Genomic DNA, 112,881 nt, shown 5'->3' with positions numbered 1-112,881 from the left:
CCGCGACCGGACTGCCGCCGAGGCGATCTTGGAAGCGACCGAGGGTTGGGGCGCCGACGTGGTCTTCGAATGCTCAGGTGCGGCCCCCGCAATTCTGGGCGTCCCGCAATTGTCGCGGCCGGGCGGAACGGTCGTCTTGGTCGGCATGCCTGTCGACCCAGTCCCGGTAGACATTGTGGGCCTGCAAGCCAAGGAATTGCGGATTGAGACAGTCTTTCGATATGCCAACGTCTATGATCGGGCCATCGCACTGATCGCGGCGGGTAAGGTTGACCTGAAGCCGCTAATTTCGTTCAGCTTGCCTTTCGAGGACAGCATCGCGGCCTTTGAGCGTGCCGCCGAAGGTCGCAATACCGATGTGAAGATCCAGATCGAGATGCTCGGCTGATAGGTCGGACCCAGCTTCGCACTCGGTCGGCGGTCATTGGTCAGCCCAGCCCGGTAGCAGGCCGAGCGAGCACCTCATTTATGACGCGGTATTCTTAGAGGCCGGTTTTGTGTTCGCGGTTTCGTTTTTTTTGGGGGGGGCCGCAATTAAATGGAAGAGGTCCAGATCACATTATGTTTGGATTCGCCCGCGGAGTTTTCTCAACTCATCAGGGCCTCATGTCCTCAGACTTGGCGAAAGCGAAATTTAGGATGAATTTGTTACTTTTGAATGCAAACGGGCAGTGTCGTGAGTATCCAAAGTTGCCTTGCCTTCGATAAGCGCGAGAGCGTCCGCAAGCCTGTCAAGCGCTTCCTTTTGAGGATCTTCTACATGCTCGAGTAGGTTGCCAGTAATCAAGTAGTTCTCCAAAGCTCGGGACGTTCCGTCGTCGTCGTGGCCGGCATTATGCGCCAGAATTTCGTCAATGGTTCTGGGAGCCACTTTCAGGATCTTCATGATTGTGGCGCCGGTTCGGCGGAGATCATGACGATGCCAGTTACCCGTCCCACTCTCGCGCTGGATCGGACGGGTGAACCGATGCCAGTTGCCGAGAAATCCACCTTCGGAATTAGGAAAAACCAAATCGTCGGCGCGCCTCTCTGGGTAATTCGGCAAACTTCTGAGAAGCACTATTGCTGCATCAGAAAGCGGTAGACTTTGTTGCCGAGGAGGGCCCGAATGGGTTTTCACATAAGGCTTGTGCCAGGTTCCAAATTCTTCGCGGAAATCTCGCCACCTCATCCTGACAAGCTCTTCTCGTCTTGCACAGGTTAGCAACAAGAACCGAAGTGCCAATGGGCGAGTGTCCTGCTCAGGGTGAAGTCCAAGTTCGAGGCATGCCGGCGCTGGCCACACAAGGAGCGGCAAGATCTTCCCAAGTTCAGCGTGGTCGAGAGCACGTTCGCGCTTTCCTCGGATGCTATGATCTTCTGAAGCGGGGTCATGAGTTGAGCGCAGATCGACAACATCAAGCCGATTTGCTCGTGCTCGTCCTTCCTTGTCAAACCTGTTGCGACCGACACACCAGTCCAATACTGGCATAAGATACGCTCGTGCTTTCGAGACCTGTCCGTTAGCCGTCTTTTTGCCAGATTCCGGTGCATAGGACATCATTGAGGAAGCCAAGTCGCCAAGACTGAGCTCAGTCACTCTGGTCTGTAGATGGGTGCCGAACACGGATTCAATCCGGTGATACGCCTCACAGGGGCGGCCTGTCTTTGTTCTCTGCCAGATGCGTCGCTTTGGCGCCATAAGAGCTTCATATTCGTTCAGGATTTGCTCCAAGGTTGGAGCGACATCCAAGCCACTGTCGTCAGTCTTTTTGCGTTGACTGAGATGGCCGACTGTTTCGCGTAGCTGACGCTTGGTGTCCGCCGCCTTTAAACGTGCGATGCTCAGCTTCATCTCGGGGTAAGTCCCAAGCGTTACCCTTTGCGCAACACCATCTTTGGAGCGCCCTCGGACTGCCCAAGTCTTCATACCAGCAGGGGTGACCCGCAAGGTGAGGCCTCTCTCGAGGGTGTCAACGAGGTCAATGCGATCGCCTGTAGTGAAAGACTTAACATTTGCATCAGTCATTTTCAGTTGCATGTGTGTGCTCCGTCATCCGTGCCATCACGACTACCGGGGACACATTGGGGACACAATATATGTCTGGACCTTATCCACGGATAAAGAACCAATGGCAGTGTCCCGCTCCCTTTAAGGTGTGGATAAACACTTGCATTAAGAAATAAAGTTAATCAAATCAGCGTTTTATATAAGTATGCAGCGGTGTCTTTGCACGAAAGCTCAGAAAAATGAGGAATGCAAATATGAAAGATGCGAGGATTGAAAATCCGCGTGTCGGCAGTTCAAATCCGTCTCCGGGCACCATTCAACTACATGAAATATTCGATTTTATCTCGGCGTGGTGCGGAGTGTCGTGTCCGTGCGGCTGTTCGTGGCACAGTGATGGCACAATTACGCTGAGCTCTGTGCGACCAAGAGGGAAGTAATCTTGGTCAGGGGATAGAACCCCAACCAAGATTTGAATGCAGCTTCAACAGCGCACAACAAGCTGCGCCTTACTCGCTGCCCTCAATGTTACGCAGATAGGTAGTAACTTCGGAAACCAGGAACCGGGTCGGATTATTCCCCGTTCCGGGAATGCCCAGTTTGATTTTTTTCGGAAATTCCGGATTGGTGCAACACCAGCGATCAATCGTCGCGCGGGTCACATTGACCTGCCCCCTGCTGGTCCCTCATTCATAACGAGAGTTCTGCAGGTTGGATCTGGGTATTCGGTTGCTCTTCCTGGCGCAAGTGCGCCGGGCGCGGAGCCCTCAAAATGCTCAAGCGCACGGCGCGCTTGCTGCGGCGTCTGGTTACCCAAGGACGAGTGCGGCCTGACCGTGTTATAGTCGTAGCGCCACAGGGCCAGCTTGCGCCGCGCGTCATCCAGGCTGTCGAAGATTTCCTCGTTCAGCAGTTCATCCCTGAGGCTACCGTTGAAGCTTTCAACGAAGGCGTTCTGCTGTGGCTTACCCGGATCGATGTAATGCCACGACACCTCGTTCTCGTCGGCCCATTTCAGGATCGCCCGACTGGTGAACTCGGTTCCATTATCGCTGACAATGCAGCCTGGCTTGCCGTAGAGCCGGATCAGGGCACTGAGTTCCCGGACGACCCGTGCGCCGGACAGGCTGGTGTCCGCGACAAGGCACAGGCATTCACGCGTGCAGTCGTCGATCACGGCGAGGATCCGGAACTTCCGCGAGGCACCGAAGCTGTCGGAGACAAAGTCCAACGACCAGCGCGCGTTGACGCCCGCAGCCGATGGCATCGGGATTCTTGTGCCACGCGCTCGCTTGCGACCGCGTCGTTTTTGCACGGACAGCCCTTCCTCGCGGTAGATCCTGTAGAGCTTCTTGTGGTTCATGATCATGCCCTTGCGTTCTAGAAGCACGCCGATCCGGCGATAACCGAACCGACGTCGCTTTCCGGCGATCTCCTGCATCTCCTTGCGGATCTCGACACTGTCCGGCGGGCGTTCTCGCCGGACTGTCTTTGGATCGACACCGACCAGCCTGCAGGCTCGGCGCTGCGAGATATCATGATCCCGTATCACCCGAAGCGCCGCGTCTCGCCGCTTGATCAATGTCGTCAGCTCTTTCCCAGCAGGTCTTTTAGGACGACGTTGTCCAGCATAATATCGGCCAGCAGGCGCTTGAGTTTGGCGTTCTCGTCTTCGAGCGATTTCAATCTGGCCGCCTCGGACACCTCCATCCCGCCATACTGGGACTTGAACTTGTAGAACGTTGCAGGGCTGAGGCCATGCCTACGGCACACCTCTGCCGTCGGCATGCCGGCTTCCTGTTCCTTGATCATCCCGATGATCCGCGCCTCGGTGAAACGGCTCTTTCTCATGTGTCTGCTCCCTAAGAGTTGGCGCAGACTCTACATTACGGTGAGGGATTTCGCGGGGGGCAGGTCAGGTTCATCGCTGCTTGACAGTTCTGCGGTCCTTGATCATCATCAGCCACATGACCAATCATCTGCACATACGCGCCATACGCAACTAAAACTCCGGGCTTTTCCGGAGCGGTTCTCGCATTTTGTCCAGCAATCAGTCGCAGCGCCATAACGTCGATGCGCGGCTTTAGGGTCATTTTTCATGTTTCATATCAATGGTCGCGAGCTTCAGCTTGCGAGACTTCGTGCCAATCGCCATCACGATCTGGCATCCGAGTGGGTCACTGTCGACTTTGACGTTGTGAACGACATCCTGCCACTCGGCGCTGACCGACTGTTCGACCATCTTAGACAGTATCTGGGCTGGCATCGTCTCATTGCCGATTTGATCGGGAAACTTACCGCAGTCGCATATTCCATGTTGTCTGTGTTTGTGGTCATGAGCGCCGCGCTGGAAACCAAGTCCGGCAATGGTGTGTTCTTCAATGAGTTTGATTTGAGCCTGAACGCCTTGGATCAGACCAGCCTGATCTCTCGCATCTACCGCATCTGCGGCGCGCTACGTGGTCGTCAGCCATTGTGGGTAAAGGGTATGACCTGCGACACCCGCGCGACGGTCGATCTGCTGATGGGCAATGAGTTCGAGGCCACTGAAGCGCGCGGCTGGCATCTGACCATCTGATCCAAACGGGAGTCGGCCCAGATGAGCGGCGGGGTTTTATACGCCCTGAATAGCGCCAGATCAGCGTCGTGGGCCCGGATCGTTACCGGGGCTCCTAGTCTCAGGGCTCATAACCAGGACAGCACAGTAGCGGCTAGAGCGACGGCTGAGAGGAAGACCTTTGGGCTTCTGTCGTAGCGGGTTGCCACGCGTCGCAAGTCCTTGAGCCTGCCAAACATGATTTCGATCCGGTTGCGGCGTTTGTAGCGGCGCTTGTCGTATTTGATGGGGATCTTGCGCGCCTTGCGGCCGGGAATACATGCCTTGATTCCCTTGTCCTGCTAGGCTTCGCGGAACCAATCGGCATCATAGCCTCGGTCAGCAAGTAGCCACTGCCCACCTGGCAGACCTCCCAGGAGATCTGCCGCCCCAGTGTAATCACCAACCTAGCCGGCAGACATGAAGAACCTGATCGGGCGTCCCTTCGTAGCGGTCACCGCGTGGTGCTTGTTGGTCATCCCACACTTGGTGCGGCCGATCAGGCGCCCGCATCCCCCTTTTTACTTCGCAGGCTAGAGGCCGTGCGGTGTGCTTTCAGGTAGGTCGCATCGATTATGACAGTCGTCGGCTTCACTGCTTCGGCCGCCAGCCCCTCGAAAATTCGGCCGAACACCCTCATCCCGCTCCAACGCTCCCAGCAGTTGTAGAATGTCTAGGATAAACCGTATTCCTTCGGTGCATCGCTCCATCGCAGCCCATTGAGATTGATGAAAATAAAATCGCTCAACACGCGACGATCATCGACCCGTGGACGGCCATGACTTTTCGGAAAAAACGGCTTGAGCCGTGCCATCTGCTCATCGCTTAGCCAGAAAAGATTGCTCACTACACCCTCCTATAGTTGGAGAGCGTGAATCACGCCGCAAGTGGAGCCACAAGCCCATTAATGGGTCCTCAGCCTAAACCATATAGTACCAAAGGGCCGTGTGCAGTTCTACTGTTTCGATCTCGGGAATCTGGGTTTATCAACGCCTACAAAATAGCGAGGGTCGCCACGAAGACGCGGCGACCCTGTAAAATGCCTCTTTCGGATTAGTCTGAGGAGAGACCGGATGAAAGACCGTTGCCGGTTGCGCCTTCGATATTGTCGAAGGTCGTGGGGACGCCCGCTTTTTCGCGACGGGTGTCGTTGTAGATTGCCTTGAGCAGCGCCACGGCCATCAGCGCCATGACGATCGAGAACGGCAGTGCGCCGATCACCATCGCCGTCTGGATCGCCGAGGTTCCGCCCGAGATCAGCAATCCCGCCACCACAAGCGCCAGCGCGGCACCCCAGAACAGGATGTGGGGACGCGACTTGGGGCCTTCGTCCCCCGCTGCGTTGATCGTATTCACGATCAGCACGGCCGAGTCCGCCGAGGTGACAAGGAAGGTCAGCAGCAGGACAACGATCAGCAAGGTGAAGCCGTAAGAGAGAGCCTCGGAGATCGGCGACAGCATGAACTCGGTCATCGCGAATATCTTGTCGCCGTTTGCCGCATCATAGATCACGCCGTTTGCGCCTCCGTTAAGCTCAAGATCGATGGCGGTGCCACCGGCCCATGCGAACCAGACGAAGCACATCAGCGCGGGTACGATCAGCGCGCCCAGAACGAATTCGCGGATGGTCCGACCACGAGAGATCCGTGCAAGGAACAGACCCACGAAAGGCGCGAAGGCGATCCACCAAGCCCAGTAGAATACCGGCCACCACCCTTGCCATTGCGCAAGCAGGGAGGCCTCGGATCCTTCGACGCCGTCACTTTTGAAGACGTTGATGCTCATTCCCGGAAGCGCGATGATGTAATCCCAAAGGCCGATGAACATCGCGTTGAAGCCGAACCACGTCGCGCCGAAGATGATGAAGAACCCGAGCAGAATGATCGACAGAACCATGTTCAGGTTCGACAGCCATTTGATGCCCTTGCCGACGCCCGACAGAGCCGAAAGCGTGGAAAGGCCCATGATGACCAGCAAGGCGACGATGACACCCGCCGTGGATGCACCACCTTCGGCACTCACCATGCCACCGATGCCGATACGCGTCAGTCCGGCAACGAACTGGTCGACGCCGAACCCTAAGGTTTGCGCGACGCCAAGGATGGTAGCGACGACGGCAACCACATCAATGACATGCCCAAGGATGCCGGCAAGTGCCTGACCGAACAGCGGCGTCAGGCCCGAACGGATGGTCAGCGGCAGGCCACGGCGATAGCTGAAGAAGGCAAGCGACAGGCCGCAGATCGCATAGCAGGCCCAAGCGCTGAAGCCCCAGTGCAGGAACGACCACTGATAGGCATAGCGGATGTTGTCCTCGGTCTTGGCGGTTGCCAGCCCCATGATCGTCTGCGGATTGGAACCGAAATGGGACACAGGCTCGGCCACGGCCCATGTCAGCATGCCGACACCGATACCGGCCCCGAACATCATCGAGAACCACGAGAAATAGGTGAACTCGGGCTTTTCGTCCTCGAGCCCCAGATTGAGGCGACCGGCCGAGGGCCAGAGCGCCAGAACGACGCTGACCGTCACGAAGAAGGCGACAAGCCAGATGTACCACGAGGCAAAAACCTCGAGGATGGCGGCGTTCATGCTGTTCAGCACCGCACCGGACTGGACCGGCCAGAAGATGGCCCAAACCACAAGGATCGAGATGATGATCTTGGCAGGCACTGCGACCGATGTTGAAAAGCCATCGTAGAAACCGCCATCGGCGGTCTTGATATCAAGCTCGGTCATCGGTGGGCTAAGCGTATTTTCGTCTGACATTCATCAGCTCCGCTTTTGGGTCGAGAGAAAGAGAAATTTTTTCATATTGCAGTGAATACGATAATTTTACAGGGATTGAAGGAAGGATAGCTCCTCGGGTGCAGGACTAATACGCAAAAGATGTTGGTCAGGATGCCTATGTCCGTCATGCACCTGAAAGCGTTTTCGAACTGGTTGCGCTTTTTGATGGTGGGGCTTGGCGTATTCGACGGGTTTGTGGGGTGGCTTTCGACCCGAGGTCCGGGGGGCTACCCTTTTCCGATATCGGCTTGGCGCGATAGATCCGCACCGTACCCCCGGTCGTCCGGAAGTCAGTCCGCGGTCGAAAACTGCTAGGGAATAGCTTCGCCACAATCCAACCAGCGGTCATGAAGGACTGGAAGCATCTTTCAGGCCGATGATGATATCGGCGCGTCAGTATTCAAATGACATGCCTCGGGTCGCGTCGTTTCTGGCAGGCTGGCGCTGTGACGACGCATAGCTGCGAGACGATTTGCACGACTGTAGGCATGTCGGTACGGAACATCACAGATGCTCGGAAATATACGCCTCTGCTGTCGCTCTGGCCGCTAACGTCATGTTTTGCATGTTTTCAACATAGGGTTCTGAACCCTGGGGCTTGACCTGTGCACGTAAACTGGCAAGCTTTTCCAAAGTGTTCCAAGCGCTTTGTGATGGCGGTTGGGTAGAAAGGGTCTGCGTTGGCTTCGGTCTTGGCATTCATTCAAATCGGCGGTGCGGTCGCGCTGCTGCTGTTCGGTCTGGGGTTGGTGCGCGACGGTGCGACCAAGGCCTTCGGGTTGCGGTTGAAGACCGCGATCGGCTTGGGCACGCGCACGGGTTGGCGGGCATTTCTGTCGGGGCTGGTGGCGACGCTTGGGCTGCAGAGCTCGACGGCGACGGCGCTGCTGACGGCATCCTTCGTGGACCGGGGGATGATCCGGGGGCGGATGGCGCAAATCGTGCTGCTGGGGGCGAATGTCGGGACGGCGCTGACGGCATTGATCGTTTCGGCCGGGATCGAGGCGATCAGCCCCTTCCTGCTTTTGGCGGGCTATGTGATGTCGCGGCGCGACAATGCCACATGGGCGGGGACGGGCAGGGCGCTGATGGGGATCGGCCTGATGCTGGTGTCGCTGACGCTGCTGGGGGTGGCGACGCAACCCTTGCGCGCGGCACCTGCGATGGCGGGCTTCATCGTGCTGCTGGATCAGGCATGGCCGGTGGCGCTGCTGTTCGCGACGGGGCTTGCGATCATGTGTTCCTCTTCGCTGGCGGCGGTTCTTTTGGTGCTGTCGCTGGATCTGCCGCCGGGGTTGGCGGTGGTGATGGTGCTGGGGGCCAATATCGGTGGTGCCGTACCGCCCGTGCTGGCCACCCTGCGGTCCAAGGCGGCGACGCGCCGTCTGACGATCGGCAATCTGGCTGTGCGGACGGGTGGTTCGCTGCTGGCGTTGCCATTTGCGGGGCTGGCGGGGCAGGCGCTGACGGGGATGCCCTATGCGGGGCTGGCGGTCATGGCGCATCTGGGGTTCAACCTGCTGCTGGCGGCGCTGGTCTGGCCCTTGGCGCGCCCGCTGACGCTGACCTTGCGCAAGCTGTTGCCCGATCAGGAACCGCAAGGCGAAAACGCTCCGCAATGGCTGGATGAAGCCGCGTTGGAGACCCCACAGATGGCACTGGCCGGGGCCAGCCGACAGGCACTGGACATCGGCGACGTGATCGAACGCATGCTGGAACAGACCCGCGTGGCCTTCCGCAAAAGCAACTCGGCCCCATTGGAGGAGGTCGTCACGCTGGAAAGCCGCGTCGATCTGCGGCAGCAGCAAGTCAAGACCTATCTATCACGCTTGGGGCGTGGCGCGACCGAGGCCGAACGCCGCCATACAATCAACATTCTGGACTATGTTATCAATCTGGAACATGTGGGCGACATCATCGACCGGGGGCTGGCCGTGCAGGTCCGCAAGAAGGTCGGGCTGCAGCTGCGTTTCTCCGACGAGGGTTATCAGGAACTGGACAGCATGTTCCTGCAGACCTTCGAAGTGCTGCGTCTGGCGCAGACCGTCTTCATGACGCGCGACAGCGAACTGGCCCGCCGCCTGATGGGGTTGAAGGTCGAGATCAGGAATCTGGAACGCCAGTCGTCCCAGCGACATCTGATCCGGCTGCGCGAAGGCGTGCGCGAAACGCGCGAGACGTCATCGGTGCATCTGGACATCCTGCGTGATCTGAAGCGCATCAACGCGCATTTCATCTCGGTCGCGCATCCGATCCTGGATGAGGAGGGGCTGCTGTTCGAAAGCCGTCTGCGCGGCAGCTAGCAGCCCCCTTTGCGTCTTATCCCCACAGCTGCGACAGGGCCGCGATGGGGTCGTCTTGTGTCCACAGTTCGGGGCCGAGCGCGATGAAATCACTGATCGGCGACAGCTGGGCGATCAGGTCGCGGGTGATCGCGCCCTCGGCCACGACCGGAACCTCGATCATTTCCGACCACCACTGGAACAGTTCCAGATCGACGACTTCGTTCTTGTAGAGCGCGGATTCCCCGATGGGACCGAAGGACACATAGTCGGCGCCCGCTTCGGCTGCATTCATCCCTTCGTGGCGCGAGGCACCGCAGAAGGCGCCGACGATCGCATCCTCGCCCAGTTCCTTGCGGGCATAACGCACGCTGCGCGACCCGTCGTTCAGATGCACACCGTCCAGCCCGTGGCGCAGGGCCAGCTTGACGTGGTCGTCGATCACCACGGCCACGTCGCGCGCATGGGCGATTTCGCGCGCCATGTCGGCCAGACGGCCCAGTTCGTCTTCCTCACCGCCGCCGCGGATGCGCAGGCAGGATGGCGCGAAACGATCCATCACTTCGGCCAGCATCGGGCCAAGGGCGTGGGCCTGCGCGCCGGCAGGGGTCATCAGGTACAATTGCGAGGCATCGGTCATGGCGTGTCTCCTTTGTGTCGCAGATAGCGCAGCTTGCCGCGCGCCGCCAGACGGACTATTTGCCAGATCATGCAAATCGAACGTCATCCTGTCATTATTCTGGTTCGCCCGCAAATGGGTGAAAATATAGGCGCAGCCGCGCGTGCCATGCTGAATTTCGGCTTTTCCGAGATGCGGCTGGTCGAACCGCGCGACGGCTGGCCCAATCCCAAGGCCGTCGCGATGGCCTCGGGGGCAGCAGCCCGGGTGCTGGATCAGGCCAAGGTCTATCCGACACTGGCGCAGGCGATGGAGGGCATCGACTATGCCTATGCCACCACCGCCCGCGGGCGCGAGCTGACCAAGCCCGTCCACACGCCCGCCACCGCCATGGAACAGGCGCGCAACCACGAAGGTCGCAGCGCCATCATCTTTGGTCCCGAACGCACGGGTCTGGAAAACGATGATATCGCGCGCGCCAATGCCATCGTCACGGTGCCGGTGAACCCGGAATTTCCGTCGCTGAACCTGGCGCAGGCGGTGCTGCTGATGGGGTATGAATACGGCCGCGACATCCTGCCGCCCGAACCGCATCCGCATCTGCGCCGCAGCGACGCGCAGGACATCGCCGACCGCGTCGAGATCGAGCGTCTTGGCGATCACTATGACGAACAGCTGTCGGATGCCGGGTTCTTTTTCCCCGAAACCAAGGCCGCATCCATGCGCCTGAACATGCGCAACATGTGGTCGCGACTGAACCTGACGCGCGGCGACGTGCGGATGCTGCATGGCGTCCTGCGCCAATTGACCCGCCGATAGGCACCCCCTAACCTCTGCCCGACGCAAAGGAGCCAAGCGATGGCCAAGCGCCCCGTCTTCGAGGAAGTCTCGGACACCTCTGCCAGCCGCCCCGTCCAGACCACCGGCATGATCGACGCCCGCCCTAAAGGTGCGCGTCGCGCGATCCGGCTGTGGCTGATGGTGCTGTTCGCGATGGTGCTGGCGATGATCGCGCTTGGCGGCGCGACCCGCCTGACCGGATCGGGCCTGTCGATCACCGAATGGGCCCCCGTCACCGGCACCCTGCCGCCCCTGAACCATGCCGATTGGCAGTCCGAGTTCGAGGCCTATAAGCAGATCCCGCAATATACCGAGGTCAACGCCGGCATGTCGCTTGGCGATTTCCAGTATATCTATTTGTGGGAATGGTCGCACCGCCTGTTGGGACGCCTGATCGGGCTGGTCTGGGCCGTGGGCTTCCTGTTCTTCTGGGCGACGGGCCGCATTCCTGCCGGCTGGAAGCCGCGCCTGCTGGCCGTGGGCGCGCTTGGCGGGGTGCAGGGCGCAATCGGCTGGTGGATGGTCAGTTCGGGTCTGGTCGAGGGGATGACCCGTGTGGCCTCGTACCGCCTGGCCACCCATCTAGGCATCGCCTTCGTCATCCTGGGCCTGATCGCATGGTACGCGCTGCAGCTGTCGCGGTCCGAGGCCGAACTGATCCGCGCCCGCCGCGCCGGCGAGGCCAAGCTGTTCGGCATGTCCACCGGCCTGCTGCACATGGCCTTCCTACAGATCCTGATCGGCGCGCTGGTCGCGGGCATCGACGCGGGCCGGACCTATACCGGCTGGCCGACCATGGGCGGGGAATGGATTCCATCGGCCATCTGGGACGGCACGTTGGGCTGGCGCAATTTCTTCGAAAACCCGGCGCTGGTGCAGTTCATCCACCGCATGATGGGCTATCTGGTGGCGATCTTCGCCGTGGTCGTCTGGATGCGGTCGCGCAAATCGCCGCATAAGGTGACGCGCGGTGCCTTTACGGTGATGATCGTGGCGGTTGCCGCGCAGGTGGGCTTGGGTATCATGAACGTCATCCATGCCTCGCCGCTGGATCTGGCGCTGTCGCACCAGATCGGGGCCGTGGTGCTGTTTTCGCTGATCTTGCGGGCGCGGCACCATGCCCGCTATCCGATTGAAACATCCATCAGGGGGACCCTGCGATGAGCGCGCTTGACGATCTGATTGCCTTCCAGCGCCAGACCGAGGCGCTGTCCTCGGTCGCGGAACGGCTGGGCTGGGACCAGGAAACCGTGATGCCCCGCGGCGCCACCGAACAGCGCGCCGAGGAGATGGGCGCGATGGAGGAGGTGCTGCACGAACGCCGCACCGATCCGCGCATCGGCGAATGGCTGGACGCGGCTGAACCCGTGACGCCGTCCGACCAGCGCGCCGTCGATCTGATCGCCCGCGATTACGCGCGCACCAACCGCATTCCGGCGCGGCTGGCGTCCGAACTGGCGCGGCTGACATCGCTGGCCCAAGGCATCTGGGCGGATGCGCGGGCCAAGGACGCACCTGCCGATTTCCTGCCGACACTGGATCAGGTCCTGATGCTGAAGCGCGAGGAAGCTGCCGCGCTGGCTGATTCCGGCGATCTGTATGATGCGCTGTTGGAGGATTACGAGCCCGGCATGACCGGCGCGCGTCTGGCCAGCCTGTTTGACCAGATGCGCCCGCGTCTGGTCGCGCTGCGCGACGACGTGCTGGGGTCCGAACGCCAGCCGCAGGCCCTGTCGGGGCATTTCCCGCAGGAAACCCAGATGCGCCTGTCGCGCGCCTGCGCCAGTGCCTTCGGATACGACTGGACGCGGGGCCGTATGGATCTGGCGGTCCATCCCTTCAGCAGCGGTCGTTGGCAGGACAGCCGGATCACCACGCGTGTCGTGGAAACGGACCCGTTCAACTGCCTCTATTCCACGATCCACGAGGTCGGGCATTCCAGCTATGAACAGGGGATCGACCCCGATTACGCCTTCACGCCCTTGGGGCGCGGCGTGTCGATGGGTGTGCATGAGAGCCAGAGCCGCATCTATGAAAACCAGATGGGGCGGGGGCGTGCCTTCACCGGCTGGCTGTTCGACCGCATGTCGCATGCTTTCGACGGGCTGAACATCGCCGATGCCGATGCCTTCCATGCCACCGTGAACCGCGTGACGCCGGGCTACATCCGCACAGAATCCGATGAGGTCCAGTATAACCTGCACGTCATGCTGCGGTTCGATCTGGAGCGCGACCTGATCTCGGGGCGGCTGGACACCAATGATCTGGTCGAGGCGTGGAACAGCCGCTTCCTGCGCGATTTCGGCGTGGCCGTGGACCGGCCTGCCAATGGCGTTCTGCAGGATGTCCATTGGTCGGTGGGCCTGTTCGGCTATTTCCCGACCTATGCCTTGGGCAATGTCTATGCGGGCTGTCTGAATCAGGCGATGCGGGACGATGTGCCGGATCTGGACGAAGGTCTGGCGCAGGGCGATGCCTCGCAGGGCACCGAATGGCTGCGTGAAAATGTCCAGCGCCATGGTGGCCTGCTGCCGCCCGCGCAGCTGATCGAAGAAGCCTCGCGCCAGCCGATCAGCCCCGAACCGTTGCTGTCCTATCTGGAAGACAAGTTCCAAGGCATCTACGGGCTGTGAAAAAGGGGGGCGATTTGCCCCCCTTCCTTTATTCGGCAGCCTGAGTGGCCATCGGGTTGTTCGGATGGGTCGTCCAATTGGCGTATTCGCCGCGTGGGATGCCGGTGCGCTTGTCCATCTCGCCCACCTCCAGTTCGCGCATGGTGATGCAATCCTCGACGGGGCAGACATCGACGCACAGATTGCAGGCGACGCATTCCTCCTCGATCACGCTGAAGACGCGGTCCGAGCTCATGGCGATGGCCTGGTGGCTGGTGTCCTCGCAGGCGGCATAGCAGCGACCGCAGCTGATGCAGTCATCCTGATTGATCACCGCCTTGGTGACATAGTTCAGGTTCAGATGCTGCCAGTCGGTGACGTTCGGCACGGCACGGCCGATCAGATCCGACATCCGCATGTCGCGGCTGTCCAGATAGTCGTGCATCCCGCTGATCATTTCCTGCACGACCTTGAAGCCATAGGTCATCGCCGCCGTGCAGACCTGCACGTTGCCCGCCCCAAGCGCCATGAATTCAGCCGCGTCGCGCCATGTCGTCACGCCACCGATGCCGCTGATCGGCAGACCTGCGGTTTCGGGATTGCGGGCAATTTCGGCAACCATGTTCAGCGCGATCGGCTTGACCGCCGGACCGCAATAGCCGCCATGGCTGCCCTTGCCGTCGATGGTCGGCTGGGGTGCGAACAGGTCCAGATCGACCGAGGTGATCGAGTTCACCGTGTTGATCAGGCTGACCGCATCCGCGCCACCGCGCTTGGCGGCCTCGGCGGGTTTGGTCACGTCGCTGATGTTCGGGGTCAGCTTGACGATGCAGGGCATGCGGCTGTGCTTTTTCACCCAACGCGTGACCATCTCGATATATTCCGGGACCTGACCCACGGCGGCGCCCATGCCGCGTTCGGCCATGCCGTGCGGGCAGCCGAAGTTCAGCTCGACCCCGTCGGCGCCGGTATCCTCGATCTTGTGCAGGATGTCGCGCCAGCTTTCCTCATCGCAGGGCACCATCAGCGAAATGATCAGCGCACGGTCAGGATAGTCGCGCTTGACCGATTTGATCTCGCGCAGGTTCACCTCCAGCGGGCGGTCGGTGATCAGTTCGATGTTGTTGATGCCCAGGACGCGGCGGTCGGCACCGTGGATCACGCCATAGCGGGGACCGTTGACGTTGACGACGGGCGGGCCTTCGGAGCCTAGGGTCTTCCAGACGACACCGCCCCAACCAGCTTGGAAGGCGCGGCGGACGTTGTATTCCTTGTCGGTGGGCGGCGCCGAGGCCAGCCAGAACGGATTCGGGGATTTGATCCCGATGAAATTACTGCGCAGATCTGCCATGTTCAGCGTCCTTTTTCATGCGCGAATGGGATGGGCCTCAGCCCGGGATGCTGACGGGGCGACCGGTCAGATGGGCGTCGATATCTTCGGCGGCATCGCGGCCTTCGGCCACGGCGGTCACCGTCAGATCGTCGCCACCCGCCGCACAATCGCCGCCCGCCCAGACACCGTCGATGCTGGTGCGACCGGGGCCGGTGATGGCGATCTTGCCGCCCTCCAGCTGCATCGCATCAGGGGTGCCGTCCAGTCGTTGGCCGATGGCGCGGAACACCTGATCGGCCTTCAGACGGAAGCGGTCGTCGGTCATGGTCAGCCCGTCGGGGCCATTCGCGGTATAGCAGAACTCGATTTCCGCCACGGCACCGTTGCCATGGATCGCCACGGGCGCTGCGTTGCAGATCAGGCGCACACCGGATGCGGTGGCGTGGTCCTGTTCATGCCGACTGGCCCCCATGCGATCCTGACCCCTGCGATAGACGATGGACACGTTTTCCGCGCCCAGCAGTTTCGCCTGCACGGCCGCATCGACCGCCGTCATACCGCCACCGATCACCACCACATCGCGCCCGACGGGCAGGGTGGTCAGGTCGCTGGCCTGCCGCAAGTCGCGGATGAAGCTGACCGCATCGGTGATATGGTCGCGGTCTTCGCCCGTCGTGCGCAGCGCGTTGACGCCGCCCAGACCCATGCCAAGGAACACGGCGTCGTAATCGGCCTGCAGGGTTTCCAGCGTGATCTGCTGGCCCAAGGCCTGACCGTGCTGGACGGTGATGCCGCCGATGCCCATCAGCCAGTCAACCTCGGCCTGTGCAAAGTTATCGACGGATTTATAGCTGGCGATGCCGTATTCGTTCAGACCCCCGGATTTGGGGCGTGCCTCGAAGATGGTGACGTCATGGCCCTTGGCGGCCAGACGGTGGGCTGCGGCCAGACCTGCGGGGCCTGCGCCGACGACGGCAATGCGCTTGCCGGTGGCTTCGGCGCGGATAAAGGGGTGACCCTCCTGCGCCATCAACCCGTCGGTGGCATAGCGCTGCAGCGCGCCGATCTCGACCGGTTTGCCCTCGGCCATTTCACGGACGCAGGCGCCTTCGCATAGGTTTTCGGTGGGGCAGACGCGGGCGCACATGCCGCCAAGGATGTTGGCGTGAAAGATCGTCATGGCGGCGGCATCGGGCGTATCGGTCGCGATCTGCCGGATGAACAGCGGAATATCGATCGAGGTCGGGCAGGCCGTGATGCAGGGCGCATCATAGCAGAAATAACAGCGGTCGGCGGCGACATGCGCCTCGTGCCGGTCCAGAGGCGGCGCGACATCGGTAAAATTCGCGGCCATCTGTTCGGGGGTCAGTCAACCCGGCACGACACCGGGCGACAGTCTTGCTTGGGACATTTTCGTCTCCTGGCTCACCTATTGGTAGAATCAGGCTGGCACAGGTCTGATTTTTTATCAAATGGTAAAATTTGACAGCGCAAGGATTGCGGATATTTCAGGCAGGCAAGGTCACCACGGCGGCAAGTCCGCCCAGTTCCGACCGTTCCAGCAGCAGTTCGCCGCCATGCAAGGCTGCCAGATCCGCCACGATGGCCAATCCCAGGCCGGCGCCCGATGGCCCCTGTTCGTCCAGCCGGCCACCGCGCGCCAAGGCCTTGGGCGCCTGATCGGGGGCAAGGCCGGGGCCGTCGTCCTGCACAACCAGACGCAGTGTCGCCCCCGTCGTCACGCTAATCCGCAGGTGGCTGCGGCCCCATTTGACGGCGTTTTCGCAGAGGTTGCCGACGATCTCTTCCAGATCCTGACGTTCGGCGGGGAAGGCGGCATCGGGCGGGCAGTCAACTTGCGCTGTCATCCCCTTGTCCTGCATGGGCCAGCGCAGCACCAGCAGGATGTCGTCGATCACCGGCGCGATGGGCGTCTGCTGGCCCAGCACACGCCCGCCCTGTTGCCGCGCGCGGCGCAGGTGCCAGCCGATCAGCCGGTCCATGCGGGCGATCAGCGCCTGTCCCGCATGATCGGCGGGCAGGTCGTTCGAAAGTGCCGCCAGCGGGGTCTTCAGCGAATGGGCAAGGTTCCCCAGATGCTGACGGGACCGCGTCAGCAGGACGGCGTTCTGGTCCAGCGCGGCGTTGATCTCGGCGGCCAGAGGGCGCAGCTCGGTGACGTCGGGCAGGGCAAGGCGTGGCGCGTCGCCCGCCCGAACGCGAGCCAGATCGACCCGCAGGCGCATCAGGCTTTTCAGCCCCGCCGTCACCTGGATGACGCTGGCCGCCGCAAGCCCCAGCCCCAGCACCGCCAGCGCGACCGCAAGGGGGCGGATGATATGGCGCAGGCTGTCGCGGATCTGGGACAGGGGGGCGGTGACCGTGATGGCGATGGGGGCGTCGCTGTCGGGCAGGGTCACTTCGCGGCGCAGGGTCCGCAGGCCCGCACCGTCGCTGTCGCGGCCCGCACGCCCGGTGAAATCGCCCGCAGGTCCCGACAGCCGCCCGTCCAGCAGCGACAGGGACCGGTCAACCAGCCTGTCACCGGCATCGACCTGCCAGTACCAGCCCGAAAACGGCAACAGGAAGCGCGCGTCCACGGGGGTGTCGTCCAACGTGACCGTCCCGTCCTGCACCTGCAACTGCCCGATCAGGCTGTCGGCGATGGCGGCGGCCTCGGCGTCGAAACGGTCGGTGACGAAATCGCGCAGTAGCGAGGAGATCAGCAGGAAGGCCCCCAGCAGCGCCGCGCAGAGCCAGACCGCCGCAAGAACCAGCAGCCGCCCCCGGATCGAGCGGATCACGCCGCGGTCCGCAGAACGTAACCCTCGCCACGGCGGGTCTGGATGACGCCCTCGCCGACCTTCTTGCGCAGGCGGCCGATGACCACCTCGATGGATTTGAAGTCACGGTCGGTCTCGGCCTCATAGAGGTGATCGGACAGTTCGGTGCGGCTGACGATGCGGTCGTGGTGGTGGATCAGATAGGTCAGGATGCGCGCCTCGAAGGCCGTCAGCTTGAGGGGCGATCCGTCATGGGTGATGACGCCCAGCTGGCTGTCCAGCTGCAGCTTGCCCGCCTGAATGACCGGACGTGCATGACCGGCAGCGCGGCGGATCAGGACCTGCGCGCGCAGCAGCACCTCCTCCAGCCGGAAGGGTTTGACGGCGTAATCGTCGGCACCTGCGCGGAACCCCGCAACCTTGTCGGTCCAGTCGCCCCGCGCCGTCAGGATCAGCACCGGCATCGCCACGCCCTGATCGCGCCAGCGGGTCAGAACCTCGATGCCCGACAGGGTCGGCAGCCCCAGATCAAGGATGGCGACGTCATAGGTTTCGGTCGCGCCAAGAAATTCGCCCTGTTCGCCGTCATGGGCGATATCGGTGACAAAGCCCGCGGCGATCAGCGCCTGCGACAGCTGTTCGGCCAGCGTCGGGTCATCCTCGACGATCAAAGCGCGCATGGGGTGGTATCCTTATCTTTGTCCGGCCGGACGTCTGGCCTGCAGTTGCCCGTGGCCCGCGACCTCCAGAAAACGTCCGTCGCGGGCATCCAGTCGGATGTCCAGCAGGTCGCGGCCTTCGGTCAGCAGGCGCACCCGATAGACCAGCTGCACATCCATGTCCCGTTCGGGCGGAAAGGGCGGGACCAGTTCGATCGCGATCGGACGCCCCGCATAGCGCGCGGTCACCCGCCGCACCACCTGCCGGGTCGGCATGGGGCGGAAATCTGCCGGAGCGGGCATCGATGCAAAGGGCGGCATCTCCTGCGCCCCGCCCGGCATGGGCAGGGTGGCCACCGGCAGGGCGGTCAGAATCACAAGGGACAGGGCGCGTATCATGGGTCGATTATGAACGTGAAAAGCGAAATGGAAACCAAATGGCGCATTGGCGTTTCGTTCGGCCACCCTTTGATAGACGTGATTCGTCCAAGACCGGAACACCCGGTCAGAAGAAGACGATAGGAGACTGACATGAACCTGAGCAAACTCGCATCCTCGGCTGCACTGATCGCATTGGTTGCCGGCGCCCCCATGCTGACGATGGCCACCAGCGCCTCGGCACAAGAGGCCGCCACCACCAGCCAGGCGCCCGACATGCTGCAGGGTCTGGATCTGCAGGACATGGAAACCCGCAAGGGCCGCGACGGTCAGACCCGCTATGAAGGCAAGATGGCCGATGGCACCGAGATCGAGGCGCGTTTCGACAAGGACGGCAAGCTGGTGATGATCGAGGCCGACGACGGCGTCCTTCCCGCCCCCGTGCTCGAGGCCGCCGTTCCCGCAGCCGTCCGCGACGCCGAGGCCTTCGACATGCTGGCCAAGATCGAAGGTCTGCACAGCCGCGGCGAGATGCTGGGCCTGAAGGGCGAAGACAAGGACGGCGAGGATCTGCACCTGATGTTCGACGCCTCGGGCAAGCTGACGGGCATCGCGACCGATGACACCGCTGTGCCGCAGGACCTGATCGACGGGCTGCTGCCGCAGACGGTGCGCGATTCCGACATCGCCGGCCAGTTCTCGGTCATCGACCACGTCATGTCCGGCAAGGATAGCGTCATGATCGGTGGCGAGGACGCCGAAGGGCAGGACCTGCGCGCCCAGTTCGACATGGACGGCAACCTGCTGCGCTTTGGCCGCGGTGACGGTGACCGAGAAGGGGGCCGGATGCATGGCAAGCGTGGCGACCACGGGGAACGTGGCGATCACGGCAAGCGTGGCGAACATGGCAAGCGCGGCGATCATGGCGACCGGAGTGGCAAGCATGGCGGCAAGGGCGGCGATCATGCCCGCGGTCCGCGTGATGGCGATCACGGCATGAAGGGCGGCGATCGTGCCGAAGCGCCCCAGCTGGACACCAAGGCCGTGACCTCGGCCCTGACCGATGCGGGCTATACCGACCTCGGCGACATCCGCCGTGCCGGTCCGGGTGCGGCCGTGACCGCGACCAACCCCGACGGCGAAGAGGTCATGCTGCACCTGACCCCCGAAGGCGAGGTCGTGCGCGAAATCGCACGCTGATCGCCCTTTGGTGACAGACAGCGGGCCGTCCCCTTGCGGGGGCGGCCTTTGTCATGCGCGCCTTCAGATGTTCGGCAGAACCAGATCGGCGGGACGGCTTTCGGCGCAGACAAGGCGCATGTTGGGCAGATCGTTTGCCTCGACCTTCTGCAGGGCGACATCGGGCGGCAAGTCCTGCCAGCGCGCCAGCAGACGGTCGCGCAGGATATCCTGCGGCACCTGCAGGAATACCGTCAGGGTGAAATGCCGCGCCAGATCGCGCCAGCCCGGATGATCCAGCAGCAGATAGTTGCCCTCGACCACGATCAGCCGGGCGGCGGGATCGATCTCGCGCGCGGCGGCGCGGGAAATCTCAAGCGCGCGATCGAAGACCGGGACCAGCACCTTGCGACCGTCGTCGGCGGCCAGCCGGTCCAGCATCACGCCGAAGCCGTCCAGATCGAAGGTATGCGGCGCCCCCTTGCGCGCCAGATCGCCCCGCGCCGACAGCAGCCCGTCGTCCAGGTGATAGCCGTCCATCGGCAGGATCGCCGACCGCCCCGGCACCCGCGCCTGCAACCCCGCCGCGAGCGCATCCGACACGTGGCTTTTCCCCGCACCCGGAGGACCCGCCAACGCGACAAGATGGCGTTCGCCGGAATTCGTCAGATTGGTCAGGCGGTCCAGCAGGTCGGGCAGGGTCGTGGTCTGGGTCATGATGCGGCCTTTCTGATCCCGATCAGGTTTTCCACGCGCGGCCCCCCATGGCAAGACACGGTACCGGATGCCATCGGCAGCCGGGGGCTTGCCCCGCCACCCCGCCCGCACAAAGATGGCCGGGGCGACAATCGCGGATTGGGGGGATCATGCAGCAGGCCGCGACATGGCTGGGCAGGCGCAGGCTTGCAGCGCTGGGACTGGCGCTGATCCTGGCATGGGCGCTGCTGGTGCAGGGCGGCAGCTGGCTGGCCGGTCAGCACATCAAGGCGACCATCCCGCAGGGCGAAAACATCCTGCGGCTGGCGGTTTCGGGGCTGCGGGGGGAACTGGCCCGGCACGAACGCCTGCCCGACCTGCTGGCACGTGCGCCGGTGCTGTCGGATGTGCTTGATACCGATGCGGCCCCCGCCAAGATGGCTGCGGCGAACCTTTATCTGCGGCATGTGACGCGGCTGATGGGGCTGTCGGATGCCTATGTCATGGATGCCGACGGGGTGACGGTGGCGGCCAGCAATTTCGACCGCGATCTCAGCTTCCTAGGGCAAAGCTTCGCGTATCGGCCCTATTTCACGCAGGCGCTGGCGGGCGGGCGGGGGCGGTTCTTCGCGCTTGGCACGACCTCGGGCAAGCGGGGCTATTATTTTGCGGCGCCGGTGCGCGACCGCGGGCGCATTCTTGGCGTTCTGGCGCTGAAGGTCGATGTTGACGCGATCGAGGATAGCTGGCGCGCCGCCGAATACGAGATGATCGTGACCGACAGCGAGGGCATCGTCTTTCTGGCCAGCCGCCGCGACTGGCAGTTCCGGTCCCTTGGACCCTTGGGGGCACAGGCCCGAACGCGGATCGCGGCCACCCGGCGCTATGACGACGAACCGCTGGACATGCTGCCACTGCAGCGCATGGGGCAGGTGGCGGGTCACCAGATGCTGCGGCTGGAGGCCGATGACGACCGCCGCGAATTCGTCTCGGTTTCGGAAACCATGCCCGAGGCGGGCTGGCGGGTGCAGGTGCTGATGGACACGGCCCCCGCCCGCCGGCAGGCACTGCAGGGCACCGTCGCGGCGCTGCTGATCGTGGGTGCGGTGCTGGCGGGCCTGATGGCCTGGGTCCAGCGCCGGGCCCGTCTGCGCGAACGCCTGTCGATCCAAGCCGAGGCGCAGGCGCAACTGGAGGGCCGCGTCAACGCCCGTACCCGCGAATTGGCCCAACTGAACGACCGCTTGACTGCCGAAATTACCGAACGCCGCGCGACCGAGGATGAACTGCGCCGCACCCAACGCCACTTGGTGCAATCGGCCAAGCTGGCGGCTCTTGGCCAGATGTCGGCGGCGCTGTCGCATGAATTGAACCAGCCGCTTGGGGCCGTCCGCAATTTCGCGGCCAACGCCGTCACCTATCTGGACCGCGACCGTCCCGAGGACACCCGCGCCAATCTGGCCCGCATCCTGTCGCTGACCGACCGCATGACGGAAATTGGCCGCACCCTGCGCAACTTTGCCCGCAAGCCGAACGCGCAATTGCGCCCCGTGGACCTGCACGACGTCATGCGCGACGCGTTGGAGGTCATCGCCTGGCGCATCGGCAAGCGGCAGGTGGCGCTGAACCTGAACCTGCCGCCGCATCCTTTGCGGGTCATGGCGGGGCCGGTGCGCTTTCAGCAGGTGATCGTGAACCTGCTGTCGAACGCGCTGGACGCCTTGGACGACCGCGCCGATGCCCGCATCGACATCACGGCGCAGGAAACGGACGGGCGGGTGATCCTGACCGTGCGCGACAATGGCCCCGGTGTTCCCGAAGGTCTGGACGACCGCGTCTTCGATCCGTTCTTTTCCACCAAGGGGGTTGGCAGCGGACTTGGGTTGGGGTTGTCGATCTCGTTCAACATCATCAAGGATTTCGGGGGCGAATTGCGTCTGCGGCGTGACGGGCAGGGGGCCTGTTTCGTGATTGACCTGCCACGTCTTGAAGAGGAATTGCCATGACATCGGGCCGCATCCTGCTGATCGACGACGAAGACGACATGCGCCTGTTGACCGCGCAATCGCTGGATCTGGAGGGGTTCCAGGTCGAGGATGTCGCCGACCCGCAGGCCGCGCTGGACCGCGTGGGCTTCGGCTTTGCCGGCGTGGTCATCACCGACATCCGCATGCCCGGCATGGACGGCATGACCCTGATGCGCCGCATCCGCGACATCGATTCGGATATTCCGGTGATCTTGGTCACTGGGCATGGCGACATCCAGCTGGCGGTTCGGGCGATGCGCGAGGGGGCCTATGATTTTGTCGAAAAGCCCTTTGACGGTCAGCAACTGGCGGAAATTGCCGCCCGCGCCATGGGCTATCGCCGGGTCGTCTTGGAAAACCGCGTGCTGCGGGCGGCGGCGGGGCAGGTGGATGATCTGGAAACGCGGCTGGTGGGGCGGTCGAACGCCATGATCGACCTGCGCCGCCGCCTTCGCACCATCGGCCCGACCGAGGCCGATGTGCTGATCGAAGGCGAAACCGGCGTCGGAAAGGAGGTCGTTGCCCGCGCCCTGCACGACCTGTCGCCCCGCGCGGGCAAGCCGTTCATCGCCATCGACTGCGCCGCGCTGCCCGCCGCGCTGATCGAATCCGAACTGTTCGGCCACGAAGCCGGCGCTTTTCCTGGTGCCCTGCGCCCGCGATACGGCAAGTTCGAACATGCCCGCGGCGGTACCATTCTGCTGGATGAAATCGGGTCGATGCCCTTGGACGTGCAGGGCAAGTTGCTGCGCGTGGTGCAGGACCGCGTGATTTCCCCCCTTGGTGCGAACGAGGACCGCGTGCTGGACGTGCGTTTCATCGCGACGTCACGCCAACCCTTGGCCGATGAGGTTGCGCGGGGTCGTTTTCGTGCCGACCTTCTGTATCGTCTGAACGTGGTGACGCTGAACGTGCCGCCCCTGTCGGCCCGGCGCGAGGATATCCAGCTGCTGTTCATCAAGCTGGTGCAGGAAGCCGCCGCCCGTCACCGCCGCCCGCCCGTGGCCATCGCCCCGAACCTGCTGGCCGAGATCGTCGAGCGCCCATGGCCCGGCAACGTCCGCGAATTGCGCAACGCTGCCGACCGCCACGCGCTTGGCATCGCCCTGCAACCCGCCGAGGATCGCAGCCCCGACCAGATGCGGCTGGCCCACCGCGTCGCCATGTTCGAACGCGATGTGATCGTGGCGACGCTGGCGGCGCATGGAGGGCGGCTGAAGCCGGTCTATGAATCACTGGGGCTGTCGCGCAAATCGCTTTACGAAAAGATGCAGAAATACCGGATCGACAAGACGCATTACGTCGATGGCGACGCATGACTGGGGGGATATCCACCCATCACGGGCGCGCGATGTTACCGTTTCCACCCATCGCAGCGGCCTTTGCCCGGTTTTCTTCTGCGCAGAACGCATAGCGGCATTGCATCAAGGGCATGGCCGTCGCTAGCTGGTGGCACGCTTTTCTGGCCGGGCGGCGCACCCCCGGCCATTCGCCAAGAATCTGGGAGGATTTCGATGCGTTTCCTGACAGCAGCCGCCCTTGCGGCCACCACTGCCCTGACCATGCAGCCCGCCTTTGCACAAGAGGACCGCTCTGACTGGCCGTCCAGCCTGACGATCGGTACGGCCAGCCAGGGCGGCACCTATTTCATCTATGGCACCGGTCTTGCAGGCCTGATCACGCAGCGTCTGGACGTCAATGCCTCGGCCGAGGTGACGGGCGGTCCGGTGCAGAACGCAACGCTGGTCGAAACCGGCGATCACCAGATCGGTCTGGTCACCATGGGCCCCGCCTATGAGGCGTGGTCGGGCAACAGCGAACTGGCACCGGGGGTCGAGCATGCCTCGATGCGCGCGCTGTTCCCGATGTATCAGACCCCGTTCGAGGCTGTGGCGCTGAAATCCTCGGGCGTGGCTGATGTCACCGACATGTCCGGCAAGCGCGTATCGGTCGGTCCGGCTGGCGGCACGGCTGCCACCTATTGGCCGCGCTTCTTCGACGTGCTGGGTGTCGATGCGACGATCAGCTATTCGGGGGCCAATGACGCCACCGGTCAGGTCAAGGATGGTCTGATCGACGCATTCGCCTTTGCCGCCGGCGTGCCGATTTCCGCCTTTGCGCAGATCGCCGCTGAAAACGACGTCAACATCTTCGGCTTCACCGAAGAACAGCGCGGCAAGATCCTGGAGGCCATGCCCGAGGTCGCCGCATATGAAGTCGCGGGCGGCATGTATCAGGGCTTCCCCGAAGGGCACGGCACGGTCGCGATGTGGAACTTTGCCATCGCGCATCAGGATATGCCCGAAAGTCTGGCCTATGAAATCACCAAGCTGGTGATGGAGGACAACGAGGCGATGATGCAGATCCACGCGACGTCCGCCGAAACCCTGCCGGAAAACGCCGACAAGAACACCTTCCTGCCGTTCCACCCCGGCGCGGTGAAGTACTTCGATGAAAAGGGGATCGAAATCCCCGACGACCTGCGCGGCTGATGCCCGCCGCCCCGATGCCCGCGCGGCATTGGGGCATTCCCCTGATTTCAGTTCGGACCGAACGCGCTGGCTTGACCACGCAGTTCGCCCCGAGCTTTGCCCCGACCGAGGTTCCCCATGTCCGCACCTGATGCCCATGCGGCACAGAACGGTCCCGTCATCGCGCAAGGCGTCGATGATGAACCGATGGCCCCCAACCAGCGCGACGCCCGTGCGCGCGCGGGTCTGATCATCGCCGTTCTTTGCGCCGCCTATACCGTCTTTCACCTGTTCGTCATGGTCGTCTATCCGCTGGAGACATGGGCGTACCGCATGATCCACGTCTGCGGCGGGTTGGTCATCGGCTTCCTGACCTATTCGGCCCTGACCCAGACAAGCGAAACCGAAGCGGCCACCAAGCGTGGTCCGGTGGAACTGGCGCTGCTGGGCGTCGGTGCGCTTGGCATCGGCTATGGGTTTGTCATCATCGCCTATGCCTGGCTGGCGTGGTGGGTGGCAGGCGTCGCGCGTCCGCCGGCCTTCGGCTTCGCGACCTATGGTCTGCCGCTGGCCATCGGTACGGTGGCGGCCATCTTGGCGGGCTGGCGGTTTTCGTCGCGGGACCGCAGCCGCATCTATGCGGGCGATCTGTTGCTGTGTTTCGCCTCGGTCGCGGTGCTGGGCTATATCCTGTTCGTGGTCGGCGCGCTGCGGATGCGGGCGGGCACGGGCATGGCGCAGCCGGGTGATCTGTGGGCGGCCGTCACCGGTGTCATGCTGATCCTGGAACTGACGCGCCGCCTGACGGGGCTGGCATTGGTCGGCATTGTCGGCGTCTTCATCGCCTACAGCTTCCTTGGGCCTTGGCTGCCCGGTTTCCTGAACCATCGCGGTTACACGGCCACGCGGTTCTTCACCTATATCTTTACCGACCAAGGCGTGCTGGGCGATCCGATTGCCGTCAGCTCGACCTATATCATCCTGTTCATCGTCTTTGCCGCCTTCCTTCAGGCGTCGAAGGTCGGTGATTATTTCGTCAACTTCGCCTTTGCCTGCGCGGGTCAGGCGCGCGGCGGTCCGGCCAAGGTCGCGGTCTTTGCATCCGGCCTGATGGGCATGATCAACGGCACATCGGCGGGCAACGTGGTGTCCACAGGGTCGCTGACCATTCCGCTGATGAAGAAGGTCGGCTATTCGCCCAAGACCTCTGCCGCGATCGAGGCGACGGCGTCATCGGGCGGGCAGATCCTGCCGCCGATCATGGGCGCGGGCGCCTTCATCATGGCCGAGGTGACGGGCATTCCCTATACCGACATCGTCATCGCCGCGATCATTCCGGCGCTGCTGTATTTCGTGTCCGTCTATTTCATGGTCGATCTTCAGGCGTTGAAGCTGGACATGAAGGGCCTGCCGCGGTCGGAACTGCCGCGGTTCGGCGATCTGGTCAAGCAGGTCTATCTGTTCCTGCCGATCATCATCCTGATCTATACGCTGTTCGCCGGCTATTCCGTCATCAGGGCAGGGGCCATGGGCATGGCCGCCGCCGCGATGGTCAGCTGGCTGACCCCGCATAAGATGGGGCCGCGCCAGATCTTCAAGGCGCTGGATATGGGCGCCAAGATGTCAATCCAGATGGTCGCTGTCTGCGCCGCCGCCGGTGTCATCGTGGGCGTCATCGCGCTGACGGGTGTGGGGGCACGCTTTTCGGCGCTGCTACTGACGATTGCGGATCAGAACCAGCTGCTGGCGATGTTCTTTGCGATGTGCATCTCGATCATCCTTGGCATGGGGATGCCGACGACGGCGGCCTATGCGGTGGCCGCGGCGGTCGTGGCACCGGGCCTGATCCAGCTGGGCGTGCCGGTGCTGGTCGCGCATTTCTTCGTCTTTTACTATGCGGTCATGTCGGCCATTACACCGCCCGTCGCGCTGGCCGCCTATGCTGGGGCGGGGCTTGCGGGGTCCGACCCGATGAAGACCTCAGTCGAGGCTTTCAAGCTGGGTCTGGCCGCCTTCATCGTGCCCTTCATGTTCTTCAGCTCGCATGAACTTCTGATGCAGGGCGAAACGCTGGACATCATCCACGCGACCCTGACGGCGCTGCTGGGCATGTTCCTGCTGTCGGCGGGGGTCATCGGATACTTCTTCGGCCATGCCGCCGGATGGATGCGCATCGTGCTGATCGTTGCGGCACTTTCCATGATCTCGGTCGGGTGGGTCAGCGATGTCGCCGGTCTGGTCGTCGCCGTCGCGCTGTTCCTGTGGCAGCGCAAGATGCTGACACCCGCCGCATTGGCCAAGGGTCGCGCGGATTAAGTCACGCACCATCAATCAGACGCGGGCCGGGAAACCGGCCTGTTTTTTCATGGCATATTGCATAAGCACATGAAAAAGCCGCGCAAAAAGCACGGCTGCGGGCACATCAGTCTTTTAGGAAAAACTGGTGCTGTGAGAGAGGATTGAACTCTCGACCTCACCCTTACCAAGGGTGTGCTCTACCACTGAGCTACCACAGCATCGTTGGAGGGGCGTTTAACCAATGCCCCAGATGGCTGCAAGAGCATTTTCGAATTTTTTCCAGATTTTGCCGATTGCCGCGCGGTCGGTCGTGCGTTTGCTGGACTGCGACGCTGGCGGGCGCTAACAGATGAACCATGACGGATCGACGCAAAGACAAATCTGCCCCGGAAAGCCGCGATGATCGCCTGCGACAGGCGTTGCGCGCGAATCTGGCACGCCGCAAGGCGCAGGCAAGGGCGCGTGCGGACGGTCCGGAACCCGATAACAAGGCCGCCATTGAACCGGCCGACAAGACAGGCAAGGACGACAGCTGATGGATCAGATCATCGTAGAGGGTAACGGCCCCCTGAAAGGGGAAATCCCCATTGCCGGCGCAAAGAACGCCTGCCTGACGCTGATGCCCGCCACGCTGCTGACCGATCAGCCGCTGACGCTGACCAATGCGCCGCGCCTGTCCGACATCCGCACCATGACCGAGCTGCTGCAAAGCCTGGGCGCCGAGGCGACCAGCCTGCAGGATGGCCAGGTTCTGGCGCTGTCTAGCCACGATATGACCAGCCACCGCGCCGAATACGACATCGTGCGCAAGATGCGCGCCTCGATCTTGGTGCTGGGCCCGATGCTGGCCCGTGATGGCGTGGCCGAGGTGTCATTGCCCGGCGGTTGCGCCATCGGTGCGCGTCCCGTGGACCTGCATTTGCGCGCGCTGGAGGCTTTGGGTGCGACGCTGGATTTGCGCGATGGCTATGTCCATGCCAAGGCGCCTGCGGGCGGTCTGAAGGGTGCGGTCTTCGAATTCCCCATCGTATCCGTGGGCGCGACGGAAAACGCGCTGCTGGCCTCGACGCTGGCACGCGGCACCACCGTGCTGAAAAACGCCGCCCGCGAACCCGAGATCGTCGATCTGGCGCAATGCCTGCGTCGCATGGGCGCCCAGATCGAGGGCGAGGGCACCAGCACCATCACCATTCAGGGCGTCAACAGCCTGCATGGCGCGACCCATCCCGTCGTCACCGACCGGATCGAACTGGGCACCTATATGCTGGCCCCCGCCATGTGCGGCGGCGAGGTTGAATTGCTGGGCGGTCGCATCGACCTGCTGTCGGCATTCTGTGAAAAGCTGGACGAAGCCGGCGTCAGCGTCGAAGAAACGTCGCGCGGTTTGAAGGTCAGCCGCAAGAACGGTCGCCTGAAGGCTGTCAACGTCACGACCGAGCCTTTCCCCGGTTTCCCGACCGACCTTCAGGCCCAGTTCATGGCAATGATGTGCACCGCCGAGGGCACCAGCGTGCTGGAGGAAACCATCTTCGAAAACCGCTTCATGCACGCCCCCGAACTGATCCGCATGGGTGCGCAGATCGAGGTTCACGGCGGCCACGCGACCGTCACCGGCGTCGAAAAACTGCGCGGTGCGCCGGTGATGGCGACCGATCTGCGCGCCTCGGTCAGCCTGATTCTGGCAGGGATGGCCGCCGAAGGTCAGACCACCGTCAGCCGCGTCTATCACCTTGATCGCGGCTATGAACATGTCGTGCGCAAGCTGCGCGGCGTCGGTGCCCATATCGAACGCGTCAAAGAGGAGTGATCATGGCCGAGGATGCACGTTTCAGCGATGCCGACCCCCGTCCCCTGACCCTGAAGGCCGAGGATGAGGTCGATCTGCGCATCCTCTCGTCGCTGGCGCAGGATGCGATCCTGCCCGCGACCAAGATCAGTCACGACCCCAAGGCACGCCGTCTGGCACTGCTGCTGAACCGCTTCCGGTGGGAAGACGCCGACGCCGCCCGGACCGAGGGGCGCGATTTCGAACGCGTCCAGTCGCTGCTGGTCGTCAACGATGTCATGCGGCTGATCAGCGACGGCGTAGACCGCGATGCCGACACCGTCCTGTCGCTGCTGGCGATCAGCTGGACCGCGGGCGAGGATGGAACCGGACACCTGTCGCTGGACTTTGCGGGCGACGGCACCATCGTCGCCGAGGTCGAATGCATCAACCTGGACCTGCGGGACGTGACGCGACCCTATCGTGCCGTCTCGGGGAAGGCGCCCAGTCACCCCGAGTGACGGGCCGAAGAAAGCCGCAAGGCTGCAAGGAACGAAGAACATGCCGGTCACGCTGAACATCACGGACGCAGATTTCGAACAGGGCTTCCAGCGCATGCTGAACGCCAAGCGCGAGGATTCGGTCAACGTCAACACCACCGTCGCCAATATCATCGCCGATGTGCGCCATCGCGGCGATGCGGCGCTTTGCGAACTGACATCCCGCTTTGACCGGCTGGACCTGACGCCCGAAACCCTGCGCTTCACCCCCGCCGAGATCGAGGAACAGGTGGCGCGGGTTTCGCCCGAGGATCGCGCCGCGCTGGCCTTGGCCGCCGAACGCATCCGCGCCTATCACGCCCGCCAGATGCCCGAAGACGCCAGCTGGACCGACCCCGAGGGCGCGACCCTGGGCTGGCGCTGGTCGGCGGTCTCGGCGGCGGGGCTTTACGTGCCGGGCGGGCAGGCGGCCTATCCATCCAGCGTGTTAATGAACGCGATCCCGGCGCGTGTTGCGGGCGTGGAACGTCTGGTCATCTGCGTGCCGACGCCGGACGGGGTGATCAACCCGTTGGTCCTGCTGGCCGCGCAATTGTCCGGCGTGGATGAGATCTATCGCATCGGCGGCGCGCAGGCCGTGGCCGCGATGGCCTATGGCACCGACACGATGGCGCCGGTGGATAAGATCACCGGGCCCGGCAACGCCTTTGTGGCGGCCGCCAAACGTCAGGTCTTTGGCCGCGTGGGCATCGACATGATTGCGGGCCCGTCCGAGGTTCTGGTCATCGCGGATGGCGAACAGAACCCGGAATGGCTGGCTTGGGATCTGCTGGCGCAGGCCGAACATGACGCCGATGCGCAGTCGATCCTGATCACCACCGATCCTGCCATGGCCCGCGCCGTCGCATCCGAGGTCGAGCGCATCATCCCGACGCTGGATCGCGCCGCCATCGCGGGGGCGAGCTGGCGCGACTACGGTACGTTGATCGTCGTCGATGATCTGGAACAGGCAGCCATGCTGTCGAACCGCATCGCCCCAGAACACCTCGAGCTGTGTGTGGCCGATCCCGAAAGTCTGGCCGATCGCTGCATCCATGCTGGCGCGATCTTCCTTGGCGCGCATACGCCCGAAGCCGTTGGTGATTACGTCAGCGGCCCGAATCACGTGCTGCCCACCGCGCGTTCGGCGCGGTTCAGTTCCGGCCTGTCGGTGATGGATTTCCTGAAACGCACCACGATGGCCCGCCTGACGCCGGGGGCATTGGCTGCGATCGGCCCCGCTGCCGTGCGTCTGGCCGCATCCGAGGGCTTGCAGGCGCATGGCGCTTCGGTTCAGGCTCGGTTGGGGACGTTGAACGAAAGGCCGCGCGAATGAGCCGCATTACCCGGATCGAGATCGACGACAGCGCCATCGCGCCTGCCACCCCCGAAATGGAGCAGGAACGCCGCGTCGCGATTTTTGACCTGATCGAGGACAACAGCTTTGCCGTGCCGGGCCGCGACGGTGGCGATGCGCCCGAAGGTCCCTTCGTGCTGGAACTGTGCATCCGCGAAGGCAGACTGGTTTTTGACGTGGATTCGGAAGGCGGCGACAAGGTGGCCGAATTCCACCTGTCGCTTGGGCCGTTCCGGCAGGTGGTCAAGGATTACTTCCAGATCTGCCAAAGCTATTTCGAAGCCGTGAAACGCCTGCCCCCCGCCCAGATCGAGGCGATCGACATGGCCCGGCGCGGCATCCACAACGAAGGCGCGCGCACCCTGCAGGAACGACTGGAGGGCAAGGCCACGCTGGATATCGACACGGCCCGGCGTCTGTTCACCCTGATCTGCGCCCTGATCCCGCAAAGCTGAGATCATGGCGCAGGACACGTTTCCCTCATCGGTTCTGTTCTGCTGCGACCATAATGCCATCCGTTCGCCCATGGCCGAAGGGATGATGAAGAAGTTCTATGGCCATGCCGCCTATGTCCAGTCGGCGGGCGTCAAGAACGACATGGATGTCAACGGTTTCGCCATCGCCGTCTGCGACGAGGTCGGCATCCCGCTGGCCAATCACCGCAGCCGCAGCTTCGAGGAAATGCAGGATTGGGGCGATGATCTGGGCCAGTTCGACCTGATCATCGCATTGTCGCCCGCCAGCCAGCGCATGGCGTTGGAGATGACCCGCCACGCTCATCTGGACATCGAATACTGGCCGATCATGGACCCGACGGGCCTGGCCGAGGGGCGCGAGGCGCGGCTGGCCGCCTATCGTCAGACCCGCGACCAGATCGAACGCAAGATGCTGGAACGCTTCGGTCCCAAACTGCAGGATTAACGCCGGGCCCGCCAACCGGCGGGGATGTCCCATGCCGCGCGGGCCAGTTCCTGTTCGACCGCATCGCGTGTCAGACCGATATCATCCAATTGGGCATCCGTCAGTCGCGACAGATCGATGCGCGTGCGGCGGACGTCGAACATGGTCAGCAACCGCTCCAACCAGCGGGTGCGCGGGATGATGCCATGGCCGGTGACGACGCGGGCAAGGGATGTGGTCGACATGGTTCAGCTCCGTTGATCAGACACATCACCGATGGTGATGCATTGCAAGTTTACGATCTTGCGTCTTGATCAATAGCACCGGTTTTTTTATTCCGACAACGAATGGTTTTGATGGATGTCATCAAGATTTGTGAAAGGTCGGTGCGGTGATGCGGAATCTGGACATCTCGACGCTGCGGTCGCTGCAGGCCGTGGCAGAATACGGCACCGTGACCCGTGCCGCCGAATCGCTGAACATGACGCAAAGCGCGCTGTCGATGCAGATGAAGCGCCTTGAGGATCTGTTCGGGCGGCCCATGCTGACCAAGGCGGGGCGCGGCGTGGTGTTGTCGGATCTGGCGCTGGACCTGCTGGGCGAAAGCCGCAAGCTGGTGGCCTTGAACGATGCGATCCTGTCGCGCTTTACCGGCGTGCAGCCTGCCACGCGCCTGCGGGTCGGGCTGACGACCGACTGGCTGTTCACCAAGGTGGCGCAGACGGTGCGGGCCTTTCGGCAGGACCAGCCGCGGGTCGAACTGGTGATGAACCACGCCCGCAGCAAGGATTTGCGCATCCAGATGAAGCGCGGCGAACATGACGTGATCCTGACGACCGAATTCGACGCGCCTCCGGGGGCGATCCATCTGGCCAAGGTCGATCTGGCCTGGTTCGGCGCGGTGGGCGGCGAGGCTTGGCGCCAGCGTCCCCTGCCGGTCGCCGACAGTGCGCATTGCGCCTATCACCCTGTGGGGATGGCGGCTCTGGATCAGGCGGGGATCGAATGGCTGCAGGTCGTCAGCGATGGCGGCAGCGAAACCTGGCGCGTGCTGGCGGCAGCGGACCTTGGGGTGACGCTGCTGCCGCGCGGCATCTCTCAGCCCGGGCTCGAGGTGGTGGATCATGGCGGGACGTTGCCGCCGCTGCCCCCGACATGGCTGAACGTCTATGTCGCGGATGGTCCGGCGCGCCATGTCGCCGCCGATTTTGCAGGCTACCTGCGTCGCGTCGTCTGCGAGGTCGCGGCCGCCGCCTGACAAAAATTTCGGCACCGGCAGGCCCCATGGGGTGCCCGCCGGTGCCGTCGCTTATCAGACTACGACGCCGGCGCCTTCGGTCGCAGGACCGGCCACCGCGCGGAAGGCGGCGAACATCTCGCGTCCCAGACCTTCGCGGCTGTCCGAGTCGTCGAATGCCACGGGTTCGCGGCTGTCGAAATCGGGCGCCAGGCATTCCAGCCTTCCCGATGCCGCATCCAGCCGCACCAGATCACCGTCCTGAACGCGGGCCAGCGGACCACCCATCGCCGCCTCGGGCGAGACGTGGATAGCGGCGGGCACCTTGCCCGAAGCGCCCGACATGCGCCCGTCGGTGACCAGCGCGACCTTCAACCCGCGATCCTGCAGCACTGCCAGCGTCGGCGTCAGCGAATGCAGTTCCGGCATGCCATTGGCGCGCGGTCCTTGGAAGCGGACGATGACGATGGTGTCTTCGGTGAATTCACCGGCGCGGAAGGCGGTCTTGACCAATTCCTGATCCGAGAAGACACGGGCCTTCGCCTCGATCACGTGACGTTCGGGGGCGACGGCGCTGATCTTGATGACCCCGCGACCCAGATTGCCCTGAAGCTGCTTCAGCCCGCCGGTCTTGGCAAAGGGGTCCGAGGCGGGGCGCAGGATGCGGTCGTTCAGCGAATCCTTGGCACCGGCTTCCCAACGCACGCGGGCACCGTCTAGCTTGGGTTCGGCGGTATAGCCGTCCAAACCCGTGCCGTTGATCGTCTTGACGTCGGGATGCAGCAGGCCACCCTCCAGCAGCTGGCCAATCATATAGCCAAGACCGCCGGCGGCGTGGAAGTGGTTCACGTCGGCCAGACCGTTGGGATAGACCCGCGCCATCAGCGGCACGTTTTCCGACAGGTCGTGGAAATCCTCGATGTCCAGCAGGACGCCGGCGGCGCGCGCCATGGCGGGCAGATGCAGCACAAGGTTGGTGGAACCACCGGTCGCCATCAGACCGACGATGCCGTTCACAAAGGCGCGTTCGTCCAGCACCTGACCCGCGGGCATGTATTCATTGCCCAGATTGGTGATTGCGGCAGCGCGTTCGACGGCGGCGACGGTCAGCGCCTCACGCAGGGGCGTGTTGGGGTTCACGAAGCTGGAACCGGGCAGGTGCAGGCCCATGAACTCCATCAGCATCTGGTTGGTATTTGCGGTGCCATAGAAGGTGCAGGTGCCCGCCGAATGATAGCTGGCCATCTCGGCCTTCATCAGTTCCTCGCGCCCGACCTCGCCGGTGGCGAACTGCTGGCGGACCTTGGATTTTTCGTCGTTGGGCAGACCCGAGGGCATCGGTCCCGCGGGCACGAAAACCGCCGGGATATGACCAAAGGTCGCGGCCGCGATGATCAGGCCCGGCACGATCTTGTCGCAAACGCCCAGATACATCGCCGAATCGAAACAGTCGTGCGACAGGGCAACGCCTGCCGACAGCGCGATGACGTCGCGCGAAAACAGCGACAGCTCCATCCCCGGGCGACCTTGGGTGACGCCGTCGCACATGGCGGGCACGCCGCCTGCGACCTGAACCGTCGCACCTGCCGCATGGCCCGCGCTGCGGATCATCGCGGGGTAATGTTCGAAGGGCTGATGCGCCGACAGCATGTCGTTATAGGCGGAAACGATGCCGATGTTGGGCTTGCGCGTCGTGGCCATGTCGTTCTTGTCGGCCATGGCGGCATAGGCGTGGGCCTGGTTGCCGCAGGACAGATGCGCGCGGGCAGGGCCTTCCTGTGCGGCGCGGGCGATCTTTGCCAGATAGGCCGTGCGGGACTTGACCGAGCGTTCGCGGATGCGGTCTGTCACCCGGTCGATGGTGGCGTGAAGGGTCATGGCGGGCCTCCTGTTCATTTGCACCGACTATAGTCCGTTAGCGTTAACGGTTCAACCACTGCCTGTGCATATCATGCAGGATCTGCCGCAAATTCGCGCGATTTCGCCGTATCGGCAGGTCGCCGCGGCTTGTGCGACGGGTGGTCCCGTGTCAGATCACCCGCGAAAGGATTTTTCCAATGAATGATCTGCCCGTCATCCGCTTGCGTCCGAAATCGAAACCCCAGGCCATCCGTCACGGATTCCCATGGGTCTTTGCCGATGAGGCCGTGCTGGATCGCCGCACCAAGGCCCTTCCGGCAGGCGGCTTTGCCGTCCTCGAGGATGCCGAACGCCGCCCCTTGGGTCTGGTGACCGTGAACCCCGTGTCCAAGATCATCGGGCGGGTCATGGACCTTGATCCCGACGCGCAGATCGACGGTGCGTGGTTGCGTGCCAAGCTGACCCGTGCCTTGGAAATGCGCAGCCGGCTTTACGATCAGCCCTTCTATCGTCTGATCCACGCCGAGGCCGACGGCCTGCCGGGTCTGATCGTCGACCGCTTTGGCGATGCCGTCGTCATGCAGCCCAACGCCGCATGGTCCGACAATATGGCCGAAGAGATCGCCGATGCCCTGATCGAGGTCGTGGGCGTCAAGACCGTCATCGCCAACGGGCAGGGCCGCGCGCGCGGTCTGGAAGGTCTGGCCGAACGCATGGACGTGCTGCGCGGCGATGCGCCCGACGCGCCGGTGCAGGTGTCGATGAACGATGCGATCTATCTGGCCGACATGATGGGCGGTCAGAAGACCGGCCTGTTCTATGACCAGCGCCCGAACCACGCCTTCGCGCAACGCCTGTCCAAGGGCGCGACCGTGCTGGACGTCTTCAGCCATGTCGGCGGCTTCGGTCTGGCGGCTCTGGCTGCCGGTGCGACCCATGCGCTGGCCGTCGATGGCAGCGCCCCGGCGCTGAAGCTGGCGCAGGGCGGGGCCGAGGCGATGGGCGCGACCGATCGTTTCGAGACCATGCAGTCGGACGCCTTCAAGGCGCTGGAGACGCTGGCCGAACAGGGTCGCCAGTTCGATGTCGTCATCTGCGATCCGCCTGCCTTCGCGCCCTCGAAATCGGCGCTGGATGCCGGTCTGCGCGCGTATGAACGGGTGGCCAAGCTTGCCGCGCCGCTGGTGTCGCCGGGCGGCTATTTGGGGCTGTGCAGCTGTTCGCATGCAGCCGATCTGACCGCCTTCCGCAACTCCAGCGCGCGCGGCATTGGTCGCGGCGGGCGTCGCAGCGTGCTGATTCATTCGGGTCAGGCCGGTCCCGACCATCCGACGCTGCCGCAACTGGCGGAAACCGGCTACCTCAAGTCGCTGTTCTTCCGGCTGGATTGATGCGCGCCGTTCTGGACGCCAATGTCCTGTTCCCCACAATCCTGCGCGAGATCCTGTGCGATCTGGCGCAGGACGGGCGGTTCACGGCATTGTGGTCCGAACGTATCTTGGAGGAATGGCGTCGTGCCGCCCTGCGCATCGGTGACGATGCAGGGGCGGTCGCGGGGGCCGAGATCGCCATGCTGCGTCTGCGCTTTCCGGATGCAATCCTGCCCGATGACGGGCAGGCGGCCATCGACCTGAATTTTCCCGACCCCGCCGACCGCCATGTGGCCGAGGCCGCGCTGGCAGGGCGGGCGTCACTGATCGTCACCGCCAATCTGCGTGATTTTCCGCAACGCCTGATGGCGGGGCTGGGGCTGCGGGCCATCCACCCCGATGCCTTCCTGCTGGATCTGCTCCGCGACGATCCCGCATCCGTCACCCGCGCCGTTCGCGCGGCCTGCGACAAGGCCGTTGCAATGGGGGGTGACATGACCCCCGTTCAGATGTTGAAACGTGGCAGGCTGCCGCGACTTGCCAAGGCAGTGGGCGGTTGAACGCCGTTGCCGTTATCGCTAACAAGAGTTATGGCGGAAGCCACCCATAAGGAGGACAGCATGGTCTCGCGTGTCATTCCGGTCGAAGACTTCGACCTCGTGATTTTTGGCGCTACGGGCGACCTGGCGCATCGCAAGATTTTGCCGGGGCTTTACCGGCGCTTCAAGGCCGGGCAGTTCCCGACCACCAGTCGCATCATCGGTGCCGCACGGACCGAACAGGACGATGACGGCTTCCGCGCCGAGGCGTCCAAGGCGATCTGCGAATTCGCCAAGGTGTCCGAAGACGATCCGCAGCTGGCGCAATTCCTTGAACTGCTGGGCTATGTCGCGATCGATGCGCGCGGCGAAGGTGGCTGGAAGGAACTCAAGGGACGCATGCGCCCCGGTGCCGTCCATGCCTTCTACTTCTCGGTCGCACCGGCGCTGTTCGGCGATATCGCGGAACGTCTGGCCGGTCATGGCATCGCCGACGATGACAGCCGTATCGTGGTGGAAAAGCCTTTTGGTCGTGATCTGGCCAGCGCCCGCGCGCTGAACGACACGCTTGCCAAGCATTTCCAGGAACAGCAGATCTATCGGATCGACCATTATCTTGGCAAGGAAACCGTCCAGAACCTGATGGCCGTCCGTTTCGCCAATATTCTGTTCGAACCCTTGTGGAACGCCCAGTTCATCGACCACGTTCAGATCACGGTTGCCGAAACCGTGGGCGTGGCCGGTCGCGGCAGCTATTACGACAAGTCCGGCGCAATCCGCGACATGGTCCAGAACCACATGATGCAGCTTTTGTGTCTGATCGCGATGGAGCCGCCCTATCACTTCGACCCCGACGCCGTTCGTGACGAAAAGCTGAAGGTGATCCGCGCGCTGCAGCCGGTCGAACCCGCCGATATCGTGCGCGGTCAGTATCAGGGCGACGAAGACTCCACCGGCTATGTCGAGGATTCCGAGGACCCCAATTCGCGCACCGAAAGCTATGTCGCGATGAAGGTTCGCATCTCGAACTGGCGCTGGCAGGGCACGCCCTTCTACCTGCGTACCGGCAAGAAGCTACGCGCGCGGACCAGCGAAATCGCCATCACCTTCAAGGAACCGCCGCATTCGATCTTTGACGACAGCGGCGCGCCCAAGGCCAACGAACTGGTCATCCGCCTGCAGCCGAACGAAGGCATGAACATGAAGGTCATGATCAAGGAACCAGGGCCGGGCGGAATGCGTCTGGTGCAGGTGCCGCTGGACATGTCCTTTGCCGACGCGCTTGGTCCCGACGGGGCCGAGATGCCCGACGCCTATGAGCGCCTGATCATGGACGTGATCCGTGGCAACCAGACGCTGTTCATGCGCGGGGACGAGGTCGAGGCTGCATGGGCCTGGACCGATCCCATCATCAGCGCGTGGGACGACAGCAAGCGCAAGCCGGAACCCTATGACTTGGGCTCCTCGGGACCCGAGGAGGCGCTGCGCCTGATGCACCGCGACAACCGCCGCTGGAGGGAGATCCGCTCATGAGCATGGAGTTCAAGGAATATCCCGACCGCGAGATGCTGGCCCTGTCGCTGGCGGACCGGCTGTCGGCACAGCTAACCCAGCATCTGCGCAACAATGACAGCGCGACGCTGTGCGTGCCGGGCGGGACCTCGCCCGCGCCGGTTTTTGAAACGCTGTCGGGGGCCGATCTGGACTGGGGTCGCGTCACCGTGGTTCTGGGCGACGAACGTTGGGTTGACGGCGACCACAAACGCTCGAACAGCCGGTTGCTGCGTCGTCACCTGCTGAAGGACAAGGCCGCCGCCGCCGATTACATCGACCTCTATACGGGCGATGCTTCGCCCGATCTGGCGACCGACGGTCTGGCGCAGCGGCTGAAGCCGCATCTGCCGTTGACCGTGGCGCTGCTGGGGATGGGCAATGACATGCATACCGCCAGCCTGTTCCCCGGCGCCGACCACCTTGAGGCTGCGATGGCCGCCGACGCGCCCCCCGTCATGCCCATCCGCGCCGACGGCGCCGAGGAACCGCGCATCACCCTGACGCGCCCGATCCTGGCCGATGCGATCAACATCCATGTGCTGATCATGGGCCCCGAAAAGCGCGAGGCCCTGGAACGCGCCATGAAGCTTTCGCCGATCGAGGCGCCGATCCGGGCCTTCCTTGATGCCGCCACCGTCCATTGGGCCGAATGAACAAAGGATTATCGTGATGTCCGACAGCTGGACCCTTCTGAAATCCCACCGCCAGTCGCAGGGCAAGCTGCGCATCGAGGCGCTTTTCGCCGATGACGCCGGCCGCGCGACCGGGTTCTGCACCAGTGCCGATGGTCTGGTGTTCGACTGGTCCAAGACCAGCATCGACGCCAAGGCCCGCGATCTGCTGCTGGATCTGGCCCGCAACGCCAATGTGGCCGAACGCCGCGACGCGATGTTTGCCGGCGAACGCATCAATGAAACCGAAGACCGTGCCGTGCTGCACACCGCATTGCGCAACCTGACGGGCAGCGTCACGGTCAACGGCAAGGACGTGATGCCAGCGGTGCGCGATACCCATGCCCGCATGACCGCCTTTTCGCGCGATGTCCGCTCGGGTGCTTTCACGGGGCAGGGCGGCAAGATCACCGATATTGTGAATATCGGCATCGGCGGGTCGGACCTTGGCCCCTATATGGCGGTGCTGGCGCTGGCCCCCTATCACGACGGGCCGCGCGCGCATTTCGTCAGCAACGTCGATGGCGCCGATATCGCCGACACGCTGAAGGGTCTGGACCCGACGACGACGCTGGTGATCGTGGCCTCGAAGACCTTCACCACCATTGAAACCATGACCAACGCCAAGACCGCCCGCGACTGGATGGCGGTATCGGTCGACGAACCGGGCGCGCAATTCGTGGCCCTGTCGACCGCCGCCGCCAAAGCCGCCGATTTCGGCATTTCGGCCGAACGCGTCTTCGGCTTCGAGGACTGGGTCGGCGGTCGCTATTCCGTCTGGGGTCCGATCGGCCTGTCGCTGATGCTGGCCATCGGCGACGAAGGCTTTGACCAGTTTCTTGCGGGCGGCTCGGCGATGGACAGCCATTTCCGCAATGCGCCCTTGGCCGAAAACCTGCCGGTGATGCTGGCGCTGGTCGGCATCTGGAACCATCAGATCTGCGGCTATCCGACCCGCGCGGTGCTGCCCTATGACAACCGCCTGTTGCGTCTGCCTGCCTATCTGCAGCAACTGGAGATGGAATTGAACGGCAAGCGCGTGGCCATGAATGGCAGCGATCTGGAGGTCGTCTCGGGTCCCGTGGTCTGGGGCGAGCCCGGCACCAACGGCCAGCATGCGTTTTACCAGTTGATCCATCAGGGCACGACGCCGGTGCCATGCGAATTCATTCTGGCCGCCAATGGCCATGAACCCGAATTGGCCCATCACCATATCCTGCTGGCCGCGAACTGCCTTGCGCAGTCCGAGGCACTGATGCGGGGCCGTTCGCTGGACGAGGCCCGTGCCCTGATGCAGGCCAAGGGCCTGACCGGCGATGAATTGGAACGTCAGGCACGTCACCGCGTCTTCCCGGGCAACCGCCCCTCGACGACGCTGTTGATCGATAAGCTGACGCCCTATGTCCTTGGCCAGATCGTGGCGCTTTACGAGCATCGCGTCTTTGTCGAAGGCGTCATTCTGGGCATCAACAGCTTTGACCAATGGGGCGTCGAACTGGGCAAGGAGCTGGCGCTGAAAGTCGAACCCTTGTTGAAGGGGCAGGACGCACCGGGGCATGACCCCTCGACGCTGAATCTGGCATCGCTGATCGTTGCCGGACGCGGCTGACACGCCACGCTGCGCAGCAAGTTGACGGCTTTTCCTTTGCCGTCCGAACAGCTAGGGTCGGCCCCGCAAAAACAGGGGGCCGATCATGGCGTTTTTCTCGAAACTGCGCGAACGACTTGGCAGGTCTTCGACGAAGATCAGCTCGGATCTGGACAACATTGTCGCCGAAGCACCCGCGCCCGCGGCACCCGCCGCCGCGCCGGTCGAAAACCTGGTCGAACAGACCCCCGCACCCGTCCCTACACCGACACCGACGCCCAGCACGACACCTGGCCTTGTCGGTCGTCTGTTCGGCAAGACCCAGCAGCCCGAGGAACCCCGCCGCGCGCTGGACGACGCGATGCTGGAGGACCTTGAAGACATGCTGGTGCAGGCCGATCTGGGCGTGGAAACCGCCCTTCGGGTCAGCGCCAACATCGCCGAAGGCCGCATGGGCCGCCGCGTTTCTTCAACCGAACTGAAAGAGCTGCTGGCCACCGAAGTTGCCCGCATACTTGCCCCCGTGGCACGCCCTTTGCCGATCTATGCCAAGAAGCCGCAGGTGGTGCTGGTCGTGGGCGTCAACGGTGCGGGCAAGACCACCACCATCGGCAAGCTGGCCAGCCAGTTCCGCGCGGCGGGCAAATCGGTCGTGATTGCGGCGGGCGATACCTTCCGCGCCGCGGCGGTTGAACAGCTGCAGGTCTGGGGCGACCGCGCGGGTGTGCCGGTGATGGTCGCGCCGCAGGGCAGCGACCCCGCCAGCCTTGCATGGGACGCGATGACCAAGGCCGAGGCCGATGGTGCCGACCTTCTGATGATCGACACCGCCGGGCGCCTGCAGAACCGTCAGGACCTGATGGAGGAGCTGGCCAAGATCGTCCGCGTCATCCGCAAGAAGGACCCCGAAGCACCGCATAATACCCTGCTGGTGCTGGACGCCACGACCGGCCAGAACGCGCTGAACCAGGTCGAGACCTTCCGCAAGCTGGCCGATGTTTCGGGGCTGGTGATGACCAAGCTGGACGGGACGGCGCGTGGTGGCGTGCTGGTGGCGCTGGCCGACCGCTTCGGCCTGCCGATCCATGCCATCGGCGTGGGTGAACAGATCGACGATCTGGATGCCTTCGACGCGCAGGACTTTGCCCGCGCTCTGGTCGGGCTGTCCTGACCTAGACCGCAGGCGCCGATGATGTACCCCGTTCGCGATATGGCGTGCTGCCATATTGCGCGCGGTAGCATTTCGAAAAATGCGACGGGCTGGAAAAGCCCGATGCCAGCGCGATCTCGATGATCGACATTTCGGTCTGCATCAGCAGGTTGCGGGCACGAGCCAGACGCGTTTCCATATAGTATCGCTTGGGGCTGCGGTTCAGGTATCGCCGGAACAGCCGCTCCAGCTGGCGGGTAGACATGCCCGCATCCAAAGCCAGCTGCGCCGGGCTGATCGGGTCTTCCAGGTTCGCCTCCATCCGCGCGATGACGGCGGCGAGGCGGGGATGGCGCACACCGATGCGGGTCGGGATCGACAGCCGCTGGCGGTCCTGTTCGGTGCGGATGGCGGTGTGCAGCATCTGGTCGGCCACATCGGCGGCAAGGGCATCGCCATGCGCTTCGGCGATCAGATGCAGGATCAGGTCGATAGAACTGGTCCCGCCCGCCGCCGTCAGCCGGTTGCCGTCATGCACGAAGACCGAACGGAACAGATCGACCTCGGGGAAGGCTTCGGCGAAACCATCGTGGTTTTCCCAATGGATCGTGGCCTTGCGCCCATCCAGCAGGCCCGCCTCGGCCAGAATCCATGCGCCGGTGCAGACCGCGCCCATGGCGGCCCCACCACGCGCCTGCCTGCGCAGCCACGCCATCACGGGCCGCGTCGCTTCGCGCGCGATTTCCGTGCCGCCGCAGACGATGACGACCTCATCGCGGCCCGGCGGCGGGGCGTCAGCCTCAAGCCCGCCATCCAGCACGACCCGCGCGCCATTGGAACAGACCGACATGTCGCCCCGCGCGCCCACCAGCCGCCAGTCGTAGAGGGCCGCCCCCGCGGCGCGGTTGGCCAGTCGCAACGGCTCGATCGCGGCCGTGAAAGGCAGCATGGTGAAACGGTCCAGCAGCAGGAAGGTGAAGCGGCGCGGTTTGTCGGATGCCATCGGATTGTCTTTGCATGGTTTTCGCCGATCACCCAAACAGGGATTTGTCGCCGCGGCAAGCGTTCGCGCGCCATCGGGGGAAAGGCTGCTGAACTGCGCGGCAGGGTCTTTCCCTGACCCGGCATTGCGACTATACAAATCCGACAATTTTTCCAAGGAGCGCAGGACATGACGCAGGATATCCGCAAGACCGCCGCCACCCAAAGCTGGGACAAGGCCGGCTGGCGCGCCTATCCGCGCGTCCAGATGCCCGATTATCTGGATCCCGTGGCACTGGAGGCCGTGGAATCGCAGCTGCGCCGCTATCCTCCGCTGGTCTTTGCCGGCGAAGCGCGCCGTCTGAAGTCCCAGCTGGCCGATGTCGGTGCCGGACGTGGCTTCCTGTTGCAGGGTGGCGATTGTGCTGAAAGCTTTGGCGAATTCAGCGCCGACAACCTGCGCGACACCTTCAAGGTGATCCTGCAGATGGCCGTCGTGCTGACTTGGGGCGCGCAGATGCCCGTGGTCAAGGTCGGCCGCATGGCAGGCCAATTCGCCAAGCCGCGCAGCGCCCCCACCGAGACCATCGGCGAGACCGAGCTGCCCAGCTATCGCGGCGACATCATCAACGGTTTCGACTTCACGCCCGAAGCCCGCATTCCCGACCCGCAGCGGATGCTGTCGGCCTATACCCAGGCTGCGGCGTCGCTGAACCTGCTGCGTGCCTTCAGCACCGGCGGTTTTGCCGACATGCACCGCGTCCAAAGCTGGATCGCCGATTTCGTCGGCGGCCCCGAGGCTGCAAAGTATCGTGAAATTGCGGGCCGCATCGGCGATGCGATGGCCTTCATGCAGGCGGCAGGCGTCAATTCCGACACGGCACATCAGCTGTCCAAAGTCGATTTCTACACCAGCCACGAAGCGCTACTGCTGGAATACGAAGAGGCACTGGCGCGCGTCGATTCGACATCGGGTCTGCCGGTGGCGGGGTCGGGTCACATGATCTGGATCGGCGATCGCACCCGTCAGCCCGATGGTGCGCATGTCGAGTTTGCCCGTGGCGTCCAGAACCCGATCGGTCTGAAATGTGGTCCCTCGACCACGGCGGACGATCTGAAGGTGCTGATGGCCAAGCTGAACCCCGAAAACGAGGCGGGCCGTCTGACCCTGATCGCACGCTTTGGCGCCGGCAAGGTCGGCGACCACCTGCCGCGCCTGGTTCAGGCCGTGAAAGAAGAGGGCGCGAATGTCGTCTGGTCCTGTGACCCGATGCACGGCAACGTCATCAAATCCTCGACCGGCTACAAGACCCGCGCCTTCGATTCGATCCTGCGCGAGGTCCGAGAATTCTTCGGCGTCCACAAGGCCGAGGGCACCATCCCCGGCGGCGTGCACTTCGAGATGACCGGCAAGGATGTGACCGAATGCACCGGCGGCGTCCGCGCCGTCACCGATGAAGATCTGTCGGACCGCTATCACACCGCCTGCGATCCGCGCCTGAACGCCAGCCAGTCGCTGGAGCTGGCCTTCTTGGTGGCCGAGGAACTGCGCGCCCGCCGCGAAGGCGCCGCTGCCGATCTGGCCGCCAAGGCCGTCTGATCACCGATCAGGGTTGACGAAAAGGCCCGGGGAAAACCCCGGGCCTTTTTCAATTCAACGCTTCCAGCGGCGATGTATCCAGAACCATTGGTCCATATGCTGCCGGACCAATTGTTCCAGATCGTCGTTCAGCGCCTGCATCATCTGGCGCGGTTCGTCGTGTTCGATGGGTGCGCCGACGTGAACGCGAAAACTGAGGCCATCGGGCTGACGGATCGCGGCGATGGGGATCAGCAGAGCCTCGTATCGCTTCGCAAGCTCGGCAGGTGTCAGCACCGTCCGCGAGGGCAGGTCGAAGAACCGCAGCTCGGCCCCGTCATGGGCGAACTGGTCGAACCCAAGCGCCAACCAGCCACCACCACGCAGAAACCGCAACATCGCCGCCAACCCCGAACGACCACGGGGAAAGACCGGCTCGGCGATTGCAGTAATGGCGGGGACGTAATGGCGGTTGAAGGCTTCGTTGTTCATCGGACGGTAAAGCGCGCCGACCGGCCACCCGCGACCGGACAGGGCCGCCCGCATCGCGTCGTAATTTCCGAAATGCGCACAGCCCAGAATGACCGGGCGCCCGCTGTCGAAGGCAGCTTCTAGGTCGGACAGCCCCGGCCCCTCCAGCGGGTCGGCGTCGCGGATGCGGGTGGTGAATTGGTCGCCGGAATAGATCTCGGCCAGCGACCGACCGGCGTTGTCGGGAACGCGGCGGACTAGGTCCTCGACCTCGGCGTCGGACAGGTCGGGGCGGGCAAGGCGCAGGTTGTCGCGGATGCGCCGCCGCCAGCCGGCCACGGGCGCGATCAGATGTGAAAACACCCAGCCAATCGCCGGAATGCGACGTTCATAGGGCAGAGCGCGCGCCAGCCCCATGATGGCCAGAAAGGCCGCGTTTCCTGCACGATCCACCACCGAGGGTTTGTCGTCCGGCATCACGCCTCCTTTGTGATACGGGCCTCGCGGGACCAGACATAGAGACCGGCGGTCACGATAATCACTGCCCCCGTAATCGTCCAGCCATCGGGCAGCTGACCGAAGAACAGCCAGCCCCAGACACCGGCCCAGATCAGCCCGGTATAGCCGAAGGGCGCCAGGATCCCCGCCTCGGCCGCGCTGAAGGCGCGTACCAGCAGATATTGGCTAGCGGTGCCGAAGATGCCCAGCAGAACAAACGCCCAGATGTCGCCCGTGGCGATCGGCTGCCAGAAGAACGGGACGATCAGACTGGTGATGGTGGTGCCGACGACAGCCGACCACATGACCGATGTCGCGACCGAATCCGACCGCACGATCCGCGTCAGAAGCGCGCCGGCCGCGAAGGTGAAAGCACCCGCCAAGGGCAGCAGGGCCGCCGGTTGAAAAACACCCAACCCGGGCCGGATGATGATCAGCGCACCGACCAAGGCGACCGCGATCCCGGCGATGCGCCGCGGGCCGATGGCTTCGCCTAGAAACAGCGCGGCGCCAAGCGTAATCAGTACCGGGTTCAGGTCCATGATTGCCGTCGCTTCGGCCAGACCGATGTATTGCAAGGACGTAAAGAACAGCCCGACCGAGCCAAGCTGCATCAAGGCCCGTCCCAGCTGCATCACCGGCTGACGGGTGCGCATCAGGGGCACCATGTGGTGCCGGAAGATCGCCGCGAAGATCAGCAAATTGCCGACAAAGCGCATCCAGATAACTTGGGCAGGGTGATAGGTCTGGGTCAGATGCTTGGCGGTCGCATCCATCAGCGTGAAGCCGAGGATGGCCGCCAGCAGCAGCGCGATGCCCCGCGCATGGTCGGATCGCGGGTGCCGCAATCCGTCCCTTTCGCGACCCATCAGCGCAAATGCGCGCGCTAGCACGCGCATCAGCGTGAAGGATCATGGGCATCCGGACAACGAAGAAGCGCGAACTTCTTGGTTGTCCAAATACCCCCGCCGGAGGCGGAAAGTGGTATCACAGCATGCCTTTGACGTGCTCGACAACGTTTTCGGCGGTGATGCCGAAGTGCTTGTACAGCTCGGGTGCGGGACCCGATGCGCCGAAACCTTCCATGCCGACGAAGGCCGACTTGCCCTCCTGACCGCGTTCACCCAGCAGCAGCCAATCCCAAGGCTGGCGAACGGCCGCTTCGATGGCGACACGAACGGTCTGCGCGGGCAGCACCTCCTCGCGATAGGCGGCGGGCTGGTCGCGGAACAATTCCATCGACGGGACCGAAACCACGCGGGTCGGAATGCCAGCATCTTCCAGTTCGTCGCGGGCAGCAACAGCGATTTCCACCTCGGAGCCGGTGGCCATCAGGACGACCTTGGGCGTGCCACCAACGGCTTCGCGCAGGATATAGGCGCCCTTGGCGGACAGATTTTCACCACCATCCTGACGCAGCGTCGGCAGGTTCTGACGCGACAGCGCCATGACCGAGGGCGTGCTGTCCTGCGACAGCGCAATTTCCCAGGCTTCGGCGGTCTCGATCTGGTCGCAAGGGCGCAGAACCAGCGTGTTCGGCGTCGCGCGGCAGATGGCCAGATGTTCCACCGGCTGGTGGGTCGGGCCGTCTTCGCCAAGGCCGATGCTGTCATGGGTCATGACATAGACGACCGGCACACCCATCAGTGCCGACAGACGCATCGCGCCACGGGCATAATCGGTAAAGGTCATGAAGGTGCCGCCATAGGGGCGGAAGCCGCCATGCAGCCAGATGCCGTTCATCGCGGCCGCCATGCCGTGTTCGCGGATGCCGTAATGCAGGTAACGGCCCATGCGGTCTTCGGCGCTGAAGACGCCCTGTTCGCTGGTCTTGGTGTTGTTCGAACCGGTCAGGTCAGCCGAACCGCCAAAGTTTTCCGGCATGCCGGCGTTCAGCACACCCAGTACGTTCTCGCTGGATTTGCGGGTTGCCAGTTTCGGCTTTTCCTCAAGCGTCTTCGCCTTGAAGTCGGCGATGATCTTTTCCATTTGCGGGTTCGTGTCGGTGCCGATGCGGCGGGCGAATTCCTCGCGGTGGTCGGCAGACAGCGCATCGACGCGGTCGTTCCAGGCCTTGCGGGCATCCGAACCCTGCTGGCCGATCTTGCGCCATTCGGTCATGATCGCATCGGGGATCTGGAACGGCTCGGCGTCCCAGCCATAGGCGGCGCGGGTCGCGGTGATCTCGTCTTTGCCAAGGGGCGAACCATGCGCCTTGTTGGTGTCGGCCTTGTTGGGCGAACCGAAACCGATGATCGTCTTGCAATCGACCAGAACCGGGCGACCGTCGTCCTTGGCGGCCTCGGTCAGGGCGCGGTCGATATCGGCAGCGTCATGGCCGTCGCAGGACAGGACGCGCCAGCCGGCGGCGGCAAAGCGTGCGTGCTGATCGGTCGAATCCGACAGGCTGACACGACCGTCGATGGTGATGTCGTTGTTGTCCCACATGACGATCAGGCGGCCCAGCTTCTGGTGTCCGGCCAAGGCGATCGCCTCGTGGCTGATGCCCTCCATCAGGCAGCCGTCACCGGCGATGACCCAAGTGCGGTGGTCGCAGAGGGAATCGCCGTATTCGGCGCGCAGGGCCTCTTCCGCGATGGCGAAACCGACGGCGGTGGCGATGCCCTGACCCAAGGGGCCGGTCGTCGTTTCCACGCCCTCGACATGGCCGTATTCGGGGTGACCCGCAGTGATCGCGCCCATCTGACGGAAGTTGCGGACCTGATCCAGCGTCATCTGTTCGTAACCGGTCAGATGCAGCAACGAATAGATCAGCATCGAGCCGTGGCCCGCCGACAGAATGAAACGGTCGCGGTCGAACCAATGCGGCGCCGAGGCGTCGAACTTCAGGTGGTTCTTGAACAGGACCGTGGCGACATCAGCCATGCCCATGGGCATGCCGGGGTGGCCGGAATTGGCGGCCTCGACCGCGTCCATGGACAGAACGCGGATCGCGCTGGCCAGATTCCAGTGGTCGGGGTTGGCGGTGCGGCGGGCAGCAATGTCCATGACGATCCCTTGCGGCTGAAAATGATGGGTTTGTGTTAGGGGTGAAGCCGCGCGGTTGCAAGCCGCACGGACACCTGCGGGGCCTAAGTTTCAGCCCCGCGCGGACCGACCAATGGCCGGATACGCAGGCGGGTGATACGATTTTCACGTCGGGTCACGACCTCGAAGCGATAGCCGTGGAACGAGAAGACCTGACCCTGTTCGGGAATCGACTGCGCCATATGGATGACCAGACCGGCGACGGTGTTCGCCTCTTCGTCGGGCAGGGTCCAGTCCAGCTGGCGGTTCAGGTCGCGGATGGTCATGCCGCCTTCGACCAGATAATCGCCCTGTGCGTTGGGTTTCAGGGTCTGGTCGGCCTCGGTGTCGTGTTCATCGGCGATCTCACCGACGATTTCCTCAAGGATGTCCTCCAGCGTGATCAGACCACGCAGGCTGCCATATTCATCCACGACCAGCGCGAAATGCGTCCGGCGCTTGAGGAATTCGCGCATCTGTTCGTCCAGCGCGCTGGTTTCCGGCACGAAATAGGGCGACATCACGACCGACATGATGTCGAAACGTGCCGCCGCCGTCGGATCGCCTGCTTCGCGTACGGCACGGTTCACGGCGCGCAGCAGATCCTTGGCATGGACCACGCCCACGACGTTCTCGCGTTCATCGCGATAGACGGGCAGGCGGGTGTGCGGGCTGGCCAGAATGGTGTCCAGGATCTTTTCCGGCGGCAGATCGGCGTCGATCATCTGGATCTCGCTTCGGTGAAGCATGATCTCCTCGACGGTGCGGTTGCCCAGATCCAGCGCGCCCAGCAGGCGGTCGCGGTCTTCCTTGTGCACGGCGCCTGCGGCATGGCCGATCGACAGCGCACCGGCGATTTCCTCCTCGACCGAGAACATATGCGACGTGGGATCGGTCTTCAGCCCGAAGATGCTCAGCATTCCGCGCACGATCAGACGCACCACGGTGACGATGGGCGACAGGATCACGGTGATCAGGCGGATGGGACGCGCTACAAGGCTGGCGACCTTTTCAGGCGCCGAAATCGCATAGGTCTTGGGCATCACTTCCGAGAAGATCAGCACCAGCACCGTCATCACGATGGTGGCGATGGCAACGCCACTGCCGCCCAGAATGCGGGTGAACAGCGCGGTAGCAAGGCTTGCCGATAGGATGTTGACGACGTTGTTGCCCAGCAGGATGGCGCCGATCAGGCGTTCGCTGTCCGATGACACCGCGATGGCCGCCTGCGCGCCGGTGTCGCCCTTATCGGCGCGGGACCGCAGCTTGGCGCGGCTGGCAGCCGTCAGCGCGGTTTCCGAGCCGGAAAAGAAGGCCGACATCGCCAGAAGCACGATGATGGCGGCAGAGGTCAGCCAGAGTGCGGCGTCGAAAGTACTTGAAGGATCGTCCATGGGTCCAGATCAGGTTGAGGGATCGCCGGTCTTGCGGCATTCGCTGGCAACGTGCGCCAACGGGTGATGGTTCAGAACAAGATCGCGCATGCGCGCGTCCAGCACATGGGTATAGATCTCGGTCGTGCCAAGATCGGCGTGGCCCAGCAGCATCTGGATGCTGCGCAGATCGGCGCCGCCTTCCAGCAGATGGGTCGCAAAGGCATGGCGGATGACATGCGGCGTGACACGCGCGGGGGGGATGCCCGCCTCGATGGCCATATTGCCCAACAAGCGCGACAGGCTCTGACGGGGCATGTGACCCTCGGCGCCGATGGCGGGGAACAGCCAGCGTGCGCCGGGTCCCTGCAGCATCCGGTGCAGCGAACTGCCATGGGGCGCCGCATCGCGCAGGACGATCCATTCGCGCAAAGCCGCGCGGGCAGGGGTGCTAAGCGGCACCATCCGGTCCTTGCCGCCCTTGCCCTTGACGACCAGCACCGCCGGATCGCCGCGACAACCCGCCACGGGCAGGGACACCAGTTCGGTCGCGCGCAGACCGGTCGCGTAGAGCAGTTCGATCAGGCAGACGTTCCGGGCACGGTCGGTCTGGGTGCGGCCGATGCGGCCCGCGGCGTCCAGAAGCGCCTCGACCTCGGCGCGGTCCAGCGTCTTGGGCAGGCGCTTGGCGCGTCCCGGGCCCGCAATGCGCAAGGCCGGATCATCGGTGCGCCACCCCTCCTCAAGGGCAAAGCGGGTGAACTGGCGGATGGCCGACAGGCGGCGGGCACGGGTGGCGCGCGACAGGCCCTGGGCATCGCAGTGGGTCAGGTAATCCTCGACCTGATCACGGGTCAGATTGGCCAGCGACAGGCGGCGATTGGCCAGCCAGTCCGACAGGTCGCGCAGGTCGCGGCCATAGGCCAGCAGGGTGTTGCGCGCGGCCCCGGCCTCGGCCGCCTGCGCGTCCAGAAAGTCGGAAATGGCGCGGTGATCGCTCATCCCGCGTCCTCCGAGATTTCGGGCAGCAGTGCGATCTGGGCGGCAACCAGATCGGCGTCCTGCGTCAACCCAAAGGCGCGCATCATTGCCACGCCCCGCGCGGCGCGGGCCAGATCGCCTTCCAATGCCGCGTCGATATCGGTCATGGCGGTCATCAAGGCCTCGCCTTTGGCGGTGATGGGGGCATCGGGGACGGGCAGGGCCTCCAGCGGTTCGACCCCTTCGGGCAGCGGGCGCAACCCCTGCCACGCCTGCAGCAGCGCAGTGATGCGGGCGGTTTCGGCGTCTTCGCTGTCGGGCAGATCCTGCGCGATCATGCCGGCCAGCAGGTCGGTCATATCGGCACGGCGGAATTCGTCGAAGGCGCGGGGCAGGGCCTGCCGCAGATCGCCGCTGGCCAGCGCCGCCTCCAGCGTGCGCATCACGCCTGCGCGTTCCCAGACCCCGCCCGAGGCCGCGGGCCGCTGTTCGGAATAGATGCTGCGCAGCTGTTGATGCGACAGCGCACCGGCGCGGACCAGACGCTCGGCTGCCTCGACACGCGCCTTGAAGCCGCTGTTCAGCCGCAGGTCCGATTGCGCGAAGGCCACCGGCAGCGGCGTGGTGGGCAGGGGTTGGCCAATCGCCTCGTGGATGCGGAATTCGATCGGGGTCATCCGCTCGGACGGGTCCAGCATCTGTTCGCCGTTGACGAAGGCATCGTCCAGAAAATGCGTCAGCAGGACCGCGCGGCGTTCGTCGATCAGGCCAAGCGCCTCGGCGCCGTGCAGGCTGACGGCGGCGGCGGCCCAATCGCCGGTCTGCGCCAGACAGAAGATCCGCGCCGCGAAGCTGGGTGCGATGCCCGGGGTGCCGTCCATGATGGCGCAGGCCCGCGATTCGTCGCCCTCCAGCAGGGCGATGTCGAACATACGGCGAAAGATTTCGGGTTCGCCCGGACCGGCGGCGGCCAGCAGGCTTTGCGCCGGTTGCAGCGCGCCCATGTCCAGCAATCGGTCGACACGTGCCAGGAACAGCTGCCCCGACGTGCCGCGCGCGCCTTCGGTCGCCTGTTCCGGCGTCCATTCTGGCGGCGTCAGCTGGGCGGTCAGGATGCGCCGCATCAGGCCCTGCATGGCGGGCAGGCGGGCGGGGGTGGTCAGCACCTGCTGGGCCAAGGCGGCGGGATCGCTGCCCTGCCACAGATCATGGGGTAGACCGGCGCGATGCGCGCTTTGGGTGCCGGTATGGTCGGGGTTGGTCTGATCCAGCCGCGTGACCTGCACGGGGCCGACCGCGCCGCTTTCGGCGACCGCGCGACGGCTTGGCTGGCCCTTACGGTCAGGGCGCCTGCTGCCATCGCCGGGTCGCCAAGCCGAGCTTTCGCGCTGAGGCCCGCGCACGCTGCCCGACAGCCAGTCGCTGGCCGAGAGCGGCTGCTGCGCCGCCAGCGGCTGCGCCATCAGGCAGCCGGTCAGCAGCAGCGCCAGGAGGCGGCGCGGAGCAGGGCCGGGGTCACTCACCGGCAGAATCGGCGGCAGGCTCGGCCGTGCCATCTTCCGCGCCCAGTTGCAGCTGGGTGCGGGTTTCGGTCCGGTTCGGGTCCATGTTGCCCAGGTAGGCGTAACCCGCAAGGCCGATCAGCCCCGCCAGAATCAGCACCACCAGTATCTTGATCTTCCGCATCGAATTCGCCTTTGCTCGACCGTGTTTTATTTGGCTCGGGCCGGTTCTACGCCGGCTTGTCCCGAATATATATGGCAATTTCCGAAAGATCACGTCATTCAGTCACCCGATTGACGGGGGTTGGAATGACCAAGCGGATTACGCGCCATATCGTGCTGATCGGAATGATGGGGGCCGGAAAGACGGCGGTGGGGACCGAACTGGCCCGACGGTTGCGGGTGCCCTTCACCGATTCCGATGCCGAGATCGAATCCGCCGCCGCCATGTCCATCAGCGAAATCTTCGCGCGCGACGGCGAAAGCTTCTTCCGCGACCGCGAAGGTCAGGTGCTGGCGCGGCTGCTGGCGGGGCGGCCGGGGGTCATCTCGACCGGCGGGGGCGCCTGGCTGCGCGCCGAGAACCGGGCAGCCGTGGCGGCGCGGGGCATCTCGGTCTGGCTGAACTGCTCGCCCGAGGTGTTGTGGAACCGCGTTCGCCAACGCAGCACCCGGCCCCTGCTGAAAACCGCCAACCCCAAGGGCACGCTGCTGCGCCTGCTGGCCGAACGCAGCCCGCTTTATGCGCAGGCTGAGGTCGAATTCCTGTCGCGATCGGGCGACAGCATCGAAACCTCGACCGACCGGCTGATCACGCAGCTGCGCGCCGCCGACCCCACCCTGATCGAGGATACGCCATGACCCAGCCTGTCACCGTCCATGTCCCCCTTGGCGATCGCGCCTACGACGTGCGGATCGGCACCGGGCTGATCGGCCGCGCAGGGGCCGAGATCGCGCCCCTGCTGGCGCGTCCCCGCGTCGTCATCGTCACCGATGAAAACGTCGCCGCCCTGCATCTGGAACCGCTGAAGGCCGCTCTGAAGGTCGAGGGCATCGCGTATGAAGCGCTGATCCTGCCCGCGGGCGAGGCCACGAAAAGCTGGCCGCATCTGACCCGCTGCGTCGAATGGCTGCTGGAACAGAAGGTCGAGCGTCGCGATGTCGTGCTGGCCTTGGGCGGCGGCGTCATCGGCGATCTGGTGGGCTTTGCGGCGGCGATCCTGCGGCGGGGCGTGCGCTTCGTGCAGTTGCCGACCTCGCTTCTGGCGCAGGTGGACAGCAGCGTGGGCGGCAAGACCGGCATCAACAGCGCGCAGGGCAAGAACCTGATCGGCGCCTTTCACCAGCCCTCGCTGGTACTGGCCGATATTTCGGTGCTGGAAACGCTGAAAGACCGCGATTTTCTGGCGGGCTATGGCGAGGTCGTGAAATACGGCCTGCTGGGCGATGCGGATTTCTTCGGCTGGCTGGAAACGAATGCAACCTTGCTGCGTGACGACCCTGAAGTGCGCCAGCATGCGGTGGCCCATTCAGTGGCCATGAAGGCGGGTATCGTGACCCGCGACGAAACCGAACAGGGCGAGCGCGCTTTGTTGAACCTTGGCCATACCTTCGGGCATGCGCTGGAACAAGCGACCGGATATTCCGACCGGTTGCTGCATGGTGAGGGCGTGGCGATCGGCTGCGCCTTGGCTTTCGATCTGTCGGCGCGGATGGGGCTGTGCAGCCAAGAAGACCCGAGTCGCGTGCTAGAGCATCTGCGGGCCATGGGCATGCCCGCGCGGCTGTCGGACATTCCGGGCGATCTGCCGGGTGATGCGGCGCTGATCGACCTGATGGGGCAGGATAAGAAGGTCGTGGACGGCCAGCTGCGCTTCGTGCTGGCACGTGGCATCGGTGACGCCTTTGTCAGCGACGCGGTTCAGGCCGGTCCCTTAGCGCAGGTCCTGAAAGACGCGCGCTGATCTGAACAGGCAAGCGCCGCCGTCCCCCATCGAGGGGAACGACGGCGCTGGACGGCCTTGCCGTCCGGTTCCGCCACCGGTGTCGGCTCAGGCGGCCTTGCGGCCGTTCAGCATGTCGAGGACCATGCGGTCGGCGATCTGCGGGATCAGCTGATCTTCGGCACGGGCGCGTGTCAGCATCTGGTCCACGCGGCCCGCGATGGCGATCAGGCGCTCCAGACGCCAGGCATCGGGTTTGGCGTGGATTTCGCTTGCGACGCTGATGATGCCACCGGCGTTCACCACATAATCGGGCAGATAGGTGATCTGGCGATCGGCCAGGATCTGGGCCACGGAATCATCGGCCAACTGGTTGTTTGCCGCACCGCAGACCAGACGCGCCTGCAGTTGCGCGGCGGTTTCCGGCGTCAACACCCCACCCAAGGCGCAGGGGGCGAAGATATCCATTGGCTGATCAAAGACCTGATCGGTGGCACAGACCGTTGCGCCAAGCCGTGCCTGCGCGTCGTCCAGCGCCGCTTGGTTGATGTCGGACACGATCAGGCGCGCGCCAGCGGCGTGCAGTTTTTCGGCCAAAGACATGCCGACGTGGCCAAGCCCCTGCACCAGCACGCGGCGGCCGGTCAGATCCTCGGTGCCGAACACATGCGACGCACCGACCTTGAGGCAACGGAAGACACCCTCGGCGGTCCAAGGGGACGGATCGCCGGACGCGCCCGACAACCCCACCGCATAGGGCGTCTGGCTGGCCGCATGCGCCATGTCCAGGGGCGAGATGCCGACATCCTCGGCGGTGTAATACCGTCCGGCCAGCGTATCGACCGCCCGACCAAAGGCCTGCATCAACTGGGGTGTCTTGTCGTGACGCGCGTCGCCGATGATGACCGATTTGCCGCCGCCCAGCCCCAGATCGGCCATGGCATTCTTGTAGGTCATGCCGCGTGCCAGCCGCGTGACGTCATGGATGGCCGCCGCATCATCGGCATAGGGCCACATCCGGCAGCCGCCCGCCGCAGGGCCAAGAACGGTGGAATGCACGCAGATCAGCGCCCGCAGACCGACCTCGGGGTCCTCTGCCAGAACCAACTGTTCAAAGCCTTCGGGGGCGGTCATATCCGTAAGTGTCAGTGCCATCGGCGGTGCCTTTTCGGGTGGATCTGCGTGAAGATTGCCGATCAGAAAGCGCCTTGCGTGGCCAGATGCAAGCGCAGGATCATTTGCAAAGGCGCGGCCCCTGTCGCGCAATTGTCATGCGCCGTGACCCGGCAAGTGGCAATATTTGCATCCGAGCGCATAACGAAGGGCGACCCCTTGGGGCCGCCCTGTCAAAAGCGAATCGCCGTGGTGGCGTGGATCAGAAGGGGATCTCGTCGTCGTAATCGGGACGTCCACCGCCCTGCGATCCACCGCCCTGCGACCCGCCCGACGGGCCCGAGCCATAGCTGTCATAGCCGCCCTGGTCACGACCGCCGCCGCCCATGCTGCCGCCACCCATGCCACCGCCGCCGCCTTCGCCGCGACCGTCAAGCATCTGCAGGGTGCCGTTGAAGCCGCGCAGCACGATCTCGGTGCTGTATTTGTCGGCGCCGGACTGGTCCTGCCATTTGCGGGTTTCCAGCTGGCCTTCGATATAGACCTTGCTGCCTTTTTTCAGGAAACGCTCGACCACGTTCACCAGACCTTCGGACATGATCGACACGGTGTGCCATTCGGTCCGTTCGCGGCGCTCGCCGGAGGTGCGGTCCTTCCACTGTTCGGATGTGGCGATGCGCAGATTGGCGACCTTGCCGCCGTTCTGGAAACTGCGGATTTCCGGGTCGCGGCCCAGATTGCCGATCAGGATGACCTTGTTGACGCTGCCTGCCATGACGGAATTCCTTGGTGATGTCTCTATGGGTTCAAAGGGGTCTATCGCAGGGCGACCGTCGCCTGCAAGCGGTTCGCCTGCCCGTCCCAAGGCGGGATGCCGCCCAAGGGGTCGGTGCGGGCACGGCAAGGATGGTGGCACCTGCCGGATTTTTGTGTATGATTGTCGCCAAAACCGGCAATAGTCAAAGCCGACACCAACGAGGGGCCGATACATGCGGATCAGACATTCTGTGACAGCGGCACTTTGCGTGGCACTGATCAGTGCAACCGCGGTGCCCGCCATGGCCGAGGGACTGCGCCTGTCCGGCAGTTCCTCCAAATCCCGCGCCGATCAATTCGCCCGACAGACCCGCCTGATGGATTCGCGGCTGTCAACTCAATACCAGCAATCCGCACGTCTGCAGCCGGGCGGTTCCAAAAGCAACGCTCTGGTCCCCGAGGAAACCGTCCGCATCCCGCGCTATACCGGACGCCGGACGGCCTATTTGCCGCATGCGCGCGCGGCGGCCCAGAAAAACGGCATCCCCGAGGATCTGTTCTTGCGGCTGGTCCAGCAGGAATCGGGCTGGAACCCCAACGCCAAGTCGCACAAGGGTGCCATGGGTCTGGCGCAGCTGATGCCGGGGACGGCCGCCAAGTTGGGTGTGAACGCGGCCGATCCGGTGCAGAACCTGAACGGCGGGGCGCGTTATCTGCGAATGATGTACAACCAGTTCGGCAACTGGAACCTTGCGCTGGCGGCCTATAATGCGGGGCCGGGGGCAGTGCAGAAATATGGCGGCATCCCGCCCTATCGCGAAACCCGCAACTATGTGCGGATCATCGCTGGCGGCTGATCGCCGAATTGAAAGGGCCCCGATGGGGCCCTTGTTCGTTCAGCTGCGAAGGCCGGTCCGTTTCAGCAGACCCTTGCGCTTGGCTTCATAGTAGTAGCCGCGCGCATACCAGCCGATGGCCTCATCCGGGTCGCCGTCAGCAACCATCCATGCGCCGCGCAGGTATTTGACGCCGTAGCGCAGGTTGGTATCGGCATCCAGCAGCCCCGCATCGGGACCGCGATAGCCCATCGTCCGGGCCGTCTGCGGCACGATCTGCATCAGCCCGTAATAGGGACCGTTGCGCGCGCTAGGACGATGCTGCGATTCCCGCAATACGACCCGTTGCACCAGCGCTGAGGGCACGCCGTAATGGCGCGCCCAGAAATTGATGCGTTGACGCAAATAGGGCGTTTCATTGGGGTAAAGCCCGTTCTGGCGCAGACCGGCGGGTGCCTTTGCACTGCCCCCGCCGCAGGCAGCAAGCGCCAGCAGCGACAGGACGGCAAGACGCCGTCCCATCATGGATGTGCAACGATCGCCATCCTGCGCCGCAAGGGCGTCAGACATGGATCGCGCCGCCGCCGCACGCCAAGGCCGCTTCACGCACGGCTTCGGACACGGTCGGGTGGGCATGGCAGGTCAGTGCCAGATCCTCGGCCGAGGCGCCGAATTCCATTGCCACACAGACCTCGTGGATCAGATCGCCCGCCGACGGGCCGATGATGTGGCAGCCCAGAATGCGGTCTGTTTCGGAATCGACCACCAGCTTGACGAAGCCGTCGGCCTGCATCATCGCCTTGGCGCGGGCGTTGCCCATGAAGGGGAACTTGCCGATTTTGACCTTGCGACCGCCTTCCTTGGCGGCCTCTTCGGTCAGGCCGACGCTGGCGACCTCGGGGGTGGTATAGATGACGCCGGGGATCACGTCGTAGTTCACATGGCCATGCTTGCCAGCGATCACCTCGGCGACGGCCATGCCCTCATCTTCGGCCTTATGGGCCAGCATCAGGCCGGGCACCGCGTCGCCAATGGCATAGATGCCCTTGACGTTGGTCGCCCAATGGTCGTCGATGGCGACCTGACCTCGGTCGGTCATCTTGACGCCAAGCGCATCCAGACCCAGCCCGTCAACCGTCGGACGGCGACCGGTGGCGACCAGCACGCAATCGGCCTCGATCACCTGTTCGCTGTCATCCTTCTTCAGCGCATAGGTCACCTTGGCCTTGCCGCCCGCCACTTCAGCGCCCTTTACGGCGGCGCCCATCACGAACTTCAGGCCTTGCTTGGTCAGCATCTTCTGGAACTGCTTTTGCACCTCGGCGTCCATGCCGGGGGTGATCACGTCCAGATATTCAACGACCGTCACATCCGCCCCAAGGCGCGAATAGACCGAGCCAAGCTCCAGCCCGATGACGCCCGCACCGATGACGACCATCGATTTCGGGATGTTCGGCAGGGTCAGCGCGCCGGTGCTGTTGACGATCACGCCGCCCGCATTGTCGACCGTAACGCCCTTCAGTTCCGAAGGGACCGAGCCGGTGGCGATGACGATGTTCTTGGCTTCGTGGACCGTGTCGCCGACCTTGACCTTGCCGGGGGCTTCGATCTGCGCCCAGCCCTTGATCCAGTCGATCTTGTTCTTCTTGAACAGGAACTCGATGCCCTTGGTGTTGCCGTTGACGGTTTCCTGCTTGTAGCCCTGCATCGTCGTCCAATCGACGTTGACCTTGGCGTTCATCAGGCCCATCTTGGCAAAATTCTCGTGGCTTTCGTACAGCATGTGGCTGGCGTGCAGCAGGGCCTTGGACGGAATGCAGCCGACGTTCAGGCAGGTGCCGCCCAAGGTCTCGCGGCCCTCGACGCAGGCGACTTTCAGGCCCAGCTGTGCGGCCCGAATGGCGCAGACATAGCCACCGGGGCCAGAACCGATCACGATCAGATCATACATAGGAATTCCTTTCATTCGGACCGCAGGGCGGAGACTTTGCGCAGCCCCGGACGCCTGCGGGATATTTCTAGACGGATGACGACACAAGTCCCGCGATGATCATCAGGACCGTCGCTGCGAAGCCGATCATCCAGATAATCGAGCGGCCCGGCACCCAGCCCAGCACATAGGCCGGAACATAGGCGATGCGGGCCAGAAGATAGATCCAGGCGCAAAGGGCGGTGAAACCGGATGCCGCCCCGCCCATGGTGACCACGACCACCGCAAGGGTGAACATGATCAACCCTTCGAAGTGGTTGTTGAAGGCGCGCTGCAGGCGTCCCGCCGTGCCCTTTAATTGGGTCAACATATTGTCGCGCGGGCTCATGGCGACCTTCGACCCGATCTGGCGCTGCGCCATCACGGAATAGGTGGCGAACTGGACCGTCTGCAACAGGCCTGCCAAGGCCAGAACGGTGATTTCGGTGGACATGGTCAGACGGTCTCCAGAAAATGGGGGGTCGATGCGGTCACGCCGGCCTGCGTTTCAAAGACCTTGGCCGCGCCGGACAGATAGTCGCGCGCCGATTTGGCGTCGCTGACCTGAAACAGCGCCCAGGAATGCCCGTCGTCTTCGCGCCAAAGCTGCAGCAGAGACAGGCCGTTGCGGCCCCGATCCTCGGCATCGGCATCAAAAGCCGTCCGGAAGGCGGTGGCGTCCTGATGGGTATAGCGAACGATCAGCTGCATGATCCATGCTCCGGTCTAAGGGGGCACATCCCGCCGCGATGTGCGGAAAACAGAACAGGCGGATGACAGGAACGCAGGATCATGGTGCAGGGGTCCGCTGACTGTCGTCCCATTCGGCATATGAAACGGGGGCCATGTCGCCACGGCCCCCGAAGGTCGGATTACAGATCCATCAGCAGGCGACGGGGATCTTCCAAGGCTTCCTTGACGCGGACCAAGAAGGTCACGGCGCCCTTGCCGTCCACGACGCGGTGGTCATAGGACAGCGCCAGATACATCATCGGGCGGATGACGATTTCACCGCCGACGACCATCGGCCGTTCCTGGATCTTGTGCATGCCCAGAATGCCCGACTGCGGAGGGTTCAGAATGGGCGAGGACATCAGCGAACCATAGACGCCACCGTTCGAGATGGTGAAGGTGCCACCCTGCATTTCGGCCATGGTCAGCTTGCCGTCACGGCCCTTCAGACCAAGCGCGCCGATTTCCTTTTCGATGTCGGCAAAGCTTTTCTGATCGGCGTCGCGAACGACCGGAACGACCAGACCCGTGGGGGTGCCGACAGCGACGCCCATGTGGACGAAGTTCTTATAGACGATGTCGGTGCCGTCGATCTCGGCGTTGACCTCGGGGACTTCCTTCAAGGCGTGGCAGCAGGCCTTCACGAAGAAGGACATGAAGCCCAGCTTGACCTTGTGCTTCTTTTCGAAGGCGTCCTTGTATTCGTTGCGCAACTGCATGACGCCGGACATGTCGGCTTCGTTATAGGTCGTCAGCATCGCGGCGGTGTTCTGCGCGTCCTTCAGACGGCGGGCGATGGTCTGGCGCAGGCGGGTCATCTTGACGCGCTCTTCGCGGTCGGCGTCGCTAGCGGGGGATGCGGCGCGCGGTGCTGCGGCGGGGGCGGCGGATGCCTTGGCCACGTCTTCCTTCATCACGCGACCGTCGCGGCCCGAACCTTGAACCTGATCACGGCTGACGCCTTTTTCGGCCATGGCCTTCTTGGCCGAAGGCGCATCCTCGACGTCCGAACGCGGGCGCGTTTCTTCGGGACCGGCGTTCTTCAGCACGGTTTCCTGAGCGGTCGCAGGTCCGCTGGCATTGCCTGCGGCACCTTCGGTGATCACGGCCAGACGCGCCTTGGCATCGACGGTCGCGCCTTCTTCGGCCAAGATTTCAGCCAGAACGCCCGCAGCGGGTGCCGGAACCTCGACCGAGACCTTGTCGGTCTCCAGTTCGCACAGCATCTCGTCCATCTCGACGCTGTCGCCGGGCTTCTTGAACCAGGTGGCGACGGTGGCCTCGGTCACGCTTTCGCCCAGGGACGGAACCATCACGTCCACGGATTTGCCGGTCATTTTGTCTTGTCCTTCGGATTTTTCAGCAGGTTTGGCGTCTTCGGTCTTGGCTTTGGCGGGCGCGGTGGCAGTGCCGGCCTCGTCGATCTGGGCCAGCAGGGCGTCGGGGCCGACGGTTTCACCCTCGGCTGCGACGATTTCCGCCAGAACCCCGGCCGAGGGGCTGGGCACCTCGACCGTGACCTTGTCGGTCTCCAACTCGCACAGCATCTCGTCCATCTCGACGCGGTCGCCGGGCTTCTTGAACCAAGTGGCGATGGTGGCCTCGGTGACGGATTCGCCCAGTGCGGGTACGCGGACTTCGGTTGTCATCGGATCATCCTTCAAGGTTCAGTGCTTCGGCGACCAGCGCCTCTTGTTCAGCTTTGTGGCGCGACGCAAGGCCCGTCGCGACCGAGGCGGCAGCATTGCGACCGGCATAACGGGCGCGCGAATGCTTGGCGCCAAGGCGTTCCAGCACCCATTCCAGATAGGGCTCGACGAAGGTCCAGCCGCCCTGGTTCTTGGGCTCTTCCTGACACCAGACAACTTCGGCCTGCTTGAAGCGACCCAGTTCCTTGATCATCGCCTGCGCGGGGAACGGATAGAACTGTTCAAGACGCAGCAGATAGACGTCGGTGATGCCAGCCTCGTCGCGCTGTTTCAGCAGGTCGTAATAGACCTTGCCCGAACAGACGACGACCCGCTTGATCTGATCGTCCTCGACCAGCTTGGTGGGCGACAGACCGCGTTGCGCATCGTCCCACAGCACACGGTGGAAAGTCGAACCCGTCTGGAAGTCCTCGGCCTTGCTGACGGCCAGCGGATGGCGCAGCAGCGATTTCGGCGTCATCAGAACCAGCGGCTTGCGGAAGCCACGGTGGATCTGGCGGCGCAGGATGTGGAAATAGTTGGCCGGCGTCGTGCAGTTCGCGACGATCCAGTTGTCCTCCGCACAACCCTGCAGGAAGCGTTCCAAGCGGGCCGAGCTGTGTTCGGGACCCTGACCTTCGAAGCCATGCGGCAGCAGCATGACCAGACCGGACATCCGCAGCCACTTCTTTTCGCCCGAGCTGATGAACTGGTCGAACATGATCTGCGCGCCATTGGCGAAATCGCCGAACTGCGCTTCCCACATGACCAGGCTGTTCGGTTCGGCCAGCGAATAGCCGTATTCAAAGCCCAGCACCGCATATTCCGACAGCATCGAGTCGATGACTTCGTAGCGTGCCTGATCTTCGGTGATGTTGTTCAGCGGATAGTAACGCGCTTCGGTCTTCTGGTCGGTAAAGGCCGAGTGGCGGTGGCTGAAGGTGCCACGGGTGCTGTCCTGTCCGGCCAGACGAACGCCGTGACCTTCCGTAACCAGCGACCCGAAGGCCAACGCCTCGGCGGTGGACCAATCGAAGCCTTCGCCGGTTTCCAGCATCTGCTTCTTGCCTTCCAGCAGACGGCCCACGGTCTTGTGCAGGTTCATGCCTTCGGGAACAGTGGTCAACGCGCGGCCGACCTGAGTCATCACCTCGGGCGAGATGCCGGTTTCACCCGCGACATATTCCGCACCTTCGCGCGACAGGCCGGTCCATTTGCCGTCCAGCCAATCGGCCTTGTTCGGCTTGTAGTTCTTGCCGATCTCGAACTCTTCGTTCAGATGCGCCTGGAACGCGCTCTTCATGTCCTCGATCTCGCCTTCGGGGATCAGCCCGTCGGCGACCAGACGTTCGGTGTACAGCTGCAGCGTCGTCTTGTGACCCTTGATGCTGTTGTACATCGCCGGGTTGGTGAACATCGGTTCGTCGCCTTCGTTGTGACCGAAGCGGCGATAGCAGAAGATGTCCAGGACCACGTCCTTGCGGAACTTCTGGCGGAATTCGGTTGCGACCTTGGCGGCATGGACCACGGCCTCGGGATCGTCGCCGTTCACGTGGAAAATCGGCGCTTCGACCATCAGCGCGATATCCGTCGGATAGGGCGAGGTGCGGCTGAAATGCGGTGCGGTGGTGAAACCGATCTGGTTGTTCACCACGATATGCATGGTGCCGCCGGTGCGGTGACCACGGATGCCCGACAGCTGCAGGCATTCGGCCACGACGCCCTGACCGGCGAATGCCGCATCGCCGTGCAGCAGGATCGGCAGGACCGAGGTGCGGTCCTTGCGGTCGCCCATCTGGTCGGTCTTGGCACGCGCCTTGCCCAGCACGACGGGGTTCACAGCCTCTAGGTGGCTGGGGTTTGCGGTCAGCGAAAGGTGGACGGTGTTGCCGTCGAATTCGCGGTCGCTGGAGGCACCGAGGTGATATTTCACGTCACCCGAACCATCGACATCCTCGGGCTTGAAGCTGCCGCCCTGGAATTCGTGGAAGATGGCGCGATAGGGCTTGGACAGCACGTTCGCCAGAACCGACAGGCGGCCGCGGTGGGGCATGCCAACCACGATGTCCTTGACGCCCAGGGCGCCGCCACGCTTGATGATCTGCTCCATCGCGGGGATCAGCGCTTCACCGCCGTCCAGACCGAAGCGCTTGGTGCCCATGTATTTGACATGCAGGAACTTCTCGAAGCCCTCGGCCTCGACCAGCTTGTTCAGGATGGCGCGGCGGCCTTCGCGGGTGAAGGCGATTTCCTTGCCGTAACCCTCGATGCGTTCTTTCAGCCAGGCTGCTTCTTCGGGGTTCGAGATGTGCATGTACTGCAGCGCGAAGGTGCCGCAATAGGTGCGCGTCATCAGATCCGCGATCTGGCGGATAGACGCGACTTCCAGGCCCAGCACGTTGTCGATGAAGATCGGGCGATCCATGTCCTCGGGACCGAACCCATAGGTCGAGGGCTTCAACTCGCCGTGATCGGGCACGTCGCGCAGACCAAGCGGGTCCAGCTTGGCGTGCAGATGGCCACGGATCCGGAAGGCGCGGATCAGCATCAGCGCGCGGATGCTGTCCAGAACTGCCTGACGCATCTGGTCGGTCGTCAGCTTGACGCCCTTTTCCTCGGCCTTGGCGGCGATCTTCTTGATCGCGGCATCGGCATCACCCTTGGAGGCACTGGGCCATTCGCCGGTCAGCGCTGCGGTGGTGTCATCCTGCGGGACGGGCGGCCAGTCGGCGCGCTTCCAGCTGGCACCTTCGGCCTCGCGGACGGCGTCGGCTTCGGCGTCGCCCAGTTCGCGGAAGAATGCATCCCACGCCTGATCGACCGCTGCCGGGTCCTTGGCCCACTGGCCGTAAAGATGTTCCACATAGGCCGCGTTATGGCCCTGCAGAAACGAGGAATCGTGGAAATCGGAATTTTTCGGCTGGTCGGTCATGCTGGTCCCCGTTCAGGGCAAGGAGAGGGAAATGGCGGTGTCAGGCAGGATTGTCAGGCACAGTTCGTCAGGCACAGTGGATATCAAAAATTCGGGCGCCGGGGTCGGCGAAGGGATCGATGCGGGGCTGGTGGACAATGCGCAGCGGCGCGCGTCGTTCCAAACCGCACAGTGCCACCGCGGCCTGGCTTTCGGCATTCGCGGGCGCGGCCGAGGGCTGATAGATCACCCGCCAACCGAAATCCCTGCGGGCCACCGTCCGGACCGAGGCTGGCGGAAGGCCGCTTGCCTGATGCAGATCGGTACGGGCAGGAATGCCACCGGGCAGGATGTCCCCGGTCATGCGATCACCGCAGGCAGCAAGGGTCAGAAGGGCGATCAGCGACATGGGAACGCCGCGACCCGATGCCATCTGCACCTGGTTCGGCTGCGGCTCGGTGGCGCGCTCTCCGGTCACTGTCACGGTCCTTCCCCTTCATGCCATCCGCCCCCCATACTCATGTCCGGGGGGCGGACAGTCAAATCATCAGGCCTTGATCGCCTTCAGAACGGCTTCGCCCAGACCGGCGGGGCTGTCGGCGACGACGATCCCGGCCTTCTTCATGGCCTCGATCTTCGATTCCGCGTCGCCCTTGCCGCCCGAAACGATCGCACCGGCATGGCCCATGCGACGGCCCGGAGGTGCGGTGCGACCTGCGATGAAGCCTGCGGTCGGCTTCCACTTGCCCTTGCGCTTCTGCTCGGCCAGGAATTCGGCGGCTTCTTCCTCGGCGGAACCGCCGATTTCGCCGATCATGATGATGGATTCGGTCTCATCATCGTCCAGGAACATCTGCAGCACGTCGATGTGCTCCATGCCCTTGATGGGGTCGCCGCCGATGCCGACAGCCGAGGACTGGCCCAGACCCACGTCGGACGTCTGCTTGACGGCCTCATAGGTCAGGGTGCCCGAACGCGACACGACGCCGACCGAACCACGACGGAAGATGCTGCCCGGCATGATGCCGATCTTGCATTCGTCCGGCGTCATGATGCCCGGGCAGTTCGGGCCGATCAGGCGCGACTTGCTATTCATCAGGGCGCGCTTGACGCGCATCATGTCCAGAACCGGAATGCCTTCGGTGATCGCGACGATCAGCGGCACTTCCGCATCAATGGCTTCCAGGATCGAATCCGCCGCGAACGGGGGCGGGACATAGATCACGCTTGCATTCGCGCCGGTCACGGCCACGGCTTCGTGGACGGAATCGAACACGGGCATGCCCAGGTGATCCTTGCCACCTTTGCCCGGCGTGACGCCACCGACCATCTTGGTGCCATAGGCGATCGCCTGTTCGGTGTGGAAGGTGCCCTGGGATCCGGTGATCCCCTGGCAGATGACTTTGGTATTCTTGTCAACGAGAACGGCCATCATGGCCTCCTTGCGTAGGGGTGCGACTTGGCGCACCGATGTTTCTGGAAGCCGCGCCGGCGGGGGCGCGGCCAGAAGATCAGGCTCAGCCCTTGACCGCTTTCACGATCTTTTCGGCCGCATCCGACAGATCGTCGGCCGCGATCACGTTCAGGCCGCTGTTGGCGATGATCTCTTTGCCCAGTTCGACGTTCGTGCCTTCCAGACGGACGACCAGCGGAACCTGCAGGCCGACTTCCTTCACGGCGGCGATGATGCCTTCCGCGATGATGTCGCAGCGCATGATGCCGCCGAAGATGTTGACCAAGATGCCTTTGACGTTCTGGTCGCTGGTGATGATCTTGAAGGCCTCGGTGACCTTTTCCTTGGTCGCGCCGCCGCCGACATCAAGGAAGTTGGCAGGCTCGGCGCCCTTCAGCTTGATGATGTCCATGGTGGCCATGGCCAGACCGGCACCGTTGACCATGCAGCCGATTTCGCCGTCCAGCGCGATGTAATTCAGGTCGAACTTGGAAGCTGCCAGTTCCTTCGCGTCTTCTTCGGTCTCGTCGCGCAGCGCCATGATGTCGGACTGGCGATAGAGCGCGTTGTTGTCGAAGCCCATCTTGGCGTCCAGGCACTTGATGTTGCCTTCGGGCGTCACGATCAGCGGGTTGATCTCCAGCATCTCCATGTCCTTGTCGATGAACAGGCGATACAGGTTCTTGACCAGTGCCACGCATTGCTTGACCTGCTGGCCTTCAAGGCCCAGGGCGAAAGCGACGCGACGACCGTGGAAATCCGACAGACCCGAGGCGGGATCGACGCTGAACGTCACGATCTTCTCGGGGGTGTTGGCGGCGACTTCCTCGATGTCCATGCCACCCTCGGTCGAGGCGACAAACGACACGCGGCTGGTCTGACGATCGACCAGCAGCGCCAGATACAGTTCGCGGGCAATGTCCGAACCGTCTTCGATATAGATGCGGTTGACCTGCTTGCCTGCGGGACCAGTCTGGTGCGTGACCAGCGTGCGGCCCAGCATCTGGCGGGTCAGCTCTTCAGCTTCGGTGACCGATTTGGCCAGACGAACGCCGCCCTTTTCGCCAGCTTCGGCTTCCATGAAATGGCCCTTGCCGCGTCCACCTGCGTGGATCTGGGCTTTCACAACCCAAAGCGGGCCGTCCATCTCGCCTGCGGCGGATTTGGCTTCGTCGGCCTTGGTCACGATGCGACCTTCGCTGACGGGCGCGCCGTATTGACGCAGCAGCGCCTTGGCCTGGTATTCGTGGATGTTCATCTCGACCCCCTCATTCGGTTCGACAGATTTGGCGGTGTTGTTGCATACCTCGGGGCACCACTAAAACGATTTTCCCGTAAAATACCAAAAACCAGCGGGTTCCTGCCTGATGTGATCACACCAATTCAACGTGTGATCACAAAGCGCGGGTCGCGCGGCGCACCCCGCTTGATTCGGAGGCATCAGCATCCGATTCAGTTCAGCAGCAGCATGTAAAGACCAGCCCGCCCGCCGAACATCTGGACAAAGCCATCCCAGCTGTCGCCCCCCACGGTCAATCCCGGGCGGGCATAGGGCAGGGCGGCGGTGCCTTGCACCCAGGCGGTGACATCGACAGGCTGCGGGTCCTGCAGCCATTGGGCGATGTCCACCCCAAAGCCCGGAGCGAAGCGCCAGAAGGGGACCAGCATCTTGCCTTGCAGAGCCTGATCGACCTCTTCCAGCAGGGCCATCCACTGCGGGCCGGTTCCCTGCGGCAGATCGAAGCCCAGTGCGGCGTGCTGGCCGTCGTTCGGGATCCATTCGCGATCATCGTCGCCTTCCTGCGCGACCAGCGTCCAGAAGGCGCGGTTGGCGGCGATCATCTGACGCATGTGGTCGCGGGCCTGCTGCGTCAGGTTGGGGTCGGGCTGATGGCGCAAGGTCTGCAGCACCACGGCGATGCGGTCGATGAAGGGACCGATGGCCTGCGCCTGCATCTGCATGCTGGGCGCCCGCGCCATCTGCCCCGGCGGTTGCGCGAACTGACGCGTCAGTTCCTGTTGCAATGCGATGTGATCGGCCAGAGCCGGGGCGGGGTCGAAGGCCAGCGTCAGCGTGGCGACGGATTGGATCAGATGGGTATAGGCGCGCAGCCATTCGACATCGGCGCGGTCGAAGCGGATGATGCGCGGGCCTTCGGGCAGGGGCAGACCTGCCATCTGCGCCAGCGACTCGGACGACCCGCGGGTGTCATCGCCGTCCACATCCAGCCAAAGGTCGTCCAGATCCAGCACCAGCGCCGCATCATCGTCAGGCAGATGATCGCGGGTGGCCTGCATCGCCTCTGACAGGTCGGTCATCAGCGTCGTGACGATATCCGCCGTCATGGGCTGGGGATCGGGGTTGGCAGGCAGCGCCGCGCCAAGGATCGGCAGTGGCACCAAGGGCTCGGTCGCTCCGACCTGCCAACGCGTCTGGAATGCCGTCTGCACTGCGCCAAGGAAGGTGACCGCCGACAGCGCCATATCCCGGTCAGCCGAGGCTGGCTGCCCCGCCAGCGCCCGCGCGGTCGCAGTGATCCCGTCGCGTGCGATCATCCCCGAGGTGGTGTTGTCATCGGCAAGGGCAGGGCCCGCGATCAATGTCAGAACGGCAAGCAGATGGCGCATCGGACGGGGTCCCGAAATGGAAACGGCGCGCCAACCATGGCGCGCCGTTCCGAAAGCTGCAAGCGTCAGGCGATCACGCCAGCGAGGCGTCGATGCCCTTGCAAGCCGCGACCAGACCTTTGACGGCGTCGGTTAACTTGTCGAACATGGCCTGTTCGTCCTTGTCCATGGCGATCTCGATGACCTTCTCGACACCCTTGGCACCGATCACGGTCGGAACGCCGACATACATGCCGTCAAGGCCGTATGCGCCGGTCACATGCGCTGCACAGGGCAGAACGCGCTTCTGGTCTTTCAGGTAAGCCTCGGCCATCTCGATGGCGCTGGTCGCGGGCGCATAGAAGGCGCTGCCGGTCTTCAGCATGCCGACGATTTCCGCGCCGCCATCACGGGTGCGCTGAACGATGGCGTCTAGTTTTTCCTGCGTGGTCCAGCCCATCTTGACCAGATCCGGCAGCGGGATGCCCGCGACGGTCGAATAACGGGTCAGCGGAACCATGGTGTCGCCGTGGCCGCCCAGAACGAAGGCGGTGACGTCCTTCATGGACACATCGAATTCCAGCGACAGGAAGTGGCGGAAGCGGGCCGAATCCAGCACGCCGGCCATGCCACAGACTTTGTTATGGGGCAGGCCGCTGAATTCGCGCAGCGCCCAGACCATGGCGTCCAGCGGGTTGGTGATGCAGATGACGAAGGCGTCGGGGGCGTGCTTGGCAATGCCCTCACCGACGGCTTTCATGACCTTGAGGTTGATGCCCAAAAGGTCGTCACGGCTCATGCCCGGCTTGCGGGGAACGCCGGCGGTGACGATGCAAACGTCTGCGCCTGCGATGTCGGCATAATCGTTGGTGCCCTTCATGCGGGCGTCGAAACCTTCCGACGGACCGGATTGGGCGATGTCCAGGGCCTTGCCCTGCGGCGTGCCTTCCGAGATGTCGAACATGATGACATCACCAAGTTCCTTCATCGCGGCCAGATGGGCCAGCGTGCCGCCAATCTGCCCCGCACCGATCAGTGCGATTTTGGGTCGGGCCATGGATAACCTCCGAATACATTATGGAATGTTGCGTGGTGGTTAAGCCGTTGCGCAATGAATCGCAAGTGTGACGTGCTGCGCTGCGGCGTTGATTGGGCTAACACTTGCCATCCGTGGCCCGGCGCGCCAAGGCTTGCACATCATGCAAGGGGGGGCGTGGAATGCTGGAGCTGACGGTGACGGGCTGGATTCTGGCCGTGGTGGCGGCGACGGCGGTGGGACTGTCGAAGGGCGGGCTGGCGATGGTGGGAATCATCTCGGTCCCCCTGATGTCGCTGGTGATGTCGCCGGTGCAAGCGGCGGGGCTGTTGCTGCCGGTCTATGTCATTTCCGATCTTGGGGGGCTGATCGCATTCCGGCGCAACTTCGACCGCAGCGTGCTGGTCCGGTCATTGCCCGGTGCGCTTGCAGGGATCTGCATCGGTTGGGCAACGGCATCGATCGTGCCGGTCTGGGGGGTGACGTTGATCGTGGGCGTCATCGGGCTGGGCTTTGCGCTGAATGCGCTGATCCGGCCGCAGCTGGACAAGGCCCCGCGACGCCCGACCTATGCCGCGGGCAGCTTCTGGGGCGGGCTTGCGGGCTATACCAGTTTCGTCAGCCATGCGGGCGCGCCGCTGTGGCAGGTCTATGCCCAACCCTTGCGCCTGTCGCCGCTGGTCTATGCGGGGACGACGACATGGTTCTTTGCCATCGGCAATTGGGTCAAGCTGATCCCCTATGCGCTGCTAGGGCAGCTGTCGGCGGCCAATCTGGCGACGGCGGCGGCGCTGATCCCCGTGTCGCTGGTGGCGGTCTGGGTGGGGCTGCGGCTGGTGCGGATCATCCCGGCCTTGCTGTTCTATCGCCTGATAACATGGGGGCTGCTGATCGTCTCGGCGCGGCTGATCTGGCAAGCGCTGGCGGGCTGATGCCGCAGTGCAGCGTATTTTTGCTTGCCATTTGTGGTGTATAATTGCAGCGTGACGCAACATTGTTACCCAGAGGATGCCATGGCCCGCCCTTACCGCTCTGTCCTGTATATCCCCGCCGCCAACGCCCGCGCGATGGAGAAGGCCCGCGCCTTGCCCGCCGACGCCATCATCTTCGACCTCGAGGATGCGGTCGCCCCCGACCAGAAGGCCGCCGCCCGTGATGCGTTGAAACAGGCGCTGGCGGAAGATTACGGCCCGCGTGCGCGCATCCTGCGGATCAATGCGCTGGCGACCGAATGGGGCAGGGATGACGCGCTGGCCTCTGCGGGCGATCTGGCGGGGATGGTGGATGCGGTGTTGATCCCCAAGGTGGACAGCCCCGCCAATCTGGATGCCGTGGCCGAACTGATCCCCGACACCCCCCTCTGGGCGATGATGGAGACGCCCTTGGGCATGCTGAACGCGGCCGCCATCGCCGCCCATCCGCGCCTGCAGGGCATGGTGATGGGCACCAACGATCTGGCCAAGGATCTGGGCACCCGTTTTCGCGCCGACCGCCTGCCGATGATGGCGGGGCTGGGGCTGTGCCTTCTGGCGGCCAAGGCGCATGGCGTGGTGATCGTCGATGGGGTCTTCAACGCCTTCAAGGATGAGGACGGGCTGCGCGCCGAATGCGATCAGGGCCGCGACATGGGCTTCGACGGCAAGACGCTGATCCACCCCGCCCAGCTGGCCATCGCCAATGACGCCTTCGCCCCGACGGATGCGGAAATCGACCTTGCCCGCCGCCAGATCGAGGCTTTCGATCAGGCCACCGCCCAGGGCAAGGGCGTCGCCGTCGTCGACGGCAAGATCGTCGAGAACCTGCATGTCGCCACCGCCCGCGACACGCTGGATCGGGCGCAGGCGATTGCGGCCATGGCGCAATAGGCGCAAGGTGCGGCAAAACGCATTCCAGCAAGAGGAAGCCAGATGCTGATCCTGATCCTTGGTGTCGCCCTGTGGTGGGCCGCCCATCTGTATAAACGCGCCGCACCCGCGCAACGTGCCGCCATGGGTGGCAAGGGCCGCCAGATTGTTGCAGGGCTGCTGGTCCTGTCGGTGATCCTGATGATCGTCGGCTATCGCATGGCCGATGGCGCCTTCTTCTGGGGCCGCAGCGCGCCGATGGTGGGCATCAACAACCTGCTGATGCTGGTCTCGATCTACCTGTTCGCGGCGCATGGCATGAAGACCCGCGTGACCGCCTATACCCGCCACCCGATGCTGTGGGGCTTTGCGCTTTGGGCCGTCGCGCATCTGCTGGTCAATGGCGACACGCCCTCGTTCATCCTGTTCGGCGGGCTGCTGGTCTGGGCCTTCGTCGAGATGCAGGTCATCAACCGCGCATCGGCCTGGGTCCGCCCGACCGGTCCCTTCCCCATGAAGAAAGAACTGATGGCATTGGCTGGCGCGGTCATCGTGCTGCTGGTCCTTGGCGCGATCCACGGCCTTGTCGGCCCCAACCCCTTCGGAGGTGCATGATGCCCACCATCTATCGTTTCATCACCGAGGATGACACCTCGCAGTTCTGCCACCGTGTCTCCGAGGCTTTGTCCAAGGGCTGGCAATTGCAGGGCGATCCCTCGATGGCCTTTGACGCGGCGCGCGGCGTCATGCGTTGCGGTCAGGCCGTCACCAAAGAGGTCGTGACCGATTACCATCCCGACATGAAGCTGGGGCAGCAATGACCAAGACCAATTCGGGCCGCTTCTTCGGGGATTACACCTTGGGGCAGGTCATCCGCCATGCTGTCCCCCGCACCTTGGCCGAGGGGGAACGTGCGCTCTATCACGCGCTGTATCCCATGCGGCACGCGCTCTATTCCTCGGACGAGTTCGCGATTGCGGCGGGGCTGGATGGCAGCCCGCTGGACGATCTGCTGGCCTTCCACACAGTCTTTGGCAAGACCGTCCCCGACATCAGCCTGAACGCGGTGGCGAACCTCGGCTATGCCGACGGGCGCTGGCTGCAACCGGTCTGGCCGGGCGACACGCTGCGGGCGGAAAGCCAAGTGATCGGGCTGAAGCAGAACTCGAACGGGCAATCGGGCGTGGTCTGGGTGCGGACGCGCGGCCTGAATCAGGTGGACGAGCCGGTGCTGGAATTCGTGCGTTGGGTCATGGTGCGCAAGCGCAACCCGGGCAGCCCCGCGCCGGAAACCGTCGTCCCCGATCTGCCCGACGCCGTGGCGGCAGCCGATCTGGTCATCCCCGAAGCGTTGGACTTTAGCGACTATGACTTCAGCCTTGCGGGCGAACCGCATTGCTGGGGCGATTACGCCATCGGCGAACGCATTGACCACGTCGATGGCGTCACCGTCGAAGAGGCCGAGCATATGCTGGCCACCCGCCTGTGGCAGAACACCGCCAAGGTGCATTTCGACGCCACCCACCGCGAAGACGGCCGCCGCCTGATCTATGGCGGGCATGTCATCAGCATGGCGCGGGCGTTGTCCTTCAACGGCTTGGCCAATGCGCAGATGATCGTGGCGCTGAACGGCGGCGCCCATGCCAACCCATGTTTTGCGGGCGATACTATCCGCGCGTGGTCCGAAGTGCTGGACAAGGCCGAGACCGATGCCCCCGGCGTCGGTGCAATCCGCCTGAGACTGGTCGCAACCAAGGGCGACAGCAGCCAATTCCCCCTGCGCGGACCAGATGGAAAATACGCCCCCGAGGTGCTGCTGGATCTGGATTACTGGGCGCTGATGCCCACCAACGGCGATTCAGTCCACTGACCTGCATGCCGCGGGGTGTGCCTGTGATCACACGCATCACAAGTGTGATCACAAAGGCGGAAATCCGCGGCATTTCATCGCGCGGGGTGGCATCTGTTCGTGACAGGTGACAGTATCGCAATCAATAAAGGCGCCAATCGCCAGCCCGCGCGGCCAGCCCATGTCAGTCCTTGGGCACCTGCGACGGGACAAGCCAGAACCGACATAGGAGGGCCGACCATGGCCGACGTGAACCGGGGTAACCGGCCGCTTTCCCCCCACCTTCAGGTCTATCGTCTGCCGTTGCCGGCAATCACGTCCATCCTGACGCGCATCACCGGCCACGCGCTGGTCGCGGGCATCCTGCTGCTGGTCTGGTGGCTGGTCGCCGCCGTCAGCAGCCCCGGCGCCTTTGGTGCAGCCGATTGGCTGGTGCGGTCCTGGCTGGGCTTCATCATCCTGACGGCATCGACCTGGGCCCTGTGGTTCCACGCGTTGTCCGGCGTCCGCCACCTGTTCTACGACCAGGGTCTTGGCCTGGAAATCGACGAGGCCAACAAGGCTTCCTGGGCAATCATCATCGGTTCGGTCGCGTTGACGCTGCTTAGCCTGATCATCTTCTTCATCAGCTGAGGCGAGGGACATCATGCGCTATATCACCCCACGCAAGGCGGCCGCAGGTCTGGGTTCGGCCCGCGCCGGTACCGCACATCACTGGCAGATGACCGTCAGCAGCTATGCGCTGGTCATCCTGACGCCGCTGTTCATGATTGCCGTCGGCGGCGCCATCGGCCTGCCGCAGGACGCGGTCGCGGCCCATTTCGGTCGTCCGTTCCCCGGCATCATTACCGCATTGTTCATTGTCGTGGGCATGATCCACTTCATCAAGGGCACGCGGATCATGATCGACGACTACGTCTATGGCTCGGCCAACAAGATGGCGATCATCGCCGCGAACATCTTCGGGTGGGGCGTCATCGCCGCCGCCATCTTTGCGCTGGCAAAGATGGCCTTCACCACCCCCGCGATCTGAGGACGACATGGCTGCATACGAAATCCAAACGCATGATTACGACGTCGTCGTGGTGGGCGCCGGTGGTGCCGGTCTTCGCGCGACGCTTGGCATGGCCGAACAGGGTCTGCGCACCGCTTGCGTGACCAAGGTCTTCCCGACCCGTTCGCATACCGTGGCCGCACAGGGCGGCATCGCCGCGTCGCTGTCCAACATGGGCCCCGACAACTGGCAATGGCACATGTACGACACCGTCAAGGGGTCGGACTGGCTGGGCGACACGGACGCCATGGAATATCTGGCGCGCGAGGCCCCCAAGGCCGTTTACGAGTTGGAACATTACGGCGTTCCGTTCAGCCGCACCGAAGATGGCCGCATCTATCAGCGTCCTTTCGGCGGTCACACTACCGAATTCGGCGAAGGCCCCCCGGTGCAGCGCACCTGCGCCGCCGCCGACCGCACCGGCCACGCCATTCTGCACACGCTCTATGGCCAGTCGCTGAAGCATAACGCGGAATTCTTCATTGAATATTTCGCGCTGGACCTGATCATCACCGATGGTCGCTGCACCGGCGTCGTCTGCTGGAAGCTGGACGATGGCACCATGCATGTCTTCAATGCCAAGATGGTGGTGCTGGCAACGGGCGGTTATGGCCGTGCATACTTCAGCGCGACCAGCGCCCATACCTGCACCGGCGATGGTGGCGGCATGGTGGCCCGCGCGGGTCTGGCCTTGCAGGACATGGAGTTCGTGCAGTTCCACCCGACCGGCATCTATGGTTCGGGCTGTCTGATCACCGAAGGCGCGCGCGGCGAAGGCGGTTACCTGACCAACTCCGAGGGCGAGCGTTTCATGGAACGCTATGCGCCGACCTATAAGGACCTTGCCAGCCGCGACGTCGTCAGCCGCTGCATGACGATGGAGATCCGCGAGGGTCGCGGCGTCGGCGGCGAACAGGACCACATCTTCCTGAACCTGATGCACCTGCCGCCGGAAAGCCTGGCCGAGCGTCTGCCGGGCATCAGTGAATCGGCCAAGATCTTTGCCGGTGTCGATGTCACCAAGCAGCCGATCCCGGTGATTCCGACCGTGCATTACAACATGGGCGGTATTCCGACGAACTATTGGGGCGAAGTGCTTGCGCCCACGGAAGAAAACCCCGACGCGACCTTCCCCGGCCTGATGGCCGTGGGCGAGGCTGGCTGTGCATCGGTCCATGGCGCGAACCGCCTTGGCTCGAACAGCCTGATCGATCTGGTGGTCTTCGGTCGTGCCGCGGCCATCCGCGCCGGCGATGTGATCGACCGCGAAAGCCCCATCCCCTCGACCGACCAGTCGCAGGTGGACAAGGCTTTGGCCCGCTTCGATGCGCTGCGTTATGCGGACGGCTCGATTTCGACTGCGGAACTGCGCGACCAGATGCAGCGCACCATGCAGGCCGATGCCGCCGTCTTCCGCACCGACAAGACCCTGGCCGAGGGCGTCGAGAAGATGGAGGCCATCGCCGCTAAGATGGACGACATCAAGGTCACGGATCGCGGTCTGATCTGGAACACCGACCTGATGGAAACGCTGGAGCTGACCAACCTGATGCCCAACGCGCTTGCGACCATCGTCGCGGCCGAGGCGCGCAAGGAAAGCCGCGGGGCGCATGCCCACGAAGACTACCCCGAGCGGGATGACGCCACCTGGCGCAAGCATTCGCTTGCACGGATCGACGGGAACAAGGTTAAACTGGACTATCGTCCCGTCCATCTTGATCCGCTGACCACCACGGAACAGGGCGGCATCGACATGAACAAGATCGCTCCGAAGAAAAGGGTTTACTGATGCGTTTCAATCTTATCGCGGCCATCGGCCTGTCTGCCGTCACGCTGGCCGGTTGCGTTGCACCGGTCCCCGTGGCGGGTCCCGCCGTTCCGTCGGCGCCCGTCACCACGCCGGCAACGCCGACGGTTCTGGACGCCGCCTCGCGTCAGGTCGCCCGCAGCGTCGTCAATTCCGAGATGCAGAAGCGGCTGCCGGGCGTCAATGTCGCGCCCTATACCGATTGCGTCGTCAACAACGCCACCACCGCCGAGATGATCGACATCGCCCAGATGTCGCGCGCCGGTGCCAGCGGAACGGCCGACAGTGTTGCGTCGATCGTGTCGCGTCCGGCAACGACGCAGTGTATCGCTTCGGCTGCACGTTCGGCCTGATGGCATGAACAGGCGGGCAACCCCTTGGGCCTTGGTTCCGCTGCTGGCGGCGCTGTCGGCCTGTGGTCCGATCCCCGTGGATCAGGCCGAGAGGGTTTGCCTGCGTGATGCCGATCTGGCCCGCGCGCCACGCACCGACGTGACGGTGGGCATCGGAACAGGTTCGGGCGGAACACAAAGTTTCGGCCGGATCGGCATGCAGATCAGCGGTGACTATATCGCCGGACGCGATCCCGCGCAGGTCTTCGACCGCTGCGTGATGCGTCGGTCGGGCCAGATGCCGCAGCGCGGGCTGGCCGATCAACCCGGCTGGCAGGGGCGCGCCTGATGGGACAGGACGGGGCAGGGCGTCGGTTGGTGCTGCACTTCGGTGTGCAGAAAACCGGCACGACATCTTTGCAGCGTTTCCTCAAGCTGAACGCCGCGGCGCTGTCGGACAGTCTGATCGTCCGCACGCCCGAGGAAGGCACGCCGATGCGACCCTTGGGTCGCGCGGCCATTGCTGCCAGTCTGGGCAACAGCGGCGACCGCCACAAGGCGCTGAAGGCCGCCTTTAACGATGTTTTGGATACCTTGCAGGATGGTCCGCAGACGGTGTTGATCAGCCACGAGAATCTGGCCGGCGCGATGCCGGGCAATGGTGGCGAAACGCGTCTTTATCCGGCCCTGCCGCAGATACTGCAGCAGCTGGACAATATTGCGCAGACGCGCGGATTTGACACGCGCTTCGCGTTCTATACCCGCCGGATGCAGGCGTGGAAGCCCTCGGTCTGGGCGCAGGCGGTGCGGACCGACGGATATACCGACACCCGCGCGGCCTTTATGGCGCAGACCGACGACCTGCCGGGCTGGGGTTATCTGGAACGGCGTCTGGCCAAGCAATTGGGCGCCGACCGCGTCACCCGCCTTTCGCTGGAGGCCGAAACCGACCCCGACCGCCCGGGTCAGCAGTTGCTGACGATGGCGGGACTGACGCCCGATTGCATCGCCGCCCTGGCGCCGCTGCAATCGCGCGCGATGGAGCGTCTGAACGACGGCTCGACCGAATTTCTTCGCCGGCTCAACGGGCTGGCGCTTAACCCTCATGCGCGGGATCGGGTCGTCAACCTGGTGACGCGTTCGCAATTCCTGTTCACGGCTGACATGCCGTCCGAAGGCACTCTCTGAAAGGAGCACCCAATGGTCCAGTTCACGCTACCCAAGAACAGCCAGATCCGCGTTGGCAAGACCTGGCCCAAGCCCGAGGGCGCGACCAACGTCAAGAAGTTCAAAATCTATCGGTGGGACCCGGAAAACGGTGAAAACCCGCGTCTGGACACCTATTTCGTCGATCTGGACAAATGCGGCCCGATGATGCTGGACGCGCTGATTAAGATCAAGAACGAGATCGACCCGACGCTGTCCTTCCGCCGGTCCTGCCGCGAGGGCATCTGCGGGTCCTGCGCGATGGTCATCGACGGGGGTAACCACCTTGCCTGCATCTATGGCATCGACGAGGTCGCGGGCGATGTCGCGATCTATCCGCTGCCGCATATGCCGGTGGTCAAGGACCTGATCCCCGACCTGACGCATTTCTATGCGCAGCACGCCTCGGTGAACCCCTATCTGCAGACCAAATCGCCGACGCCCGGTAAGGAATGGAAGCAGTCGATTGAGGACCGCAAGAAGCTGGACGGTCTTTACGAATGCATCCTCTGTGCTTCCTGTTCGACGGCTTGCCCGTCCTATTGGTGGAACGGCGATCGCTATCTTGGCCCGGCCGCGCTGCTGCACGCCTATCGCTGGATCATCGACAGCCGCGACGAAGCGACGGGCGAGCGTCTGGACGAGCTGGAAGATCCCTTCAAGCTGTATCGCTGCCACACGATCATGAACTGCACCAACACCTGCCCGAAGGGTCTGAACCCTGCGAAGGCGATTGCCTCGATCAAGCACATGATGGTCGAGCGTTCGGCCTGATGGCAGCGACCGGGGGGCTGTCTGCCCCCGGACCCCCGAGGGTATTTGCACAACCGAGAAGGGCCAGAGGTTTATGCCTCTGGCCCTTTTCTTTTGGTGTTGAGGGGGATCAGCCTTCGATGCGGGTGAAATCCGCGATCTGGCGACCCGCTTCGCGGATGCGCGATAGCAAATTGAGGCGGTTGCGGCGGACGATCTGGCTGTCGGTGTTGACCTGCACGGCCTCGAAGAAAGCGTCGATGGGTGCGCGAAGGGCTGCGATGGCGGTCATGGCGGCGGGGAAATCTTCGTTTTTCATCGCCGTCTTGATGGCCGGTTCGGCGGTGTCGAGGGCCGTGAACAGGCCGCGTTCTTCGTCGGTTTCTGCAAACTTGTGATCTGCGCCAAAGCTGTATTCGACGCCGTCCTTTTCCTCGGCCTGTGTCAAGATGTTGCTGGCGCGTTTCAGGCCTTGGGTCAGGTTCTGCCCATCGGTTGTCGTCAGCATCGCGTTCAACGCCGTGGCGCGGTTGACGACCTGCACCAGATCATCGTTTCCGTCCTGCGCCAGTACGGCGTCGATGATGTCATGGCGGATGCCTTGGTCGCGGAGATAGACCTTGAGGCGGTCGTGAAGGAAAGAGAGAAGTTGTAAAGCGACTTCAGTGTCTTCAGGCTGAATAACGCCTTGGACCCCTGCGCTAATTAACGCAGTGTTTTCGTTTAGGTCGGTATCACGTGTCAATACCCGGCGTGCTGCGAAAAGGCGTTCAAAGAGGTTAGTTAGCCCGCTTTGAACGCTATTTTCCATGATCAAACGGATCACACCCAAGGCCGAACGACGAAGCGCGAAGGGGTCTTTGGACCCTGTCGGCTTTTCGTCGATGGCCCAGAAGCCGGTCAGCGTGTCCAGTTTATCGGCCAGTGCTACGGCAACGGAAACGGGGGCGGTGGGAACCTCGTCTGACGGGCCAAGCGGAGAATAGTGGTCGCGGGCGGCGTCGGCAATGGCGGTGTCATGACCAGCGGCGAGGGCGTAGTAGCGGCCCATCGTGCCTTGCAGTTCGGGAAATTCGCCAACCATGGCGGAGCGCAGGTCCAGTTTGGCCAGACGCGCGGCCTGTTCGGCCTGATTGGGGTCAGCGCCGACCAGTGGGGCGATTTCACGCGCCAAGGCCGCGATGCGAGCAACGCGGTCGGATTGCGACCCCAGCTTGTTGTGGAAAGTCACCGAATTCAGGCCGTCGGCCCATGCGGTCATGCCAGAATTGGCCTCGCGCAGGTCGTTTTCGTAAAAGAAGGCGGCGTCGGATAGGCGGGCGGCCAGAACGCGCTGATTGCCGGCAAGGATGGTCGCGCCGTCATCGGGCGTTTCGATATTGGCGACGGTGATGAAGCCCTCGATCCGGCCGGTCTTGGGGTTCAGGGTCGAGAAGAACTTCTGGTGCTCCTTCATCGAGGTTTGCAGAACCTCTGGGGGGAGGTCCAGAAAGCGATCCTCGATCACGCCCATCAGGGCCACGGGCCATTCGACAAGGCCCGCCACCTCGGAGAGCAGGGCGTCATCGGGAACGACGGTCCAGCCGCGGGCAAAGGTCAGGTTGTCGCATTGCTGACGGATTTCGGCTTCGCGTTCCTCGGCGTCCAGCATGACGCGGGAGCGGCGGAGTTTCGCGGCGTAATCGTCGAAATTGCTGACGGTAAACGCATCGGGGGCCATGAAGCGGTGGCCGCGGGTGGTGTTGCCTGCGGTGATGCCGTTGACGGTCAGATCGACGGTGTTGGCGCCAGCCTCATCCGAGAGGATGCACAGGATCGAATGCAGCGGGCGGACCCAACGCAGCGATCCCGCACCCCAACGCATGGATTTGGGCCAAGGGAAGTTGCGGATCGCATCCTCCAGCACCTCAGCGACGATATCGGCGGCGGGGCGGCCTTCTTTGGTGATCGTGGCGAACCAGACCTGACCCTTTTTATCGTCGCGCGCTTCCAGTTGGTCGCGGGTCAGACCGGTGGACCGAAGGAAGCCGTCCAGCGCCTTTTCGGGGGCGTCGGTGCGGGGGCCTTTGCGTTCTTCGCGCGTGGTGGGGCTGTGGTCGTTCAGCCCTTCCACGGTCAGCGTCAGGCGACGCGGGGTGCTGAAGGCACCGGCGCTGGCATAGGTCAGTCCGGCCTGAACCAGACCATCCGTTACCAGACGTTTCAGATCCGCACGGGCACGCGCCTGCATGCGGGCGGGAATTTCTTCCGAGAAAAGCTCGATCAGCAGGTCGGCCATCAGTCCATCACTCCGCGTTCCGGGGTTTTGTCGTTATATTGGTGCCAGCCAAAGACGCGGCCGTCGGGATAGACGGCCAGCACGCGGTCCACATCGGGCCGGATTTCGGCCTGTGACAGGACACCGCGGGCGGCACCGGATTCCAGATCGCCACCGATCTGCTGGGCGTCGAAACAGTCGAACCAGCCGGGGGCGATCAGGGGGGTGGGGTCGTCAAAGGGCTGTGCATCGGCGGGCATATCGGTGGCCACCGCACAAGCACGCCAGCGCAGGGGCGAGCTGTCTGCGTCGATGCCTTCGAAATCCGTTAGCGCCAGCGCAGTGACGCCAGCACTGGTGGTGATATCGATGCGGGCGTCGGGACCTTCAGGGTCGATGCTGTCGTAATAGCCGTATTCCTGCGCATACCACATGCCGGCGCCCGCCGCGATGGCGGCCAGCGCGATGGATGCGGCTGCGACCTTGCCCCAGTTCATGCGGTGGCACCGCCCGCTTCGGTGGTCAGGAACAGGTCGGCGCAACCCTTGGCCAGCGCCCGCACGCGCCCGATGTATGCCTGACGTTCGGTCACGGAAATCACGCCGCGGGCGTCCAGCAGATTGAACAGATGGCTGGCCTTGATCGCCTGATCATAGGCGGGATGCGCCATCGGAATGCGGCGACCGGCGCTGTCGGTTTCGGCAGCGCCAAGGATGCGGGCGCATTCGGCCTCGGCGTCCTTGAAGTGCTGGAACAGCATTTCGGTATCGGCCTGATCGAAGTTCCAGCGCGAATATTCCTGTTCGGTTTGGCGGAAGATGTCGCCATAGGACAGGGGCGTGGGGCTGTCAGGGTCGTTGAAGGGCATGTCCATGACATGTTCGACGCCCAGCACATACATGGCCAGACGCTCCAGCCCATAGGTCAATTCGCCCGAGACCGGTTTGCAGTCATGCCCGCCGACCTGCTGGAAATAGGTGAACTGGCTGACCTCCATCCCGTCGCACCAGACCTCCCATCCAAGGCCCCATGCGCCGAGGGTGGGGGATTCCCAGTCATCCTCCACGAAGCGGACATCATGGACCATCGGGTCCAGACCGATCGCACGCAGGCTGCCCAGATACAGTTCCTGCAGGTCGGGCGGGCTGGGTTTGATGATGACCTGATACTGATAATAATGCTGCAGACGGTTGGGGTTTTCGCCGTAGCGCCCGTCGGTCGGGCGGCGCGAGGGCTGGACATAGGCCGCGGCCCAGGACTTGCCGCCAAGCGCGCGCAGGGTCGTGGCGGGGTGGAAGGTGCCGGCGCCGACCTCCATGTCGTAGGGCTGCAGGATCGCGCATCCCTTGGTCGCCCAATAGGTCTGCAGGCGCAGGATGATCTCCTGGAAGCTGCGGGGTCGGTTGGGGCTGGTCATCGGGCCATCCTTTTGCGTAGATCGGGCGAGGCTTTCGCGTCTTCTAGGCGCGGGAAGGAACAGGGTCAATAAAGGCCCGCAGGCGGGACGACCCCCGCAACGGCAAAGACATTCAAGGAGGCTGCGATGCGGCAGTTGGCGGTAATGGTTCTGGCGGCGGCGCTGCCCGGCGCGGCGATGGCGCAGGATGCGCTGATCCGGCTGGAAGCGAAGCGCGCCCCCGACGTCGCGGCGACAACCGCGGCGGGCTGGGCGGAACAATTCGACGACGTGGTGACGCTGCCATTGAAGGGCGGTTGGACGGGGATCGCGCTTGGGCCGATGGACCGCGAGGCAGCCTTGGCGCGGCTGGCGGATCTGAAGGCCAAGGGTGTTGTGCCCGGCGATGCCTTTGTGACCGAACCGGCGGCCGGAACGGAACTGACGCCGCTTGGCGACGCGCCCGAGGCCGATGACGCCCCGGCGCAGCCCGAGGTCGAGGCTGATGACACCGCCGCCGAGCCAGTTGCCGAACCCGTCAGCGAACCGGCGCCGCAAGGCAGCTATCTGCAACTGGAATCCTTTCAGGACCGGGCCGAGGCCGATGAAGCGCTGACCCGCAACCGCAAGGAATTCCCCGGTGCCGGTCTGTGGGAACTGCCGAACGGCTGGTTCACCGTTGCCCTTGGCCCCGTGGCCGATGAGGTCGCCCGCGATTGGCTGCCGGTGCTGAAGTCCGGCAAGCTGATCCCGCGTGACGCGCTGGTGACGCAGGCCGCCGATCTGGGGCAGGCGCTGGATGAAGGCAAGGAACCCGCACTGGGTGCGACGGGCGACCCTGAACCGATGCCTCCGCTGGATCAGGTGCAGCGTGCCTTGCGGTGGGCGGGGCATTACGACGGCCAGATCGACGGGCGCGACGGTCCCAAGACCCAAGGAGCCATTCAGGCCGAGATCCTGTCGGCGCGCGCCTCGACCGATCCGGGCGCTGCCATGCGACTGCTGGAGGAACGCCGTGCCGAATGGCGCGACGACATGGGGCTGGCGCAGCTGGACGACGAGGCGACGGGGCTGTCGGTGATGGCGCCGATGGGGGCGCTGCAATTCGACCGCTCGGAACGGGCGCTGTCGATCTATGGGCCCAAGGACGGGTCGGGTGCGGCGATGATCCTGTTCAGCCAGCCCGGCGGCCAGCAGGAGCTGCTGGACCTTGCGGGGCTGGTGACGGCGCTTGGCTGGGTCCCGCAGCCCGAACGCGACGTGCAGCGCGGCCATGTCATCCTGCGCGGGGAAAACGACGATCACATCGGTGCGGCGGAAGGTTGGGTCCGTGATGGCCGGGCCGAGGGTTTCGTGCTGATCTGGCCAACCGCCGACCAGCAGGATCAGGCCCGCATTCTGGCCGAGATCAGCGACAGCCTGACCCGCAAGGCCCCCGGCCATAACGAGGACATGGCCCCCGCAGCCCTGCCGGGCGAGCCTGCTGCAACGCCCTGATCAGGGCCGCCAGAACCTGGGCATCAGCAGGACCAGCACGGACACCAGCTCCAGCCGGCCCAGATACATGCCCAGGATCATCAGCCATTTGGCCGCAGCGGGGAAATCGACGATGGACCCGTTCTGCGTCACCTCGGGGCCCCACAGCGGGCCGATGTTGGCGATGGCCGTCCATGCGGCGGTCAGCGCGGTCCGCGGATGCAGGCCGGTCAGCGCCAGCCCGACGATCAGCAGGCCGAAGGTCAGCATGAACAGCGTGAAGAACGCCATGACCGAATCGATGATGCCCTTGTCCAGCGGCTGACCTTCATAGCGCAGCGGATAGACGCGGTGAGGCGAATGCATCCGCCTGATCTGGGCGCGCACGGCCTCGAGCAGGACCAGATAGCGGAAGATCTTGACCGAGCAGCCCGTCGATCCGGTGCAGCCGCCGATCAGCCCCACGATGATCAGCAGCGCCAGCGGCAGATGCCCCCATGCCGACATGTCGGTCGAGGCGAAGCCCGTGCCCGAAAAGACGGATATGGTGTTGAAGACGGTCTCGCGCAGCATCTCGGGCAGGTTGTTGTCCTGTTCCATATAGACCAGGCGATAGATCATGATGATCGCGCAGACATAGCAGATCCAGCGCAGATAGGTCCGCACCTGCTTGTCCTGCCACAGCGGGACGTAATTGCCCCGCAGCGCCTGAACCAACCGGATGAAGGGCACCGAAGCCATCACCATGAAGACCGAGGCCGCCCATTCCGGCCCCCCGAGATAGGTCCCCATGCTGGCGTCGTAATTCGAAAAACCGCCCGTCGAACAGGTCGTCAGCGCATGGATCACCGCGTCAAAGCCGTTCATCCCCAGCAGCATGAAGGTCACCGCGCAAGCCCCAGTCATTGCCAGATAGACCATGGTCATCTCGGTCGCGATCTCTCCGGCGCGGGGCAGGACCTTGCCGAGGGTGTCGAAACCCTCGGACCGGAAGAACTGCATGCCGCCGACCTTCATGACCGGCAGAAAGACCATTGCCACCACGACGATCCCAAGACCGCCGATCCATTGCAGCAGCGCGCGCCACAGATGCGTGCCGTCGGGCAGGCCGTCCAGCTTGGGGAATGCGGTGGTGCCGGTGGTGGTGACGCCCGACATCGCCTCGAAATAGGCGTCGACGATGCTGGCGTGGGGGGCGCCCAGAATGAAGGGCAGGGCCCCGAAAATCGGCAGCGTCACCCAGATGCCCGATGTCAGCAGGAAGGCCTGCTGGATCTTCAGCGTCTTCTGTTCGCCCCGCGTGGCCACCACCGTCAGCAGCCCGCAGACCGTGGTGATGATGGAGCATTCCAGAAAGACCAGCCAATGCGGGTCGCCATTCCACAAATCGATCATCATCGGGGCAAGCATGAACCCGCCCAATGCAAAGACGATCTTGCCAATCGGATGGGCTACGGGGCGCAGGTCGATCATCGGACCTGATTGACGAAGCCTCCGCCGGTCGTCAAGCACCCCTGCGACATGGCGATGCCATTTGCCGTGACCTGATGCAGCCATATCCCGCAGGTTCGCGTGCGGTTTCCGACGGCGCTTTCGGGTGATCGCGAAGTGACCCTGCGGCAACCAATTCACGCAAGGGGGCCGCTGGCTCTTGATTGGGTCCCCCCGGCACGTTACCTTTTGATTAACTTGTCATCGGAGGGCGTAACATGACGCCCAAGCGTCCTGCGGGTGCAGACGCGTTCCCGAGAAAAACGGTAGAGCCGTCAGGCACCCTGAAACCCGAGGAAGGGGCGCTCTATGCAGCCCTCGACCTTGGCACAAATTCGTGCCGGATGCTGATCGCCCGTCCGACGGGCAGTCAGTTCCAGGTCATCGACAGCTTTTCCAAGCCTGTGCAGCTTGGTCACGGGCTGGAAGCTTCGGGACGGCTGTCCCGCAGTTCGATGGCGCGCACGGTCCATGCGCTGCAGGTCTGCAAGCGCAAGCTGGATCAACACAAGGTGCAGAACATGCGCCTTGTGGCCACAGAAGCATGCCGTCGCGCGCGCAACAGCCGCGACTTCATGCGGTCGATCCGGCGCGAGACCGGGCTGCCGGTCGAGGTGATCGGCGCCGAGGAAGAGGCACGTCTTGCCGTGATTTCCTGCGCGCCGCTGGTCAGCCATAAGACCGAAACGCTGATGGTCGTCGATATCGGCGGCGGATCGACGGAACTGGTCTGGATCGATCTGGAAGACGTGGAACCCAAGGAACGCCCCCGCGCGATCATGCGGCTGTCCGAAGGCTTCGGCAATCCGCAGCCCGGCGGTGCGCGCGTGGTCGATTGGATCAGCGTGCCCCTGGGCGTGGCGACCCTGCGCGATCAGTTCGTGGACGTTCAGGACGATCAGGGCCGGTTCGCCCTGATGTCGTGGTTCTTCGAGGAGGCGCTGGCCAACTTCAGCCCCTATGCGGATGGCTCGCCCGACGAGGGGTTCCAGATCATCGGCACCTCGGGGACGGTGACGACCGTGGCGGCCAGCTTCCTGAACCTGCGCCGCTATGACCGGACCAAGGTTAACGGGCTGGAAATGACCAGCGACCAGATCGACCGCGTGATCCATTCCTATCTGCAGCTGGGCCCTGACGGGCGGCGGTCCGACCCGCGTATCGGGCGCGAACGTCAGGCACTGATCATGTCGGGCGCGGCCATCTTGCAGACATTGATGCGCGTCTGGCCGACGAATAAGCTGTCGGTTGCCGATCGCGGCCTGCGAGAGGGGTTGCTTTATGCCCAGATGGTGCGCGATGGGGTGCTGACGCCTGACGGACTGAACGGAGTGGCCTAATGACAAAACAACCTATCAGCCGGGCAGGCAAGACCAGCGGTCGCGGCGCACGTGACCTCAAGGTCCGAGTAAAGACCGCCAAGGGCCGCAAGATGTCCAGCAAGCTGTGGCTGGAACGGCAGTTGAACGACCCCTATGTCGTGCGGGCCCGTCGCGAAGGATATCGCGGGCGGGCTGCCTACAAGATTCTGGAACTGGACGACAAGTATCGCTTCCTTGTTCCCGGCGCACGCGTCGTCGATCTGGGCTGTGCGCCCGGCGGCTGGTGCCAGATTGCCGTGGCGCGGGTGAATGCGCTTGGCGAAAAGTCGGGCAAGGCCGTGGGGCGCGTGCTGGGGCTGGACCTGCAAGAGGTCGATCCCATCGCGGGCGCTGAAATCCATGTGCTGGATTTCCTGTCGGAAGGCGCCGACGATCTGGTCAAGGGCTGGCTGGGTGGACCTGCCGATGTGGTGATGTCGGACATGGCGGCGTCAGCCTCGGGCCACAAGGGCACCGATCACATCCGAATCGTCGCGCTGGTCGAGGCTGCGGCCCAGCTAGCCTTCGACGTGCTGGAACCGGGGGGGACATTCGTCGCCAAGGTTCTGGCAGGTGGTGCAGAAACCGACATGCAGACCATGCTGAAGAAGAACTTCGACAAGGTCGTGAACGTCAAGCCGCCGGCCAGCCGTAGTGATTCGTCCGAGAAATTCGTCGTGGCGACCGGCTTCCACGGTCGCGGCATTCAGGCCGATGCGGGTGGCGACGACGACAACTGACGCATCTGGATGCGAAAGGTCTCGGGCGTGCGGCCCGTGGCCGTGACGAAGGCGCGGGTCATATGCGTCTGGCTGGCATAGCCCAGATCCAGCGCGATCCGCCCGATGGGGCGGTCGGTGTGATGCAACATCTCGGCCGCACGCTCCAACCGCAATTCATGCAGCAGTTCCACGGCGCGACGGCCCTTGGCCTCGATGCAGGCGCGGTCCAGCTGGGTCAGCGTCGCGTCCAGCTGCTGCGCCATGTCGGCCAGCGTCTGCCACGATCCAAGCTGCTGATCGGCAAGCGTGACGAAGCGGTCCACCAGAGGGCGGTCGGCGGTGGGCGTGCTGCGGGGCGCATGCGGTTGGCGTTCGGGGTCCAGCCGCGACAGGCGCAGCGACAGCAGGTTCAGATGGCAGGTCAGCGCCTTGCGGTCGGGGCTGTTCGTCGCCTCGCGTACCAGTTCCTGCAGGTTGACCAGCAAAGCGGCACCCGATTGGCCGACGCTGCCCGCGGTCATCTGCGTCGGCAGGGCGGGATCGACCTCGGACGTCAGTTCGGGCGAGATGGTCAGGACATGGCCCTCGGCACCCTCCTGCGGCGTGGCGGCAAAGGCGGTGCCCGACGGGACATAGCGCACGTCACCCGCCCCCAGCAGCACCGTCTGACGCGGCAGATCCAGCCGCATGGTCCCGCCGGTCACCCAGATCAGCGTATGATCGGGGCGGGTGCGCGGACGGACGGGGTGGCTCTGGCTGCCCCAGACGAAGCCGCCCAAGGGAAAGAGGCGCAGACTGGCCTTGCGCGGTGCGTGGCGGCGGGTCATCGGTCCGACCCGGATGCTCAGCGCGTCCGGCACGACGATCCTGCCGGTGGGCGCGCCCTGACGCAGCCAAGAGCGATGGCGGATGGGGGCGGTTCCGGCCTCGGGGACGGTGGCGGCGGTCACATCAATGGCATCGACCCGCCCGCGACCCACCGGTCGAAGGTTGGTTTGCGAAAACGGGAATCCCCCCGTCCAGCCCGTGCGTTCCCAAAGCGACATCGTTCAGCATCCCTGCATTCAGGATAAGCGGATTATCGCCTATCTGAAGCAGAACTCAACAACCATGCATTCGGTTTCACCCGATGTGGGCGGGATGCACACCTTCGTGGCTTGCTTGCCACAGCTGCCAGTCCTTCATCCGGTTCCGGAACCAGATGCGCTGCGACTTGGCGTATTGCCGCGTGGCGATGATGGCCAGCCCTGTCGCCTGTGCCAGATCGGGACCGCCTTGCAGATGCGCGACCAGATCGGGTGCGCCGATGGCCTTGGCCCATTGGCGGGCAGGGTCCCATTGCGGCAGCATGGCGCGCACTTCGTCCAAGGCCCCGTCGTCCAGCATGATGCGGAAGCGCCGTGCGATGCGGTCGGCCAGCCAGTTGCGGTCCGAGGTGATCACGATGCGCTGGCAGTCTTCCGGCGCGATCAGGGGCGGGGGGGTGTTGGCCTGCCATACCGCGATGCCGCGTCCGGTCGCCTGCAGAACCTCCCATGCGCGCTGGACGCGAACGGGGTTCTTCAGGTCGATCTGCGCGCGGGTGGTGGCATCCAGATCGGCGATCAGCCCTGCCAGCCCGCCGGGCTGCAGCAGGCGGGCGTCGGCCTCGGCGCGGATGGCATGGGGCGTTGCGGGGATGTCGGCCAGCCCGCGGGTCAGCGCCGACAGATACAGCCCCGTGCCGCCGACGATGATCAGCCGCTGGCCCAGCAATTCGCCCACCTGCCGCAGCCAGTCGCCGACCGAATAGGTTTGGTCCGGCGTCACATGGCCGTATAGCGCATGGGGCGCGGCCTGTTCGTCCTCCACTGACGGTCGCGCCGTCAGCACGCGCCAGCAGGACCAGACCTGCAGCGCATCGGCGTTCACGATCAGCCCGCCCTGTGCCTGCGCGACCGCCATTGCCAGCGCCGATTTGCCGCTGGCGGTCGGTCCTGCGATCAGCAGGTGGCGCGAGCCGTCGATCTGTGTCAGGTCAAGTTTCAGCATTGGCTATCCGGACAGTTGATCCTGCGGGTCTTTTGCGACATTTAACGGCGCGATGAAAGCGACCCGGCGACAGGAGCCCCAAATGACCACCGAGACACCGAAGCAATATGGCCGTGTGATGCTGAAGATCTCGGGCGAGGCCCTGATGGGCGATCAAGGCTATGGCCTGCATCCGCCCACCGTCGCCCGCATCGCCAACGAAGTCGCCACCGTTCAGGCCATGGGCGTCGAGGTCTGCATGGTGATCGGCGGCGGCAACATCTTCCGCGGTCTGCAGGGCAGCGCGCAGGGTATGGAACGCACCACTGCCGATTACATGGGCATGCTGGCGACCGTGATGAACGCGCTGGCCATGCAGGCGTCTTTGGAGGCCGAGGGCCTGCATTGCCGCGTCATCAGCGCCATCCGCATGGATGAGGTCTGCGAGCCCTATATCCGCCGCCGCGCCATCCGCCACTTGGAAAAGAAGCGGATCGTGATCTTTGCGGCAGGCACCGGCAACCCCTATTTCACCACCGATACCGCAGCGACCCTGCGCGCCAGCGAAATGAACTGCGAGGCGATCTTCAAGGGCACCAAGGTCGATGGCGTCTATGACAAGGACCCGGTCAAGCACGCCGACGCCAAGCGTTATGAAAACGTCAGCTATGACGAGGTGCTGCAAAAGCATCTGGGCGTGATGGACGCATCAGCCATCGCACTGGCCCGCGACAACAAGCTGCCGATCATCGTCTTCTCGCTGGACCAGCTGGGGGGCTTCCGCACGATTCTGGAAGGCCGCGGCACCTATACCCGCGTTCACAACTGACATCATGAGCCTGCGCGCGCGGGTTGACCGCATCGTCAATGGCCCCTCGGGTCAGGCTTTCATCATGGGGGTCATCCTGTTCAACGCCGTTATCCTGGGGCTGGAAACCTCGGGGACTGTGATGGCACGGGTGGGACCGTTGATCATCTTTCTAGACGGGCTGTGTCTTGCCATCTTCGTGGCGGAAATCGCGGCCAAGCTGTTCGCGCGCCGTTTCGCCTTTTTCCGCGACGGCTGGAACATCTTTGACCTAGTGGTGGTCGGCATCGCCCTGATGCCCGCCACCCAAGGCCTGTCCGTCCTGCGCGCGCTGCGCATCCTGCGCCTGCTGCGGATCGTGTCGGTCACGCCGCGCCTGCGCCGCGTGGTCGAGGGGTTCCTGTCCGCGCTGCCCGGCATGGCCAGCGTCTTCCTGCTGATGGGGATCATCTTCTATATTTTCGCGGTGATGGCGACCAAGCTGTTTTCCGGCAGCTTCCCCGAATGGTTCGGGGATCTGGGCAATTCGGCCTATTCGCTGTTCCAGATCATGACGCTGGAAAGCTGGTCGATGGGCATCGTTCGCCCGGTGATGGAGCAGTTCCCGCATGCATGGCTGTTCTTCATTCCCTTCATTCTGGTGACGACCTTCGCGGTGATGAACCTAGTGGTCGGCCTGATCGTGAATTCGATGCAGGAAGCCCACCAAGAGGAAGAAACCGCCGCCACCGAGGCTTACCGCGACCAGATGCTGGCCCGCCTGACCGCCATCGAGGAGATGCTGGCCCGCCAGCAGAACCCGCCTGACGGGCCGCCGGGCTGACACCCGCCGCGCCCTGCCGCAAGGTTGGGCAAAGGCTTTGCCAACCCCCGGCAATGCAGTTACAAGCAAACAAAATCCAAACGTAGAGGCAGTCCCACATGGCCGAGGACATCGAAATCGATATTGACGATCTGGAACGCCGGATGAAGGGCGCGATGGACAGCCTGCGCAGCGAATTCGCCAGTCTGCGCACGGGCCGTGCATCGGCGTCGATGATCGATCCCGTCCAGGTCGAGGCCTATGGCCAGATGACCCCCGTCAACCAGCTTGGCACCGTCAACGTCCCCGAGCCGCGCATGGTCACCATCAACGTCTGGGACAAGGGTATGGTCGGCAAGGTGGAAAAGGCGCTTCGTGAAAGCGGCCTTGGCATCAACCCGCAGCTGAACGGCACCATCATCATGCTGCCGATCCCCGAGCTGAACGAGGAACGCCGCCGCGAGCTGACCAAGGTCGCAGCCCAATATGCCGAAAGCGCCCGCGTCTCGATGCGCAATGTGCGCCGCGACGGCATGGACAAGGTCAAGAAGGGCAAGTCGAACGGCATGCCCGAGGATGACCAGAAGTTCTGGGAAACCGAGATCCAGGCCCTGACCGATCGCATGATCGCATCCGTTGAACGAAGCGCTTGAGGCCAAGCAGGCCGAAATCATGCAGGTTTGAGCTGAATGGCAGCGGCAAGGGAAGCAGCAGTGGCATCGGGTGGTCAGGGGCGGCCGCGGCATGTGGCCATCATCATGGATGGCAACGGTCGTTGGGCCACGGAACGAGGCTGGCCGCGGCTGGTCGGCCACCGTCGCGGCGCCGAACGCGTCAAGCAGATCGTGCGTGCCTGTCCCGACCTTGGCGTTGACTGGCTGACCATCTATGCCTTCTCGACCGAGAACTGGAAGCGTTCGACCGAAGAGGTGCTGGGTCTGATGAAGATCTTCCGCCGTTATATCGAACGCGAAGCCGTGGGCATGTCCGCCGAAGGGGTGCGCATGCGCTTTATCGGCGGTCGCGACCGGCTGGACCCCAAGCTGCAGGCGCTGATGACCGCGATCGAGGCCCGCACCGCCGGCAACACGCGGCTGAACCTGACCGTGGCGATCAACTATGGCGGGCGGGACGAAATCCTGCGCGCCTCGAGCCGTCTGGCGAATAAGATCGCGCAGGGTGAAATCACGCAGCCGTCGGAAAGCGATCTGGCCGACTGCATGGACACCGCCGATCAGCCGGACCCGGATCTGGTCATCCGCACCTCGGGGGAAACGCGCACGTCGAATTTCCTGCCGTGGCAGGCGGCCTATGCCGAATATGAATTCACGCCGACGCTGTGGCCTGACTTTACCCCCGATCATCTGGCGACCATCCTAGATCGCTTCGGCATGCGCGACCGGCGTTTCGGGGGCGTATGACGGGCGGGGCTGGCAGCAAAGCGGGCGGGCGTTGGGGCGATCTGTCCCGGCGCATCGCCTCGACATTGGTGCTGCTGGCGATCGGCGTGCTGCTGGCCGTGGCACAGGGACTGTGGTTGCGTCTTGGCATGGCGGTGATTTCCGCCATCACCTTCTGGGAACTGGCGGCGATGACCGGCTGGAAATATCCGGCACGCCACGTCACCTTGTTCGGCCGCAGTCGCCCCGTGGCGCTGGCGGCCATCGCAGGGGTGTCTCAGGCGGTGGCGCTGACCTCTTTTGGATCATGGGCCTGGCTTGCGCTGCTGGTGCCGATCCTGCTGGGACTGCCGGGGGCGGCCCGTCGCGACCGCGGCACCTATGCCATCTTCGGTATTGCCATCATGCTGGTCGCCTATGAGCTGGTGGTCTTCCGCGAAAGCTTTGGCCTGAACTTCGTGCTGTGGCTGATGGGGGTGATCATCATCTCGGACACGGCGGGATATTTCTTTGGACGCATTATCGGCGGCCCCAAGTTCTGGCCAGCCCTCAGCCCCAAGAAGACCTGGTCCGGCACCATCGCCGGCTGGATTGGCGCCTGCCTTCTGGGCATCATCCTCTGGGCGACGGGCCAGGGGAACGCGACGCTGATCTGGGTTTCGCCGCTGGTCTGTTTTGCCGGCCAGATGGGCGATATTGCCGAAAGCTGGCTGAAGCGGCGCGCGGGGGTCAAGGACAGCAGCAACCTGATCCCGGGGCATGGCGGCTTCATGGATCGTTTTGACGCAGTGACGGGCGCCGTTCTGGCGACCATGCTGATCGGGTTCCTGACCAGCCTGCCCGTGGTGAACTGACCGATGCGACGCATTTCCATTTTTGGCGCGACCGGCTCGGTCGGGGCGAACGGCGTGGACCTGATCCGTCGCGGCGGCGGGGTGGATGATTATCAGGTCGTGGCGCTGACCGGGGGGCGCAATATCGAACGGCTGGCGCAGATGGCCCGTGACCTGCGCGCCGAGGTTGCCGTCACCGCCCATCCCGAACTGCTGGAGGACCTGCGCGCGGCCTTGGCAGGCAGCGATGTCCGCGCCGCTGCGGGCGAGGCTGCGCTGACCGAGGCTGCTGCCATGCCCGCCGATTGGGTTCTGTCGGCCATCGTCGGATCAGCCGGGCTGGCACCGGGGCTGACCGCGCTGGCGCAGGGTGGCGTGCTGGCGCTGGCCAACAAGGAATCGCTGGTCTGCGCGGGCGGTCTGCTGCGCCGGACGGGTCAGGTCAGCGGCGCGACGATCCTGCCGGTGGACAGCGAACATTCCGCGCTGTTTCAGGCGCTTGGCGGCGAAAGCCTCGACAGTGTCAAGGATGTGACCATCACCGCTTCGGGCGGCGCTTTCCGCGACTGGCCGCTGGAACGGCTGGCGGCGGCGACGGTGGCGCAGGCCTCGACCCATCCGAACTGGGCGATGGGGCAGCGCATCACCATCGACAGTGCATCCATGTTCAACAAGGCGATGGAGGTGATCGAGGCCAAGGAATTCTTCGGCCTCGCCCCAGAGCAGATCAATGTGCTGGTCCATCCCGAATCCATCATCCATGCCATCGTCAACCATATCGACGGCGGCAGCATCGCGCATTTGGGCGCGCCCGACATGCGCCACGCCATCGGTTACGCGCTGCATTGGCCCGAACGCCGCGCGCTGCCGGTGCCGCCGCTGGATCTGGCCCGCGCGGGCAGCCTGACCTTCCGCGCGCCCGACGAAATCCGCTGGCCCGCCCTGCGCCTTGCGCGCGAGGTGATGGCCGCGGGCGGAGCCGCCGGTGCGGTCTTCAACGCCGCCAAGGAACAGGCGCTGGACGATTTCATCGCCGGACGCATCCGCTTTACCGACATGTCCCCCCGGGTCGAAGCCACGCTGGACAGCCTGTCGGCGCAGGCGGGCTTTGGCGATGACCCCGACACCCTGCAAACGGTTCTGCACTGGGACGCGCTTGCACGACAAGAGGCCGCCGCATGACCGATCTGATCCTTGGCGCAGGCAACACCCTGTGGACGCTGGCATCCTTCGTGGTGGCATTGGCCGTCATCGTGACGGTGCATGAATACGGCCACTATATCGTGGGCCGCTGGTCCGGCATCCGGGCCGAGGTGTTCTCGGTCGGCTTCGGCCCGCGCATCGCATCGCGCGTGGACAAGCGCGGCACCGTCTGGCAGGTCGCGGCGCTGCCCTTGGGTGGTTACGTCCGCTTTCTGGGCGACGACAATGCCGCGAGCGCGGGGCCGGGGCGCACCGTCGATCCGGCGCTGCGGCGGCAGACATTGCAGGGCGCGCCTCTGTGGGGACGTTTTGCAACCCTGCTGGCGGGACCGGTCTTCAACTTCATCCTGTCGATCCTGATCTTTGGTGGCTTTGCGCTGTTTCAAGGCCTGCCGACCGCCGATCTGCGGTTGGGTCAGGTCTCCGAAGCGCCGCCCGCCATCACCAACCAACTGCTGCCGGGTGACAGGCTGTTGGCCGTGGGGGACATCCCGCTGGAGAACTGGGGCGATGTCGGGCGTGCCGCGCAGGACCTGCCCCTTGCCGCCCAGCAAGATTGGCGCGTGGAACGCGACGGCCAGCAGATGACCGTCGCAGGCCCGGATCCGATGCCCGCGCGGGTCTCGGGCGTGGCGCCGGGCAGCGCGGCGGCCGATGCCGGGCTGCGGGCCGGTGACGTGGTCACGGCCATCGACGGCCAGCCGGTCACACGCTTTACCCAGATGCGCGATGCGGTCGAGGCGGCCAAGGGCGATCCGCTGGCGTTGGATATCTGGCGCGCGGGCAGCGACCCCATTCAGGTCACGCTGCGTCCGAAACTGTCGGACCTGCCCGCCGAGGCTGGCGGCTATGAACAGCGCTGGCTGATCGGCGTGACCGGCGGCAACAGCTTCTTTTCCCCCGAAATGCGCCGCGCCGGCCCGATCGAGGCGATCGGCCTTGGCGTCGCCCAGACCTGGGGGATCATCGTGTCGTCGCTGACGGGGATGTGGGCGATGATCTCGGGTCAGATCGGCAGCTGCAATCTGGGCGGCGCGATCAGCATTGCCGAAAGCACGGGGCAGGCGGCCAGTGCGGGGGGCGCGAACTTCCTGTGGTGGATCGCGGTGCTGTCTGCGGCCATCGGCTTTCTGAACCTGCTGCCCATCCCGGTGCTGGATGGCGGGCACCTGGTTTTCTATGCCTATGAGGCGATCAGCGGCCGTCCCCCCTCGGATCGGGCGCTGAACCTTCTGACGACCGTGGGCATGGCGCTGGTGCTGGGACTGATGATTTTCGGCCTGACCAACGATCTTTTCTGCCCCTGACCCGCGATGCGCTTTTGACAGCCCCCTGTCGAAAGGGCTACACGATAGGGCAAAACGACAAGCCCGCGACGGGCGCGTGAAGGCTGAAAAGAGGGGCTTCGATGACACGGAAACTGGGCAAGGGCGCGGTGGCGCTGATGACGGCCTTGGCGATCACGGTGCCTGCGGGTCTGATGCCGGCGTCCGCAATGGCGCTTGTGTTCAACGACATCACCATTCAGGGCAACAGTCAGGTCGAAACCGCGACCGTCCTGTCGTTCCTGAACCTGCCGCAGGGGCGCGATGTCTCGCCCGGTCAGGTCAACGACGCCCTTCAGCGCCTTCAGGGATCGGGTCTGTTCGAAACCGTCGAACTGACCCCCCAAGGCAACCGCCTTGTCGTCACGGTCAGCGAATATCCCACGATCAACCGCATTTCCTTCGAAGGCAACCGCAAGCTGAAGGACGACCGTCTGGCCGAGATCGTGGGCAGCAAGTCGCGCCGCGTCTATAAGCCCAGCCAGGCCATTCAGGACGCGCAGACCATCGCCCAGATCTATGCGACCGAAGGCCGTCTGGCCGCGCGCGTCGATCCGCGCATCATCCGCCGCAGCGGCAACCGCGTCGATCTGGTCTTCGAGATCAAGGAAGGCGACGTCACCGAGATCGAGCGGATCAGCTTTACCGGCAACCGCGCCTTTTCCGACCGCCGCCTGCGCAACGTCCTGCAGACCAAGCAGGCGGGCATCCTGCGCACCTTCATCCGCCGCGACACCTTTGCCCCCGAACGCATCCCGCTGGATCAGCAGCTGCTGACCGATTACTATCGGTCGCGCGGCTATGCCGATTTCAAGGTGCAGGCCGTGGCGCCGGAAATTGCGCGCGAACGCGATGCCTTCTTCATCACCTTCAACATCAGCGAAGGCCCGCGTTACCGCTTTGGTCAGGTCAACACCGTGTCCGAGATCCCGGGCGTCGATGCGGCGGCCTTTGCCGAACAGAACCGGGTCGAACGGGGGGCGGTCTATAACCCCTCGGTCATCGACACGACCATCCGCCGCATGGAGACCATCGCGATCCAGCAGGGCCTGAACTTCGTCAACATCGAGCCGCGCGTCACGCGCAACCCCTCGAACCAGACGCTGGACCTGACCTTTGCGTTGACCCGTGGCGAGCGTATCTTTGTCGAACGCATCGACATCGAAGGCAACACGACCACGCTGGACGAGGTGATCCGTCGCCAGTTCAACACGGTCGAGGGCGACCCCTTCAACCCGCGCGAGATCCGCAATTCCGCCGAACGCGTCCGCGCGCTTGGCTATTTCGCCGATGCGCAGGTGGAAACGCGTCAGGGCAGCGGCCCCGATCAGGTCATTGTCGGCGTCGCCGTCGAGGAACAGCCGACCGGTTCGCTGTCCTTCGGTGCGTCCTATGGCGTGAACTCGGGCGTCGGCCTGAACGCATCCGTGACCGAGGACAACTTCCTTGGCCGCGGCCAGCAGGTCGGCCTGCAGATCTCGACGGCCAGCGGCGATCGTGCGGCGGGGATCACCTTCGCCGAGCCGTTCTTCCTTGGCCGCGACCTGCGGTTCGGCTTCAGCGCGAATTACAATGAAACGGACAGCCTGAATTCGGATTACGACACCCGCTCGATCCAGATCCAGCCGTCGATCGAATTCCCGATCTCGCAGAATGGCCGGATCGAGCTGCGCTACAAGATCGCCAAGGATACCCTGCGCGACGTCACCGACGAAAGCTCGATCCTGCTGCAGAACGAGGAAGGGTCGCGCGTCACCTCGGCGCTTGGCTATACCTATTCCTGGGACTCGCGCCGCACGGGTCTGGACCCGCTGACGGCCTATCGGTTCCGCTTCTCGCAGGACTTCGCAGGCGCGGGCGGCGACACCAAGACGGTGACGACGACGGCCCTGGCGGGTGTCGAAAGCACCGCCTGGCGTGAGGAAGTGACCCTGCGCGGCGAAGTCGAGGCCGGCGCCATCTATACTTACGGCGATTATTCGACCTGGATTCTCGACCGCTTCCGCACCGGCAACCGCATCCGCGGCTTTGAAAGCAACGGCTATGGCCCGCGCGATCTGGCGGCGGAAAACCAGGATGCTATCGGCGGCAACTATTACTGGGCGGCGCGCGCCGAAGCACAATTCCCTATCGGCCTGCCCGAGGAATACGGCATCACCGGCGGTCTGTTCGCGGACGTCGGCTCGCTTTGGGGGCTGGATAACACGGCTGGCACCAATGACGCCGAGGTCGATGACGACATGTATGTCCGCGCCGCCGTGGGTGCCTCGATCTTCTGGACCACGCCCATCGGTCCGCTGCGCTTCAACTTCTCGAAAGCGTTGCAACAGGAAGATTACGACGAAGAACAGAACTTCGACCTGACCATCCAGACCCGGTTCTGATGACCGGGATGATCGCAAGATTGCGCATGATGGGGGCGGCCGGGATGATCCTGGCCGCCCTTTCGCCGATGTCGGGCATGGCCCAACAGCCCGAGGTGACGCCGCAGATGCCCGGATCGGACCCCGCGCAACCGACACCGCCCTTGCCTAGCAGCACCATCACCACGCCCGGCACGTCCGAACAGGCGGTCAACGCCCCGATCCTGACACTGGATCAGGATGTGCTGTATCTGTCGTCGGATTGGGGCATGCGCGCGCAGGCCCAGTTGGAGGCCGAAGGCGACATCATCACCGCCGAGAACGAGCGTCTGACCAAGCTGCTGTCGTCGGAAGAAACCCGGCTGACCGAACAGCGCGGCACCCTACCGCCCGCCGAATTCCGCAAACTGGCCGAGAGCTTTGATCTGCGCGCCACCGAAGTCCGCCGCGAACGCGCGCAGGCCGTGCAGCAGCTGAATTCCTGGGCCGAGGCCGATCGCAGCGCCTTCTTCCGCGCGGCGTTGCCGATCATGGGTCAGATCATGCAGGAACACGGCGCGGTGGCGGTGCTGGACCGCCGCACGCTGTTCGTGTCGCTGGACGCCATCGATGTGACGCAGGACCTGATCACCCAGCTGAACGACGAATTGGGCGACGGTAAGGGCGCGGTGCCCCTGCCGCAGGAGGCAGAGGCCGAAGGTTCAGGGCAGGCGGGCGATCCGCTCGGCCAGTAGGTCGAATAGACCGTCGCGGTTGACCTGCCGCAGGAACAGCGCGTTGGGTTCCCGGTCGGTCACACGCCACCAGTCGGCGACGGTCATGCCAGTGGTGTAACGGCCCTCGGTCTCGATCTGAACGTTGATGTGGCGCCCCTTGAACAGGTCGGGGCGCAGCAGCCAGGCGATGGTGCAGGGGTCGTGCAGGGGCGCGCCGAGGCTGCCGTATTTTTCCTTGTCGAACCGTTCGAAGAAATCGGTCCAGCCTGCGACGGCAGGTCCGCAGCGTCCGGGCAGTGCGGCCATGCCATCGACCCATTCACGCGACGTTAGCGCCGAATGCGTCACGTCCAGCGGCAGGACCACCAGCGGCACGCCCGCGTCAAAGACCTCGGCTGCGGCTTCGGGATCGACATAGATGTTGAATTCGGCGGCGGGGGTGATGTTGCCCACCTCGAAATAGGCCCCGCCCATCAGGACGATCTGTTGCACGCGACCGATGATGTCAGGCGCACGGCGGAAGGCCTCGGCGATGTTGGTCAGGGGGCCGATGGGGACCAGCGTAATGCTGCCCGACGGTTCCTTGCGTAGTGTCTGAATGATGAAATCGACGGCATGCATGTCCTGAAGCGGCACGGTCGGATCGGGCAGGGCGATGCCGTCCAGGCCGGTCTTGCCATGCACATGTTCGGCGGTGACCAGATCGCGTGACAGGGGCCGGTCGCAGCCTGCAAAGACGGGAATGTCGGGACGCCCTGCCAGTTCGATGATCTTGCGGGCGTTCACCTGCGTCAGGTCCAACGGCACGTTGCCCGCGACGGCCGTGATGCCCAGAACCTGCAGTTCTGGCGATGCCAAGGCAAGCAGGATGGCCACGGCGTCGTCCTGACCGGGGTCCGTGTCGATGATGATCTTCTGCGCCAATCCATCCTCCTGATTTGCTTATCGTGCAGATGATTGCGCCAGCATGACAAAAGGCGCAAGCAATATGCCTGCGCCTTTCGGGACTTGGATGAAACTGTTGCGGATCAGCCGTCCAGATTGACCTGCTCGATCAGGTCCAGCGCCTTGGGGCGCAGCGCCGAGATTTCCGACAGCGGCAGGTCGTCGGGGGTGAATTCACCCCAGCTTGCCACCAGCTCGGATTTGTTGACGCCGTCCTTGACCGGGAACTCGTTGTTGGTCTCGGCATAGATGTGCTGGGCTTCGTCGCTGACCAGAAACTCCATCAGCTTCAGCGCCGCATCGCGGTTCGGGGCGGCCTTGGTCATCGCCACGCCGGACACGTTCACATGGGTGCCGCCATCCTCGAAGGTCGGGAAGACGATGCGCACGGATTCGGCCCATTCCTTCTGTTCGTCATCCTTCAGCATCGCACCCATGTAATAGGTGTTGCCAAGGCTGATGTCGCATTCGCCGGCCCAGATGGATTTCACCTGATCGCGGTCGCCGCCTTCGGGACGCTTGGCCAGATTGTCCTTGATGCCCTGCAGCCAGGTCAGGGTCTCTTCCTCGCCGTGGTGGGCCAGGAAGGCCGCGGTCAGCGCAACGTTGTAATCGTTGGTGAAGCTACGGGTGCAGATGCGACCCTTCCACTTGGGATCGGCCAGATCCTCATAGGTGGTCACATCGCCATCGGCGACACGCTCGTTATGGGCATAGACGATGCGGGCGCGGGTCGTCAGGGCGAACCACTGGTTGTCCTTGTCGCGCAGATCGGCGGGGATGACGTCCAGCATCTCGTCTTCGACGGGCTGGGTCACGCCGGCGTCCTTGACCTCGCCCAAGCGGGCGACATCGACGGTCAGGACCAGATCGGCGGGGGAACGGTCGCCCTCGGCCTGCAGACGTTCGACCATGCCCTTGTTGACAAAGGCGGTGTTGACGGTGATGCCGGTTTCCTTGGTGAAGGCATCGAACAGCGGCTGGATCAGTTCGGGCTGGCGATGGGAATAGACGTTCACTTCTTCGGCCAGTGCAGGCATGGCGGTGGCGCCAAGCAGCGAGGCAAGGATCAGGTGACGCATGTAAGCTCCTGTCATCGTGTTATGGGGTCGCGGATATGATGTCCTACCAAAGCTGTCAAGAATTTGCGCTGCGGCAACCCGCCTTTCGCAGCGTCGCGCGCACGGGGTCCATTGACCGCGCACGGGCGGCGCGCTAGGGCGCAGGGATGGCAAGAGCACCCCTTCTTCAACTATCCGATATCTCGCTGACCTATGGCGGCGATCCCGTTTTCGACGGCCTGTCCCTGAACGTCCAGCCCGGCGACCGCGTCGCGCTGGTCGGGCGCAACGGCTCGGGCAAATCCACCCTGATGAAGGTCATGGCGGGCTTTGTCGAAGCCGACAAGGGCGAGGTCGTTCTGTCGGCCGGCGTCTCGACCGGCTATATGGAACAGGATCCCGATCTGTCGGGCTTTGCCACGCTTGGCGATTTCGCGCGTGACGGGTTGGACGACAGCGAAGGCTATCTGGTCGACATGGCCGCGGAAGGGTTGAAGTTCGACCCCGACCGCCCCGTCGACACCGCATCGGGCGGCGAACGTCGCCGCGCGGCGCTTGCGCGCCTGCTGGCGCGTGCGCCCGAACTGATGCTGCTGGACGAACCGACGAACCACTTGGACATTCAGGCTATCGGCTGGCTGGAAGAACATCTGTCGCAGACCCGTGCGGCCTTCGTGCTGATCAGCCACGACCGTGCCTTTTTGCGCCGCCTGACCAAGGCGACGCTGTGGATCGACCGCGGTCAGGTCCGCCGTCAGGAACGCGGCTTCGAGGGCTTCGAGGATTGGCGCGAAGCCACCTGGGCCGCCGAAGACGACGCGCGCCACAAGCTGGACCGCAAGATCAAGGCCGAGGCCCGTTGGGCCGTCGAAGGCATCAGCGCACGTCGCAAGCGCAACCAGGGCCGTGTGCGCGCTCTGGCCGATCTGCGCAGTGAACGCAGTAGCCAGATCCGCCGTCAGGGCACCGCCGCCATGGCGCTGGAATTCAGGTCCGACCAGCGGCAAGAAGGTGGTCGAGGTGCAGGGCATTTCCAAGACCTTCGGCGATCGGGTGATCCTGGCGCCCTTCGATCTGCGCATCCAGCGCGGCGATCGCATCGCCTTCGTCGGCCCGAACGGTGCCGGCAAGACGACGCTGATCAAGATGCTGACCGGAGAGATCGCGCCCGACGAAGGCACGGTGACCTTGGGCACCAATCTGGAAATCGCGGTGTTCGATCAGGCCCGCGCGGCGCTGAACCCCAATCAGACCCTGTGGGAATCCCTAACGGGCGACCCGGACATGAGCGTGTCGGGCCGTGCCGATCAGGTCATGGTGCGGGGCGTGCCCAAGCATGTCGTGGCCTATCTGAAGGACTTCCTGTTCGACGACGGTCAGGCGCGTGCGCCCGTGCGCAGCTTGTCGGGTGGTGAAAAGGCGCGTCTGTTGCTGGCCAAGCTGATGGCCAAACCCTCGAACCTGCTGGTGATGGACGAACCGACCAACGATCTGGACGTGGAAACGCTTGACCTGTTGCAGGATCTGCTGGGCGAATACGACGGCACCGTCATGCTGGTCAGCCACGATCGTGACTTCATCGACCGCGTCGCCGACACCACCGTCGCGATGGAGGGTGATGGCCGCGCGACCGTCTATGCCGGCGGTTGGAGCGATTACCAGAACCAGCGTCAGCAGCCCGAACCTGTATTGGCCGCACCAGCCGCGCGTCAGGCGACGGGGACGGCGACACCGGCCAAACCCGCAGCGGAAACGCCGCGCGAAGGGCTGACCTTTACCGAAAAGCACCGCCTCGAGGAGCTGCCTTCGGTTCTGTCACGCCTCGAGGCCGAGATCGCCAAGCTGACCGAGTTCATGTCTGACCCGGAACTCTTCACCAAGGCACCGGCCAAGTTCGAAAAGGCCAGCCTTGCGCTGAGCGAACGTCAGGCCGCCTTGGCCGATGCCGAAGAAGAGTGGCTGGCACTGGAAGAAAAGGCCGCGGGTTAAGCCCCGCGGTCGATGTGATCGCGCAGCCAGTCGTGCGCGAAGGCGATCTTGGTGCGGACCGGCCCGGTCAGCACGAAGGGATAGAGGTCCGGGTTGTCCAGCGCGCGGTTGATGTCATTCACCGCGATGGCAATCTCGGCGGCGACGGACAGCAGGCGAGGCGTGTCGGTTTCCTGATAGGGGCTGAAACCCTCGGGGACGCTGGACATCGACAGGCCCGCGCTGACGAAGCTGTCGGCGAAATCCACCAGATGCAGCAGATGCGCGACCGTCTCGGCCCAATCCTCATGCGGGTGGGCGGTGGCATAGCCGGTGATATAGTCACGCCCCGGATCACGCGGATCGGCATAGTGACGCTTGAGCGCAGCGCCGTAATCCTGCCGTTCGTCGCCGAACAACTCGCGGAAGGCAGGCTGGAAATCGGGTGAGCGGGCCAGCCGGTCGAACAGGAAATGCGCGATCTCGTGGCGGAAGTGCCCGACCATCGACCGGTACTGTTCGCCCAGATCCAGCTGACGCTTCAGGCGGATCAGCTCATCGGCCTCGGTGACGTTGATAGTGATCTCGCCCGCGGCATGACCCATGATGATCTGCTGGGCGCGACCGCCGGTATTTTCCGACAGCATCTGGAAATGCGGGCGGCGACCGGCGTCATTGTCGTTGAACCAGTCCCATTGCGCCAAATTCGCCAGCACCCACCGCTTGGCGCGTTCGGTCGCCGACAGCAGATGCAGGTTGTCGCCCACATGCAGCACCGGCACGACATGCGACATCGCGCAGGACATGCAGCGGGTGCCCTGCGACCCCGTGGACCAGTTGCAGGCGATGGTCTGGCGGTTGCTGCAGGGAACGGCATCGACGACCATGGCGCGGGCATGGGGGTCATAGTGCAGCTGTTCGCCGCAGGTGCAGGTCATGTTGTGGAAATAAGCGCGGGTCCCGCAGGCGGGACAGGTGAAGCGTTGCATCGGACTTCCGGTTGGTTCGTGGCAGGGCACAAGCGCCGCCGGGCCCCCAAGGTTCCTGCCGTTCGCAGGTCGCGGTGCTTTTCGCAAGGGTTGACTTTGCCGGTGCGATGGGCCAATTGGCACGCACCGGCCGGGCATCTGCCCTTGGCCGGTTGATTGTTTTCAATAACACCCTTCGATGGGTGCGCTGTCCGACGGTGGGGAAACCCATGAACTTCGGCCCAAGGGTCGGGACCACAGGATGCGGTTGATAAGGGATAAGAAGCGATGTTCGCGGTTCTGAAAACTGGCGGCAAGCAGTACAAGGTGCAGGCGGGTGACGTCCTGCGCGTTGAAAAGCTGAATGCTGCAGCTGGCGACAAAGTCCAGTTCAATGACATTCTGATGGTCGGCTCGACCCTGGGTGCGCCCATGATCGAAGGTGCCTGCGTTCAGGCCGAAGTGATCGATCAGATCAAGGCTGACAAGGTCATCACCTTCGTCAAGCGTCGCCGCAAGCACAGCTCGCAGCGGACCCGTGGCCACCGCCAGCAGCTGACGCTGCTGCGTGTGACCGATGTGCTTGAAAAAGGCGCGGACAAAACCGGTGTCAAAGCAGCAATTGGTGCACGCACCAAGGTTGCCGACGCAGCTGAAGCCTAAGGAGAACAACCCATGGCACATAAAAAAGCAGGCGGTTCATCGCGCAACGGTCGCGATTCGGCCGGTCGCCGTCTTGGCGTCAAACTGTTCGGTGGCCAAGCGGCCATCGCGGGCAACATCATCGCACGTCAGCGCGGCACCACCTGGTGGCCGGGCGTGAACGTCGGCATGGGCAAGGATCACACCCTGTTCGCGCTGACCGATGGTCACGTCAGCTTCAAGAAGGGCCTGAAAGGGCGCACCTTCATTTCGATCGTCCCCGCGACGGTCGAGGCTGCCGAGTAACCCAAGCGTAACATTCCGATGTTAAAAGGGGGGATCGGCGCAAGCCGGTCCCCCCAGCTGTTTAATCATTCCGATTTCCAGCCAGTTTCCGGGGGAGGGAACATGGTAATGTCTGCACCGATGAGAGAGGGCACCCGTCTGGATGACCTCAAGGCGAATGATCCGACGCAATTGAGCCAGGCGATCATTCCAACCGCGCGATTTACCCTGCGCCCCTTGCGTCCTTCGGATGCGGGCATGATCGCGCATTACACCGCCGATAAACGCGTGGCCCAAGGCACGCGCGCCATTCCGCATCCGCTGCCGCATGGCGCCTCGGAAAGCTTCGTCGCCCGTGCATTGGCCGCCGACCGAGGCGAGGATGTCTGGGCGATCGACGGGTCGCAGAACAAGCTCTCCGAACTGCTGGGCGTCGTGTCGTTGACCCGGATGGAGGGTGACCAGTCCGAACTGGGCTTCTGGATCGGCGCGGGCTTCTGGAACACCGGTTTCGCGACCGAGGCCGTCGCGGCGCTGGTCGCGGCCAATCCGCATGGCGCGCGCACCCTGTTCGCCGAGGCGTTTCAGGACAATGCCGGCTCGGCCCGCGTGCTGACCAATTGCGGCTTCGTCTATCTGGGCGACGCCGAAAGCTGGTCGGTGGCACGCGATGCACGGGTGCCGACCTGGACCTATCTGCGCAAGATGGCCTGATCGGATTCAGGGGGCGTCCGCGTCCCCTGAACCGATGCCATGCGGGAATTGCATATCGTGCATCCGGGGCATTGCAAAACCCGTGCGCGCGATTAAATCCTGCACATGACACAGCACATCCCATATTCGCTTCTGGACCTGTCGCCTGTCCCCGAGGGCAGCACCGCGCAGGATGCCATTCGCAACACCATCGACCTTGCGCAACACGCCGAGGAATGGGGTTATCGCCGCTTTTGGCTGGCGGAACATCACAACATGCCGGGCATTGCCAGCGCCGCGACCGCCGTCCTGATCGGGCTGGTGGCGCAGGCGACCAGCCGTATCCGGGTCGGCGCGGGCGGCATCATGCTGCCCAACCACGCGCCGCTGACCGTGGCCGAAGCTTTCGGGACGCTGGCCACGGCCTTTCCCGACCGCATCGACCTTGGCCTTGGCCGCGCGCCCGGGGGTGATGGCGCGGTGATTCGCGCCCTGCGCCGCGATCCAAGCGCGGATACCTTCCCGCAGGATGTGGTCGAACTGCTGGAGTATTTCGGCAACGAACGTCCCGATGCCGCCGTCCGCGCAATTCCGGGCGAAGGCACGCATGTGCCCGTCTGGATTCTGGGCAGTAGCACCTTCGGCGCTCAGTTGGCCGCGCATCTAGGCCTGCCCTATGCCTTTGCCAGTCATTTCGCGCCCGATGACATGGAGCGCGCCCTTGCGATCTATCGCGAAAGGTTCCGGCCTTCGCCTTGGGGGCAGAAGCCCTATGTCGTAATGGCCGCGAATATCTTTGCGGCTGATGATCCCGGCGAGGCTGCCTATCTGCGCACCACCATGCAGCTGGCTTTCGCCCGTCTGCGGACCGGCCAGCCCGGCAAGCTGCCGCGTCCCGTGCGTGACATTGATGCGGAAATCGGCGCCTCGGTCAGGCAGGGGGTCGATCGTGCCCTGCGGATCAGCGCCGTCGGCGGGCGCAACGAAGTGCACGACCAGATGGCCGCTCTGCTGCAGAAGCATCGCCCCGATGAGGTGATCCTGACCGGCCAGATCCACGACCATAAGGCCCGCCTGCGCAGCTTCGAGATCGCCGCCGAGGTGATGTCCGATCTGCCATCGGCCAACGCCGCCTGAAGCGCATGAAAAAGGCCCCGCCGGAATTCCGGCGGGGCCTTCTTGTGTCGTGATGTGGCCTGCGATTATTCGCGGTTGCCCATGAAGGACAGCAGGAACATGAACAGGTTCAGGAAGTCCAGATACAGCTGCAGGGCGCCCATGATGGCCGATTTTCCGATGAAGTCCGCATCCGAACCCGCCATCTGCAGATAGGTGTTCTTGATGTTCTGCGTGTCATAGGCCGTCAGACCCGCGAAGATCAGCACGCCCAGACCCGAGATCGCGAATTGCATCGCCGAGGATTGCAGGAAGATGTTCACGATCGAGGCGACGATCAGGCCGATCACGCCCATGATCAGGAAGCTGCCCCAACCCGAGATGTCCTTCTTGGTGGTATATCCCCAAAGCGACAGGCCCGCGAAGGCGATGGCCGTGACCAGGAAGGTCTGCACGATCGACACCGAAGTATAGACCAGGAAGATCGAGCTGATCGACAGCCCCATCAGGGCGGCGAAGGCATAGAACAGACCAGTGGCCGCGCCGACCGACAGGCGGTTCATCGCCGCGCCGAAGGCAAAGACCATCAGCAACGGGGCGAACATGATCACCCATTTAAGCGGCGAGGTATAGATCGCGGCACCCAGTCCCGTCAGCTGGCCATCAGCCGTGACAGCAGCCGTCGAAATGCCGAAAGCGGCCACGGCGGTAACACCCATGCCGACCGCCATCAGCCCGTAAACCTTGCTCATGTAGGCCCGCAGGCCTTCATCGACCACCGCACGGCGGGTGCCGACACCCTGCGCGGTGCGATAAGTGTTAAAATCTGCCATCGAACTCTCCTCTGTGAGGCAATCGGGGACGGACCCCTTGTGACCTTGAATATCGGTTGTCCGGCGATTTTTTTCAATGCCGTGCATGCGACGGATGGGCGCAATTACAGGGTTATGATGACCTTTCCGACAGCCCGCCTCTCACGCAGCAGATCATAACCTTCCTGAATGCGATCCAAGGGCAGCACCTTGCCCATGACCGGGTTCAGCAGACCCTGATCGAACAGTTGGAACAGTGCCTGCATGCTGGCGCGCAGAGCGGCGGGGTCCTGTTTTCGATACCCGCCCCAGTAGAAACCGTGGATAGAGATGTTTTTCACCAAGGCGTGGTTCAGGGGCAGTTCAGGGGGTTTTCCGCCCGCGAAACCGATGATCAGATGGCGGCCTTTGGGGCGCAGGGCGCGGAAGGCGGCGGCACCGGGGGCGTCCCCGACGGGGTCATAGACGACATCGGCGCCACCCATGTCGCGCAGGGCCTGACGCAGGTCGGGACAGTCGGCGCTGTCGATCACCTGATGGGCGCCAGCGGCTCTGACGGTCTGCAAACGGTCGGCCCCGCGGGCCACGCCGATGACATGCGCGCCAAGCGCGGCACCGATTTCGATGGCGGTCAGACCCACCCCTCCGGCGGCGCCAAGAACGACCAAAGTCTGACCCTTCGTTAACGAACCGGGCCCGGTCAGGGCTAGATGACTTGTCCCATAAGCCACCTGAAAGCCAGCGGCCTGTTCAAGGGTCATGCTGTCGGGAATGGCTTGCAGGGTGTCGGGACCGGTGGCCACGATCTGGGCCATGGTGCCGGGGCAGGACACGACGACGCGGGTGCCCGCGACCAGTCCCGACCCCTCGGGGGCCTCGATCACGGTACCTGCGCCCTCCAGTCCGGGGACGAACGGCGGGTCCTGCGGTTCCTGATAGGTCCCTTGCGCCTTGAGCAAATCCGCGAAATTCAGGGCTGCGGCCCCCATCCGCACCAAGACCTGCCCCGGACCGGCGACGGGGGGCGGACCGGTAGTGATGGAAGGCCCCTGACCGAGGGCAAGAATTTGGGCTTGGCGAATCATGTTTTCTCCCGGGAAGGCGCGCGTATGGCGGCATTGACGCTCAGGTTAGCCCAACCATCCGGTCCGGCACGTCCCGAAGGCTGTCACAGACCTGTCTTTTTGGTCAAGATCGGGCCCGTTAACCAAGAAGACACTGTAGAATTGTGCCTTCTCGTCGTACCACCTCTGTAGATTGAGCGAGGTTAGCGATGAAGCATAGTGTTGATGTTCATGTTGGTAAGCGTATCCGCCATCGCCGCTGGATGATCGGAATGACTCAGCAGCAACTGGCCGATAAGGTCGGTATCAAGTTCCAGCAGATCCAGAAGTATGAAACCGGGATGAACCGTGTTTCCGCTTCGCGTCTGTGGGATATTGCCCATGCGGTGGATGTTCCGGTCAGCTTCTTCTTCGAAGGGCTGCACGAAGGGGCCATGTCGCAGATCGTCGAGGGCGACATGTTCGCCGACAAGGAAGCTTTGCAACTGGTGCGTGCATATTACGCAATGCCGGAAGCACAGCGTCGGCAGATCTTCGAACTGGCCCGCGTCCTGTCGGACGCCGCCTGAACCGGGTGACACCGGAGTGAGAACAGGTCGCGCCGCATGATGAATGCGGGGCGACCTTTCCAATTCACGCAAGTGTCGTGACCGACGGGCCGTGCCCCGTTCGCGTCTGGCCCCTGCGCCGCATTCGGGTTACACCTGCGTCAACCGGCGACAGGGGACCATCATGCAGGACGCATCGCAGATCATTCGAACCGCGCATGACATGGCAGATGCCGCCCGCAAGGCGATCCTGCCCCTGTTCCGCAGCGACGATCTGGTCGCCGACAACAAGCGCCCCGCCGATTTCGACCCCGTGACGCAGGCCGACCGCGACGCCGAACAGTCGATGCGCGCGGTTCTGGCACGCCAGCGCCCCGATGACGCCATTCTGGGCGAGGAATTCGGACATGCTGCCGGCACCAGCGGCCTGACATGGATCCTGGACCCCATCGACGGCACGCGCGCCTTCATCAGCGGCACCGTCAGCTGGGGCGTGCTGATCGGGGTGTCGGACGGGCAGGACGTGATCTATGGCCTGATCGACCAGCCCTATACCGGCGAAAGATTCGAGGGCGGGTTGGGCCGCGCCCAGCTGACTGGCCCGCATGGCAGCCGTCCCCTGAAGGTGCGCGGCGGCGTGGCGCTGGAGGGCGCGACCCTGATGACCACCTTCCCCGAGGTCGGCACCCCGTCCGAGGCGCAGGCCTTCCGCCGCGTGGCCGATCAGGTGCGGCTGACGCGCTATGGGCTGGACTGCTATGCCTATGCGCTGCTGGCGCTTGGTCAGATCGATCTGGTGATCGAGGCCGGACTGCAATCCTATGACATCGCGGGGCCGCTGGCCGTCGTTCAGGCGGCGGGGGGCATCGTCACCGACTGGCAGGGCGGACCCGCGGCGCAGGGCGGACAGGTGATTGCCGCCGCCACGCCCGAACTGCACGCGGCCGCGCTGGCCCTGCTGGCGGGCTGACCCGCCACCACCACGCAAGACCATATCCGACAGAGGGGCCGCATGACCGACCACGACCGCCTGCAGATCGATCAGACCCCGAACCCCGACCAAGGGCCAGATCATGGGGACGAGGATTACGTCACCAGCCCCGAATTCCTGGGGCGGCTGGACGATGTTCTGGATCAGGGCGATCAGCCCGCCCTGAACGCGCTGCTGGAAAAGCTGCACGGCGCCGACATTGCCGACATCATCGAACAGCTGGCCCCCGCGCGCCGGCGCCTGTTCCTCGAGCTGTATGGCGCCGAGATCGACGGCGAGATCCTGTCCGAAATCGACGAATCCATCCGCGAAGAGGTGCTGGAGCTGCTGCCTCGCCACGTTCTGGCCGATGCCGTTCGCGAAATGGACAGCGATGATGTCGTCGATCTGGTCGAGGATCTGGACGACACCGACCGCGATGCCATCCTGTCGGCGCTGGACGACAGCGATCAGGCCGCCGTCCGCCAGTCGCTGGCCTATCCGGAATATTCCGCCGGTCGCCTGATGCAATCCGAAGTCGTCACCGCCCCCGAGCATTGGACCGTCGGCGAGGCCATCGACTTCATGCGCCGCGAGGAATGGCTGCCCGAGCAGTTCTATCACATCATTCTGGTCGATCCGCGCCGCCACCCCATCGGCTATGTCACGCTTGGCCGCCTGCTGGCGTCGCGTCGCGATGCCGTGCTGCGCGATATGGCCGAAGACAGCTTCCGCACCATCAGCGCCTATGCCGAGGAAGCCGATGTCGCCTATATCTTCAACCAGTATCACCTGATCTCGGCGCCTGTCGTAGACAGCGACGACCGGCTGGTCGGCGTCATCACCATCGACGATGCCATGGCCGTTCTGGACGAGGAACACGAAGAGGACATCCTGCGTCTGGCAGGTGTGGGCGACGAATCCAGCATCTCGGACAGCGTGCGCCAGACAGTGCGCCAACGCGTGCCGTGGCTGGCCACCAACATCCCGACGGCCCTTGCCGCCGCCGCCGTCATCGCCTTCTTCGAGGGCGCGATTTCCCAGCTGGTGGCGCTGGCGGTGCTGATGCCGATCGTGGCCTCGATGGGGGGCAATGCAGGGACGCAGACGCTGACCGTCGCGGTGCGGGGTCTGGCGACGCGCGACCTGTCGTCCTCGAACGCGCTGCGGGTCGTGCGGCGTGAAATGGCCGTGGGCCTGATCAACGGGCTGGTCTTTGGCGCGATCATGGCGGCCATCACCTTCCTGTGGTTCCAGGACCCCTGGCTGGCGGCGGTGATCGGCATGGCCATGGTCATCAACCTGATGGTGGCGGCGCTGGCGGGCATTCTCGTGCCACTGGCGCTGAACAAGCTGGGGGCGGACCCGGCGCTGGCCTCGGGGACCTTCGTCACGATGATGACCGATGTGATCGGCTTCATGGCCTTCCTCGGGCTGGCCTCGACGGTCCTGTTGTGACCGATAAGGCGGCATTGCGGCGAATGGCCTTGCAGGCGCGCGGGCTGGGGGGCGATCAGGCGGCGCTGGACCGCAACCTGATCGCGGCGCTTGCCCCCCATGCGGCGGCGGTTCTGGCCGGATACTGGCCGATGCGCGATGAGGTCGATCCCCGTGCCGCCATGGCCGCCCATGACGGCCCGCTGTGCCTGCCCGTGGTGACAGGCAAGGACCGCCCGCTGGTCTTTCGCGCATGGCGGGACCAACCGCTGCAGGTGGGGCCTTTCGGCACCTCGCACCCCGCGCCGGACGCGCCGGAACTGACCCCGCAGGTGCTGATCGTGCCGCTGGCGGGCTTTGACAGGCAGGGCAACCGCCTTGGCTATGGCGGCGGTTTCTATGACCGGAGCTTGCAGGTCCTACGCGAATCGGGGCCGGTGACGGCCATCGGCATTGCCTTTGCCTGTCAGGAACTGCCCGCCATTCCCGCCGAGGATTACGACCAACCGCTGGATCTGATCGTCACCGACCGCGAAACCCTGACTTTCCTGCGCTGAAATCGGCACCGCGTGGCATTTGGGCACCCCCTGTTGGCAAGCTGGGGATGACAGCCGGGCAAGCCTGTGGATATCTGCGGGACAGCTCCATGCAGCCGACTGACATCACAGGATTTTTCGGCATTGCTCGGTGATTGCCATCGAAAATCGGCGCTTCCCTGTGCACGAATCCCCGCCGGTGGATACGGGCGGCCTGTCAACGTATAAACCCATGGTTTCGCGGAAATAAATGCGTTGCACCCCTTTGGGGCCGGCGGCAACCTGACGCGATATGCCGCAGCGGCACAGGATGTGGGCGAAGGGCGCATATCCCAAGGACTACGGATGACCGGCGGCACGGGTTTCACGCGTGCGGCCACCGGGCGGTCGTCACGCGTCGCGCGGTCCAAGGCAGGCAAGTACAGGACGCGCTGACATGCAGATCGAAGGTCGTTTCCACCAATCCCGTGACGGGGCCTTTGGCGATATCGCCTTTGTCACCCGCATGGTGGCCCGCGCGCCTGATATGGACGACATCGAGGTTGAACAGCCGGGCGACCCTGTCACGGTGCCCGCCGCCTTCAGCCAGATCGCGACCGAGGTCATGGCGCAGTCGTATTTCCATCACGCAGGTGTCCCTGCCATCGTCAGGCCCATCCCCGAAGAGGGCGTGCCCGACTTCCTGTGGCGACACGAGGCCGATCTGGCCGCCCTTCAGGACCTGCCCGCCGAACAGCGCTTTGGCGCGGAAACCGACGCGCGGCAGGTCTTTGACCGCATCGCGGGGGCCTGGGCCTATTGGGGGTGGAAGGGCGGCTATTTCGACAGTCCGGATGACGCCCGCGTCTACATGAACGAGACGCGCGCGATGCTGGCCCGCCAGATGGCGGCGCCCTCGCTGGAACAATGGCAGATGACGGGGCTGCATTGGGCCTATGGCATCGCCAGCGGGCCGCAGGGCTTCCGGGTCGCTCCGGCCACGGGCACGCCGGTCCGCGCCGAGGCCTGCCACCCCCGCCCGCATGGCTGCTTTATCCAGTCGGTCAGTGACGACCTGCTGGAGGACGGCGGCATCATGGACCTGTGGCAGCGCGAGGCGCGGCTGTTCAAGCAGGCCAGCGGCAGCGGCACGAACTTCAGCGATCTGCGCGGCGCGGATGAGGCCCTGTCGCGGGGCGGCTCCTCTAGCGGGCTGATGGATTTCCTGCGCATCGGCGATCGTGTGGCAGGGGCGATCAAGCCCGGCGGCCACAAGCGGCGCAGTGCCAGAATGGCGATCTGCGACATCGACC

At 64.0% G+C, this 112,881-nt stretch carries 104 protein-coding genes, 1 tRNA gene and 3 pseudogenes (2 of these 108 only partly in view); 62 read left to right on the top strand and 46 right to left on the bottom strand.

Features of this window, described 5'->3' with window-relative positions; all coding sequences use genetic code 11:
• Positions 1 to 388 carry the 3' end of an NAD(P)-dependent alcohol dehydrogenase gene (locus SJY40_RS08705; protein ID WP_378945124.1) on the top strand. It extends 653 nt beyond the left edge of the window, so 388 of the gene's 1,041 nt are visible here — the last part of the coding sequence; its start codon lies off the left edge, out of view; the stop codon is at positions 386 to 388.
• 246 nt (positions 389 to 634) lie between these two features.
• Here SJY40_RS08705 and SJY40_RS08700 read toward each other — a convergent pair whose 3' ends face one another.
• Both SJY40_RS08700 and SJY40_RS08695 read right to left on the bottom strand, forming a co-directional pair.
• Positions 635 to 2,020, bottom strand: a complete 1,386-nt coding sequence (locus SJY40_RS08700; protein WP_378945121.1) for a tyrosine-type recombinase/integrase — start codon at positions 2,018 to 2,020, stop codon at positions 635 to 637.
• A 625-nt stretch (positions 2,021 to 2,645) separates the two neighbouring features.
• Positions 2,646 to 3,838 (bottom strand): IS3 family transposase gene (locus SJY40_RS08695; protein WP_378945119.1). Its coding sequence is split into 2 segments (ribosomal slippage): positions 2,646 to 3,589 and positions 3,589 to 3,838, totalling 1,194 coding nucleotides; the frame shifts between segments, so codons are not numbered across the junction.
• A 247-nt stretch (positions 3,839 to 4,085) separates the two neighbouring features.
• Here SJY40_RS08695 and SJY40_RS08690 point away from each other — a divergent pair.
• Positions 4,086 to 4,565 carry a hypothetical protein gene (locus SJY40_RS08690; protein ID WP_378945117.1) on the top strand — a complete coding sequence of 160 codons (480 nt, stop codon included), beginning with the start codon at positions 4,086 to 4,088 and terminating at the stop codon, positions 4,563 to 4,565.
• Between the two features lie 107 nt (positions 4,566 to 4,672).
• Here the strand turns inward: SJY40_RS08690 and SJY40_RS08685 are convergent.
• Both SJY40_RS08685 and SJY40_RS08680 read right to left on the bottom strand, forming a co-directional pair.
• Positions 4,673 to 5,430 (bottom strand): annotated as a pseudogene (locus SJY40_RS08685) (IS5 family transposase).
• A 206-nt stretch (positions 5,431 to 5,636) separates the two neighbouring features.
• Positions 5,637 to 7,322: a BCCT family transporter gene (locus SJY40_RS08680; protein ID WP_378945115.1), complete on the bottom strand. Its 1,686-nt coding sequence runs from the start codon at positions 7,320 to 7,322 to the stop codon at positions 5,637 to 5,639.
• A 743-nt stretch (positions 7,323 to 8,065) separates the two neighbouring features.
• Between SJY40_RS08680 and SJY40_RS08675 the strand changes: the two genes are divergently transcribed.
• Positions 8,066 to 9,676 (top strand): Na/Pi cotransporter family protein, encoded by a 1,611-nt coding sequence (locus SJY40_RS08675; protein ID WP_378945113.1) that lies wholly within the window; start codon positions 8,066 to 8,068, stop codon positions 9,674 to 9,676.
• A 16-nt stretch (positions 9,677 to 9,692) separates the two neighbouring features.
• On the opposite strand, the gene SJY40_RS08670 is transcribed toward SJY40_RS08675, so the two are convergent.
• On the bottom strand, positions 9,693 to 10,295 hold the full coding sequence (locus SJY40_RS08670) for a thiamine phosphate synthase (protein WP_378945111.1): 603 nt from the start codon (positions 10,293 to 10,295) through the stop codon (positions 9,693 to 9,695).
• A 69-nt stretch (positions 10,296 to 10,364) separates the two neighbouring features.
• Here SJY40_RS08670 and SJY40_RS08665 point away from each other — a divergent pair, with 69 nt between their 5' ends.
• From SJY40_RS08665 to SJY40_RS08655, 3 genes are read left to right on the top strand one after another with little or no spacing between them, the layout of a single operon-like run.
• The gene (locus tag SJY40_RS08665; protein ID WP_378945108.1) at positions 10,365 to 11,093 is read left to right on the top strand and encodes an RNA methyltransferase; all 729 of its coding nucleotides are present in this window, start codon (positions 10,365 to 10,367) and stop codon (positions 11,091 to 11,093) included.
• Positions 11,094 to 11,132: 39 nt separating this feature from the next.
• Positions 11,133 to 12,278, top strand: coding sequence for a heme A synthase (gene ctaA / locus SJY40_RS08660; protein WP_378945106.1), 1,146 nt, complete (start codon positions 11,133 to 11,135; stop codon positions 12,276 to 12,278).
• The gene (locus SJY40_RS08655) at positions 12,275 to 13,747 is read left to right on the top strand and encodes a carboxypeptidase M32 (RefSeq protein ID WP_378945104.1); all 1,473 of its coding nucleotides are present in this window, start codon (positions 12,275 to 12,277) and stop codon (positions 13,745 to 13,747) included. Before ctaA ends, SJY40_RS08655 begins: the two co-directional genes overlap by 4 nt.
• A 28-nt stretch (positions 13,748 to 13,775) precedes the next feature.
• On the opposite strand, the gene preA is transcribed toward SJY40_RS08655, so the two are convergent.
• From preA to SJY40_RS08630, 5 genes are all read right to left on the bottom strand, one after another.
• Positions 13,776 to 15,077, bottom strand: a complete 1,302-nt coding sequence (preA, locus tag SJY40_RS08650) for an NAD-dependent dihydropyrimidine dehydrogenase subunit PreA (protein ID WP_378945102.1) — start codon at positions 15,075 to 15,077, stop codon at positions 13,776 to 13,778.
• 37 nt (positions 15,078 to 15,114) lie between these two features.
• The gene (locus SJY40_RS08645) at positions 15,115 to 16,413 is read right to left on the bottom strand and encodes an NAD(P)-dependent oxidoreductase (protein ID WP_378945099.1); all 1,299 of its coding nucleotides are present in this window, start codon (positions 16,411 to 16,413) and stop codon (positions 15,115 to 15,117) included.
• 154 nt (positions 16,414 to 16,567) lie between these two features.
• On the bottom strand, positions 16,568 to 17,863 hold the full coding sequence (locus tag SJY40_RS08640; protein ID WP_378945097.1) for a sensor histidine kinase: 1,296 nt from the start codon (positions 17,861 to 17,863) through the stop codon (positions 16,568 to 16,570).
• A complete protein-coding gene (locus SJY40_RS08635; RefSeq protein WP_378945094.1) occupies positions 17,860 to 18,522 on the bottom strand; it encodes a response regulator transcription factor in 663 nt (220 codons plus the stop codon). The genes SJY40_RS08640 and SJY40_RS08635 overlap by 4 nt, the downstream gene beginning before the upstream one ends.
• A 12-nt stretch (positions 18,523 to 18,534) precedes the next feature.
• Entirely contained in the window at positions 18,535 to 18,879 is a 345-nt protein-coding gene (locus tag SJY40_RS08630; protein ID WP_378945091.1) for a PepSY domain-containing protein, read from the bottom strand.
• Between the two features lie 153 nt (positions 18,880 to 19,032).
• Between SJY40_RS08630 and SJY40_RS08625 the strand changes: the two genes are divergently transcribed.
• Positions 19,033 to 20,079, top strand: a complete 1,047-nt coding sequence (locus tag SJY40_RS08625; protein ID WP_378945088.1) for a hypothetical protein — start codon at positions 19,033 to 19,035, stop codon at positions 20,077 to 20,079.
• Between the two features lie 63 nt (positions 20,080 to 20,142).
• Here SJY40_RS08625 and SJY40_RS08620 read toward each other — a convergent pair whose 3' ends face one another.
• Positions 20,143 to 20,775: a nucleoside/nucleotide kinase family protein gene (locus SJY40_RS08620; RefSeq protein WP_378945085.1), complete on the bottom strand. Its 633-nt coding sequence runs from the start codon at positions 20,773 to 20,775 to the stop codon at positions 20,143 to 20,145.
• A gap of 149 nt (positions 20,776 to 20,924) precedes the next feature.
• On the opposite strand from SJY40_RS08620, the gene SJY40_RS08615 reads away from it, so the two are divergent.
• The 4 genes from SJY40_RS08615 to SJY40_RS08600 all read left to right on the top strand — a co-directional run bounded on the left by SJY40_RS08615 (position 20,925) and on the right by SJY40_RS08600 (position 27,568).
• The gene (locus SJY40_RS08615) at positions 20,925 to 22,760 is read left to right on the top strand and encodes an ATP-binding protein (RefSeq protein ID WP_378945082.1); all 1,836 of its coding nucleotides are present in this window, start codon (positions 20,925 to 20,927) and stop codon (positions 22,758 to 22,760) included.
• Positions 22,757 to 24,100, top strand: a complete 1,344-nt coding sequence (locus SJY40_RS08610) for a sigma-54-dependent transcriptional regulator (protein WP_378945079.1) — start codon at positions 22,757 to 22,759, stop codon at positions 24,098 to 24,100. Before SJY40_RS08615 ends, SJY40_RS08610 begins: the two co-directional genes overlap by 4 nt.
• A gap of 195 nt (positions 24,101 to 24,295) precedes the next feature.
• Positions 24,296 to 25,273, top strand: coding sequence for a TAXI family TRAP transporter solute-binding subunit (locus tag SJY40_RS08605; RefSeq protein ID WP_378945077.1), 978 nt, complete (start codon positions 24,296 to 24,298; stop codon positions 25,271 to 25,273).
• Between the two features lie 117 nt (positions 25,274 to 25,390).
• Positions 25,391 to 27,568, top strand: a complete 2,178-nt coding sequence (locus SJY40_RS08600) for a TRAP transporter permease (protein ID WP_378945074.1) — start codon at positions 25,391 to 25,393, stop codon at positions 27,566 to 27,568.
• 125 nt (positions 27,569 to 27,693) lie between these two features.
• Here SJY40_RS08600 and SJY40_RS08595 read toward each other — a convergent pair.
• A tRNA-Thr gene (locus SJY40_RS08595) sits at positions 27,694 to 27,768 on the bottom strand.
• A 138-nt stretch (positions 27,769 to 27,906) separates the two neighbouring features.
• On the opposite strand from SJY40_RS08595, the gene SJY40_RS08590 reads away from it, so the two are divergent.
• Genes SJY40_RS08590 through SJY40_RS08565 form a run of 6 tightly spaced genes read left to right on the top strand, consistent with a single transcriptional unit; the run spans position 27,907 to position 32,132 of the window.
• Complete coding sequence (locus SJY40_RS08590; protein WP_378945071.1) at positions 27,907 to 28,086, top strand: hypothetical protein; 180 nt, start codon at positions 27,907 to 27,909, stop codon at positions 28,084 to 28,086.
• Positions 28,086 to 29,357: a UDP-N-acetylglucosamine 1-carboxyvinyltransferase gene (murA, locus tag SJY40_RS08585; protein ID WP_378945068.1), complete on the top strand. Its 1,272-nt coding sequence runs from the start codon at positions 28,086 to 28,088 to the stop codon at positions 29,355 to 29,357. The genes SJY40_RS08590 and murA overlap by 1 nt, the downstream gene beginning before the upstream one ends.
• Before the next feature lie 2 nt (positions 29,358 to 29,359).
• Positions 29,360 to 29,836 (top strand): DUF2948 family protein, encoded by a 477-nt coding sequence (locus SJY40_RS08580; RefSeq protein WP_378945065.1) that lies wholly within the window; start codon positions 29,360 to 29,362, stop codon positions 29,834 to 29,836.
• Between the two features lie 40 nt (positions 29,837 to 29,876).
• A complete protein-coding gene (gene hisD / locus SJY40_RS08575) occupies positions 29,877 to 31,190 on the top strand; it encodes a histidinol dehydrogenase (RefSeq protein WP_378945063.1) in 1,314 nt (437 codons plus the stop codon).
• Complete coding sequence (locus tag SJY40_RS08570; RefSeq protein WP_378945060.1) at positions 31,187 to 31,666, top strand: UPF0262 family protein; 480 nt, start codon at positions 31,187 to 31,189, stop codon at positions 31,664 to 31,666. Before hisD ends, SJY40_RS08570 begins: the two co-directional genes overlap by 4 nt.
• 4 nt (positions 31,667 to 31,670) lie before the next feature.
• The gene (locus SJY40_RS08565; RefSeq protein WP_378945057.1) at positions 31,671 to 32,132 is read left to right on the top strand and encodes a low molecular weight phosphatase family protein; all 462 of its coding nucleotides are present in this window, start codon (positions 31,671 to 31,673) and stop codon (positions 32,130 to 32,132) included.
• On the opposite strand, the gene SJY40_RS08560 is transcribed toward SJY40_RS08565, so the two are convergent.
• The gene (locus SJY40_RS08560) at positions 32,129 to 32,356 is read right to left on the bottom strand and encodes a DUF1127 domain-containing protein (RefSeq protein ID WP_378945055.1); all 228 of its coding nucleotides are present in this window, start codon (positions 32,354 to 32,356) and stop codon (positions 32,129 to 32,131) included. The two genes, SJY40_RS08565 and SJY40_RS08560, sit on opposite strands and share 4 nt — an antisense overlap.
• A 149-nt stretch (positions 32,357 to 32,505) precedes the next feature.
• Between SJY40_RS08560 and SJY40_RS08555 the strand changes: the two genes are divergently transcribed.
• Entirely contained in the window at positions 32,506 to 33,369 is an 864-nt protein-coding gene (locus SJY40_RS08555; RefSeq protein WP_378945052.1) for a LysR family transcriptional regulator, read from the top strand.
• 54 nt (positions 33,370 to 33,423) lie between these two features.
• Here SJY40_RS08555 and edd read toward each other — a convergent pair whose 3' ends face one another.
• Positions 33,424 to 35,226, bottom strand: a complete 1,803-nt coding sequence (edd, locus tag SJY40_RS08550) for a phosphogluconate dehydratase (protein ID WP_378945050.1) — start codon at positions 35,224 to 35,226, stop codon at positions 33,424 to 33,426.
• 179 nt (positions 35,227 to 35,405) lie between these two features.
• Between edd and SJY40_RS08545 the strand changes: the two genes are divergently transcribed.
• The 6 genes from SJY40_RS08545 (at position 35,406) to ftsY (ending at position 42,101) form a co-directional block, all read left to right on the top strand.
• Complete coding sequence (locus SJY40_RS08545) at positions 35,406 to 36,599, top strand: RSP_2647 family RNA methyltransferase (RefSeq protein ID WP_378945047.1); 1,194 nt, start codon at positions 35,406 to 35,408, stop codon at positions 36,597 to 36,599.
• Positions 36,599 to 37,138: an RSP_2648 family PIN domain-containing protein gene (locus tag SJY40_RS08540; RefSeq protein ID WP_378945044.1), complete on the top strand. Its 540-nt coding sequence runs from the start codon at positions 36,599 to 36,601 to the stop codon at positions 37,136 to 37,138. The genes SJY40_RS08545 and SJY40_RS08540 overlap by 1 nt, the downstream gene beginning before the upstream one ends.
• Before the next feature lie 60 nt (positions 37,139 to 37,198).
• Positions 37,199 to 38,650 carry a glucose-6-phosphate dehydrogenase gene (gene zwf / locus SJY40_RS08535; protein WP_378945040.1) on the top strand — a complete coding sequence of 484 codons (1,452 nt, stop codon included), beginning with the start codon at positions 37,199 to 37,201 and terminating at the stop codon, positions 38,648 to 38,650.
• Positions 38,651 to 38,652: 2 nt separating this feature from the next.
• Positions 38,653 to 39,324, top strand: a complete 672-nt coding sequence (gene pgl, locus SJY40_RS08530) for a 6-phosphogluconolactonase (RefSeq protein ID WP_378948330.1) — start codon at positions 38,653 to 38,655, stop codon at positions 39,322 to 39,324.
• Between the two features lie 16 nt (positions 39,325 to 39,340).
• Positions 39,341 to 40,951, top strand: a complete 1,611-nt coding sequence (gene pgi, locus SJY40_RS08525) for a glucose-6-phosphate isomerase (RefSeq protein ID WP_378945037.1) — start codon at positions 39,341 to 39,343, stop codon at positions 40,949 to 40,951.
• Between the two features lie 85 nt (positions 40,952 to 41,036).
• Entirely contained in the window at positions 41,037 to 42,101 is a 1,065-nt protein-coding gene (gene ftsY / locus SJY40_RS08520; protein WP_378945035.1) for a signal recognition particle-docking protein FtsY, read from the top strand.
• Position 42,102: 1 nt separating this feature from the next.
• Here ftsY and SJY40_RS08515 read toward each other — a convergent pair whose 3' ends face one another.
• Positions 42,103 to 43,083 (bottom strand): GlxA family transcriptional regulator, encoded by a 981-nt coding sequence (locus SJY40_RS08515; RefSeq protein WP_378945032.1) that lies wholly within the window; start codon positions 43,081 to 43,083, stop codon positions 42,103 to 42,105.
• 168 nt (positions 43,084 to 43,251) lie between these two features.
• Here SJY40_RS08515 and SJY40_RS08510 point away from each other — a divergent pair, with 168 nt between their 5' ends.
• The gene (locus SJY40_RS08510; protein ID WP_378945030.1) at positions 43,252 to 44,661 is read left to right on the top strand and encodes a class II 3-deoxy-7-phosphoheptulonate synthase; all 1,410 of its coding nucleotides are present in this window, start codon (positions 43,252 to 43,254) and stop codon (positions 44,659 to 44,661) included.
• A gap of 54 nt (positions 44,662 to 44,715) precedes the next feature.
• Here SJY40_RS08510 and SJY40_RS08505 read toward each other — a convergent pair whose 3' ends face one another.
• The 7 genes from SJY40_RS08505 to SJY40_RS08475 form a co-directional block, all read right to left on the bottom strand.
• Positions 44,716 to 45,588 (bottom strand): lysophospholipid acyltransferase family protein, encoded by an 873-nt coding sequence (locus SJY40_RS08505; protein WP_378945027.1) that lies wholly within the window; start codon positions 45,586 to 45,588, stop codon positions 44,716 to 44,718.
• A complete protein-coding gene (locus tag SJY40_RS08500) occupies positions 45,588 to 46,508 on the bottom strand; it encodes a DMT family transporter (protein ID WP_378945024.1) in 921 nt (306 codons plus the stop codon). The genes SJY40_RS08505 and SJY40_RS08500 overlap by 1 nt, the downstream gene beginning before the upstream one ends.
• Positions 46,509 to 46,596: 88 nt before the next feature.
• On the bottom strand, positions 46,597 to 48,618 hold the full coding sequence (gene tkt / locus SJY40_RS08495; RefSeq protein WP_378945021.1) for a transketolase: 2,022 nt from the start codon (positions 48,616 to 48,618) through the stop codon (positions 46,597 to 46,599).
• A gap of 83 nt (positions 48,619 to 48,701) precedes the next feature.
• A complete protein-coding gene (locus SJY40_RS08490) occupies positions 48,702 to 50,030 on the bottom strand; it encodes an HlyC/CorC family transporter (RefSeq protein WP_378945018.1) in 1,329 nt (442 codons plus the stop codon).
• Positions 50,031 to 50,039: 9 nt separating this feature from the next.
• Positions 50,040 to 51,011 (bottom strand): tyrosine recombinase, encoded by a 972-nt coding sequence (locus SJY40_RS08485; RefSeq protein WP_378945015.1) that lies wholly within the window; start codon positions 51,009 to 51,011, stop codon positions 50,040 to 50,042.
• On the bottom strand, positions 51,008 to 52,513 hold the full coding sequence (locus SJY40_RS08480; protein WP_378945011.1) for a hypothetical protein: 1,506 nt from the start codon (positions 52,511 to 52,513) through the stop codon (positions 51,008 to 51,010). Before SJY40_RS08480 ends, SJY40_RS08485 begins: the two co-directional genes overlap by 4 nt.
• Positions 52,506 to 52,676, bottom strand: coding sequence for a hypothetical protein (locus tag SJY40_RS08475; RefSeq protein WP_378945008.1), 171 nt, complete (start codon positions 52,674 to 52,676; stop codon positions 52,506 to 52,508). The genes SJY40_RS08480 and SJY40_RS08475 overlap by 8 nt, the downstream gene beginning before the upstream one ends.
• 71 nt (positions 52,677 to 52,747) lie before the next feature.
• On the opposite strand from SJY40_RS08475, the gene SJY40_RS08470 reads away from it, so the two are divergent.
• The gene (locus SJY40_RS08470) at positions 52,748 to 53,353 is read left to right on the top strand and encodes a shikimate kinase (RefSeq protein WP_378945005.1); all 606 of its coding nucleotides are present in this window, start codon (positions 52,748 to 52,750) and stop codon (positions 53,351 to 53,353) included.
• Positions 53,350 to 54,456, top strand: a complete 1,107-nt coding sequence (gene aroB, locus SJY40_RS08465) for a 3-dehydroquinate synthase (protein WP_378945002.1) — start codon at positions 53,350 to 53,352, stop codon at positions 54,454 to 54,456. Before SJY40_RS08470 ends, aroB begins: the two co-directional genes overlap by 4 nt.
• Positions 54,457 to 54,543: 87 nt before the next feature.
• Here the strand turns inward: aroB and SJY40_RS08460 are convergent, their stop codons facing one another.
• Together SJY40_RS08460 and ssb are read right to left on the bottom strand one after the other, a co-directional pair.
• Positions 54,544 to 55,590, bottom strand: coding sequence for a Glu/Leu/Phe/Val dehydrogenase dimerization domain-containing protein (locus tag SJY40_RS08460; RefSeq protein ID WP_378945000.1), 1,047 nt, complete (start codon positions 55,588 to 55,590; stop codon positions 54,544 to 54,546).
• A 220-nt stretch (positions 55,591 to 55,810) separates the two neighbouring features.
• Complete coding sequence (ssb, locus tag SJY40_RS08455; protein WP_378944998.1) at positions 55,811 to 56,323, bottom strand: single-stranded DNA-binding protein; 513 nt, start codon at positions 56,321 to 56,323, stop codon at positions 55,811 to 55,813.
• A 214-nt stretch (positions 56,324 to 56,537) separates the two neighbouring features.
• Between ssb and SJY40_RS08450 the strand changes: the two genes are divergently transcribed.
• Positions 56,538 to 57,161, top strand: coding sequence for a lytic transglycosylase domain-containing protein (locus SJY40_RS08450; protein WP_378944997.1), 624 nt, complete (start codon positions 56,538 to 56,540; stop codon positions 57,159 to 57,161).
• A gap of 39 nt (positions 57,162 to 57,200) precedes the next feature.
• On the opposite strand, the gene SJY40_RS08445 is transcribed toward SJY40_RS08450, so the two are convergent.
• The 11 genes from SJY40_RS08445 to mdh form a co-directional block, all read right to left on the bottom strand.
• Positions 57,201 to 57,710 carry a transglycosylase SLT domain-containing protein gene (locus tag SJY40_RS08445; RefSeq protein ID WP_378944994.1) on the bottom strand — a complete coding sequence of 170 codons (510 nt, stop codon included), beginning with the start codon at positions 57,708 to 57,710 and terminating at the stop codon, positions 57,201 to 57,203.
• On the bottom strand, positions 57,703 to 59,097 hold the full coding sequence (gene lpdA, locus SJY40_RS08440; RefSeq protein ID WP_378948327.1) for a dihydrolipoyl dehydrogenase: 1,395 nt from the start codon (positions 59,095 to 59,097) through the stop codon (positions 57,703 to 57,705). The genes SJY40_RS08445 and lpdA overlap by 8 nt, the downstream gene beginning before the upstream one ends.
• A gap of 61 nt (positions 59,098 to 59,158) precedes the next feature.
• Entirely contained in the window at positions 59,159 to 59,563 is a 405-nt protein-coding gene (locus SJY40_RS08435) for an MAPEG family protein (RefSeq protein WP_378944991.1), read from the bottom strand.
• A 2-nt stretch (positions 59,564 to 59,565) separates the two neighbouring features.
• Complete coding sequence (locus SJY40_RS08430; RefSeq protein ID WP_378944989.1) at positions 59,566 to 59,820, bottom strand: hypothetical protein; 255 nt, start codon at positions 59,818 to 59,820, stop codon at positions 59,566 to 59,568.
• 161 nt (positions 59,821 to 59,981) lie between these two features.
• The gene (gene odhB / locus SJY40_RS08425) at positions 59,982 to 61,490 is read right to left on the bottom strand and encodes a 2-oxoglutarate dehydrogenase complex dihydrolipoyllysine-residue succinyltransferase (protein ID WP_378944986.1); all 1,509 of its coding nucleotides are present in this window, start codon (positions 61,488 to 61,490) and stop codon (positions 59,982 to 59,984) included.
• A gap of 4 nt (positions 61,491 to 61,494) precedes the next feature.
• Positions 61,495 to 64,461, bottom strand: coding sequence for a 2-oxoglutarate dehydrogenase E1 component (locus tag SJY40_RS08420; RefSeq protein WP_378944983.1), 2,967 nt, complete (start codon positions 64,459 to 64,461; stop codon positions 61,495 to 61,497).
• Between the two features lie 67 nt (positions 64,462 to 64,528).
• Entirely contained in the window at positions 64,529 to 64,924 is a 396-nt protein-coding gene (locus SJY40_RS08415; RefSeq protein WP_378944980.1) for a hypothetical protein, read from the bottom strand.
• 63 nt (positions 64,925 to 64,987) lie between these two features.
• A complete protein-coding gene (gene sucD / locus SJY40_RS08410; RefSeq protein ID WP_378944977.1) occupies positions 64,988 to 65,872 on the bottom strand; it encodes a succinate--CoA ligase subunit alpha in 885 nt (294 codons plus the stop codon).
• 85 nt (positions 65,873 to 65,957) lie between these two features.
• A complete protein-coding gene (sucC, locus tag SJY40_RS08405) occupies positions 65,958 to 67,151 on the bottom strand; it encodes an ADP-forming succinate--CoA ligase subunit beta (protein WP_378944974.1) in 1,194 nt (397 codons plus the stop codon).
• A gap of 194 nt (positions 67,152 to 67,345) precedes the next feature.
• Positions 67,346 to 68,521: a hypothetical protein gene (locus SJY40_RS08400; protein ID WP_378944971.1), complete on the bottom strand. Its 1,176-nt coding sequence runs from the start codon at positions 68,519 to 68,521 to the stop codon at positions 67,346 to 67,348.
• Between the two features lie 73 nt (positions 68,522 to 68,594).
• On the bottom strand, positions 68,595 to 69,557 hold the full coding sequence (gene mdh, locus SJY40_RS08395) for a malate dehydrogenase (protein WP_378944968.1): 963 nt from the start codon (positions 69,555 to 69,557) through the stop codon (positions 68,595 to 68,597).
• Positions 69,558 to 69,718: 161 nt separating this feature from the next.
• Between mdh and SJY40_RS08390 the strand changes: the two genes are divergently transcribed.
• The 12 genes from SJY40_RS08390 to SJY40_RS08335 all read left to right on the top strand — a co-directional run bounded on the left by SJY40_RS08390 (position 69,719) and on the right by SJY40_RS08335 (position 78,402).
• Positions 69,719 to 70,468, top strand: a complete 750-nt coding sequence (locus SJY40_RS08390) for a sulfite exporter TauE/SafE family protein (RefSeq protein WP_378944965.1) — start codon at positions 69,719 to 69,721, stop codon at positions 70,466 to 70,468.
• Positions 70,469 to 70,549: 81 nt separating this feature from the next.
• Positions 70,550 to 71,401, top strand: coding sequence for an HpcH/HpaI aldolase/citrate lyase family protein (locus SJY40_RS08385; protein ID WP_378944962.1), 852 nt, complete (start codon positions 70,550 to 70,552; stop codon positions 71,399 to 71,401).
• A 42-nt stretch (positions 71,402 to 71,443) separates the two neighbouring features.
• Positions 71,444 to 71,995 carry an NnrU family protein gene (locus tag SJY40_RS08380; protein WP_378944960.1) on the top strand — a complete coding sequence of 184 codons (552 nt, stop codon included), beginning with the start codon at positions 71,444 to 71,446 and terminating at the stop codon, positions 71,993 to 71,995.
• The gene (locus SJY40_RS08375; RefSeq protein WP_378944957.1) at positions 71,995 to 72,201 is read left to right on the top strand and encodes a DUF1737 domain-containing protein; all 207 of its coding nucleotides are present in this window, start codon (positions 71,995 to 71,997) and stop codon (positions 72,199 to 72,201) included. The genes SJY40_RS08380 and SJY40_RS08375 overlap by 1 nt, the downstream gene beginning before the upstream one ends.
• Positions 72,198 to 73,250: a MaoC family dehydratase gene (locus SJY40_RS08370; protein ID WP_378944954.1), complete on the top strand. Its 1,053-nt coding sequence runs from the start codon at positions 72,198 to 72,200 to the stop codon at positions 73,248 to 73,250. The genes SJY40_RS08375 and SJY40_RS08370 overlap by 4 nt, the downstream gene beginning before the upstream one ends.
• A gap of 219 nt (positions 73,251 to 73,469) precedes the next feature.
• A complete protein-coding gene (gene sdhC, locus SJY40_RS08365) occupies positions 73,470 to 73,862 on the top strand; it encodes a succinate dehydrogenase, cytochrome b556 subunit (protein ID WP_378944951.1) in 393 nt (130 codons plus the stop codon).
• A gap of 13 nt (positions 73,863 to 73,875) precedes the next feature.
• Positions 73,876 to 74,262 (top strand): succinate dehydrogenase, hydrophobic membrane anchor protein, encoded by a 387-nt coding sequence (locus SJY40_RS08360; RefSeq protein WP_378944948.1) that lies wholly within the window; start codon positions 73,876 to 73,878, stop codon positions 74,260 to 74,262.
• 7 nt (positions 74,263 to 74,269) lie between these two features.
• On the top strand, positions 74,270 to 76,072 hold the full coding sequence (sdhA, locus tag SJY40_RS08355) for a succinate dehydrogenase flavoprotein subunit (protein WP_378944946.1): 1,803 nt from the start codon (positions 74,270 to 74,272) through the stop codon (positions 76,070 to 76,072).
• Positions 76,072 to 76,443, top strand: coding sequence for a hypothetical protein (locus SJY40_RS08350; RefSeq protein WP_378944943.1), 372 nt, complete (start codon positions 76,072 to 76,074; stop codon positions 76,441 to 76,443). The genes sdhA and SJY40_RS08350 overlap by 1 nt, the downstream gene beginning before the upstream one ends.
• 31 nt (positions 76,444 to 76,474) lie before the next feature.
• Entirely contained in the window at positions 76,475 to 76,771 is a 297-nt protein-coding gene (locus SJY40_RS08345; RefSeq protein ID WP_378944940.1) for a hypothetical protein, read from the top strand.
• Positions 76,771 to 77,610, top strand: coding sequence for a hypothetical protein (locus SJY40_RS08340; RefSeq protein ID WP_378944938.1), 840 nt, complete (start codon positions 76,771 to 76,773; stop codon positions 77,608 to 77,610). The genes SJY40_RS08345 and SJY40_RS08340 overlap by 1 nt, the downstream gene beginning before the upstream one ends.
• Before the next feature lie 12 nt (positions 77,611 to 77,622).
• Positions 77,623 to 78,402 carry a succinate dehydrogenase iron-sulfur subunit gene (locus SJY40_RS08335; protein ID WP_111557413.1) on the top strand — a complete coding sequence of 260 codons (780 nt, stop codon included), beginning with the start codon at positions 77,623 to 77,625 and terminating at the stop codon, positions 78,400 to 78,402.
• Positions 78,403 to 78,511: 109 nt separating this feature from the next.
• Here SJY40_RS08335 and glyS read toward each other — a convergent pair whose 3' ends face one another.
• From glyS to SJY40_RS08320, 3 genes are read right to left on the bottom strand one after another with little or no spacing between them, the layout of a single operon-like run.
• Positions 78,512 to 80,659 (bottom strand): glycine--tRNA ligase subunit beta, encoded by a 2,148-nt coding sequence (gene glyS / locus SJY40_RS08330; RefSeq protein WP_378944935.1) that lies wholly within the window; start codon positions 80,657 to 80,659, stop codon positions 78,512 to 78,514.
• Positions 80,659 to 81,135, bottom strand: a complete 477-nt coding sequence (locus SJY40_RS08325; protein WP_378944933.1) for a DUF6446 family protein — start codon at positions 81,133 to 81,135, stop codon at positions 80,659 to 80,661. The genes glyS and SJY40_RS08325 overlap by 1 nt, the downstream gene beginning before the upstream one ends.
• On the bottom strand, positions 81,132 to 82,055 hold the full coding sequence (locus SJY40_RS08320; RefSeq protein ID WP_378944930.1) for a glycine--tRNA ligase subunit alpha: 924 nt from the start codon (positions 82,053 to 82,055) through the stop codon (positions 81,132 to 81,134). The genes SJY40_RS08325 and SJY40_RS08320 overlap by 4 nt, the downstream gene beginning before the upstream one ends.
• Positions 82,056 to 82,181: 126 nt before the next feature.
• Between SJY40_RS08320 and SJY40_RS08315 the strand changes: the two genes are divergently transcribed.
• Positions 82,182 to 83,531, top strand: a complete 1,350-nt coding sequence (locus tag SJY40_RS08315) for a peptidoglycan-binding protein (RefSeq protein ID WP_378944928.1) — start codon at positions 82,182 to 82,184, stop codon at positions 83,529 to 83,531.
• Here SJY40_RS08315 and SJY40_RS08310 read toward each other — a convergent pair whose 3' ends face one another.
• The gene (locus tag SJY40_RS08310; protein ID WP_378944925.1) at positions 83,532 to 84,983 is read right to left on the bottom strand and encodes a TrkH family potassium uptake protein; all 1,452 of its coding nucleotides are present in this window, start codon (positions 84,981 to 84,983) and stop codon (positions 83,532 to 83,534) included. It lies immediately after the preceding gene.
• A gap of 236 nt (positions 84,984 to 85,219) precedes the next feature.
• Between SJY40_RS08310 and SJY40_RS08305 the strand changes: the two genes are divergently transcribed.
• Together SJY40_RS08305 and SJY40_RS08300 are read left to right on the top strand one after the other, a co-directional pair.
• Entirely contained in the window at positions 85,220 to 86,341 is a 1,122-nt protein-coding gene (locus tag SJY40_RS08305) for a Ppx/GppA phosphatase family protein (protein WP_378944922.1), read from the top strand.
• On the top strand, positions 86,341 to 87,102 hold the full coding sequence (locus SJY40_RS08300; RefSeq protein WP_378944919.1) for an RlmE family RNA methyltransferase: 762 nt from the start codon (positions 86,341 to 86,343) through the stop codon (positions 87,100 to 87,102). Before SJY40_RS08305 ends, SJY40_RS08300 begins: the two co-directional genes overlap by 1 nt.
• On the opposite strand, the gene SJY40_RS08295 is transcribed toward SJY40_RS08300, so the two are convergent.
• Both SJY40_RS08295 and miaA read right to left on the bottom strand, forming a co-directional pair.
• Positions 87,069 to 88,130, bottom strand: a complete 1,062-nt coding sequence (locus tag SJY40_RS08295; protein ID WP_378944916.1) for a helix-turn-helix domain-containing protein — start codon at positions 88,128 to 88,130, stop codon at positions 87,069 to 87,071. The two genes, SJY40_RS08300 and SJY40_RS08295, sit on opposite strands and share 34 nt — an antisense overlap.
• A gap of 76 nt (positions 88,131 to 88,206) precedes the next feature.
• Positions 88,207 to 89,115: a tRNA (adenosine(37)-N6)-dimethylallyltransferase MiaA gene (gene miaA / locus SJY40_RS08290; RefSeq protein WP_378944913.1), complete on the bottom strand. Its 909-nt coding sequence runs from the start codon at positions 89,113 to 89,115 to the stop codon at positions 88,207 to 88,209.
• 82 nt (positions 89,116 to 89,197) lie between these two features.
• On the opposite strand from miaA, the gene pyrH reads away from it, so the two are divergent.
• The 9 genes and pseudogenes from pyrH (at position 89,198) to SJY40_RS08245 (ending at position 98,562) form a co-directional block, all read left to right on the top strand.
• A complete protein-coding gene (gene pyrH, locus SJY40_RS08285; RefSeq protein WP_378944911.1) occupies positions 89,198 to 89,923 on the top strand; it encodes a UMP kinase in 726 nt (241 codons plus the stop codon).
• A 4-nt stretch (positions 89,924 to 89,927) separates the two neighbouring features.
• Positions 89,928 to 90,725 carry an ion transporter gene (locus tag SJY40_RS08280; protein WP_378944908.1) on the top strand — a complete coding sequence of 266 codons (798 nt, stop codon included), beginning with the start codon at positions 89,928 to 89,930 and terminating at the stop codon, positions 90,723 to 90,725.
• Between the two features lie 98 nt (positions 90,726 to 90,823).
• Positions 90,824 to 91,388 (top strand): annotated as a pseudogene (gene frr, locus SJY40_RS08275) (ribosome recycling factor).
• 5 nt (positions 91,389 to 91,393) lie between these two features.
• The gene (uppS, locus tag SJY40_RS08270) at positions 91,394 to 92,125 is read left to right on the top strand and encodes a polyprenyl diphosphate synthase (RefSeq protein ID WP_378944905.1); all 732 of its coding nucleotides are present in this window, start codon (positions 91,394 to 91,396) and stop codon (positions 92,123 to 92,125) included.
• Positions 92,122 to 92,958, top strand: coding sequence for a phosphatidate cytidylyltransferase (locus SJY40_RS08265; protein ID WP_378944902.1), 837 nt, complete (start codon positions 92,122 to 92,124; stop codon positions 92,956 to 92,958). Before uppS ends, SJY40_RS08265 begins: the two co-directional genes overlap by 4 nt.
• Positions 92,959 to 92,961: 3 nt before the next feature.
• Positions 92,962 to 94,119 (top strand): 1-deoxy-D-xylulose-5-phosphate reductoisomerase, encoded by a 1,158-nt coding sequence (gene dxr, locus SJY40_RS08260; protein ID WP_378944899.1) that lies wholly within the window; start codon positions 92,962 to 92,964, stop codon positions 94,117 to 94,119.
• Positions 94,116 to 95,447, top strand: coding sequence for an RIP metalloprotease RseP (gene rseP / locus SJY40_RS08255; RefSeq protein ID WP_378944896.1), 1,332 nt, complete (start codon positions 94,116 to 94,118; stop codon positions 95,445 to 95,447). Before dxr ends, rseP begins: the two co-directional genes overlap by 4 nt.
• A 101-nt stretch (positions 95,448 to 95,548) precedes the next feature.
• On the top strand, positions 95,549 to 97,849 hold the full coding sequence (gene bamA / locus SJY40_RS08250; protein WP_378944893.1) for an outer membrane protein assembly factor BamA: 2,301 nt from the start codon (positions 95,549 to 95,551) through the stop codon (positions 97,847 to 97,849).
• Positions 97,849 to 98,562 (top strand): OmpH family outer membrane protein, encoded by a 714-nt coding sequence (locus SJY40_RS08245; RefSeq protein ID WP_378944890.1) that lies wholly within the window; start codon positions 97,849 to 97,851, stop codon positions 98,560 to 98,562. The genes bamA and SJY40_RS08245 overlap by 1 nt, the downstream gene beginning before the upstream one ends.
• On the opposite strand, the gene SJY40_RS08240 is transcribed toward SJY40_RS08245, so the two are convergent.
• Together SJY40_RS08240 and SJY40_RS08235 are read right to left on the bottom strand one after the other, a co-directional pair.
• On the bottom strand, positions 98,530 to 99,468 hold the full coding sequence (locus SJY40_RS08240) for a nucleoside hydrolase (protein ID WP_378944888.1): 939 nt from the start codon (positions 99,466 to 99,468) through the stop codon (positions 98,530 to 98,532). The genes SJY40_RS08245 and SJY40_RS08240 overlap by 33 nt on opposite strands.
• Positions 99,469 to 99,572: 104 nt before the next feature.
• Positions 99,573 to 100,571 carry a Fe(3+) ABC transporter substrate-binding protein gene (locus SJY40_RS08235; RefSeq protein ID WP_378944885.1) on the bottom strand — a complete coding sequence of 333 codons (999 nt, stop codon included), beginning with the start codon at positions 100,569 to 100,571 and terminating at the stop codon, positions 99,573 to 99,575.
• 146 nt (positions 100,572 to 100,717) lie between these two features.
• Here SJY40_RS08235 and SJY40_RS08230 point away from each other — a divergent pair.
• Positions 100,718 to 102,539: pseudogene (locus SJY40_RS08230) on the top strand (ABC-F family ATP-binding cassette domain-containing protein).
• Here SJY40_RS08230 and SJY40_RS08225 read toward each other — a convergent pair.
• Positions 102,536 to 103,507 (bottom strand): putative zinc-binding metallopeptidase, encoded by a 972-nt coding sequence (locus tag SJY40_RS08225; RefSeq protein ID WP_378944882.1) that lies wholly within the window; start codon positions 103,505 to 103,507, stop codon positions 102,536 to 102,538. The pseudogene SJY40_RS08230 and the gene SJY40_RS08225 sit on opposite strands and share 4 nt — an antisense overlap.
• 267 nt (positions 103,508 to 103,774) lie before the next feature.
• Between SJY40_RS08225 and rplU the strand changes: the two genes are divergently transcribed.
• The 4 genes from rplU to SJY40_RS08205 all read left to right on the top strand — a co-directional run bounded on the left by rplU (position 103,775) and on the right by SJY40_RS08205 (position 106,243).
• Complete coding sequence (gene rplU, locus SJY40_RS08220) at positions 103,775 to 104,149, top strand: 50S ribosomal protein L21 (RefSeq protein WP_072297697.1); 375 nt, start codon at positions 103,775 to 103,777, stop codon at positions 104,147 to 104,149.
• A gap of 12 nt (positions 104,150 to 104,161) precedes the next feature.
• On the top strand, positions 104,162 to 104,434 hold the full coding sequence (rpmA, locus tag SJY40_RS08215; RefSeq protein WP_072297698.1) for a 50S ribosomal protein L27: 273 nt from the start codon (positions 104,162 to 104,164) through the stop codon (positions 104,432 to 104,434).
• Between the two features lie 120 nt (positions 104,435 to 104,554).
• Entirely contained in the window at positions 104,555 to 105,127 is a 573-nt protein-coding gene (locus SJY40_RS08210; RefSeq protein ID WP_378944878.1) for a GNAT family N-acetyltransferase, read from the top strand.
• Positions 105,128 to 105,244: 117 nt separating this feature from the next.
• Positions 105,245 to 106,243 carry an LLM class flavin-dependent oxidoreductase gene (locus tag SJY40_RS08205; protein ID WP_378948324.1) on the top strand — a complete coding sequence of 333 codons (999 nt, stop codon included), beginning with the start codon at positions 105,245 to 105,247 and terminating at the stop codon, positions 106,241 to 106,243.
• A 65-nt stretch (positions 106,244 to 106,308) separates the two neighbouring features.
• On the opposite strand, the gene SJY40_RS08200 is transcribed toward SJY40_RS08205, so the two are convergent.
• Together SJY40_RS08200 and SJY40_RS08195 are read right to left on the bottom strand one after the other, a co-directional pair.
• Positions 106,309 to 107,055, bottom strand: a complete 747-nt coding sequence (locus tag SJY40_RS08200; RefSeq protein WP_378944875.1) for a Bax inhibitor-1/YccA family protein — start codon at positions 107,053 to 107,055, stop codon at positions 106,309 to 106,311.
• Between the two features lie 104 nt (positions 107,056 to 107,159).
• Complete coding sequence (locus SJY40_RS08195; protein ID WP_378944872.1) at positions 107,160 to 108,119, bottom strand: NADPH:quinone oxidoreductase family protein; 960 nt, start codon at positions 108,117 to 108,119, stop codon at positions 107,160 to 107,162.
• A 188-nt stretch (positions 108,120 to 108,307) separates the two neighbouring features.
• Between SJY40_RS08195 and SJY40_RS08190 the strand changes: the two genes are divergently transcribed.
• From SJY40_RS08190 to SJY40_RS08170, 5 genes are all read left to right on the top strand, one after another.
• On the top strand, positions 108,308 to 108,667 hold the full coding sequence (locus SJY40_RS08190) for a helix-turn-helix domain-containing protein (RefSeq protein ID WP_072297702.1): 360 nt from the start codon (positions 108,308 to 108,310) through the stop codon (positions 108,665 to 108,667).
• A gap of 163 nt (positions 108,668 to 108,830) precedes the next feature.
• Positions 108,831 to 109,616 (top strand): inositol monophosphatase family protein, encoded by a 786-nt coding sequence (locus SJY40_RS08185; RefSeq protein ID WP_378944869.1) that lies wholly within the window; start codon positions 108,831 to 108,833, stop codon positions 109,614 to 109,616.
• A gap of 42 nt (positions 109,617 to 109,658) precedes the next feature.
• The gene (mgtE, locus tag SJY40_RS08180) at positions 109,659 to 111,074 is read left to right on the top strand and encodes a magnesium transporter (RefSeq protein ID WP_378944866.1); all 1,416 of its coding nucleotides are present in this window, start codon (positions 109,659 to 109,661) and stop codon (positions 111,072 to 111,074) included.
• Positions 111,075 to 111,097: 23 nt separating this feature from the next.
• Positions 111,098 to 111,610, top strand: a complete 513-nt coding sequence (locus tag SJY40_RS08175; RefSeq protein ID WP_378948322.1) for a 5-formyltetrahydrofolate cyclo-ligase — start codon at positions 111,098 to 111,100, stop codon at positions 111,608 to 111,610.
• 415 nt (positions 111,611 to 112,025) lie between these two features.
• On the top strand, positions 112,026 to 112,881 hold the start of the coding sequence (locus tag SJY40_RS08170; RefSeq protein WP_378944863.1) for a vitamin B12-dependent ribonucleotide reductase. 2,660 nt of this gene lie beyond the right edge of the window; the window shows 856 of its 3,516 coding nt (coding positions 1–856); the start codon lies at positions 112,026 to 112,028; its stop codon lies off the right edge, out of view.

The organism is Paracoccus sp. R86501, from assembly GCF_042466435.1.
Taxonomy (GTDB): domain Bacteria; phylum Pseudomonadota; class Alphaproteobacteria; order Rhodobacterales; family Rhodobacteraceae; genus Paracoccus.
This window is presented reverse-complemented; position numbering and strand designations above follow the sequence as displayed.

What these genes read in the sequence shown, in the direction of transcription:
- SJY40_RS08680 (WP_378945115.1), bottom strand. Translation starts at nt 7,322, where the DNA reads ATGACCGAGCTTGATATCAAGACCGCCGATGGCGGTTTCTACGATGGC.
- SJY40_RS08320 (WP_378944930.1), bottom strand. Translation starts at nt 82,055, where the DNA reads ATGACCAGCCCCAACCGACCCCGCAGCTTCCAGGAGATCATCCTGCGC.
- edd (WP_378945050.1), bottom strand. Translation starts at nt 35,226, where the DNA reads ATGACCCTTCACGCCACCATCGACCGGGTGACAGACCGCATCCGCGAA.
- murA (WP_378945068.1), top strand. Translation starts at nt 28,086, where the DNA reads ATGGATCAGATCATCGTAGAGGGTAACGGCCCCCTGAAAGGGGAAATC.
- SJY40_RS08350 (WP_378944943.1), top strand. Translation starts at nt 76,072, where the DNA reads ATGCGTTTCAATCTTATCGCGGCCATCGGCCTGTCTGCCGTCACGCTG.
- SJY40_RS08245 (WP_378944890.1), top strand. Translation starts at nt 97,849, where the DNA reads ATGACCGGGATGATCGCAAGATTGCGCATGATGGGGGCGGCCGGGATG.
- SJY40_RS08570 (WP_378945060.1), top strand. Translation starts at nt 31,187, where the DNA reads ATGAGCCGCATTACCCGGATCGAGATCGACGACAGCGCCATCGCGCCT.
- SJY40_RS08210 (WP_378944878.1), top strand. Translation starts at nt 104,555, where the DNA reads ATGAGAGAGGGCACCCGTCTGGATGACCTCAAGGCGAATGATCCGACG.
- SJY40_RS08515 (WP_378945032.1), bottom strand. Translation starts at nt 43,083, where the DNA reads ATGGCATCCGACAAACCGCGCCGCTTCACCTTCCTGCTGCTGGACCGT.
- SJY40_RS08655 (WP_378945104.1), top strand. Translation starts at nt 12,275, where the DNA reads ATGAGCGCGCTTGACGATCTGATTGCCTTCCAGCGCCAGACCGAGGCG.
- SJY40_RS08635 (WP_378945094.1), bottom strand. Translation starts at nt 18,522, where the DNA reads ATGCGCGCTTTGATCGTCGAGGATGACCCGACGCTGGCCGAACAGCTG.
- SJY40_RS08700 (WP_378945121.1), bottom strand. Translation starts at nt 2,020, where the DNA reads ATGCAACTGAAAATGACTGATGCAAATGTTAAGTCTTTCACTACAGGC.
- SJY40_RS08610 (WP_378945079.1), top strand. Translation starts at nt 22,757, where the DNA reads ATGACATCGGGCCGCATCCTGCTGATCGACGACGAAGACGACATGCGC.
- SJY40_RS08360 (WP_378944948.1), top strand. Translation starts at nt 73,876, where the DNA reads ATGCGCTATATCACCCCACGCAAGGCGGCCGCAGGTCTGGGTTCGGCC.
- miaA (WP_378944913.1), bottom strand. Translation starts at nt 89,115, where the DNA reads ATGCTGAAACTTGACCTGACACAGATCGACGGCTCGCGCCACCTGCTG.
- mgtE (WP_378944866.1), top strand. Translation starts at nt 109,659, where the DNA reads ATGACCGACCACGACCGCCTGCAGATCGATCAGACCCCGAACCCCGAC.
- ssb (WP_378944998.1), bottom strand. Translation starts at nt 56,323, where the DNA reads ATGGCAGGCAGCGTCAACAAGGTCATCCTGATCGGCAATCTGGGCCGC.
- SJY40_RS08385 (WP_378944962.1), top strand. Translation starts at nt 70,550, where the DNA reads ATGGCCCGCCCTTACCGCTCTGTCCTGTATATCCCCGCCGCCAACGCC.
- SJY40_RS08560 (WP_378945055.1), bottom strand. Translation starts at nt 32,356, where the DNA reads ATGTCGACCACATCCCTTGCCCGCGTCGTCACCGGCCATGGCATCATC.
- SJY40_RS08375 (WP_378944957.1), top strand. Translation starts at nt 71,995, where the DNA reads ATGCCCACCATCTATCGTTTCATCACCGAGGATGACACCTCGCAGTTC.
- SJY40_RS08185 (WP_378944869.1), top strand. Translation starts at nt 108,831, where the DNA reads ATGCAGGACGCATCGCAGATCATTCGAACCGCGCATGACATGGCAGAT.
- rseP (WP_378944896.1), top strand. Translation starts at nt 94,116, where the DNA reads ATGACCGATCTGATCCTTGGCGCAGGCAACACCCTGTGGACGCTGGCA.
- SJY40_RS08475 (WP_378945008.1), bottom strand. Translation starts at nt 52,676, where the DNA reads ATGCGGAAGATCAAGATACTGGTGGTGCTGATTCTGGCGGGGCTGATC.
- aroB (WP_378945002.1), top strand. Translation starts at nt 53,350, where the DNA reads ATGACCCAGCCTGTCACCGTCCATGTCCCCCTTGGCGATCGCGCCTAC.
- SJY40_RS08590 (WP_378945071.1), top strand. Translation starts at nt 27,907, where the DNA reads ATGACGGATCGACGCAAAGACAAATCTGCCCCGGAAAGCCGCGATGAT.
- SJY40_RS08460 (WP_378945000.1), bottom strand. Translation starts at nt 55,590, where the DNA reads ATGGCACTGACACTTACGGATATGACCGCCCCCGAAGGCTTTGAACAG.
- sdhA (WP_378944946.1), top strand. Translation starts at nt 74,270, where the DNA reads ATGGCTGCATACGAAATCCAAACGCATGATTACGACGTCGTCGTGGTG.
- SJY40_RS08500 (WP_378945024.1), bottom strand. Translation starts at nt 46,508, where the DNA reads ATGCGCGTGCTAGCGCGCGCATTTGCGCTGATGGGTCGCGAAAGGGAC.
- SJY40_RS08605 (WP_378945077.1), top strand. Translation starts at nt 24,296, where the DNA reads ATGCGTTTCCTGACAGCAGCCGCCCTTGCGGCCACCACTGCCCTGACC.
- sucD (WP_378944977.1), bottom strand. Translation starts at nt 65,872, where the DNA reads ATGGCCGTTCTCGTTGACAAGAATACCAAAGTCATCTGCCAGGGGATC.
- SJY40_RS08300 (WP_378944919.1), top strand. Translation starts at nt 86,341, where the DNA reads ATGACAAAACAACCTATCAGCCGGGCAGGCAAGACCAGCGGTCGCGGC.
- SJY40_RS08235 (WP_378944885.1), bottom strand. Translation starts at nt 100,571, where the DNA reads ATGCGTCACCTGATCCTTGCCTCGCTGCTTGGCGCCACCGCCATGCCT.
- preA (WP_378945102.1), bottom strand. Translation starts at nt 15,077, where the DNA reads ATGGCAGATCTGCGCAGTAATTTCATCGGGATCAAATCCCCGAATCCG.
- ftsY (WP_378945035.1), top strand. Translation starts at nt 41,037, where the DNA reads ATGGCGTTTTTCTCGAAACTGCGCGAACGACTTGGCAGGTCTTCGACG.
- SJY40_RS08195 (WP_378944872.1), bottom strand. Translation starts at nt 108,119, where the DNA reads ATGATTCGCCAAGCCCAAATTCTTGCCCTCGGTCAGGGGCCTTCCATC.
- hisD (WP_378945063.1), top strand. Translation starts at nt 29,877, where the DNA reads ATGCCGGTCACGCTGAACATCACGGACGCAGATTTCGAACAGGGCTTC.
- SJY40_RS08505 (WP_378945027.1), bottom strand. Translation starts at nt 45,588, where the DNA reads ATGCCGGACGACAAACCCTCGGTGGTGGATCGTGCAGGAAACGCGGCC.
- SJY40_RS08310 (WP_378944925.1), bottom strand. Translation starts at nt 84,983, where the DNA reads ATGATCGACCTGCGCCCCGTAGCCCATCCGATTGGCAAGATCGTCTTT.
- sdhC (WP_378944951.1), top strand. Translation starts at nt 73,470, where the DNA reads ATGGCCGACGTGAACCGGGGTAACCGGCCGCTTTCCCCCCACCTTCAG.
- SJY40_RS08600 (WP_378945074.1), top strand. Translation starts at nt 25,391, where the DNA reads ATGTCCGCACCTGATGCCCATGCGGCACAGAACGGTCCCGTCATCGCG.
- odhB (WP_378944986.1), bottom strand. Translation starts at nt 61,490, where the DNA reads ATGACAACCGAAGTCCGCGTACCCGCACTGGGCGAATCCGTCACCGAG.
- pgl (WP_378948330.1), top strand. Translation starts at nt 38,653, where the DNA reads ATGGAGTTCAAGGAATATCCCGACCGCGAGATGCTGGCCCTGTCGCTG.
- sucC (WP_378944974.1), bottom strand. Translation starts at nt 67,151, where the DNA reads ATGAACATCCACGAATACCAGGCCAAGGCGCTGCTGCGTCAATACGGC.
- SJY40_RS08620 (WP_378945085.1), bottom strand. Translation starts at nt 20,775, where the DNA reads ATGACCCAGACCACGACCCTGCCCGACCTGCTGGACCGCCTGACCAAT.
- SJY40_RS08670 (WP_378945111.1), bottom strand. Translation starts at nt 10,295, where the DNA reads ATGACCGATGCCTCGCAATTGTACCTGATGACCCCTGCCGGCGCGCAG.
- SJY40_RS08565 (WP_378945057.1), top strand. Translation starts at nt 31,671, where the DNA reads ATGGCGCAGGACACGTTTCCCTCATCGGTTCTGTTCTGCTGCGACCAT.
- SJY40_RS08370 (WP_378944954.1), top strand. Translation starts at nt 72,198, where the DNA reads ATGACCAAGACCAATTCGGGCCGCTTCTTCGGGGATTACACCTTGGGG.
- ctaA (WP_378945106.1), top strand. Translation starts at nt 11,133, where the DNA reads ATGGCCAAGCGCCCCGTCTTCGAGGAAGTCTCGGACACCTCTGCCAGC.
- SJY40_RS08545 (WP_378945047.1), top strand. Translation starts at nt 35,406, where the DNA reads ATGAATGATCTGCCCGTCATCCGCTTGCGTCCGAAATCGAAACCCCAG.
- glyS (WP_378944935.1), bottom strand. Translation starts at nt 80,659, where the DNA reads ATGGCCGACCTGCTGATCGAGCTTTTCTCGGAAGAAATTCCCGCCCGC.
- SJY40_RS08430 (WP_378944989.1), bottom strand. Translation starts at nt 59,820, where the DNA reads ATGCAGCTGATCGTTCGCTATACCCATCAGGACGCCACCGCCTTCCGG.
- rpmA (WP_072297698.1), top strand. Translation starts at nt 104,162, where the DNA reads ATGGCACATAAAAAAGCAGGCGGTTCATCGCGCAACGGTCGCGATTCG.
- SJY40_RS08315 (WP_378944928.1), top strand. Translation starts at nt 82,182, where the DNA reads ATGCGGCAGTTGGCGGTAATGGTTCTGGCGGCGGCGCTGCCCGGCGCG.
- pyrH (WP_378944911.1), top strand. Translation starts at nt 89,198, where the DNA reads ATGACCACCGAGACACCGAAGCAATATGGCCGTGTGATGCTGAAGATC.
- SJY40_RS08435 (WP_378944991.1), bottom strand. Translation starts at nt 59,563, where the DNA reads ATGTCCACCGAAATCACCGTTCTGGCCTTGGCAGGCCTGTTGCAGACG.
- tkt (WP_378945021.1), bottom strand. Translation starts at nt 48,618, where the DNA reads ATGGACATTGCTGCCCGCCGCACCGCCAACCCCGACCACTGGAATCTG.
- SJY40_RS08265 (WP_378944902.1), top strand. Translation starts at nt 92,122, where the DNA reads ATGACGGGCGGGGCTGGCAGCAAAGCGGGCGGGCGTTGGGGCGATCTG.
- SJY40_RS08390 (WP_378944965.1), top strand. Translation starts at nt 69,719, where the DNA reads ATGCTGGAGCTGACGGTGACGGGCTGGATTCTGGCCGTGGTGGCGGCG.
- SJY40_RS08690 (WP_378945117.1), top strand. Translation starts at nt 4,086, where the DNA reads ATGTTTCATATCAATGGTCGCGAGCTTCAGCTTGCGAGACTTCGTGCC.
- SJY40_RS08510 (WP_378945030.1), top strand. Translation starts at nt 43,252, where the DNA reads ATGACGCAGGATATCCGCAAGACCGCCGCCACCCAAAGCTGGGACAAG.
- SJY40_RS08470 (WP_378945005.1), top strand. Translation starts at nt 52,748, where the DNA reads ATGGCAATTTCCGAAAGATCACGTCATTCAGTCACCCGATTGACGGGG.
- zwf (WP_378945040.1), top strand. Translation starts at nt 37,199, where the DNA reads ATGGTCTCGCGTGTCATTCCGGTCGAAGACTTCGACCTCGTGATTTTT.
- SJY40_RS08665 (WP_378945108.1), top strand. Translation starts at nt 10,365, where the DNA reads ATGCAAATCGAACGTCATCCTGTCATTATTCTGGTTCGCCCGCAAATG.
- SJY40_RS08325 (WP_378944933.1), bottom strand. Translation starts at nt 81,135, where the DNA reads ATGAACTGGGGCAAGGTCGCAGCCGCATCCATCGCGCTGGCCGCCATC.
- SJY40_RS08580 (WP_378945065.1), top strand. Translation starts at nt 29,360, where the DNA reads ATGGCCGAGGATGCACGTTTCAGCGATGCCGACCCCCGTCCCCTGACC.
- SJY40_RS08645 (WP_378945099.1), bottom strand. Translation starts at nt 16,413, where the DNA reads ATGGCCGCGAATTTTACCGATGTCGCGCCGCCTCTGGACCGGCACGAG.
- SJY40_RS08305 (WP_378944922.1), top strand. Translation starts at nt 85,220, where the DNA reads ATGACGCCCAAGCGTCCTGCGGGTGCAGACGCGTTCCCGAGAAAAACG.
- uppS (WP_378944905.1), top strand. Translation starts at nt 91,394, where the DNA reads ATGGCAGCGGCAAGGGAAGCAGCAGTGGCATCGGGTGGTCAGGGGCGG.
- SJY40_RS08485 (WP_378945015.1), bottom strand. Translation starts at nt 51,011, where the DNA reads ATGAGCGATCACCGCGCCATTTCCGACTTTCTGGACGCGCAGGCGGCC.
- SJY40_RS08490 (WP_378945018.1), bottom strand. Translation starts at nt 50,030, where the DNA reads ATGGACGATCCTTCAAGTACTTTCGACGCCGCACTCTGGCTGACCTCT.
- SJY40_RS08295 (WP_378944916.1), bottom strand. Translation starts at nt 88,130, where the DNA reads ATGTCGCTTTGGGAACGCACGGGCTGGACGGGGGGATTCCCGTTTTCG.
- SJY40_RS08340 (WP_378944938.1), top strand. Translation starts at nt 76,771, where the DNA reads ATGGGACAGGACGGGGCAGGGCGTCGGTTGGTGCTGCACTTCGGTGTG.
- SJY40_RS08225 (WP_378944882.1), bottom strand. Translation starts at nt 103,507, where the DNA reads ATGCAACGCTTCACCTGTCCCGCCTGCGGGACCCGCGCTTATTTCCAC.
- SJY40_RS08625 (WP_378945088.1), top strand. Translation starts at nt 19,033, where the DNA reads ATGAACCTGAGCAAACTCGCATCCTCGGCTGCACTGATCGCATTGGTT.
- SJY40_RS08450 (WP_378944997.1), top strand. Translation starts at nt 56,538, where the DNA reads ATGCGGATCAGACATTCTGTGACAGCGGCACTTTGCGTGGCACTGATC.
- SJY40_RS08200 (WP_378944875.1), bottom strand. Translation starts at nt 107,055, where the DNA reads ATGGCAGATTTTAACACTTATCGCACCGCGCAGGGTGTCGGCACCCGC.
- rplU (WP_072297697.1), top strand. Translation starts at nt 103,775, where the DNA reads ATGTTCGCGGTTCTGAAAACTGGCGGCAAGCAGTACAAGGTGCAGGCG.
- SJY40_RS08615 (WP_378945082.1), top strand. Translation starts at nt 20,925, where the DNA reads ATGCAGCAGGCCGCGACATGGCTGGGCAGGCGCAGGCTTGCAGCGCTG.
- SJY40_RS08400 (WP_378944971.1), bottom strand. Translation starts at nt 68,521, where the DNA reads ATGCGCCATCTGCTTGCCGTTCTGACATTGATCGCGGGCCCTGCCCTT.
- pgi (WP_378945037.1), top strand. Translation starts at nt 39,341, where the DNA reads ATGTCCGACAGCTGGACCCTTCTGAAATCCCACCGCCAGTCGCAGGGC.
- SJY40_RS08335 (WP_111557413.1), top strand. Translation starts at nt 77,623, where the DNA reads ATGGTCCAGTTCACGCTACCCAAGAACAGCCAGATCCGCGTTGGCAAG.
- SJY40_RS08540 (WP_378945044.1), top strand. Translation starts at nt 36,599, where the DNA reads ATGCGCGCCGTTCTGGACGCCAATGTCCTGTTCCCCACAATCCTGCGC.
- SJY40_RS08190 (WP_072297702.1), top strand. Translation starts at nt 108,308, where the DNA reads ATGAAGCATAGTGTTGATGTTCATGTTGGTAAGCGTATCCGCCATCGC.
- SJY40_RS08380 (WP_378944960.1), top strand. Translation starts at nt 71,444, where the DNA reads ATGCTGATCCTGATCCTTGGTGTCGCCCTGTGGTGGGCCGCCCATCTG.
- SJY40_RS08555 (WP_378945052.1), top strand. Translation starts at nt 32,506, where the DNA reads ATGCGGAATCTGGACATCTCGACGCTGCGGTCGCTGCAGGCCGTGGCA.
- mdh (WP_378944968.1), bottom strand. Translation starts at nt 69,557, where the DNA reads ATGGCCCGACCCAAAATCGCACTGATCGGTGCGGGGCAGATTGGCGGC.
- SJY40_RS08445 (WP_378944994.1), bottom strand. Translation starts at nt 57,710, where the DNA reads ATGTCTGACGCCCTTGCGGCGCAGGATGGCGATCGTTGCACATCCATG.
- SJY40_RS08420 (WP_378944983.1), bottom strand. Translation starts at nt 64,461, where the DNA reads ATGACCGACCAGCCGAAAAATTCCGATTTCCACGATTCCTCGTTTCTG.
- SJY40_RS08175 (WP_378948322.1), top strand. Translation starts at nt 111,098, where the DNA reads ATGGCCTTGCAGGCGCGCGGGCTGGGGGGCGATCAGGCGGCGCTGGAC.
- bamA (WP_378944893.1), top strand. Translation starts at nt 95,549, where the DNA reads ATGACACGGAAACTGGGCAAGGGCGCGGTGGCGCTGATGACGGCCTTG.
- dxr (WP_378944899.1), top strand. Translation starts at nt 92,962, where the DNA reads ATGCGACGCATTTCCATTTTTGGCGCGACCGGCTCGGTCGGGGCGAAC.
- SJY40_RS08280 (WP_378944908.1), top strand. Translation starts at nt 89,928, where the DNA reads ATGAGCCTGCGCGCGCGGGTTGACCGCATCGTCAATGGCCCCTCGGGT.